Annotated in this window: 109 protein-coding genes, 4 tRNA genes, 2 pseudogenes, 1 CRISPR repeat array and 1 riboswitch (1 of these 117 running past the window's edge); of the genes and pseudogenes, 87 read left to right on the forward strand and 28 right to left on the reverse strand. The window is 67.4% G+C overall.

Annotation, left to right across the window (positions count from 1 at the left end; all coding sequences use genetic code 11):
* Positions 1-153 precede the first annotated feature (153 nt).
* A CRISPR array of direct repeats spans positions 154-4390; the repeat unit is 28 nt; unit sequence GGATCACCCCCGCGCGAGCGGGGAACAG.
* Positions 4391-4435: 45 nt separating this feature from the next.
* From cas2e to RM423_RS01515, 9 genes are all read right to left on the reverse strand, one after another.
* Positions 4436-4798 (reverse strand): type I-E CRISPR-associated endoribonuclease Cas2e, encoded by a 363-nt coding sequence (cas2e, locus tag RM423_RS01475; RefSeq protein ID WP_311421220.1) that lies wholly within the window; start codon positions 4796-4798, stop codon positions 4436-4438.
* Entirely contained in the window at positions 4786-5772 is a 987-nt protein-coding gene (gene cas1e / locus RM423_RS01480) for a type I-E CRISPR-associated endonuclease Cas1e (protein ID WP_311421221.1), read from the reverse strand. The genes cas2e and cas1e overlap by 13 nt, the downstream gene beginning before the upstream one ends.
* Complete coding sequence (gene cas6e / locus RM423_RS01485; protein ID WP_311421222.1) at positions 5769-6422, reverse strand: type I-E CRISPR-associated protein Cas6/Cse3/CasE; 654 nt, start codon at positions 6420-6422, stop codon at positions 5769-5771. Before cas6e ends, cas1e begins: the two co-directional genes overlap by 4 nt.
* An 11-nt stretch (positions 6423-6433) precedes the next feature.
* The gene (gene cas5e, locus RM423_RS01490; RefSeq protein ID WP_311421223.1) at positions 6434-7177 is read right to left on the reverse strand and encodes a type I-E CRISPR-associated protein Cas5/CasD; all 744 of its coding nucleotides are present in this window, start codon (positions 7175-7177) and stop codon (positions 6434-6436) included.
* Positions 7174-8307, reverse strand: a complete 1134-nt coding sequence (cas7e, locus tag RM423_RS01495; protein ID WP_311421224.1) for a type I-E CRISPR-associated protein Cas7/Cse4/CasC — start codon at positions 8305-8307, stop codon at positions 7174-7176. The genes cas5e and cas7e overlap by 4 nt, the downstream gene beginning before the upstream one ends.
* On the reverse strand, positions 8304-8987 hold the full coding sequence (gene casB / locus RM423_RS01500; RefSeq protein ID WP_311421225.1) for a type I-E CRISPR-associated protein Cse2/CasB: 684 nt from the start codon (positions 8985-8987) through the stop codon (positions 8304-8306). Before casB ends, cas7e begins: the two co-directional genes overlap by 4 nt.
* Positions 8980-10641: a type I-E CRISPR-associated protein Cse1/CasA gene (gene casA, locus RM423_RS01505; RefSeq protein WP_311421226.1), complete on the reverse strand. Its 1662-nt coding sequence runs from the start codon at positions 10639-10641 to the stop codon at positions 8980-8982. The genes casB and casA overlap by 8 nt, the downstream gene beginning before the upstream one ends.
* Positions 10638-13568 (reverse strand): CRISPR-associated helicase Cas3', encoded by a 2931-nt coding sequence (gene cas3, locus RM423_RS01510; RefSeq protein ID WP_311421227.1) that lies wholly within the window; start codon positions 13566-13568, stop codon positions 10638-10640. Before cas3 ends, casA begins: the two co-directional genes overlap by 4 nt.
* A 325-nt stretch (positions 13569-13893) precedes the next feature.
* A complete protein-coding gene (locus tag RM423_RS01515) occupies positions 13894-14319 on the reverse strand; it encodes a DUF1810 domain-containing protein (protein ID WP_311421228.1) in 426 nt (141 codons plus the stop codon).
* 197 nt (positions 14320-14516) lie between these two features.
* On the opposite strand from RM423_RS01515, the gene RM423_RS01520 reads away from it, so the two are divergent.
* Together RM423_RS01520 and RM423_RS01525 are read left to right on the forward strand one after the other, a co-directional pair.
* Positions 14517-14882, forward strand: a complete 366-nt coding sequence (locus tag RM423_RS01520) for a hypothetical protein (protein ID WP_311421229.1) — start codon at positions 14517-14519, stop codon at positions 14880-14882.
* A 97-nt stretch (positions 14883-14979) separates the two neighbouring features.
* Positions 14980-16461, forward strand: a complete 1482-nt coding sequence (locus tag RM423_RS01525) for a cation:proton antiporter domain-containing protein (RefSeq protein ID WP_311421230.1) — start codon at positions 14980-14982, stop codon at positions 16459-16461.
* Between the two features lie 91 nt (positions 16462-16552).
* Here RM423_RS01525 and RM423_RS01530 read toward each other — a convergent pair whose 3' ends face one another.
* A complete protein-coding gene (locus tag RM423_RS01530) occupies positions 16553-17722 on the reverse strand; it encodes a cytochrome P450 (RefSeq protein WP_311421231.1) in 1170 nt (389 codons plus the stop codon).
* A 108-nt stretch (positions 17723-17830) separates the two neighbouring features.
* Here RM423_RS01530 and RM423_RS01535 point away from each other — a divergent pair, with 108 nt between their 5' ends.
* Positions 17831-19816 (forward strand): putative bifunctional diguanylate cyclase/phosphodiesterase, encoded by a 1986-nt coding sequence (locus RM423_RS01535; protein WP_311421232.1) that lies wholly within the window; start codon positions 17831-17833, stop codon positions 19814-19816.
* A complete protein-coding gene (locus RM423_RS01540) occupies positions 19813-20712 on the forward strand; it encodes an ABC transporter substrate-binding protein (RefSeq protein WP_311421233.1) in 900 nt (299 codons plus the stop codon). Before RM423_RS01535 ends, RM423_RS01540 begins: the two co-directional genes overlap by 4 nt.
* A gap of 114 nt (positions 20713-20826) precedes the next feature.
* Here RM423_RS01540 and RM423_RS01545 read toward each other — a convergent pair whose 3' ends face one another.
* Both RM423_RS01545 and RM423_RS01550 read right to left on the reverse strand, forming a co-directional pair.
* Positions 20827-21369, reverse strand: coding sequence for a GNAT family N-acetyltransferase (locus tag RM423_RS01545; protein ID WP_311421234.1), 543 nt, complete (start codon positions 21367-21369; stop codon positions 20827-20829).
* Positions 21370-21371: 2 nt separating this feature from the next.
* Positions 21372-21506, reverse strand: a complete 135-nt coding sequence (locus RM423_RS01550; RefSeq protein ID WP_311421235.1) for a hypothetical protein — start codon at positions 21504-21506, stop codon at positions 21372-21374.
* Between the two features lie 135 nt (positions 21507-21641).
* Here RM423_RS01550 and RM423_RS01555 point away from each other — a divergent pair, with 135 nt between their 5' ends.
* The 7 genes from RM423_RS01555 to RM423_RS01585 all read left to right on the forward strand — a co-directional run bounded on the left by RM423_RS01555 (position 21642) and on the right by RM423_RS01585 (position 28597).
* On the forward strand, positions 21642-22907 hold the full coding sequence (locus RM423_RS01555) for a serine/threonine-protein kinase (protein ID WP_311421236.1): 1266 nt from the start codon (positions 21642-21644) through the stop codon (positions 22905-22907).
* A complete protein-coding gene (locus RM423_RS01560) occupies positions 22904-23542 on the forward strand; it encodes a hypothetical protein (protein WP_311421237.1) in 639 nt (212 codons plus the stop codon). The genes RM423_RS01555 and RM423_RS01560 overlap by 4 nt, the downstream gene beginning before the upstream one ends.
* 201 nt (positions 23543-23743) lie before the next feature.
* On the forward strand, positions 23744-24925 hold the full coding sequence (locus RM423_RS01565) for a S53 family peptidase (protein WP_311421238.1): 1182 nt from the start codon (positions 23744-23746) through the stop codon (positions 24923-24925).
* Between the two features lie 114 nt (positions 24926-25039).
* A complete protein-coding gene (locus RM423_RS01570) occupies positions 25040-25657 on the forward strand; it encodes an HD domain-containing protein (RefSeq protein ID WP_311421239.1) in 618 nt (205 codons plus the stop codon).
* A 77-nt stretch (positions 25658-25734) separates the two neighbouring features.
* Entirely contained in the window at positions 25735-26583 is an 849-nt protein-coding gene (locus tag RM423_RS01575) for a metallophosphoesterase family protein (protein ID WP_311421240.1), read from the forward strand.
* Positions 26580-27245: a 4'-phosphopantetheinyl transferase family protein gene (locus RM423_RS01580; protein ID WP_311421241.1), complete on the forward strand. Its 666-nt coding sequence runs from the start codon at positions 26580-26582 to the stop codon at positions 27243-27245. The genes RM423_RS01575 and RM423_RS01580 overlap by 4 nt, the downstream gene beginning before the upstream one ends.
* A gap of 80 nt (positions 27246-27325) precedes the next feature.
* Complete coding sequence (locus RM423_RS01585) at positions 27326-28597, forward strand: FAD-binding protein (RefSeq protein ID WP_311421242.1); 1272 nt, start codon at positions 27326-27328, stop codon at positions 28595-28597.
* 42 nt (positions 28598-28639) lie between these two features.
* On the opposite strand, the gene RM423_RS01590 is transcribed toward RM423_RS01585, so the two are convergent.
* The gene (locus RM423_RS01590; RefSeq protein WP_311421243.1) at positions 28640-29740 is read right to left on the reverse strand and encodes a LuxR C-terminal-related transcriptional regulator; all 1101 of its coding nucleotides are present in this window, start codon (positions 29738-29740) and stop codon (positions 28640-28642) included.
* A 276-nt stretch (positions 29741-30016) separates the two neighbouring features.
* Here RM423_RS01590 and RM423_RS01595 point away from each other — a divergent pair, with 276 nt between their 5' ends.
* The 6 genes from RM423_RS01595 (at position 30017) to RM423_RS01620 (ending at position 36817) form a co-directional block, all read left to right on the forward strand.
* Entirely contained in the window at positions 30017-31381 is a 1365-nt protein-coding gene (locus RM423_RS01595; protein WP_311421244.1) for a PAS domain S-box protein, read from the forward strand.
* A gap of 134 nt (positions 31382-31515) precedes the next feature.
* Entirely contained in the window at positions 31516-32277 is a 762-nt protein-coding gene (locus RM423_RS01600) for a (Fe-S)-binding protein (protein ID WP_311421245.1), read from the forward strand.
* The gene (locus RM423_RS01605) at positions 32274-33755 is read left to right on the forward strand and encodes a LutB/LldF family L-lactate oxidation iron-sulfur protein (RefSeq protein WP_311421246.1); all 1482 of its coding nucleotides are present in this window, start codon (positions 32274-32276) and stop codon (positions 33753-33755) included. The genes RM423_RS01600 and RM423_RS01605 overlap by 4 nt, the downstream gene beginning before the upstream one ends.
* Positions 33752-34492 (forward strand): LutC/YkgG family protein, encoded by a 741-nt coding sequence (locus tag RM423_RS01610; RefSeq protein WP_311421247.1) that lies wholly within the window; start codon positions 33752-33754, stop codon positions 34490-34492. Before RM423_RS01605 ends, RM423_RS01610 begins: the two co-directional genes overlap by 4 nt.
* Positions 34493-34502: 10 nt before the next feature.
* Positions 34503-35870, forward strand: coding sequence for a mycothione reductase (locus RM423_RS01615; protein WP_311421248.1), 1368 nt, complete (start codon positions 34503-34505; stop codon positions 35868-35870).
* Positions 35867-36817, forward strand: a complete 951-nt coding sequence (locus tag RM423_RS01620) for an ROK family protein (RefSeq protein WP_311421249.1) — start codon at positions 35867-35869, stop codon at positions 36815-36817. Before RM423_RS01615 ends, RM423_RS01620 begins: the two co-directional genes overlap by 4 nt.
* Positions 36818-36879: 62 nt before the next feature.
* Here the strand turns inward: RM423_RS01620 and thiD are convergent, their stop codons facing one another.
* Positions 36880-37839, reverse strand: a complete 960-nt coding sequence (thiD, locus tag RM423_RS01625; protein WP_311421250.1) for a bifunctional hydroxymethylpyrimidine kinase/phosphomethylpyrimidine kinase — start codon at positions 37837-37839, stop codon at positions 36880-36882.
* A 13-nt stretch (positions 37840-37852) separates the two neighbouring features.
* Positions 37853-37982, forward strand: a riboswitch (TPP riboswitch).
* Here thiD and RM423_RS01630 point away from each other — a divergent pair.
* Together RM423_RS01630 and RM423_RS01635 are read left to right on the forward strand one after the other, a co-directional pair.
* Complete coding sequence (locus RM423_RS01630) at positions 37980-39359, forward strand: purine-cytosine permease family protein (RefSeq protein ID WP_311421251.1); 1380 nt, start codon at positions 37980-37982, stop codon at positions 39357-39359. (Overlaps the previous riboswitch by 3 nt.)
* 9 nt (positions 39360-39368) lie before the next feature.
* Positions 39369-40154 (forward strand): thiazole synthase, encoded by a 786-nt coding sequence (locus RM423_RS01635; RefSeq protein ID WP_311421252.1) that lies wholly within the window; start codon positions 39369-39371, stop codon positions 40152-40154.
* A 179-nt stretch (positions 40155-40333) separates the two neighbouring features.
* On the opposite strand, the gene RM423_RS01640 is transcribed toward RM423_RS01635, so the two are convergent.
* Positions 40334-41095 (reverse strand): SDR family oxidoreductase, encoded by a 762-nt coding sequence (locus RM423_RS01640; RefSeq protein WP_311421253.1) that lies wholly within the window; start codon positions 41093-41095, stop codon positions 40334-40336.
* 124 nt (positions 41096-41219) lie between these two features.
* Positions 41220-41954, reverse strand: a complete 735-nt coding sequence (locus RM423_RS01645) for a class I SAM-dependent DNA methyltransferase (RefSeq protein WP_311421254.1) — start codon at positions 41952-41954, stop codon at positions 41220-41222.
* A gap of 205 nt (positions 41955-42159) precedes the next feature.
* Between RM423_RS01645 and RM423_RS25355 the strand changes: the two are divergent.
* Positions 42160-42300: pseudogene (locus RM423_RS25355) on the forward strand (DUF885 family protein); the annotation flags it as partial.
* 255 nt (positions 42301-42555) lie between these two features.
* On the opposite strand, the gene thiS reads toward RM423_RS25355, so the two are convergent.
* From thiS to RM423_RS01665, 3 genes are read right to left on the reverse strand one after another with little or no spacing between them, the layout of a single operon-like run.
* Complete coding sequence (gene thiS / locus RM423_RS01655; RefSeq protein WP_311421256.1) at positions 42556-42756, reverse strand: sulfur carrier protein ThiS; 201 nt, start codon at positions 42754-42756, stop codon at positions 42556-42558.
* Positions 42747-43916: a glycine oxidase ThiO gene (thiO, locus tag RM423_RS01660; protein WP_311421257.1), complete on the reverse strand. Its 1170-nt coding sequence runs from the start codon at positions 43914-43916 to the stop codon at positions 42747-42749. Before thiO ends, thiS begins: the two co-directional genes overlap by 10 nt.
* Before the next feature lie 9 nt (positions 43917-43925).
* On the reverse strand, positions 43926-44825 hold the full coding sequence (locus tag RM423_RS01665; protein ID WP_396327558.1) for an EamA family transporter: 900 nt from the start codon (positions 44823-44825) through the stop codon (positions 43926-43928).
* Between the two features lie 48 nt (positions 44826-44873).
* Here RM423_RS01665 and thiE point away from each other — a divergent pair, with 48 nt between their 5' ends.
* The 6 genes from thiE to RM423_RS01695 all read left to right on the forward strand — a co-directional run bounded on the left by thiE (position 44874) and on the right by RM423_RS01695 (position 50065).
* Entirely contained in the window at positions 44874-45539 is a 666-nt protein-coding gene (gene thiE / locus RM423_RS01670) for a thiamine phosphate synthase (RefSeq protein WP_311421259.1), read from the forward strand.
* Between the two features lie 40 nt (positions 45540-45579).
* Positions 45580-46593, forward strand: coding sequence for a glucosyl-3-phosphoglycerate synthase (locus tag RM423_RS01675; RefSeq protein ID WP_311421260.1), 1014 nt, complete (start codon positions 45580-45582; stop codon positions 46591-46593).
* Positions 46593-47453 (forward strand): dihydropteroate synthase, encoded by an 861-nt coding sequence (gene folP, locus RM423_RS01680; protein WP_311421261.1) that lies wholly within the window; start codon positions 46593-46595, stop codon positions 47451-47453. The genes RM423_RS01675 and folP overlap by 1 nt, the downstream gene beginning before the upstream one ends.
* On the forward strand, positions 47450-48097 hold the full coding sequence (locus tag RM423_RS01685; protein ID WP_311421262.1) for a class III extradiol ring-cleavage dioxygenase family protein: 648 nt from the start codon (positions 47450-47452) through the stop codon (positions 48095-48097). Before folP ends, RM423_RS01685 begins: the two co-directional genes overlap by 4 nt.
* Positions 48098-48284: 187 nt before the next feature.
* Complete coding sequence (gene hppD, locus RM423_RS01690; RefSeq protein WP_396327565.1) at positions 48285-49487, forward strand: 4-hydroxyphenylpyruvate dioxygenase; 1203 nt, start codon at positions 48285-48287, stop codon at positions 49485-49487.
* Positions 49488-49564: 77 nt separating this feature from the next.
* A complete protein-coding gene (locus tag RM423_RS01695) occupies positions 49565-50065 on the forward strand; it encodes an Lrp/AsnC family transcriptional regulator (protein ID WP_311421264.1) in 501 nt (166 codons plus the stop codon).
* A 96-nt stretch (positions 50066-50161) separates the two neighbouring features.
* Here RM423_RS01695 and RM423_RS01700 read toward each other — a convergent pair whose 3' ends face one another.
* Positions 50162-50965 (reverse strand): SGNH/GDSL hydrolase family protein, encoded by an 804-nt coding sequence (locus RM423_RS01700; protein ID WP_311421265.1) that lies wholly within the window; start codon positions 50963-50965, stop codon positions 50162-50164.
* Between the two features lie 351 nt (positions 50966-51316).
* On the opposite strand from RM423_RS01700, the gene RM423_RS01705 reads away from it, so the two are divergent.
* From RM423_RS01705 to RM423_RS01790, 18 genes are all read left to right on the forward strand, one after another.
* Positions 51317-52672 carry a geranylgeranyl reductase family protein gene (locus tag RM423_RS01705; RefSeq protein WP_311421266.1) on the forward strand — a complete coding sequence of 452 codons (1356 nt, stop codon included), beginning with the start codon at positions 51317-51319 and terminating at the stop codon, positions 52670-52672.
* Between the two features lie 140 nt (positions 52673-52812).
* Positions 52813-53175, forward strand: a complete 363-nt coding sequence (locus tag RM423_RS01710; protein WP_311421267.1) for an NADH-quinone oxidoreductase subunit A — start codon at positions 52813-52815, stop codon at positions 53173-53175.
* A gap of 46 nt (positions 53176-53221) precedes the next feature.
* Positions 53222-53761 carry a NuoB/complex I 20 kDa subunit family protein gene (locus RM423_RS01715; RefSeq protein WP_311421268.1) on the forward strand — a complete coding sequence of 180 codons (540 nt, stop codon included), beginning with the start codon at positions 53222-53224 and terminating at the stop codon, positions 53759-53761.
* Entirely contained in the window at positions 53758-54471 is a 714-nt protein-coding gene (locus tag RM423_RS01720) for an NADH-quinone oxidoreductase subunit C (RefSeq protein WP_311421269.1), read from the forward strand. Before RM423_RS01715 ends, RM423_RS01720 begins: the two co-directional genes overlap by 4 nt.
* A 77-nt stretch (positions 54472-54548) precedes the next feature.
* Positions 54549-55871, forward strand: a complete 1323-nt coding sequence (locus RM423_RS01725; RefSeq protein WP_396327566.1) for an NADH-quinone oxidoreductase subunit D — start codon at positions 54549-54551, stop codon at positions 55869-55871.
* A 34-nt stretch (positions 55872-55905) separates the two neighbouring features.
* Positions 55906-56796: an NADH-quinone oxidoreductase subunit NuoE gene (gene nuoE / locus RM423_RS01730; protein WP_311421271.1), complete on the forward strand. Its 891-nt coding sequence runs from the start codon at positions 55906-55908 to the stop codon at positions 56794-56796.
* A 1-nt stretch (position 56797) separates the two neighbouring features.
* Positions 56798-58117: an NADH-quinone oxidoreductase subunit NuoF gene (gene nuoF / locus RM423_RS01735; RefSeq protein WP_311421272.1), complete on the forward strand. Its 1320-nt coding sequence runs from the start codon at positions 56798-56800 to the stop codon at positions 58115-58117.
* Complete coding sequence (locus RM423_RS01740) at positions 58114-60609, forward strand: NADH-quinone oxidoreductase subunit G (protein WP_311421273.1); 2496 nt, start codon at positions 58114-58116, stop codon at positions 60607-60609. Before nuoF ends, RM423_RS01740 begins: the two co-directional genes overlap by 4 nt.
* Positions 60606-61958 (forward strand): NADH-quinone oxidoreductase subunit NuoH, encoded by a 1353-nt coding sequence (gene nuoH, locus RM423_RS01745; protein WP_311421274.1) that lies wholly within the window; start codon positions 60606-60608, stop codon positions 61956-61958. Before RM423_RS01740 ends, nuoH begins: the two co-directional genes overlap by 4 nt.
* 211 nt (positions 61959-62169) lie before the next feature.
* On the forward strand, positions 62170-62703 hold the full coding sequence (gene nuoI, locus RM423_RS01750; protein WP_396327567.1) for an NADH-quinone oxidoreductase subunit NuoI: 534 nt from the start codon (positions 62170-62172) through the stop codon (positions 62701-62703).
* A complete protein-coding gene (locus tag RM423_RS01755) occupies positions 62700-63482 on the forward strand; it encodes an NADH-quinone oxidoreductase subunit J (protein WP_311421276.1) in 783 nt (260 codons plus the stop codon). The genes nuoI and RM423_RS01755 overlap by 4 nt, the downstream gene beginning before the upstream one ends.
* On the forward strand, positions 63479-63778 hold the full coding sequence (nuoK, locus tag RM423_RS01760; RefSeq protein ID WP_311421277.1) for an NADH-quinone oxidoreductase subunit NuoK: 300 nt from the start codon (positions 63479-63481) through the stop codon (positions 63776-63778). Before RM423_RS01755 ends, nuoK begins: the two co-directional genes overlap by 4 nt.
* Positions 63779-63793: 15 nt before the next feature.
* Complete coding sequence (gene nuoL, locus RM423_RS01765) at positions 63794-65704, forward strand: NADH-quinone oxidoreductase subunit L (protein ID WP_311421278.1); 1911 nt, start codon at positions 63794-63796, stop codon at positions 65702-65704.
* On the forward strand, positions 65704-67257 hold the full coding sequence (locus RM423_RS01770; RefSeq protein ID WP_311421279.1) for an NADH-quinone oxidoreductase subunit M: 1554 nt from the start codon (positions 65704-65706) through the stop codon (positions 67255-67257). Before nuoL ends, RM423_RS01770 begins: the two co-directional genes overlap by 1 nt.
* Positions 67254-68825, forward strand: a complete 1572-nt coding sequence (nuoN, locus tag RM423_RS01775) for an NADH-quinone oxidoreductase subunit NuoN (protein WP_311421280.1) — start codon at positions 67254-67256, stop codon at positions 68823-68825. Before RM423_RS01770 ends, nuoN begins: the two co-directional genes overlap by 4 nt.
* Positions 68826-68842: 17 nt before the next feature.
* Complete coding sequence (locus RM423_RS01780; RefSeq protein ID WP_396327568.1) at positions 68843-69829, forward strand: polyprenyl synthetase family protein; 987 nt, start codon at positions 68843-68845, stop codon at positions 69827-69829.
* Between the two features lie 175 nt (positions 69830-70004).
* Entirely contained in the window at positions 70005-70979 is a 975-nt protein-coding gene (locus RM423_RS01785; protein WP_311421282.1) for an acyl-ACP desaturase, read from the forward strand.
* Positions 70980-71975: 996 nt separating this feature from the next.
* Entirely contained in the window at positions 71976-72983 is a 1008-nt protein-coding gene (locus tag RM423_RS01790) for a hypothetical protein (RefSeq protein WP_311421283.1), read from the forward strand.
* Here the strand turns inward: RM423_RS01790 and rarD are convergent.
* Genes rarD through RM423_RS01805 form a run of 3 tightly spaced genes read right to left on the reverse strand, consistent with a single transcriptional unit; the run spans position 72980 to position 76873 of the window.
* Positions 72980-73900 (reverse strand): EamA family transporter RarD, encoded by a 921-nt coding sequence (gene rarD, locus RM423_RS01795; protein WP_311421284.1) that lies wholly within the window; start codon positions 73898-73900, stop codon positions 72980-72982. The genes RM423_RS01790 and rarD overlap by 4 nt on opposite strands.
* A gap of 13 nt (positions 73901-73913) precedes the next feature.
* Entirely contained in the window at positions 73914-74975 is a 1062-nt protein-coding gene (locus tag RM423_RS01800; RefSeq protein WP_311421285.1) for a 2-oxoacid:ferredoxin oxidoreductase subunit beta, read from the reverse strand.
* A gap of 44 nt (positions 74976-75019) precedes the next feature.
* Positions 75020-76873 carry a 2-oxoacid:acceptor oxidoreductase subunit alpha gene (locus tag RM423_RS01805; RefSeq protein WP_311421286.1) on the reverse strand — a complete coding sequence of 618 codons (1854 nt, stop codon included), beginning with the start codon at positions 76871-76873 and terminating at the stop codon, positions 75020-75022.
* A 197-nt stretch (positions 76874-77070) separates the two neighbouring features.
* Between RM423_RS01805 and RM423_RS01810 the strand changes: the two genes are divergently transcribed.
* Both RM423_RS01810 and RM423_RS01815 read left to right on the forward strand, forming a co-directional pair.
* A complete protein-coding gene (locus RM423_RS01810) occupies positions 77071-77379 on the forward strand; it encodes a hypothetical protein (RefSeq protein WP_311421287.1) in 309 nt (102 codons plus the stop codon).
* A gap of 361 nt (positions 77380-77740) precedes the next feature.
* Positions 77741-78145 (forward strand): hypothetical protein, encoded by a 405-nt coding sequence (locus RM423_RS01815; protein ID WP_311421288.1) that lies wholly within the window; start codon positions 77741-77743, stop codon positions 78143-78145.
* 26 nt (positions 78146-78171) lie between these two features.
* Here the strand turns inward: RM423_RS01815 and rfbA are convergent, their stop codons facing one another.
* Both rfbA and RM423_RS01825 read right to left on the reverse strand, forming a co-directional pair.
* Positions 78172-79053 (reverse strand): glucose-1-phosphate thymidylyltransferase RfbA, encoded by an 882-nt coding sequence (rfbA, locus tag RM423_RS01820; RefSeq protein WP_311421289.1) that lies wholly within the window; start codon positions 79051-79053, stop codon positions 78172-78174.
* A gap of 12 nt (positions 79054-79065) precedes the next feature.
* On the reverse strand, positions 79066-79557 hold the full coding sequence (locus tag RM423_RS01825) for a YajQ family cyclic di-GMP-binding protein (protein ID WP_311421290.1): 492 nt from the start codon (positions 79555-79557) through the stop codon (positions 79066-79068).
* 198 nt (positions 79558-79755) lie between these two features.
* Here RM423_RS01825 and RM423_RS01830 point away from each other — a divergent pair.
* The 7 genes from RM423_RS01830 to RM423_RS01860 all read left to right on the forward strand — a co-directional run bounded on the left by RM423_RS01830 (position 79756) and on the right by RM423_RS01860 (position 81893).
* Positions 79756-79840, forward strand: a tRNA-Tyr gene (locus tag RM423_RS01830).
* A 350-nt stretch (positions 79841-80190) separates the two neighbouring features.
* Positions 80191-80263 (forward strand) — tRNA-Thr (locus RM423_RS01835).
* A gap of 86 nt (positions 80264-80349) precedes the next feature.
* Positions 80350-80423, forward strand: a tRNA-Met gene (locus RM423_RS01840).
* Between the two features lie 39 nt (positions 80424-80462).
* Positions 80463-80627 carry a 50S ribosomal protein L33 gene (gene rpmG, locus RM423_RS01845; RefSeq protein ID WP_249771159.1) on the forward strand — a complete coding sequence of 55 codons (165 nt, stop codon included), beginning with the start codon at positions 80463-80465 and terminating at the stop codon, positions 80625-80627.
* A gap of 110 nt (positions 80628-80737) precedes the next feature.
* Positions 80738-81184, forward strand: a complete 447-nt coding sequence (locus RM423_RS01850; protein ID WP_311421291.1) for a MaoC family dehydratase N-terminal domain-containing protein — start codon at positions 80738-80740, stop codon at positions 81182-81184.
* Positions 81181-81603, forward strand: a complete 423-nt coding sequence (locus RM423_RS01855) for a MaoC/PaaZ C-terminal domain-containing protein (RefSeq protein WP_311421292.1) — start codon at positions 81181-81183, stop codon at positions 81601-81603. Before RM423_RS01850 ends, RM423_RS01855 begins: the two co-directional genes overlap by 4 nt.
* Positions 81603-81893, forward strand: coding sequence for a GNAT family N-acetyltransferase (locus RM423_RS01860; RefSeq protein WP_311421293.1), 291 nt, complete (start codon positions 81603-81605; stop codon positions 81891-81893). Before RM423_RS01855 ends, RM423_RS01860 begins: the two co-directional genes overlap by 1 nt.
* A 71-nt stretch (positions 81894-81964) precedes the next feature.
* Here RM423_RS01860 and RM423_RS01865 read toward each other — a convergent pair whose 3' ends face one another.
* On the reverse strand, positions 81965-83164 hold the full coding sequence (locus RM423_RS01865) for a pyridoxal phosphate-dependent aminotransferase (protein WP_311421294.1): 1200 nt from the start codon (positions 83162-83164) through the stop codon (positions 81965-81967).
* Positions 83165-83400: 236 nt separating this feature from the next.
* Here RM423_RS01865 and RM423_RS01870 point away from each other — a divergent pair.
* The 13 genes from RM423_RS01870 to RM423_RS01930 all read left to right on the forward strand — a co-directional run bounded on the left by RM423_RS01870 (position 83401) and on the right by RM423_RS01930 (position 101408).
* Positions 83401-83473: transfer RNA gene (locus RM423_RS01870), tRNA-Trp, on the forward strand.
* Positions 83474-83535: 62 nt separating this feature from the next.
* Entirely contained in the window at positions 83536-83817 is a 282-nt protein-coding gene (gene secE / locus RM423_RS01875) for a preprotein translocase subunit SecE (protein WP_311421295.1), read from the forward strand.
* A 182-nt stretch (positions 83818-83999) separates the two neighbouring features.
* Positions 84000-84839, forward strand: a complete 840-nt coding sequence (gene nusG / locus RM423_RS01880) for a transcription termination/antitermination protein NusG (RefSeq protein ID WP_449555804.1) — start codon at positions 84000-84002, stop codon at positions 84837-84839.
* Positions 84840-84888: 49 nt separating this feature from the next.
* Positions 84889-85320, forward strand: coding sequence for a 50S ribosomal protein L11 (gene rplK, locus RM423_RS01885; protein ID WP_311421297.1), 432 nt, complete (start codon positions 84889-84891; stop codon positions 85318-85320).
* A 174-nt stretch (positions 85321-85494) separates the two neighbouring features.
* Entirely contained in the window at positions 85495-86214 is a 720-nt protein-coding gene (gene rplA / locus RM423_RS01890) for a 50S ribosomal protein L1 (RefSeq protein ID WP_311421298.1), read from the forward strand.
* A 415-nt stretch (positions 86215-86629) separates the two neighbouring features.
* A complete protein-coding gene (locus tag RM423_RS01895) occupies positions 86630-87220 on the forward strand; it encodes an RNA polymerase sigma factor (RefSeq protein ID WP_311421299.1) in 591 nt (196 codons plus the stop codon).
* A complete protein-coding gene (locus RM423_RS01900; RefSeq protein ID WP_311421300.1) occupies positions 87217-87726 on the forward strand; it encodes a hypothetical protein in 510 nt (169 codons plus the stop codon). Before RM423_RS01895 ends, RM423_RS01900 begins: the two co-directional genes overlap by 4 nt.
* 45 nt (positions 87727-87771) lie before the next feature.
* Positions 87772-89370: a S8 family peptidase gene (locus RM423_RS01905; protein ID WP_311421301.1), complete on the forward strand. Its 1599-nt coding sequence runs from the start codon at positions 87772-87774 to the stop codon at positions 89368-89370.
* 72 nt (positions 89371-89442) lie between these two features.
* The gene (locus RM423_RS01910; RefSeq protein WP_311421302.1) at positions 89443-92025 is read left to right on the forward strand and encodes a CHAT domain-containing protein; all 2583 of its coding nucleotides are present in this window, start codon (positions 89443-89445) and stop codon (positions 92023-92025) included.
* 290 nt (positions 92026-92315) lie between these two features.
* The gene (gene rplJ, locus RM423_RS01915; RefSeq protein WP_396327559.1) at positions 92316-92957 is read left to right on the forward strand and encodes a 50S ribosomal protein L10; all 642 of its coding nucleotides are present in this window, start codon (positions 92316-92318) and stop codon (positions 92955-92957) included.
* A gap of 45 nt (positions 92958-93002) precedes the next feature.
* Positions 93003-93386 carry a 50S ribosomal protein L7/L12 gene (gene rplL / locus RM423_RS01920; protein ID WP_311421303.1) on the forward strand — a complete coding sequence of 128 codons (384 nt, stop codon included), beginning with the start codon at positions 93003-93005 and terminating at the stop codon, positions 93384-93386.
* 561 nt (positions 93387-93947) lie between these two features.
* Entirely contained in the window at positions 93948-97403 is a 3456-nt protein-coding gene (rpoB, locus tag RM423_RS01925; RefSeq protein ID WP_311421304.1) for a DNA-directed RNA polymerase subunit beta, read from the forward strand.
* 96 nt (positions 97404-97499) lie between these two features.
* Positions 97500-101408: a DNA-directed RNA polymerase subunit beta' gene (locus RM423_RS01930; protein ID WP_311421305.1), complete on the forward strand. Its 3909-nt coding sequence runs from the start codon at positions 97500-97502 to the stop codon at positions 101406-101408.
* Between the two features lie 221 nt (positions 101409-101629).
* On the opposite strand, the gene RM423_RS01935 is transcribed toward RM423_RS01930, so the two are convergent.
* Both RM423_RS01935 and RM423_RS01940 read right to left on the reverse strand, forming a co-directional pair.
* The gene (locus RM423_RS01935; RefSeq protein WP_311421306.1) at positions 101630-101833 is read right to left on the reverse strand and encodes a cold-shock protein; all 204 of its coding nucleotides are present in this window, start codon (positions 101831-101833) and stop codon (positions 101630-101632) included.
* A gap of 266 nt (positions 101834-102099) precedes the next feature.
* A pseudogene (locus RM423_RS01940) lies at positions 102100-102243 on the reverse strand (alcohol dehydrogenase); the annotation flags it as partial.
* A gap of 58 nt (positions 102244-102301) precedes the next feature.
* Here RM423_RS01940 and RM423_RS01945 point away from each other — a divergent pair.
* From RM423_RS01945 to rplE, 21 genes are all read left to right on the forward strand, one after another.
* The gene (locus tag RM423_RS01945; protein WP_311421308.1) at positions 102302-102547 is read left to right on the forward strand and encodes a sugar-binding transcriptional regulator; all 246 of its coding nucleotides are present in this window, start codon (positions 102302-102304) and stop codon (positions 102545-102547) included.
* Positions 102504-102869, forward strand: coding sequence for a sugar-binding domain-containing protein (locus tag RM423_RS01950; protein ID WP_311421309.1), 366 nt, complete (start codon positions 102504-102506; stop codon positions 102867-102869). Before RM423_RS01945 ends, RM423_RS01950 begins: the two co-directional genes overlap by 44 nt.
* 4 nt (positions 102870-102873) lie before the next feature.
* The gene (locus RM423_RS01955) at positions 102874-103671 is read left to right on the forward strand and encodes a phosphotransferase enzyme family protein (protein WP_311421310.1); all 798 of its coding nucleotides are present in this window, start codon (positions 102874-102876) and stop codon (positions 103669-103671) included.
* A gap of 343 nt (positions 103672-104014) precedes the next feature.
* Complete coding sequence (rpsL, locus tag RM423_RS01960) at positions 104015-104389, forward strand: 30S ribosomal protein S12 (RefSeq protein ID WP_311421311.1); 375 nt, start codon at positions 104015-104017, stop codon at positions 104387-104389.
* On the forward strand, positions 104389-104859 hold the full coding sequence (gene rpsG, locus RM423_RS01965) for a 30S ribosomal protein S7 (RefSeq protein WP_311421312.1): 471 nt from the start codon (positions 104389-104391) through the stop codon (positions 104857-104859). The genes rpsL and rpsG overlap by 1 nt, the downstream gene beginning before the upstream one ends.
* 124 nt (positions 104860-104983) lie before the next feature.
* On the forward strand, positions 104984-107080 hold the full coding sequence (fusA, locus tag RM423_RS01970) for an elongation factor G (protein WP_311421313.1): 2097 nt from the start codon (positions 104984-104986) through the stop codon (positions 107078-107080).
* An 81-nt stretch (positions 107081-107161) separates the two neighbouring features.
* Positions 107162-108358, forward strand: a complete 1197-nt coding sequence (tuf, locus tag RM423_RS01975) for an elongation factor Tu (RefSeq protein WP_311421314.1) — start codon at positions 107162-107164, stop codon at positions 108356-108358.
* Between the two features lie 174 nt (positions 108359-108532).
* The gene (gene rpsJ, locus RM423_RS01980; protein WP_003938093.1) at positions 108533-108838 is read left to right on the forward strand and encodes a 30S ribosomal protein S10; all 306 of its coding nucleotides are present in this window, start codon (positions 108533-108535) and stop codon (positions 108836-108838) included.
* A 24-nt stretch (positions 108839-108862) separates the two neighbouring features.
* Positions 108863-109528 carry a 50S ribosomal protein L3 gene (gene rplC, locus RM423_RS01985; RefSeq protein WP_311421315.1) on the forward strand — a complete coding sequence of 222 codons (666 nt, stop codon included), beginning with the start codon at positions 108863-108865 and terminating at the stop codon, positions 109526-109528.
* A 5-nt stretch (positions 109529-109533) separates the two neighbouring features.
* Positions 109534-110253 carry a 50S ribosomal protein L4 gene (gene rplD, locus RM423_RS01990; RefSeq protein ID WP_311421316.1) on the forward strand — a complete coding sequence of 240 codons (720 nt, stop codon included), beginning with the start codon at positions 109534-109536 and terminating at the stop codon, positions 110251-110253.
* Complete coding sequence (rplW, locus tag RM423_RS01995) at positions 110253-110549, forward strand: 50S ribosomal protein L23 (protein ID WP_311421317.1); 297 nt, start codon at positions 110253-110255, stop codon at positions 110547-110549. Before rplD ends, rplW begins: the two co-directional genes overlap by 1 nt.
* A gap of 29 nt (positions 110550-110578) precedes the next feature.
* A complete protein-coding gene (gene rplB / locus RM423_RS02000) occupies positions 110579-111412 on the forward strand; it encodes a 50S ribosomal protein L2 (RefSeq protein ID WP_311421318.1) in 834 nt (277 codons plus the stop codon).
* A gap of 11 nt (positions 111413-111423) precedes the next feature.
* A complete protein-coding gene (gene rpsS, locus RM423_RS02005) occupies positions 111424-111702 on the forward strand; it encodes a 30S ribosomal protein S19 (protein ID WP_311421319.1) in 279 nt (92 codons plus the stop codon).
* Positions 111703-111764: 62 nt separating this feature from the next.
* Entirely contained in the window at positions 111765-112187 is a 423-nt protein-coding gene (rplV, locus tag RM423_RS02010) for a 50S ribosomal protein L22 (RefSeq protein WP_311421320.1), read from the forward strand.
* On the forward strand, positions 112187-113107 hold the full coding sequence (rpsC, locus tag RM423_RS02015; RefSeq protein ID WP_396327560.1) for a 30S ribosomal protein S3: 921 nt from the start codon (positions 112187-112189) through the stop codon (positions 113105-113107). The genes rplV and rpsC overlap by 1 nt, the downstream gene beginning before the upstream one ends.
* 3 nt (positions 113108-113110) lie before the next feature.
* Positions 113111-113524, forward strand: coding sequence for a 50S ribosomal protein L16 (gene rplP, locus RM423_RS02020; protein ID WP_311421321.1), 414 nt, complete (start codon positions 113111-113113; stop codon positions 113522-113524).
* The gene (rpmC, locus tag RM423_RS02025; RefSeq protein ID WP_311421322.1) at positions 113524-113754 is read left to right on the forward strand and encodes a 50S ribosomal protein L29; all 231 of its coding nucleotides are present in this window, start codon (positions 113524-113526) and stop codon (positions 113752-113754) included. The genes rplP and rpmC overlap by 1 nt, the downstream gene beginning before the upstream one ends.
* The gene (gene rpsQ / locus RM423_RS02030; RefSeq protein ID WP_311421323.1) at positions 113751-114035 is read left to right on the forward strand and encodes a 30S ribosomal protein S17; all 285 of its coding nucleotides are present in this window, start codon (positions 113751-113753) and stop codon (positions 114033-114035) included. The genes rpmC and rpsQ overlap by 4 nt, the downstream gene beginning before the upstream one ends.
* A gap of 118 nt (positions 114036-114153) precedes the next feature.
* Positions 114154-114522: a 50S ribosomal protein L14 gene (gene rplN / locus RM423_RS02035; protein ID WP_311421324.1), complete on the forward strand. Its 369-nt coding sequence runs from the start codon at positions 114154-114156 to the stop codon at positions 114520-114522.
* 85 nt (positions 114523-114607) lie between these two features.
* Entirely contained in the window at positions 114608-114922 is a 315-nt protein-coding gene (rplX, locus tag RM423_RS02040) for a 50S ribosomal protein L24 (RefSeq protein WP_311421325.1), read from the forward strand.
* Positions 114922-114944: the beginning of a 50S ribosomal protein L5 gene (rplE, locus tag RM423_RS02045; protein WP_311421326.1), read on the forward strand. It continues 556 nt past the right edge of the window; the window shows 23 of its 579 coding nt (coding positions 1-23); the start codon lies at positions 114922-114924; its stop codon lies off the right edge, out of view. Before rplX ends, rplE begins: the two co-directional genes overlap by 1 nt.

Here is a 114944-nt window from a genome sequence, read left to right on the forward strand (position 1 = left end):
TCCGCGGACGAGGCATCGACAGCCTCCCCAGCATCCGCACCACCACCGACCAAACCGAGACCTAGACTGCCCACAACCGCTCACTTTTCAAGCGCCGGAACCGACCAGCTTTGGAGCGCCGTCGACATTCCGCACGTCGGATGATCCGCCGTCGGATCACCCCCGCGCGAGCGGGGAACAGGACACGTCCGCCTGGCCGGCGACCGTGGACACGGGATCACCCCCGCGCGAGCGGGGAACAGTCAGCGGCCGCCGGGTGTACGTCCCGTACGGCGGGATCACCCCCGCGCGAGCGGGGAACAGACGTCAATCCCCCGACTCTTGGACTTCATACCGGGATCACCCCCGCGCGAGCGGGGAACAGGGTGTCACAGCCTGGGGTGCCGGTTCGCTGGTTGGATCACCCCCGCGCGAGCGGGGAACAGATCTCGCGTGCCAACGAGGACCTGGCCGACGACGGATCACCCCCGCGCGAGCGGGGAACAGCCACGATGAAGGCGAATTCGTTTCCGAGTTCAGGGATCACCCCCGCGCGAGCGGGGAACAGGATGCTTGGACGAGCCGGTCGTACTCCGACAGCGGATCACCCCCGCGCGAGCGGGGAACAGACGTCGAGACGGTGGTGTCCGAGGACCGCAGCGGGATCACCCCCGCGCGAGCGGGGAACAGGTTGGCGGTCATCGGGGTAGCTCCTTGATGTGCGGATCACCCCCGCGCGAGCGGGGAACAGCTGCCTTGGCCGCTAGCCGTTCTATCCGTCGCCGGATCACCCCCGCGCGAGCGGGGAACAGCATATCATGGTTGGCATGCGAGTAGGTCTGAGGGGATCACCCCCGCGCGAGCGGGGAACAGGTCGCGACGAAACCTTCCAGTTGGTCTTTCCGGGGATCACCCCCGCGCGAGCGGGGAACAGTTCTGTCCGGGTTGGGTGACGTAGCCGTGGGAGGGATCACCCCCGCGCGAGCGGGGAACAGGAACGGCGAACTATTGCATCGCACGGTCATCCGGGATCACCCCCGCGCGAGCGGGGAACAGATCTTAAAACGGTGCATCTTTTTCGTACACCGGGGATCACCCCCGCGCGAGCGGGGAACAGCTGCACCCAATAATCGACATCGCTTCCTTCTCGGGATCACCCCCGCGCGAGCGGGGAACAGTATCACGGGCCGGGTGCAGTGGCTTCCGTGGTGGGATCACCCCCGCGCGAGCGGGGAACAGGACAACTCCGGCCAGTACGTCAACACCTACACGGGATCACCCCCGCGCGAGCGGGGAACAGGCTGGTTTCCGCTGGCGTCATGGCTATCTCGTCGGATCACCCCCGCGCGAGCGGGGAACAGAGAGCCGCCCGAACATCGGCCGTCCGTAGCGTCGGATCACCCCCGCGCGAGCGGGGAACAGACATGGTGCCGCTCCAGCGGATTATCGCCACCGGGATCACCCCCGCGCGAGCGGGGAACAGCTTCTTGGCCCGCAGGTCACCAGCGTGGATGGCGGATCACCCCCGCGCGAGCGGGGAACAGGGCGCTGATCCTGTTGACAATCCGGGCCAGGTCGGATCACCCCCGCGCGAGCGGGGAACAGGCGGCAGGGTCGGCGGTCACCGGCTCCTGCCCCGGATCACCCCCGCGCGAGCGGGGAACAGAGGGTGCGCGGCCAGCACATCAGCGGGGAGGCAGGATCACCCCCGCGCGAGCGGGGAACAGGGGCGCTGGGCCGCCTCGACCGCGTCTTTGTCGGGATCACCCCCGCGCGAGCGGGGAACAGCTCAGCATCACCGGCCCTGACATCACCGCCGAGGGATCACCCCCGCGCGAGCGGGGAACAGCACCGCACCGCTCGCGACAGGGGCACCAGCGAGGGATCACCCCCGCGCGAGCGGGGAACAGACGACCCCCCTCCTTCGACCGTTCCTCATACCAGGATCACCCCCGCGCGAGCGGGGAACAGCATTGTCATTCATGATCTCTCGCTTCCGAAGTGGGATCACCCCCGCGCGAGCGGGGAACAGGGTGTGCGTACTGAGGTTGACTGGCCTGATGTGGGATCACCCCCGCGCGAGCGGGGAACAGAGCTTCACTGATTCGTCCAACATCGCATCGGTGGGATCACCCCCGCGCGAGCGGGGAACAGTCACGGAGGCGACATGAAGGCAGTTGATTGGTCGGATCACCCCCGCGCGAGCGGGGAACAGAATGATCTCGTCTTCCATTTCCTGCCCTTCCTCGGATCACCCCCGCGCGAGCGGGGAACAGGTTGTTTGTAGCTGCTGATGCCCGGCCGACGAAGGATCACCCCCGCGCGAGCGGGGAACAGAACTGGTCGGTTCCGAGGCTGATGGGATGGTTGGGATCACCCCCGCGCGAGCGGGGAACAGAACTGGTCGGTTCCGAGGCTGATGGGATGGTTGGGATCACCCCCGCGCGAGCGGGGAACAGTTCTTCGTGATGCTGCTGGTGTGCGTACTGAGGGGATCACCCCCGCGCGAGCGGGGAACAGTACAGCAACGCGCATTCCGTGATGCCCTGGACGGGATCACCCCCGCGCGAGCGGGGAACAGTCTATGGTGCTGAATTACGTGGTTCCGGTAGGGGGATCACCCCCGCGCGAGCGGGGAACAGATCACCACGGATTCGACGGCTGCCGGTGTGGTGGGATCACCCCCGCGCGAGCGGGGAACAGTCCTTACCTACAGAGTCCTCACGATTCCACTTCGGATCACCCCCGCGCGAGCGGGGAACAGTTTTCAAGGGCGTTCGCATGTAGGAAGGGGTTAGGATCACCCCCGCGCGAGCGGGGAACAGACGATGGTGGGCAGGACGAATGCGCAGTGGGCGGGATCACCCCCGCGCGAGCGGGGAACAGGGAAATCCGTGTACAGAGACGACGCGAAACGGCGGATCACCCCCGCGCGAGCGGGGAACAGAAATGCAGAAGATTCTTTCGATCATGTTTCTGAGGATCACCCCCGCGCGAGCGGGGAACAGAGGGAGTCCCGAGGATTGCCCAGAGCAATAAAAGGATCACCCCCGCGCGAGCGGGGAACAGGTCCAGGGTCCGGTGTCGCCGTCCGGTGACGCGGGATCACCCCCGCGCGAGCGGGGAACAGTCACCAGGAAACACCGTTACGACCCTTGTTCTAGGATCACCCCCGCGCGAGCGGGGAACAGATTCGCGCATGTCCCGCAGCTTGCGCCGTGTCAGGATCACCCCCGCGCGAGCGGGGAACAGTCGTGGACACCGTTATAACCCTGCTACGCATTCGGATCACCCCCGCGCGAGCGGGGAACAGCTCACCCTTCGGGATGTGGGCAAGGATGCCCCAGGATCACCCCCGCGCGAGCGGGGAACAGAACTAGTCAGTTAACCACGCACCGATGGCACACGGATCACCCCCGCGCGAGCGGGGAACAGGTCGGCGGCTAGGTCCATTGCGGTGGATACCCGGGATCACCCCCGCGCGAGCGGGGAACAGGCCGGCGATGGGCAGGACGAGGCCCGCGGCTGGGGATCACCCCCGCGCGAGCGGGGAACAGCGACTCGGGATCACCCGTCGCGCCGTTGCCGAAGGATCACCCCCGCGCGAGCGGGGAACAGCAGTCAGCGGCGTACTTCGCGCACAACGAGTTCGGATCACCCCCGCGCGAGCGGGGAACAGAGACGGGGGCGGTCTCGGGTGGCCGGCAGGCGTGGATCACCCCCGCGCGAGCGGGGAACAGCCGATCGCCGTCCCGATCGCGCTGAACGTCGGCGGATCACCCCCGCGCGAGCGGGGAACAGACGTAGGTCCGTCGGTGCGTGTCTTCCATGTGCGGATCACCCCCGCGCGAGCGGGGAACAGACGGTGCAGCAGACCGCCGCAGCGTTCTCCACCGGATCACCCCCGCGCGAGCGGGGAACAGAAGCTGATCCCGGCGTTCTCCGCCGCAGCGGGAGGATCACCCCCGCGCGAGCGGGGAACAGCTCGGCCTCGGTCATGCGGGGCACGGTGGTCACGGATCACCCCCGCGCGAGCGGGGAACAGTGCCCCGTACCCGTTACCGAAGGTGAACTCGTAGGATCACCCCCGCGCGAGCGGGGAACAGGACCACTGCTCGCCGCGGTCGCGGATGCCGATGGGATCACCCCCGCGCGAGCGGGGAACAGGCCCAAGGCAACCAGCGGCGGCTCGTCTTCAGCGGATCACCCCCGCGCGAGCGGGGAACAGCCCGACTGCGCCGACAACGGTCAGGGTGCCAACGGATCACCCCCGCGCGAGCGGGGAACAGGTGCGACTCGCCATCGGCGGCTCCCATCTCCCAGGATCACCCCCGCGCGAGCGGGGAACAGACCTCGACGGTGCGCGTCACTGCTCCGGCGTCCGGATCACCCCCGCGCGAGCGGGGAACAGACTCCTATTTACTGGCCTGCAAGGGTCCGGGCAGGTCACTTACATTCACTTCTCTTGCGGCCTCCTAGCGCCCATTCTGCGTTTCGCCGCTTTGCTCCATCCGGGGACGTAGCTCAGCGGGGCTGCTTCTTCTTCTCCGATACGACGCATCATCAGGGTGATGCCGTCGAAGTCGGTCGGCTGCCAATGATGGCCGTGGGTTCGGAACGACATACCTTGCTCGGAGCCATCTTGATAAATCATCAGCGCTCGACCGCGCCGCGATGACTCGACGGTACGAAGCCAGAGCAGCTCGCGTACTCGGCCTGAGACTCGGCCGACGAACACACCGGCTGCCACTTCGATCAGCCAGCGGGTGAGGTGTCCACGGAGGCCTGCTGGGCAAGCCGACAGCACTAGGACGACCATGGCTTCTCACCTTCCTTGAACTCGGTCGCATAGTCTGTGCTCGGGTCTAGGTAGACCACTCCTGCGGCGACGGTTTGCTCTTGGTCGTCCCAGAGGTAGAGCACGTCCGGCCCATCGTCTGCAACGTCGACACCCAACAGGAACTTGATGTCGGTAATGCAGCGCTTCATCAGCTTTGCCTCAACCATCGACTCACGCATCGCCTTGCGCACAAGAGCAGGCAGACTGTCGGGATCTGGACCTGCAGCTACCAGGTCGAAAGCGACCGGGATCGATGTTTCGGCCTTGTAGAGATCGGCGATGTCATAGACGAGGGACTTCTCATGTCCCGTGTGGACGAAACCCAGCCCCGGGGAGCAGCCCAGGGAGACGATGACGGCCTGGGTCGCGCCGTAGAGACACGAGTTCGCGGCCGAGAGCGCCTGATTGATTGGGTCAGCGTTGTCCCACGACTCCCGGTCGTAAGACCGTTTGCCCCACGACACCCCGGATCGCTCGGCGTGATATCGGTAAAGCCTCTGTACTCGAACGCCTTCCCGGCCGCGCAGCTGTTGCATGGTCATCCGCGACACGTCTTCACCCGGAAACCGCAAGCCGTACATTTTGCGGGCTACATCGAGCCGTTCGTTGCGATTACTGACCAATCTGGCTTGGGCATCCAGGAGAGAGGTCTGCGACGCCATCGACCGGCCGTGGGCGTAGTAGCGCACCCCGCGCTCACCCACCCAGACGGCGACAGTGCCGGAGTCTGCCATGAGAACCATTGTCTGATGAGTGACTGAAGTACCGGGCCCGATTAAGAGCGACGCAATCGCCGTGGCCGGCACATGAGCGGTGCCCCGAGCATCGGTGACGGTAATCGCGTTGTCCTCCCGGCTCAGAGAGCACCTCTCGACATACAGAAAGCTGATTCTGTCCTGGGCGCGTATCAGTTCGGGTAACGACGCCGGCGCCTGACCCGGTAGTCGCTTCACCCTTGGCGCGCCAAGGTCATCAATCCGCAGCCGTAGGCCTTACCTCGACCGATGCCAGCAGTCAGTGCGATTCGCAACCGCTCCGGATCGGTGACTTCGATGTTGCCTTCGTACCCGGCGAGAGCGAGGGTGACCTTGGATCCCTCGCGTTGAAAGACACGCTGGTCGAACCCGCTCAGGAGGACATCGGGCTCACCCGCGCTGGATGCTGGGATCGCGATGCCGAGGCTTTCTGTCCGCCTCAACAGCCAGTCCAGCTTCTGAGTGGCCGTGACATGACCGAAGACCCTCTTGCGCCCGTTCTCGGTCACGGTATGAGTCGGGTTCGCTCGGAGCCGGAAGGCCCAGCGCTGGCCGGTGTCGAGCTTGTGCAGCAGCGGCGCGTAGTCGCGGGTCTCCCAATGGGGTTTGCTCGGCCAGCCGGCCTGCTCCACCAGGTGGGTCAGGTCGGGTTCGGTGGGACTGAGCAGGTAGAGCCAGTGGTGAGGGCCGCTGGCATCCAGCCGCCATAGGATCCGGCCTGTGTCGCTGTGCTCAGCTGCTGGAAAGGCTGCCATCGTCGCGGCGTGCATCTTCTGCGGCGAGGCCATGAGCATCATGGCACCGCGGCGAGTGGCGTTGATCTCGAATCGGGTCAGGTAGTGGGTCATTGGGTTTCGCCTTAGAGGAGGTCGAAGGGGTCGTGGCCGGGGACCGTCACCGTGTTGACCGGGGGTATCCGGAGCGCCGATGGCTCCTCGTTCTCGGTGGCCGTAGACACGGTGACTGAGGAGCGCAGCACCGATCGCCACCCGTACTCACGTCGGATGGGATCGAAGCTGACCGGTTCGTCACGGCGCACCTCTGATCCTCGGGTTCCGGGGGCGCAATCGATGATGGTCTCCAAGGTGACTTTAGCGTCGGCACGGCTGCGTACCCGTTCGGTGACGAGCCAGGGGGTCTGTTCCAGTACTGTGCTCATCTCGTCGCCGAACACACCGAGTAGCAGTCTGCGAGCTGGGACGCACGAACGACGGCCCAAGCTGAGCGGGAACACCGGGTGGCTCAGCGCGTCCGCCATACCTTCGATCAGGTTCTGGCCTCCCTCGATGGCTACCAGGAATACCGCGTCGGAAAGGTAGAAGCGCTCTGATAGCTGCGTGACACCCTTGCCGCCGGTAGTCACCAACGCGGTGTGGTAGTCCCGCATCATGGTTCCCGGCTGGTCGATCCGCACTCCTAGCCGGATGGCGGCGAGATTCTCGATGGAGTCCGACCGGCGACGTCCGGCGGCGGCCGCCAGCAATCCGACGATGCCGGACTTGGTGGGTGCGTCATCGGTGGTGCGTCGACTGAACCGGCTGGCCGAGCCCCAGGACTGCATGGGGCCGGCCAGCTGCAGGGCCAGCGTGCTCACCGCGCTCATCCGGCCAGGCGCGCGGCCAGCACTGAGCCGATCTCGGCGAGGACGTCAGTCATCGGCTGCCGCGCACCCAGAGCAGACAGCGCCTGGGCGACCTCGGAACGAGCGATCACCCAGGTCTGCACGGGGGGCATCCCGAACACCCCGTCCATGTCGGTGGCGTGTTCGGCCAGTGCGACCGCGGATGCGGTGATGCGCCCGGCAGTGGAGGTCACCGGGGTCTCGAAGGCACCGACGTAGCTGATGGATTGGTCGCAGCGCAGTGTTATGACCACCGCGTCCGGCAGGGTGCGGTTGGCGAAGGTGTTCTGTTTGCCCGACGGCATCGAGGTCAGCATCGAGCGCAGAAAGGTCTGGGCACCGGCTACGGTGACGTCCGATTCACCGAGCATCTGCGCCAACCGGTCGACGTCGAGAGTGGCGTAGCGGTAGAGGGTTGCGGAGTTGAACTCGATGACGCCGAGCATCCCGGCGCCACCCGATTCCTCGCTCGGTTTGCGCTCGTCGACGGCCGTGTAGTAGTCGAATTCGGTTGCTACCGGGTGAGTAGACAGGGCGTGTGCGACTTGACAGGCGGCATCAGTATTGAGGTCTGGATTGGACGCGACCATCCGGCCGAAGAGCGCGATATCGATGGAATGCTGCGTGTCAGCCAGCCTAATAGCCGTCTTTTTCTCGGGCTTGCCACCAGCGGTCCGGACCTCCAGAGCGTAAGCAGCGAGGGCCTGGACCTGGGCGATCGAGAGGAAGGCCAAGGCGTCAGCCTCGGCGATCGATTTGTCGGACTCGGTCTTGCGGGCCTTCTTCGGAACCTTGTTCCCGATACCGGCGGCGTTGAGGACGTCGGCGGCCATGTCGAGAGCGTCGTCCATCTCGGTGTCCGGAGACGCAACGACCATCGCTTCGGCAACCATCTCGACCAGCCGTTTGGTACGCACGCCGACTTCGGAGGGAGCGAGCGTGGCAGTGAAATCCAGTCGGATGGCACGCTTCCAACTCTGGCTGGAGACCCGGGCGCGGCGCACGCCGCCGTACATCGCCGACTTCGGCGAGCCGGAGTCGTCACGGTTGAGGTTGCTCGGCGGCACGGTCTGGATCACGTGCACGTCCAAGATAGAACGGGTGGTCGTCATGATGCGTCCTTCACGGTCTCGGTGTTCTCGATGGTGGGGGTGGTGGTCTTGGGCTTTTCAGGTCTGATGTAGAAGTCGCGGGCCCAGTTGAGGCGGACCTGATCGACGGCATGGGGGTTCTGCACCCGGTATAGGTCGGCGGCCAGCCGGCCGTAGTCCAGGCCGACCGACTCGCCGGAGAGCAGGGTCACCAGTCCGCGCAGGTGGTACTCAATCTCCGACATCTCCACGGCGGTTGCCAGTGCACCAAAACGCCGTGCCACGCCATTGGTTGCCAGCTCCGCACTGTCAATGGCGGGGCTGCTGAGCCGAGCCACCGCACGACCCAGGCCGGTGCCAGCGACATGCATCGGCGCGGAATTGCCTCGTTGGTGCAACGCGTACAGGCCCATTGCGGTGTGCACCGCGATCTCCTCCGCGCTCGGGCTGGAGTCATAGCGTTCGGGCGAGACTCCCTCCAGAGTCAGCTCCCACACTTCCGCCACCGACCCAGCCCTGCGACCGACGGCTCGGCGGAGCTTGGCCAGATCTGCCTGCGCTGACTGGGATCCGGCCAGGAACTGTTTCTGCAACGCTGCGACGCGGAAGCCGACCAGGTCGTTGATACGGCTCGCTCGGGTGCCGGGAGCCCGAGCCACCTCGGCGCGCTCGGTACCTCCGGTCTGGGTGGGCTCAGGCATGTACGGGCTCCTTGGTTTGCGAGTCAGTGGTGGGTAGGTCGGTCCTGGGTAGATAGGTGTTGAGGTGCTGATCGAAGACTTTCTGCGCCAGCGGAATGCACATCAGGTGCATCGGACGTTGCATCACCGTCTGCGGCGGAGCTGTGCGGGCCAACTCAGCTGCGATGTTCCGGACAACTCGCCTGACTGTGGTGGACCATTCGGCACGCGCGGCAGGGAGAGCCGGTTCGTCGTGAAGGGACGCGACCCAGGTGCGGAACGGCGCATCCAGGGCGGCATATCCGGCGGCTGCGGCCTCGGCCCTGGCTGCGGCCATCCTGGTCTTGCCCGAGTCCCCCGGCGCGTCACCGACCTCGGCCTTGGCGATGTTCTCGCCGAGAATCCCCAGTGCCCAGCACACCTTGCTCGCCACATCGACGGCCCACTCGACCGCCCGACCCATCTGCGGATGATCTTCCGAAAGGACGACGAGGTTCAGCGAGTAGGCGTCGTCGATGATCTCGGCAACGGTCGCGTTCTGCGTTCCGTAAACCACGCCGACGGCATGCAGTCGCACGATGAAGTCGCCGGGCAGCGTTTCGAGCACGCTGAGCTTTGACAGCCACTGGACCACACCGGGAACCCTGCTGCGAGGGTTGCCGCTGCTGGATTGGGGCTGCGTGACGTTGGGCAGCACCGAGGCGATGCCCCGCCAGAACGAGCGGCCGGGATCGTGGCGTGCGGGCAGGTAGTACGGGATTTTGCCGGTGGCCTTGGCCTGGTTTTCGCTGTAGTACCAGCCCGTCATCGGTTCGACGTCGTACTGGTTGACCAGTACTGCCCGGTCCCCGTTGGCGATCAGTACCCCAGTGACTCGCTCCCCTTCGACCGCCAAACGGATACGGGCCTTCTGCCAGGTGTAGGCACTGACGGGTCCTAGCGGATAGGGCCGCGTTGCCGCGGCAGCGGTCTGAGGTTGGGTCTCCCACGGCGGCAGATCCGGATCGGCCTCGGCTTCACGTTGGTAACCCACCAAGTTCAGCAACAGGGTTTCCCGCAGGTTCGAACCTTCCGCGAACAGTCCGCCGAGCCCACCAGCCCAACCGGTCCCGATCGGGTATCCCTTGCCGGCCTTGACGCGATCATCGCCGACAGCGGCGGACTTGATGCCCGAGGTCTCGAACGCCTGGGCGTGCACCACCCAGCGAGCAGCCTCGGCCAACCCGATCGACGCCAGCGCCGTGCCCGAGCGAGTGGTCTGAAATGGGATACCGTTCGGAACGTCGGCGATGAGGGATTCCAGACCGGTCACCTCGTTGTTGGAGGTGTGCAGATCCGCGACCTGAAAGAACGGCGCGGTCGTGCTCAGCAAGTCGAAACGGTCACGGTGCCGGGCGAGATAATCGGTGATCTCAGAGATCGGCAGTGTCTCCGCTGTCCACAGATCTTTCCAGGAGTCGGAGGTCACCGTGCCGCCGATTGCTCGATAGAGGATCGCCAACAGCAGCCGGGTCACTGCGAAACCAGTGGTGGATAGTTCTCCGGTGATGGCGCGGGCTTGGGGTGCCAAGGCGAAGGCATCGGCCAGCGACACCTCGCGGGTCGTGCCATCGAGCAGGTGCATCATCACCCACGGTTGGGTGGTGAGGTCGAACGCGGGCGTGCTGGTGTTCACGACGGTCCTCTCATGTTGGCATCACTGTGCATGTGGGGCGGGGGAGTAGCGGTCTGTGCTGTCTTGGCCACGGCTAAGCCGGCGTCGAGGTCATAGGTGACGAGCTGACCGAGCACCTGCGCCGAAAGCTCAGGTCCTAGTACCAGCACCAATTCGCCTTGGAGCAGGTACTGGCCCTCGGCCTGGAAGGAGTCGATCCGGTCACGCTCCAACACCCCGATCACCATGTCCGCAACGCCGGGATGCGACAGCGACCGAGGCAGGCTCAGCGAGCACGAGGCAATGGCCTGAGCGAACCGGCGACCAATCGGCTCGGTGATCGGGATGCGGCGCCCGCTGAACTCACCGATGCCTGGCAACGTCCGCAGGGTGCCGTCGGCATCGCGTTGGACCACGATGACCTCAATGGTCTCGTCGGTGTCACGCACTTGCCCGCGCCCAGCGGCCGAGTCCTCATCGGCGCTGTCGCCGGCGACATCGAGCCAGTCCAGCAGGTCTGTGCTGTCCGGGGATCCCAGCCGCATCTTTTCAGCCTGCTGTCTCTTATGTGCCTGCTGGCTGTCGTGGGTGACCCTTGCCTTATCGAGCGTCGCAGTCCAGCTGGACGGGCAGATATCTGTGTTGCCATAGACCGATTGGACGAGCGGCGCGATGTCACCCGGCAGGCACAGGGCCTGACCGTCGAGGTAAGGCGTCAGCGCGGCCAGCGTTCTGTAGAGCACGTACGGGCTGTAGATGTAGCGTGCGCTGCGGCCGATTTTCGGCGGCTCAGACTGCCAGTTGTCGATGTCGGTTACCAGGCACACTGGTGTCCGCAACCGCGGGGCACGTTCGGATTGGTTCTCGCCGCGACGATGGCGATGCAACCGTCCCATCCGCTGCAACATCAGGTCCACCGGCGCCAGATCGGTGACCATGACGTCGAAGTCGACGTCCAGGCTCTGCTCGATCACCTGGCTGCCTACGACGACATGGCGTGCGCCGATGCGTACGGCGGTGCCGGTATCTTTCTCGATGTCGGTGGGACCGAACAGCTTGAGCAGCTTGTCGTCGAGCCGTGCACGGTGGGCGTCGACGAAGCGTGAGTGGGCCACGATCACTTCGGTATCGGGCATCAGTCGCCGCAGGTTCTCAGCGGTCTTCTGGACCCGGGCGACGGTGTTGCGGATGACCACCGCGGCGCCGCCCTCGGCCAGCTCGGCGTTCAGTCTCTCGGCCAGCAGGGTGGTTTCTTCGTCTTCGGTGAAGCGCTCGACGGTGATGCGGGAGGCGCGCTCCGATGCCGGCACGGCGCGAACGATGGCAGAACCGCCGGTGCTTGCCACCACCACCGGGTAGCCGATGTCGCCTGCCAGCTGGGGGTAGTCCCTGCCAGCCAGCATCGAGCGCACACCCGGCCGGTCTGCGCGGCCACGCTCGTAGGCAGCGATCATCTGCTGGCGGCGGGTGGAAGGCAAGGTGGCTGACAGCACCACGACGGGCACCCGGTACGCCCCCAACCATTCCAGGGCTCTATCGAGGTAGACCGACATATAGACGTCGTACGCGTGGGCCTCATCGAGGATGACGACCTTGCTGGCAAGGCCGAGGTGGCGCAGCACCAGGTGTTTGCTCTTGAGTGCGGCGAACAGCAGCTGATCCACGGTGCCGACGGCGAAGTTGGCCAGCATCGCCTTCTTGCGCCCGGTCATCCAGCGGTGCACTGCCAGCCGGGTGTCGGCCGGGGTATCGGTGGTTCGATCGGTTTCTTCGGTCTGGCCCGAGCGGGGGATCCCTGCGAACCGGTCGTCCAGAGCCGCCTTGCCGTGCACCAACATCACCGATGCCGGGGTGCCGTGCCCGGTACCGGTGATGGCGTCGAGCCAGGTCATGGTGCGAGCGAATATCGCCGACGCGGTGGCCCGGGTGGGCAGTGCGATGTAGAGGCCGGCCGCTCCGGTACGCGCGGCGAGGGTCTCGGCAGCCAGCAGGGCCGCTTCGGTCTTGCCCTCGCCCATCGGGGCCTCGACGATGATCATGCCTGGTTCTGGCACTGAGCGGGCAATCTCGACGACCTCGCGTTGGATCGGACGCGGCTGAGCCCCAGCGGGCACCGTGAACCGGTCGGCGAATCCGTCGAGGACATCGGCTTTCTCAGCACGCCATGGCTCGGGGAGTCGCAGCGCATCCATCGCTCGCTCAACCCTGTCCGCCTCGACAAAGCAGTCACCGTAGGCAAACTGATCGAAACCGCTGGCCACCCAGTCGGACATGATCACCCCGGCGGTCAACAGGGTCTGTGCCACCGCCGGAAGGCGCACATTGCCCCAGGACTCGATCCGACCGGCCACGTCGCAAACCCGCAATGAGCGTTCCAGGTACTCGATCCGCACATCGGACCAGAGACCCTCCCCCAGCAACTCGGGTTCGCCGGCAGAGGCCTTGGCCTGTTGGGAAGTTGGTGGTCTGCCGTGATGGCCGCCGACTACCAGCGCTGCCGGGAGAACGGCGCGGCGTGACCATCCGTACGCACCGAGCCAATCGCTCAGGGACCGGTAAGAGGCCAGTTCATGCCGATACGTAGACCGCTTTCCCCATACGTAAGACAGGTCACCGAAGTCAAATCCCTCGTCTGCCATGCCACGCACCAGCGCGTGTTGGATCCGAGAACTGCCTCGGTGCTCGAGCTGGATTGCAAAGGCCGGGGAAACCTTGCCGATGTCATGGATTCCAGCCAGCCACACCAGCAGGGCTCGGCCATCGTCGAGTCCGCCGGGCAGTTCCGTTGAGATCAGAGTCTTGACGTTGGCCGAGAGCCAATCGTCCCAGATCCGGGCGGCCACGGCTGCCGAGTCGTCCAGGTGCTGCCACAGCGGCATCCACTCGCCTGTTTCGCGATTCGTCTTGGCCCACACCGATAGCGCAGCAGCGCTCAACTCCGAACTCATCACCTCACCAGCACAAACATAGATGCTTCCCCCGAATCCGATCTTCTGCCAACTACGGGGCAGTGTGCCGGATACCACCGACACTTTCGCGGCGACAGGCGGATTCATCGACGGTGGCAGCCAGCGACCCTAACCACAGCGGGTAGCTCGCGATCTACGCGCGCTGACTGAGTCCAGCGGGAGGTGTATGACGTCGTGCCCGCAAATGCTGAGACTCCCTGGCCGTCGGTGCGCACCATGCCGCACTGGCTCCTGACCAGAGGCTGTCCTTGGGCTCAGGCACCGGTGTCACTGCGCTGATGTCGCGGCGACCCTCAGGGCACGTTTACAGGCGGGCGTCGGTGGCGGCGTCCGGCACGCCCTCGAAGAAGCGGTCGAGGACCTGCCCGAACACCGGCTCGTCGGGCAGCGCTCGCAGGAACAGGGTCATGGACGAGTGCAGCTTCTGTGCGTCGATGCCGCCGAAGACCTGTTCCGCGCTGCCAGCCTCCGTAGCCGCGACAACGGCGGCGCACTCCAGCAGCCGTGGACCGAGAACCGGGTGCGCGGCATAGGCCCGCGCCTCCTCGAGTGAGGTGATGGCGTACCTGCGTGAGGTGGGGCTCTGGCCCAGGCCGGCGATCTGCGGAAAGACGAACCACATCCAGTGGCTGGTCTTGCGGCCTCGCTCCAACTCAGCGAGCGCCCGGCCGTAGGTGCCGCCCTGGTCCTGCGCGGTGACGAAGCGCTCCAGATCGTACGGATCGTCCATCGTGCTGCCACCCCTTCGCTACCACGCCCCGAGCACCAACTTAGGGGATGCCCGGGGCGTGGTAGCGAGTTCAGTCGCCCTTGACGTTGACGATCTGGTGCGTACAAGGGCAGCTTGTACAACAGCGAGGCCTCCAACGGCATATCTGGCGGCCCCATGCCCGGGGGTCTAGCCTCGACGCCCAGGAGGTTCATCTGATGAAGACGCTCATCATCGTGATAATCGTGATCGTCGTGGTGCTCGCGCTGCTGGCCTTGGTGGTGCTGCCGCGGATGCGCGCGAAGGCGACCGTACGCAAGCAGGCCGAAGCCCAGGAGCACCTGGCCAGCGCGCAGGAGCGGTCCGCCGAGGCGGAGCGGGCTCAGGCGGCCGCCGACGAGCAGGCGGCGCGCGCCCGGCGCGAGCGCGCCGACGCCGAGTTGCGGGCAGCGGACAACGAGCGTGAGGCAGCGGAGCGGGCTGCCGAGGCGCAGCGCCAGCGCGCCGAGGCCGAGCAACTGCAGAGCCGCGCGGCCAAGTTGGACCCACGGCTGCGGGATCAGGATCCGCGCGTCGGCGACTGACCGCGGGTAGCCGCGCGGGCATTAGGGTGGAGCCCGGTGCGCCGGGAAGTCTGGTCGGCAATGGTTCAACCATGTCCGGACCTGGCTGAGGAGCACGATGACCGACACCTATCCCTATGCGTGGCTGCTCGCGCTGATTGCGGCGGTGGGGCTCGCCGCCCTGCTGTCGAATCGGGTCACCGCCCGGCTCCGGGTTCCGGCACCGGCTCTCATGCTGGGAGCCGCCGCGGTCGCGGTGAAGGTGGTGCCGCCGCTGCACACGCCTTCCGAGCAGACCGTCAACCGGTTGGTGACGGTGGCTCTCGTCGTGCTGCTCTTCGACGGCGGCATGCACATCGGGTGGCCGCGGTTCCGAGCGGCGGCCCGCTCGATCGCCGTCGTCGGCGTGCTGGGAACGTTCCTGACCGCGGCCGGCGCGGCGCTGTTCCTGCATTTGGTGGTCGGTCTGGACTGGTACCCGGCCCTGCTCGTCGCCACGGCGGTTGCGCCCACCGATCCCGCGGTGGTGTTCTCGGTACTCGGGCAGCGTGAGATCGCGGGCCCGAGCGGCACGATCCTGGAAGGGGAATCCGGCGCCAACGACCCGGTCGGCATCGCGTTGATGGCGAGCCTGCTGTCGGCCGGTGGGCTGTCCGGCGCGGCGTTCGGGCAGGTCGGCGGCCAGTTCCTGCTGCAGATGGGCGTCGGCGCGGCCGTCGGGGTGGTTGGCGGCCGCGCGATGCTGTGGTTCATGCGCCACGTCCCGCTACCCGGCGAAGGCCTCTATCCGCTGCGCACGCTGGCGTGCGCGCTGGCGCTGTTCGGGCTGGCGACCGTCGCGCACGGCTCGGGCTTTCTGGCCGTGTTCATCGCGGGAATCCTTATCGGCGAGGAGCGCGCACCGTACAAGCGCGAGATCGAGCACTTCCACTCAGCACTGGCCAGTCTCGGTGAGATCGTGGCCTTCGTGGTGCTCGGCCTGACGGTCGACCTTGCCGAGTTGACCCGGCTCGACGTGTGGCTGCCCGGTCTGGCGCTGGGGCTTGCGCTCGCGCTGGTGCTGCGGCCGGTGCTGGTGGCCCCGTGCCTGGCCGGCGCCGGTTTGAATCGCAACGAGAAGGGCTTCGTGTTGTTCTCCGGCTTGAAGGGGGCGGTGCCGATCCTGCTCGGTAGCTTCCTGCTCGCCTCGCATCTCGCCGATGCCGAGCGGTTGTACGCCATCGTGGTGGTGGTCGTGATCTTCTCGGTGGTGGTCCAGGGCAGCCTGGTGCCGACGGCCGCCAAGCTGCTCCGGGTACCGATGCGCATGGTTGAGCCGGAGCCCTGGACGCTGGGCGTCCGGCTGCGCGACGAGCCGAACGGAGTGCAGCGGCTGACCGTGGCCGACGGCTCGATCGCGGCCGGTCGGACCATCCGCGAGCTGAGCGACCTTCCCGAGAACGCCTGGGTGAGCTTCCTCGTCCGGGACGGGCAACTGGTGCCGGTGAGCGCGCGTACCCGGTTACGTGCCGGCGATGACGCCCTGGTGCTGGCCGATCCCGGGGTGGCCGGAGCGCTGCGCCGGGTGTTCGAGCAGCCCGTGCGCGATCCGGCCGACTGAGCTGATCCATGCGGCTCAGCTGATCCATGCGGCTCAGCTGATCCAGCGGGCCGAGCTGATCCGGCCGGCTGAGCTGATCCGGCTGGCTGAGCTATGGCACCGTCCGGTTCCAGCGGACCCACACCGCCGCGGATTTGCGGAACACCAACCCAGACGGCTCGACCGTCCGGGCCGGATCGAGCCGCACTCCCGGCAGCGCCAGCAAGGCCCGGGCCGCCGTCCGGGTTTCCAGCCGGGCCAGGTGCGCGCCGAGGCACACATGCGGTCCCTGGGCGAAGGCCAGTTGCTTGCGCAGGTTGGGACGGCCGGGGTCGAATCGATCGGGATGCTCGAAGACCGCCGGATCCCGGTTGGCGCCCGCCAGCGACACCACCACCAGCTCGCCGCGGCGGATGCGGACACCGGCGATCTCACTGTCCCTGGTGGCGTAGCGGTCGACCACGGCGGCGGCCGGCTCCAGCCGCAGCGATTCCTCGATGGCCGCGTCGAGCAGGTCGTTCTCATGCAGCAGCGCGGCAGGGTCGAAACCCTCCCGCAGCAGGTGCAGAACCAGGTTGGTGATCATGCCCTCAGTGGTCTCGATACCACCGAAGAGCAGCACGGCGATGTCAGAGAGCAACTCGGTCGACGTGAGCGTGCCGGCCGTCGCCGCGACCTCGCCGAGAAAGCTGGAGGCACCGGCGGTGGCAATGGTCGAGCGGACGGCGTCGGTCAGCGCCGCATAGGCGAGCCGGCTGCCCTCGGGAACTCCGGAGCCACTCGTCACGGCCGCGACGGCGGCGACGATGTCGGTGTACCAAGTGAGCAGTTGCCCGACGTCGATCGCCTTCAGGCCCAGCGCCCGTTGCATGCACGCCGCGGCCAGCGGGCCGGCGATCGCGGTCCTGATCTCGGCTTCGCCCGCCGGCGCGACGGCGGCGACCAGCCGGGTGGCCTCGGTGTCGACGAAGTCCACGAAGTGCGCCCGCGTCGAGCGAGGCGTGAACGGTGAGACGAACGGTTGGCGGTGCCGGTCGTGCTCCGCGCCGTCGGTGGACAGCATGCTCGGCCCGACGACCCGGCTGGTGCTGAAACGCGGGTCGTCGACGGTGAACGTGCCGGCGTCGCGCATCACGCGTACTGCTGCCGCGTGCCCGACCACCAGCCATCCGCCCAGCGAGTCCACCCAGGCCAGCGGCGCCGTGCTGCGGATGCTCGCGAGCGCCGGATGTGGATCGCGCGTCAGGACGTCCAGGGTGGGCCAGGCAACCGGCGTCGTCATGGACGCCAGTGTGGCAGGACCGCGCGGCTGGGCAGGAGCTGCGGCCCACTGCGTGAGGTAAGAGTTAGCTTAACTTGAATGGCAGGGTCTGCGGCCGATGGACAGGTTATGGGTTCGAAGACACCAAGACGCGACGGCTTCGAGTCACGCCTCTTTCTTGTCTACGCGGTGGCCAGCTTCGTCCCGGTGCTCCTGCTCGGTCTCATCCTGGTTCGCAATGACCAGCACACCGGCCTGGCCTGGGGACTGCAGCAGGGCCGCGCGCAGGCCGCGGTGATCGAAGAGACCGCCATCGCGCCGGCCCTGGGTAGCCATGACCTGGGCGAGGGCCTGAGCCAGACCGAGGTCGGCAATCTTCGGCAGGCAACCGACCTCGCTGTCTTCTCGGGCTCCGTGACACGCCTGCGGGTGCGTAGCTTCAGCGGCGGCGTGGTGTTCTCCGACGACGGCTCGCGCGAGCATGCACTGAGCCGCGATCAGCCCGCTTTCCAGGCGGCAATGGTCGGAAAGGTGAGCGCGGATGTCATCACGGACCCGCTCGACGGCGCCGGCAAGGTGATCCGGGTGGTGCAGCCCATCACACCGACCTCGACCGGTCAGGCAACCGGAATCCTGGAGATCTACCTGCCCTACGGGCTGATCGCCCACGCCGTCGACCGGCAACTCGGCAGCACCTACCTGCGATTGGCAATCGGTCTCGGCGCTCTCTACGCGGTGCTGGCGTTGATCTCGTGGTCCAGCACGCGCCGGCTGCGCCGGCACGCCGCCGAACGGCACTACCAGGCGCTGCACGATCCGCTCACCGGGCTCCCGAACCGGGAGTGGTTCCGGGTCCGGGCCGACACGGCCCTGCACAAGGACGAATGCGGCGCGCTGGTGCTGGCGGACCTGGACAACTTCAAGCAGGTGAACGACAGCCTCGGCCACCACGCAGGGGACGAGCTGCTGACCATCGTGGCGCATCGGCTCAGCGCGACTCTGCGCACCGACGACACCGTCGCCCGCCTCGGTGGGGACGAGTTCGGCCTGCTGCTGCCGGGGTTCGCCGACTCAGCGCAGGCCGTCCGACTGCTGGACGAGATCCGCGTCGCGCTGGCCGAAGAGATCGTCATCGACAACGTCAGCCTCAGCATCGAGGCCAGCTTCGGGATCGCGATGTATCCCGAGCACGGGCGCAGCGTAGAAGACCTGCTGAAGCGCGCGGATGCTGCTATGTATCAGGGCAAACGCGGAACCGCGAGAATCGTTGTCTATGAGGAGCACAAGGCTCCGCTCGGCAGTTCGGGACTGATCCTGCAGGGCGAGCTGCGGCATGCCATCGACCAGGATGAGCTGGCGCTGTACTACCAGCCACAAATAGAACTTGTAACAGGTGCGATCTACGGGGTCGAGGCACTGGTGCGCTGGCAGCATCCCACCCGGGGCCTCATCCCGCCGGGCGATTTCGTTCCCACGGCAGAGCTGTCCGGTCTGATCGAGCCGCTCACCGCGTGGGTGTTGCGCCGCGCACTGGCGGATCAGCGCGAATGGTCCGACCTCGGTGTGAACTGGCGGGTCTCGGTCAACGTCTCGGCCCGCAATCTGTCCTCGGCCGCGTTCGCCGCGCAGGTGCTCGATATCATCGCGGCGGCGGGGGCGAACCCCCGTGACCTGTGCCTGGAAGTGACCGAAACCGCCCTGACGACCAACCCGGAGGCGGCCTCGGCGTCGGTGACCGCGCTCAGCAATGCCGGTGTCGCCATCTCGATCGACGACTTCGGCACCGGCTACACCAGCCTCTGGCAGGTGCGATCGCTTCCCGTCGACGAGGTGAAGATCGACCGGACCTTCGTCAAGGACGTCAGTACGTCCGAGGCCGATCGCTCAATCGTGCAGGCCATCATCGGCCTGAGCCATGGCCTCGGCTGCACCGTGACGGCCGAGGGTGTGGAGTCCGCGGCGGCGGCGCTCTGGCTGAAGGTCGCAGGTTGTGACTCCGCCCAGGGCTACCACTACGCCAGGCCCAAACCCTGGCAGGAGCTGCTGTCCGAGCACCACGGCCCAGTTGATGCAGGGGGAACGACGCCGCAGGACAGCACGGAGGTACTGCGGTGACCCGGCTCTCGCGGCATGCCCGGACGCTCGCTGCGGCTGTTGTCTGCCTGCTCGCCGCGGGGTGCGCCCAGCACCCGGTCCACGTGAGGCAGCCCGCGCCGGTGATCGGCGAGGACACCGCCCTGCACAACCGGCTGCCTACCGCGATCCGCCAGGGCGGCGTGCTCCGGATAGCCACTGACGCCTCGTACGCGCCGGCCTCCTCCTTCGCCTCGGACGGCCACACCATCGTCGGGTTCGAGCCGGATCTCGGGCAAGCCCTCGGCCAGGTGCTGGGAGTGGCGGTGGTTTTCACCAATCACAGCTTCGATTCGCTGCCCGGGCTCGTCACCAGCCACTCCGTGGACCTGGTCATGAGCGCGGTCACCGATACCCGTGAACGCGAGAAGGAGGTCGATTTCATCGATTACTTCGTCGCCGGGACCTCGATCGTCGTCCAGCGCGGAAACCCGAAGGGCATCGGGGAGTTGAGCACCCTGTGCGGACACGTGGTGGCCCTGGAACGGGGCACCGTGCAGGTCGGCCTGGTGGCAAGGTCTCAGCACAACTGCCTCGGCCGGCCCATCATCACCAGGCTCTATGACAACAACACCGACGCGCTCGTGCAGGTACGCACCGGCCGCGCTGACGCCCAGCTCAGCGACTACCCGTCGGCCGCCGCGCTGGTCAATGACGCGCGCACCGGCGCCTACTATCAGCTGGCCTCGACGGCTCAGTACGAGCCCGGTCCGTACGGAATAGCCGTGGCAAAAGACAACCAGGCACTGCGCGGGGCCGTTGCCGACGCCCTTCGGTGGTTGGTGTCCAGCGGCCAGTACCGTCAGATCCTCAGGCGCTGGGGTGTCGAGGCGGGCGCGATCAGCCGGGTTTCGCTCAACGCCGGCCGGCGGGCGTAGCTGTCAGCCGCCGCCGACCGCGTCATCGACGGGCGTATTGAGGGCCTGTCCACCCGGGCTCAGCTGCGGGACGCCCTGCAACGCCGCCAGAACTGAGGCCCGGACGAGGGCGGCTCAGACCGCCACCTCGAAGACGAGTTCGAGCCCGTCGCGGTCGTCCCACTGCTCGCCGACCTGCCGGAGCCCCTGCTCGCTCACCAGCAGCCGGGACGGGAGGTTATCGGGGCTGATGGTCGCCCGGACGGTGCGGACGGCCGGCTCGGCCGTAGCCCGCTGGAGCAGGGCCGCCAGGGCGGCTCGGCCGTAGCCCTGGCGGCGATAGGCCGGGTCGATGGCGTAGCCGACCTCGACCAGGCCGGCCTCGTCCGGTGGGCCGTGGTAGCCGGCGTGCCCGACGACCACCAGCCGGTCCTCGTCCAGAACCGCCCGGGCTATCCAGTCGGCGCTCGCCGGGTCGTGCCGCAGCTGCTCCCGCCGCAGGCTCCACAGGTAGCCCCATTGCGGATCGGTGAAATAGCCGGTCAGCGGCGCCGCGGCCGCTCGGCTGGCACCATCGAGGTCGCCGGCCGCCAGCAGCTCCAGGACGTCCGGACCGAGCCGGACCAGCCGTACCCGCTTGGGGTGCGGGTCGGGCGCGCGGTCACGGCGGTAGGCCATCGTCAGCGCCGGTACTGGCCGTGCTCGCGGGCCAGCTGTTCCAACCGCGCGAGCCGGGTGCCACCGCCGACGATGGGGACGGCCGACAGCAGTCCCAGCAGGGCCGCTGTCCTGAGACCATTGGCTGCGTTGTGCATATCCGTGCAACGACCGGGGGAGCCGCCAGTTCCGGGGGGTCAGAGCTTGTAACGGGCGTCCGGCCGCATGCGGGTGACAGTGCGGGGGCGGCGGTCGCTGAAGAATGGGTGGAGTCGTGCATCGAGAGGAACACCATGACGCAGAGCCCTGATCAGCTTCCCGGCGTGCCCGGCACGGGCGTGCTGCTTGCTGGTCGCTACCGGCTCACGGCCCGGATCGGGCGCGGCGGCACGGCGGACGTCTTCGAGGCGCGCGACGAGCTGCTGCACCGGGCCGTCGCGGTGAAGCTGTTCCGGGTGGACAGCCCCGCGGGCGCGGACCGCCGCCGGGTGCAGGCAGAGGCGCGGACACTGGCCTCCCTGCGGCATCCGGGCCTGGTCGCGGTGTACGACGCGGGAACCCTCGGCGGTGAGGACGACGGCACGCCGTTCCTGGTCATGGAGCTGGTGAGGGGGCCGTCACTGCTCAAGCGCCTGGCGGACGGGCCGCTCTCGGACGTGCAGGCCGCGCTGGCCGGGGCAGAGGTGGCCGGAACCCTCGGCTACGTGCACAGCCTCGGCATCGTCCACCGGGACGTCAAACCGGCCAACATCCTGCTGGACGAGCCCACGGCGGGTCGCTCCACCTTCGCTGCCAAGCTGACCGACTTCGGCATCGCCAGGCTGCTCGACAGCACCCGCATGACGATGGAGGGGATGACCATCGGGACGGCGAACTACCTCAGCCCGGAACAGGCCGAGGCTGGTTCGGTCGGTGCGGCCAGTGACCTCTACTCACTCGGCCTGGTGCTGATCGAGTGCCTGACCGGCCAGGTGGCGTTTCCCGGGGTGGGGGTGGAGGCCGCGCTGGCCAGGCTGCACCGGCAGCCGCAGGTTCCGCGGGAGTTCGGACCAGCCTGGGCCGGCCTGCTCACCGCGTTGACCGCCCGTGATCCGAACTCGCGCCCGACCGCGTTGCAGGCCGCGAGCCGGCTGCGGGTGCTGGCCGGTCAGCCGGCCGACGCCGGCGTTCCCGGGGTTCCCGGCATCGATCGGGGTGACCTCGAAGCCGCCTCGACCCAGCTGCTCACCCCCGTCCGGACGGGGGTGAGCGCATTCGCCCCGCAGTCCCACGTCCCGGCACCGGACGGCCCAGCTGACCGCACGTACGTCGTACCGTCGTACGCTGTCGCGCCGGACGAGGACGCACGGCACAACGCGACCGACAGCGCCCGTGCCCGTCGGCGGGTGTCGCCGTGGCTCTACTTCGCGGCCGGGATCGTCGCCCTCATCGGAATCGGCATCGTCCTGGTGTCGGGGTCCCTGAACTCCGGCGGCGGGTCCGCGCCACCGCCGAGCTATCCCACGGTGCCCGGCCAGCTCGGGCAGGATCTGCAGCGACTTCAGGAGACAGTCCGATGAGCCGGTGGACGAGTGCCCGGCTGAGCGTGACCGCGGCCGTCCTCGCGGTGACGGCCCTCGCTGGCTGCGGTGGCGGCAAGACCGCCGAGAACGGCATGGCCACCGGCGTGCGGTCGGAGTTGCGCGGCGATGTGCTGACCCTGAGCCAGGCCGCGGCGAGGGGCGACCGGACGCGGGCCGAAGCCGCTCTGGCCGCCCTGAACGCCGACCTGGCTGCCGCCCGGGCCGCAGGCACGCTGACCGAGGCGCGGATGCGCGAGATCCAGCAGGCCGCGGCGAAGGTCCGGGCCGACCTCGGCGCGCTGTCCACGACCGGCAGCCGTCCCGCGACACCCGGCGGCACGGCCACACCTACCGGCACCGTTCCCTCCGCTGGTGGACCGACATCGGAACCGGAAACGTCCCCGACTCCCACCTCCGGCACGGCGGCAAGCTCCAGCGCGCCCCCGCCGGCAACGTCCACCGCCACGACGACCGGGCCCAGCGCGACGGCGAGCACCGGCTCTGATCCAGCACCGGTCGTTCCGCCGACGGCAACCGGGACAGCCCCCGCACCGAGCAAGCCCACCAAGCCGGGCAAGCCAGGCAAGCCGGGCAAGCCGGGCAAGGGCAAACACGGCAAGGGTGATCACTGAGGCTCCGCTCCATATGAGGGTGAGCTGTGCGCGCCGACTTGACGCAGTCATATCGTTACCTTGAGTGACTACACGACTGCGATATGTCATTACGCCTACCAAACACGACAACCGTAATAATCCGCTCCAAGGGTTGAAAGGGACAACACACATCCTTTCGGCTCGGCACCACGAGTGCCATCCGTCCCCTCTGGAGGTTCCGTGAAGTTTTCCACCACGCTGCTCGCGGCCGGCTCGGCCGTAGCAGTCGTCGCAGTCGCCACCGCCGGCGTTGCGACCGCCGCACCGTCGCCAGCCACCGCGGGCGGCAAGCACGCCGCCAAGGTCTGCTCCGCCCCCGCCAGGGGCATGGCCGCCTGCCTCAACCAGGTGCTCGTCAACAACTCGACCGGCAAGCCGGCCGTGACCGGAACGCCGGCCGGCCTCAACCCGGCCGACATCCGCTCCGCCTACGCCCTCACCGCGTCGTCCAGCGGCGGCCGCACGGTGGCCATCGTCGACGCCTACAACGACCCGACCGCTGAGTCCGACCTCGGCGTCTACCGCTCGCAGTTCGGCCTGTCGTCCTGTACCACGTCCAACGGCTGCTTCCGCAAGGTGAGCCAGACCGGCAGCACCACCAGCCTGCCCGCCACCGACGCCGGCTGGGCAACCGAGATCAGCCTCGACCTCGACATGGTGTCGGCAGCCTGTCCGGACTGCAAGATCCTGCTCGTCGAAGCCAGCTCCAGCTCCTTCGCCAACCTCGGCACCGCGGTGAACTACGCAGCCAGCCAGGCCGGCGTCGTCGCCATCAGCAACAGTTACGGCGGTAGCGACTCGGCTCAGACCTCGGCCTACAACCACCCCGGCATCGCCATCACCGCCTCCACCGGTGACGCCGGCTACGGTGTCGAGTCGCCCGCCTCCTTCCCCGACGTCGTCGCGGTCGGTGGCACCAGCCTCAGCCGTGCGAGCAACACCCGCGGCTGGACCGAGAGCGCGTGGAGCGGTGCCGGCAGCGGCTGCTCGACCATCAACGCCAAGCCGACGTGGCAGACCTCGGTCACCCAGTGCTCGAAGAAGGCCAACGCCGACGTCTCCGCGGTGGCGGACCCCAACACCGGTGTCTCGGTGTATGACTCCACCTCGTACCAGGGCTCGGTCGGCTGGCAGGTCTACGGCGGCACCAGCGCGTCGTCGCCCATCATCGCCAGCGTGTACGCCCTGTCCGGCAACACCGCCGGCTACCCGGCGTCCTACACCTGGGCGCACGCGTCCGGCCTGAACGACGTCACCAGCGGCTCGAACGGCACCTGCAGCACTACGGTGTGGTGCCACGCGGGCGTCGGCTGGGATGGCCCGACCGGTCTCGGAACGCCGAAGGGCACCAGCGCCTTCTAGGCTGCGCCTTCGGGCGTTGAGTTCCGGCCAGCACGCAGCAGCGGGCGGCCCGTCCACCAGGACGGGTCGCCCGCTGTCGCTGGTGCCCCTCCAGTGGACGCCTAGGATGGGGAAATGTCTGATCAATGGCAGTTCCCTACCGGTCCCACCGCGGTGCAGGCGCTGGAGTTCGCCCGCGAGACGGAGCATCCGGCGATCCTGAACCACAGCCTGCGGACGTACCTGCATGCCGAGCGGGCGGCCGCCCGCCGGTCGATGCGCGCCGGGCTGGACTACGAGCAGGACCTGCTTTTCTACGCCTGCCTGCTGCACGACATGGGCGCCTCGGATCGCTTCGACGGCGACCAGCGCTTCGAGGTTGAGGGCGCGGACGCGGCGGCCGGCTTCCTGGTCGAGCATGGGGTCGACGAGTTCCGGGCCGACCAGGTGTGGCAGGCCATCGCGCTGCACACCTCACCCGGAATCGTCGAGCGCCGTGGACCCATTCCGGTGCTCACCAGGCTCGGCGTGCAAGCCGACTTCGGTTCCGGCGCCGAGTTGACCGAGGCCGAAGTCACCGAGTTGGAGCGCACCTACCCCCGGCTACGAATCGAGCACGTACTGGCCGGCATCGTCGTGCAGCAGGCGGCGCGCAATCCCGCCAAGGCTCCCGCGTCGTCCTGGCCGGGACGAATGCTGCGCGCGCATTTGGCCGGAGAGACGGCACCTGACGGCCTCAACGCGGCCTTTTGACCGGCATCCCGCCCAACTAAACTGCGCCCACCCGCTCACACCATGCCTCAGCGGTCTGGCAGATTGGCTCGATTTCCGTGACAGCGCCACCGGCGACACCGAGACTGCTCGCAGTCAGCGACCTGCACACCGGTTATCCCGACAACCGCGAGGTGATCGGAAAGCTGCGCCCCGACACCGACGAGGACTGGCTGATCGTCGCCGGTGACGTCGCGGAGCGGGCCGACGAGATCGAGCGGGTGCTGAGCACGCTCAAGCAGCGGTTCTCCACCGTGCTGTGGGCGCCGGGCAACCACGAGCTGTGGTCGCACCCGTCCGACCCGCTGGCCCTGCGCGGCGAGCCGCGCTACCAGCACCTGGTCCAGCGCTGCCGCGATGCCGGCGTGCTGACGCCCGAGGACGAGTACCCGATCTGGCGCGGCCCCGGCGGCCCGGTCACCGTCGCCCCGCTGTTCCTGCTCTACGACTACACGTTCCTGCCCCCGGGCATCGACACCCAGGAGGCGGCGCTGGCGCTGGCGTACGAGACCGGCGTGGTGTGCACCGACGAGCACCTGCTGCATCCCGATCCGTACCCGAGCCGAGAGGCCTGGTGCCGGGCCCGGGTCGCCTACACCGAGCAGCGGCTGGACGCCCGGGATCCCGCGCTGCCCACGATCCTGGTGAACCACTTTCCGATGACCCGGCATCCCACCCTCGTGCTGCGCTATCCGCAGTTCGCCCAGTGGTGCGGCACGGTCCTGACCGCGGACTGGCACGTCCGCTACAACGCCCGCGCCGTCGTGTACGGCCACCTGCACATTCCCCGCACCACGTCAGAGGACGGCGTCCGGTTCGAGGAGGTCTCACTGGGCTATCCCCGTGAGTGGCGCCCGCGCGAGCGGCACGCACCGTGGCCGCGGCAGATCCTTCCGGAGCCGGTGTGATCTCGAGCCTGCTGCCCGACTGGGTGGCGACCTGCGAGGCCTACCACGACGCGTCCGAGGACGCCCTCTTTCCGGCCGAGCGAGACATCATCACCAGGGCCGTGCAGAAGCGGCGCTCGGAGTTCACCACGGTTCGGGTGTGCGCGCGTGCGGCGCTGGCTCAGCTCGGGATCGCGCCGGCGCCGATCCTGCCCGGGCTGCGCGGCGCCCCCGGCTGGCCGGACGGGGTGATCGGCAGCATGACGCACTGCGACGGCTACCGCGCGGCCGCCGTCGCTCTCGGCTCGTCCGGGGCCGGCATCGGCATCGACGCCGAGCCGCACGGCCCGCTGCCCGACGGGGTGATCAGGCTGGTTGCCAGGCCCGAAGAGTACGAGCGCCTCGACGCGCTGGCCACCGGCCATCCCGGGGTGCACTGGGACCGCCTGCTGTTCAGCATGAAGGAGTCCGTCTACAAGGCGTGGTTTCCCCTCACCGGCCGGTGGCTGGACTTCCAGGAGGCCAGCATCACCATGCGGCCCGAGTACGGCACCTTCTCGGCGGAGCTACTCGTGCCAGGACCGACCGTGGGCGGCAGCGAAATCACCGCGTTCCAGGGGCGGTTCGTGGTTTCCGACGGCCTGGTACTGAGCGCTATCACGGTCGGCGCCGGGATGGGCTGACCCTGCCGGGTCCCCGCCACGCGGTGCCGGCGGACTACCGTTTGCCTGGTACCTGATCGTGGGCGACGGAGGCTGGCGACATGAACCGCGCACTGACGAACTGGGCCGGCAACGTCACATTCGGCGCCGCGCGCTACCACGAGCCCGCCTCGGTGCCTGAGCTGCAGCAGATCGTCGCGGCCGCCCGGCAGGTGCGTGCGCTGGGAACAGGCCACTCCTTCAACCGGATCGCAGACACTGCGGGCGACCTCGTCTCGGTCGCCGCGCTGCCCAGGATCATCGAGCTCGATCCCGACACGGCCACGGTGCGGGTGTCCGGCGGCGTGCGCTACGGCGATTTAGCCGTGCGGGTCAACGAGGCGGGATTCGCCCTGCGCAACCTCGGCTCGTTGCCGCACATCTCCGTTGCCGGCGCGTGCGCGACCGGGACCCACGGCTCCGGCGACGCCAATCAGATCCTGCCCGCATCGGTGTCGGCGGTCGAGGTGGTGACCGCCGACGGTGAACTGGTGACCGTCAGCCGCGAGTCGGACCCGGACGATTTCGGCGGCTGGGTGCTCGCACTCGGCAGCCTGGGCATCGTCGTTTCGCTGACACTGGACCTGCAGCCGGCCTTCCTGATGCGCCAGGACATCTACGACGGGGTGCCGCAAGAGCGGTTGCTGGACCAGCTCGATGAGATCTTCGCCAGCGCCTACAGCGTCAGCCTGTTCACCGACTGGCAGCGGCCCGGGCGGTACCAGACGTGGTTCAAGCTGCGAGCCGAGGTGGGGGACACCACGCCGCCCGCGCCGACCCGCTTCGGCGGTACCGCGGCCGACAGCGGCCGGCACCCCATTCCGCAGCTGACCGGAGAGGACGCCACCCAACAGCTCGGCGTGGTCGGACCGTGGCACGAGCGGCTGCCGCACTTCCGGCCCGAGTTCACCCCGAGCAAGGGCGACGAGCTGCAGTCGGAATACCTGTTTCCCCGCGAGCACGCCGCCGAGGCCATCAACGCCCTCAGCGAGATGGGCAGCCTGCTGGCGCCGATCCTGCTGGTCTCCGAGATCCGGACGGTCGCCGCGGACGGCCTCTGGCTGAGCCCGGCGTATCACCAGGACAGCATGGCGTTTCACTTCACCTGGATTCGCGACCTTGAGGCGGTCACCCCGGTGCTCGTCGAGATCGAGCGAGTGCTGGCGCCCTTCGAGGCCAGGCCGCACTGGGGAAAGGTGTTCGTCGCGGGACCGGAGCAGGTCAGCCCGCTGTACCAGCGCTACCACGACTTCCAGCGCCTGCTGGCCCGTCAGGACCCGTCCGGCAAGTTCCGCAACGAGCTCATCGACCGGTACTTTGCCGTTCCGGGCTAACCCATCCTGCCTAGGAGTACGACCCCATCGCGCGCGCCTGGTTCACAGCTCCGGCGGCGGGAGCTGCGTGCGGCGCAGCAGCACGATGAGCTCCTGCTGGGAGCGGACACCCAGCTTGGCGAAGACCGAGGACAGATGATTGCGGACGGTGCTCTTGCCGATGAAGAGCGCTCCAGCGATGGCGGGTGCCCGGTCGCCGGCAAGCAGGCGGGTGACGATGTCGAGTTCCCGGCTCGTCAGTTGGCTCAGGCCGGGGGTCTGGGCAGTGTCGAGTTCGGTCAGTTCCCGGGACTCGCTGACGGCCTCGACGCCGTGCCGCAAGCTGGACAGCATTCGCTCGAGCTCCGCCGCGGATACGGTGGGGTCGGTCGTTTCCTCATCGCCCCCACCGGGTTTCCGGCCGGTGCGTGGGCCGGTGTTCTCGAAAACCCCGTTATCCGGGACGGTATTCGCTGAAGCCAGTTCTTCGGTCTCGGTAGCGACCACCTCCAGGGCGAATACGCACGTCGGTGCCGGACTCAGCGGCAGCAGCACCAGTTGGCACGGCAATGGTTCCTCATCCGTACGGAGCACCCGCAGTCGCAGGGTCACTCCGTGCTCGCTGCTGGTCGCCTCAGCGAGGGCGCGCAACAGGCTCGGGAGATCCTCTGGATGCGCCAGGCGCAGCAGTGACCGTCCGATCACCTCGATCGCTCGATCACCCAGTAGCCGGTGGACGTTCTCGCTGATGCGGTCGATCACCAATTGATCATTGGTGGTGCCGACCACCGTGTCCGCGTCGACCACCGTGACCGGGCTGGCCGGCGACCATTCGGTCGGGAGAGTGCGTGCCTCGGTCTCGAAGAGCAGGGCCACGACGTAGCGCGGTGCGGATCGGCCGCCGATCGCCCGGACCCACATGGTCAACGGCGTACCACCACGCCCAGCCAAAAGCGACCGACTGGTCTGATATCCGTTGAGCCGGCCGCGTGCGAGCAGATCCTCGGCTTCCGTCGGCGTCTCGTCGACGAACTCGCTCAGCAGCCTGCCCTCGACCTGCTCGTCCGGCGCGGCGATCACACTCCTGGCAGCGGGACTGGCCGCGACGATTCGCTCCGACGGCAGTTGCAGCATCACCACCGCGAGCGGGCTCTGTGACACCACCTGCCGTGCCTCGGCGCTGGGTTCCTGCGCTGCCGAAACGCTGTGACTGTGTTGCACACGGCGCCCCCTTCGATCCTTGTCCACACCATTCACCCCCGTTTGTACCGACGGTAGCCGGAGAAAGGGTCTTTACCTCACCAATTCAGCGACCAATGCATACCGCGCGGCCGATCGGCGTCGCAGCAGTGACGATCCGTCTATAGATCGCAGGCGACGAAACACACAGACTGGTGTGAACACCCCGATAGCTATCGACCGTAGAGGCTGGAGAACCGCGTGGATTCACAGGAACTGCTCGCGACTGCGCCGGGATCGCGCGACGGCCACGACACCGAGCGTTCCACAGTCGTTATCGGAATCAACTTGGTGGGCGAGGTGATTGTCTGGTCGCCCGCGGCGGCCCGACTCCTTGGCTGGAGTGCCGCAGAGGTACTGGGGCGTCCCGCGGTCGAGCTCATCGATTGGGGAGTCGATGCCAGGGACGCAGCGAAGTTCTTGTTCGTCGGTGGCAGCGGCGTCTGGATCCGCGAGCATGTCGTCACGGCGAAATCGGGAAAGCGGATCAGGCTGCGGACCACCGCCTCGATCGTGGCCGGGCCGGACGGCGCGGATGAGGTTCTTGCCTCCAGCGTTGAGGTTCTGGAGTCGACCGTCTCGACCGTGATGTCAACCGGCGCCCAACCGTTCCGTGCGCTGGTGGAACGAGGCAGTGACCTGATGCTGCTGTGCGCCGAGGACGTGACGATCAGCTACGCGGGTCCCTCGCTGAGCCAGCTCTTCGGGTACCTGCCGCGCGAGCTCGTCGGCGGCTCGCTGTCGGACTTCGTGCACCCTGAGGACGTGCCAGCACTGCGACACGACTGGGAAAGCCTGCTGGCACATCCGGACCGGGAGACGAGCCTCGACGTCCGGATCAGCAACCGGACCAGTCGCTGGCGCTGGGTCGAGCTGCGGATCAGCAACCTGATCGCCGACGCTTCCGTCGCGGCGATGGTCCTCAACATCAGGGACATCACCGAGCAGCGTGAGGCTGCCGATGCCCTCGCTGCCAAGGAAGAGCTGTTGCGATCCATCGTCGACGCGGGCTTCGACGGGGTGTGGGTCGTCGATCATTCCGGCGCGACCGTCTTCGCCAACGCCCGGATGGCGGAGCTGCTGGGAGTCAGCGAAGCCGCCCTCGCGAAAGCCGTCGTGTCCGACTTCTTCGACGCGGCCGCTTGCGAGCTGTTGCGCACGCCGGTGCCTGGCAGGCCGACCGGCATACGGGTGGAGGCGGACATCCCCTTCGTCCGGCGCGATGGCGAGCGACGCTGGCTCAGCATCTCGGCGGTGCCCTATCGCGACGGGAACGGGCACCCGCTGGGCACCGTGTCGCTGTGCAGCGACGTCACCGACCACGCGCAACTCGAAGAGAATGTGCCCGGCCTGCACCGGCTGTCGCGGCGGGAGCTCGAAGTGGTGCGCAGGCTGCTCGACGGCGACCGCGTACCCGCGATAGCGGACCAGCTCTTCATCAGCCAGAGCACCATCCGCAACCACCTGTCCTCGGTGTTCCGCAAGCTTCGGGTGCGGTCGCAGCAAGAGCTGATAGAGCTGCTGAGAGGGCACCGGCTGACCGATCCGGGGGAACGGCGGTCCTGACTCAGTGACCTGGAGAACATACCGTCCGGATGGTTCGTGAAGCCGTTGATGGCCCATTGCTGGGGCACTGACGGTCGGCCGAGGCAGCCGGCCGGACGGCGCCTACCCTGGACGCTTGACCCCGGGAGGTGCATATGCGCGTCGCTCTGTTCCTGACGTGCCTGGTCGATGGAATGTTCCCCGACGTCGGCAAGGCCACGGTGCGGTTGCTCCGCAGGCTCGGGTGCGAGGTGGAGGTTCCACTGGCCCAGACCTGCTGCGGGCAGATGCACATCAACACCGGTTACCCACGGCAGGCACTGCCTCTCGTCGGGAACCATGTCGACACCTTCGCCGGCTACGACGCGGTGGTCATACCGTCCGGATCGTGCGCGGGCTCCATCCGGCACCAGCACGCCGAGCTGGCCCGGGAGTCCGGCCGGCCGGCGCTGGCCGCCGCCGCCGAAGATATCGCCGCTCGCACCTACGAGCTGTCCGAGTTCCTGATCGACGTCCTGGGAGTGACGGATGTGGGCGCGTACTACCCGCACCGGGTGACCTACCACCCCACCTGCCACTCGCTACGGATTCTGCGGGTGGGCGACCGGCCGCTGCGGCTGCTGCGAGAGGTCGGCGGCCTGGAGCTGATCGAACTCCCTGCCGCGCAGGAGTGCTGCGGCTTCGGCGGCACCTTTGCGCTCAAGAACGCCGACACCTCGACCGCCATGCTCACGGACAAGATCAGCAACGTGGTCTCCACCCGCGCCGAGGTGTGCACCGCGGGTGACTCGTCCTGCCTCATGCACATCGGTGGCGGCCTGGCCCGGCTGCGGGCGGGAGTGCGGACCGTCCACCTCGCCGAGATCCTGGCCAGCACCGGCTCCAGGGCGGCGCTGGACGCGGCAGGGGTGTCATGACGTTCCTCGGCATGCCGGTGGCTTCGCCGGGAACCGGCCACCTTCGCGGCGAGCAGTCCTTTCCGGACGCGGCGGGCAAGGCGCTGCGCGACAGCCAGCTGCGCCGCAACCTCGGCAGCGCCACCGCCACGATCCGCGCCAAACGGGCGTGCGTGGTGGCCGAGCTCGAGGACTGGGATGAGCTGCGGTCAGCCGGCGCCGCCATCAAGGACGAGGTGCTCGCCCACCTGGACCGCTACCTGATCCAGCTGGAGGAACAGGTCCTCGCCCACGGCGGCACGGTGCACTGGGCCCGCGACGCCGACGAGGCGAACGAGATCGTCACCGGCCTGGTGCGGGCCACCGGCGCCCGCGAGGTCGTGAAGGTCAAGTCGATGGCGACGCAGGAGATCGGGCTGAACGAGGCGCTCGAAGCCGCCGGCATCGCCGCGATCGAGACCGACCTGGCCGAGCTCATCGTGCAGCTGGGCCACGACCGGCCCAGCCACATCCTGGTGCCGGCGATCCACCGCAACCGTTCGGAGATCCGCGAGATCTTCCGCCGCGAGATGGCCGGCGTCGACCCGGAACTCACCGACGAGCCGGCCGCGCTGGCCGAGGCTGCCCGCAGGCACCTGCGCCAGAAGTTCCTGCAGGCCGAGGTGGCGATCTCGGGAGCGAACTTCGCCGTGGCCGAGACGGGCACGCTCGCCGTCGTGGAGTCCGAGGGCAACGGCCGGATGTGCCTCACGCTGCCTCGCACGCTGATCACCGTTATGGGGATCGAGAAGCTCGTCCCGACCTGGCGCGATCTCGAGGTGTTTCTGCAACTGCTGCCCCGGTCCTCGACCGGTGAGCGGATGAATCCATACACCTCGATGTGGACGGGGGCGACCGAGGGTCAGGACTTTCACCTGGTACTGCTCGACAACGGGCGGAGCGCGACGCTGGCCGACCCGCGGGGGCGGGCCGCGCTGCGGTGCATCCGCTGCTCGGCGTGCCTGAACGTCTGCCCGGTGTACGAGCGAGCCGGCGGGCATGCCTACGGCTCGGTGTATCCGGGCCCGATCGGCGCGGTGCTCTCGCCACAGCTCACCGGTTTGGGCGCCAACACCGACAACGCCTCGCTGCCGTTCGCGTCCTCGCTGTGCGGAGCCTGCTACGACGTGTGCCCGGTGGCGATCGACATCCCGTCCATGCTGGTGCATCTTCGCTCCCGGGCCGTTGATGCCAAGCGCGCCGAGCGCCGGCTGCCCTCACCGGAAGAGGCCGCGATGGCGGCGGTGGCCTGGTCCATGGCCAACGGCACGCGCTGGACCAGGGCCCTGCGTGCCGGCCGGCTCGGCCGGCTGTTCGGCTCACGGGCAGCCGGTTCGGACGGCGGGATCAGAAGGTTGCCGCCGCCGCTGTCGGCCTGGACGGGTGCCCGGGACCTGCCGCCGCCCCCGGCCGAGACGTTCCGGGACTGGTGGGTACGCACCGGCAGGGACGAGTCGTGAGCGCATCGGCGGAAGGGCTGAGTGCCCGGGACGAGGTGCTGGCGCGGATTCGGACGGCGCTCTCGGACCGGCCCGAGCCCGCCCCGGTGGCCCGGCATTACCGCCTTGCCGGTGAGCACGAACTGCAGCGGGGCGCGGACGGCGCCGATGGGCGGGACGCCCGGACGGCGCTGCTCAACCGGCTGGTGGACCGGCTCGTCGACTACCGGGCAACCGTGCACCGCGCCGACGCCGGCACCGCGGCGGAGGTGATCGCCGCCGCTCTGGACCAGCACGGCGCGCGCCGGGTGGTGGCTCCGGCCGGCTTTCCACCGGAGTTGCTGGCCGCCGTGCGGACCACCGTGGTCCGCGACGACCCGCCGCTCAGCACTCCCGAACTCGACGGGCTCGACGGCGTGCTGACGACCTGCGCGCTGGCGGTGGCCGAGACCGGAACGGTGGTGCTCGACTCGGGTCCCGGCCAGGGCCGGCGGGCGCTGACGCTGGTGCCGGACTATCACCTGATCGTGGTCGGCGAGGACCAGGTCGTGGCCAACGTCCCGGATGCGGTGGCCTTGCTCGACGCCACCCGCCCGCTGACCTGGATCAGCGGCCCCAGCGCCACCAGTGACATCGAGCTGTCCCGGGTAGAGGGCGTGCACGGGCCGCGCACCCTGGTCGTGGTGCTGGTTTCGCCACCGCTACCGGACGGGCACCTCGCGACACCGTTGGGCGAAACGTCCCCGGCCCGGCAGTAAGCTGACGCCCGTGGCCGACTTTGAGCTCGCGATAATTGGCAGCGGTTCCGGGAACTCGCTCATCACTCCGGACTTCGCCGGCAAGCCGGTCGCCATCGTGGAATCCGGCAGCTTCGGGGGCACCTGCCTGAATGTCGGCTGCATCCCCACCAAGATGTACGTCTACGCCGCCGATGTCGCCAACACCATCCGGCACTCGGCGCGCTTCGGCGTCGACTCTCGGTTCGAGGGCGCCCGGTGGGCCGACATCCGCGACCGGGTCTTCGGCCGGATCGATCCCATCTCGGCGGGCGGCCTGGCGTACCGGACCAACGGCGAGAACACCACGACCTTCCTCGGACGCGGGCAGTTCACCGGGCCCAAGACGATCAAGGTCGAAACCGGGGAAGAGTTCAGCGCCGACCAGATCGTGATCGCCGCCGGTGGGCGTCCGATGATTCCGGACGTGGTCGCCCAGTCCGGCGTGACCTACTACACCTCCGACACGATCATGCGCATCGACAAGCTGCCCGAGCGGCTGCTGACCCTGGGCGCGGGCTACATCGGCGCCGAGTTCGCACACGTGTTCTCGGCGCTCGGCTCGCAGGTCACCGTCGTCTCGCGCGGGATGCGGCTGCTGCGCCACCTGGACTCCGAGATCGCCGACCGTTTCACCGTGGTCGCGTCCGGCCAGTGGGACCTCAAGCTCAGCGCCCAGCTCAGCAAGGTCACCGGGGACGCCGACGAGATCCGGCTGGACTTTCTCGACGGCACCTCCCTGGTCGGCGACGCGCTGCTCGTCGCCACCGGCCGGGTGTCGAACGCCGACACCCTGGACCTGCCCGCCGCCGGCATCGCCACCACGATCGACGGCCGCGTCCAGGTCGACTGCCACGGCCGCACGAACGTCGAGGGCGTGTGGGCGCTCGGCGATGTCTCGTCGGACTACCAGCTCAAGCACGTCGCCAACCACGAGGCCCGGGTGGTGGCGCACAACCTCACTCACCCCGAGGACCTGCGCAAGTTCGACCACCGCTTCGTTCCGGCCGCGGTGTTCACCCAGCCCCAGATCGCCAGCGTCGGCCTGACCGAAGAGGCGGCAAGGGCACGCGACCTGCGTTACGTGGTCGCCACCCAGGACTTCGGCGACACTGCCTACGGCTGGGCGACCGAGGATCAGACCGGCATCTGCAAGCTGATCGCCGATCCGGACACCGGGCTGCTGCTCGGGGCGCACCTGATGGGTTACCAGGCCTCGAACCTGATCCAGCCGCTGGTCCAGGCGATGTCCTTCGGCCAGCGGGTACAGGACGTCGCACGAGGGCAGTACTGGATCCACCCGGCGCTGATGGAGGTCGTCGAGAACGCCCTGCTCAAGCTCGGCCTGAACGAATCGTGAACACCCGGAGCCGGCCCGCCGGTGAGCCGGCCGTCGGCCGGGCCACTCCGAAGCCCCGTCAGCCCGACGCCATCCCGGTGCTCGAGGTCGGTGGCACGCACGTGACGGCGGCCTGGGTCAGCCCCGTCGACTGGCACACCAGCCAGGTGTACCGGACGGAGTTGCGCGCCGAGAGCACGGCCGCCGAACTGATCGAGGGCCTGGTCGCTGCCGCGGCGACGCTTGGGGCGGAAGAGGGCTCCACCTGGGGAATCGCGATGCCCGGGCCGTTCGACTACACCCGCGGCGTCGCCCACTACGCCGGCGTCGGCAAGTTCGAGGGCCTGAACGGGGTGGACGTCCGGTCCGAGCTGCACCAGGCGCTGCCGCACCAGCCTGGCTCGATCACGTTCATCAACGACGCGAGCGCATTCCTGAGCGGTGAGTGGCTGGTCGGAGCGGCGCGCGGAGCGACTCGGTGTGCCGCCGTCACGCTGGGCACCGGAGTGGGTTCCGCCTTTCTAGACAAGGGCACTGTGGTTGACAGCGGTCCGTCGGTGCCGCCGCACGCCGAGGTGCACCTGCTCGACCACGCCGGCCGGCCGCTGGAGGACTGGGTGTCCCGGCGGGCTATCCGGCGCGCGTACGCGACGGCGACCGGGCGTCCTGACGATACGGACGTGAAAGAGATTGCCGACCTGGCCAGAAGCGGCGACCCGACCGCGCGCGACGCCTTCACCGCGGCGTTCACCGTGCTGGGCGAGGTGCTCGGGCCGTGGCTGGAAACCTTCGGCGCGGACATGCTCGTGATCGGCGGTTCCATCAGCCGGTCCTGGGACCTGATCGAGGAGCCACTGCGCCGCGGACTGTCCCGGCACGCCTCGTGCCACTTCGCGATCGGCCTGGCGGAGCATCCCGAGGTGGCGCCGCTGGTGGGTGCGGCGTACCCGGCCGCCTATCCCAACTGAGCCTGCCCAACTGAGCCTGCCCACCTGATCCTGCCTAACCGGGCGGACCTACCTGAGCGTGGCTACCTCAGTTGGCCTGCTTGAGCCGGGTTGCCGGCTGGTGAGCTCGTCGGCGGGCGCATCGAGCGCACGTCCAGCACGTCCACCGGACCGTCCCCGGCGCCGAGGCCGACCAGCCCGTGCTTGACGGCCGAAGCCGCCACCAGGGCGGCCTGCCGCGCGGCCTGCGCAACGGGCAGCCCCCGAGCAAGGCAGGCGGCGAGGGCGGCGGAGTGCGTGCAGCCGGCCCCGTGGGTCGCCGCCACCGGATACCGGGGCACCGGGATGTCGAGATGCTGGCCGTCGGCGTACAGGTGGTCGATGTGCTGCTGCCCGTGCCCGCCGGTGACCAGCACGCCACGGGCGCCCATGGCGACCAGCGCCTCGGCGATCTCGGCGCGGTCCTCGCTGCCCAGGCCGGTGAGTGCCTGTGCCTCCATCAGGTTCGGCGTGATCACCGTCGCCAGCGGGAACAGCAGCTCGACGAGCGCGCCGACCGCGTCCTCGCGCAGCAGTTGGGCGCCGGACGAGGCGATCATGACCGGGTCCACCACCAGCGGCACGTCGCGGCCCGCCAGCGCCTGGGCCACCGTGGTGATGATCTGCTCGGAGAACAGCATGCCGGTCTTGATGGCGGCCGGTGGCAGATCGTCGAAGATGGCGTCCAGCTGCGCGAGGATGAAGTCCGGCGGGCATTCGTGGACCGCGTTGACGCCCACGGTGTTCTGGGCGGTCAGCGCGACGATCGCCGACATCCCGTGCACGCCGCAGCGGGCGAACGCCTTGAGATCGGCCTGGATGCCCGCACCGCCGCCGGAGTCCGACGAGGCGATGGTGAGCGCTCTGATCGGCGCGGGGCGCCCGGGACTGTCGGGGGCGCTGTCCACGGCACCGTTGGCCGCATCGGAGGCGGTATCGGACGCCGCATCATTCGCGGTGTCGGTGAAGCGGGCGTTTACGGGATTGTCGCTGGTCGGCTGCACCGTACTAACCTAGAACAGTCCCCGCGGGAGCCTGCGTGATCGGGCTGAGAGGTGCGGCGTAACAGGGTTTGCTCTGTGCGGCCGCCGACCGCTTGAACCTGATCCGGCTAATACCGGCGAAGGGAGAGAGGTGGCCACCCATGGCTGTCGATACCCATCCTGATCTTTCCATTGACGATGCGCACGCCGAGGCGCCCACCACGCTGAACGAGGCCGCGCCCCGCACCCTGAGCCTGTTCGACCAGTTCGGCTTCTGGGGCAATGTCGGCGTCAGCCTGCTCGGGTTCAGCGGGGCAATCGCGATCCTGGCCCCGTACGGCGTGCAGCCGCTTAGCATGGCGGCGGCGGTCTCGGCCGTCGTGGTCGGTTCGGTGCTTGGCGGCCTGATCCTGGGTGCCTCGCTGGTGCTGGGCGCCCGGACCGGCGCGCCGGCGATGGTGCTGCTGCGCGGGCTGCTGGGCACCAAGGCCTCGTTCGTGCCGACCGCGCTCAACATCGCCCAGTGCCTGGGCTGGGCCGTCTTCGAACTGGTGACCATCTCGACCGGCCTGCAGGCCCTGACGTCCGGGGACCTGCCGCGCTGGCTGTGCCTGCTGCTGGCCGGAGTCGTGACCACCGCCCTGACGATCCGGCCGCTGGGCTGGATCCGGGCGCTGCGCAAGTACGTCTCGGTGCTGGTGGTGTTCGCGCTGGTGGTGCTGGCGATCGGCCTGCTGCGCAACCCGGTGCCGGCGCTGAGCGGGTCCTGGCAGGGTTTCTGGCTGGCCGTCGACTCCGCAATGGCCCTGACGATCTCGTGGGTGCCGTTGGGCGCCGACTACTCCCGGCACTCGCGCTCGTCGCGCGCGGCGTTCGCGGGTGGCTTTCTCGGGTACGGAGTGACCCAGATCGCCTGCCTGGTGATCGGGTTGGTCGCCCTCGCGCAGGTCGCCCAGGACGGCAGCCGGATCTTCGATCTGTTCATCGGCCTGCCGCTGGGCACCCTGGCCTTCGCGATCCTGGTGATCCGCGAGACCGACCAGAGCTTTGCCAACGTCTACTCCACCGCGGTCTCGCTGCAGAACCTCAGGTCCTCGCTGGACCGCCGGGTATTGACCGTGATCATCGGCGTGCTCACCACGGCGCTGGCGCTCACCATCAACATCAACGACTACGCCAACTTCCTCTACCTGATCGGCGCGGTCTTCATTCCAATGTCGGGTGCGCTCATCGCGGCCTGGATTCGCAGCCAGGGCCGGGGCTGGGACACCTCCGAGGACGCTCCGGCCCGGCCCGGCATGCTGCTGGCCTGGCTGGTCGGGTTCGTGGTCTACCAGCTGATCAATCCCGGCTCCATCGCGCACTGGTCGGACTTCTGGACGTCGGTCGGCACCCGGGCGCACACGCTGGGCCACCCGTGGCTGTCGGCCTCCATAGCCTCGTTCGTGGTGGCCGTCCTGCTGGCGCTGCCGTTCGGGTCGCCCCGACCCATCCGGTCGCACCGGTCAGAGATGCCAGCCGCAAGCAACTCGCACACCTGAGAGGGACGCATGAGCACTTCCGAATCGCTGGTCATAGCCGGTACCGAGTTCTCGTCCCGGCTCATCGTCGGCACCGGGGGAGCGCCCAGCCTCGACGGCTTGGCCGATCTGCTGGTGGAGTCCGGCACGCAGCTGACGACGGTCGCGATGCGCCGGGTGGACGCGGGCTCGGCCGGGTCGGTGCTGGACGTGCTGCGGGCGACCGGCGTCCAGGTGCTACCGAACACGGCGGGCTGTCGAACCGCGGCCGAGGCGGTGCTGACCGCCAAGCTGGCCCGCGAGGCGCTGCAGACCGACTGGGTCAAGGTCGAGGTGGTGGCCGACGAGCGCACCCTGTTGCCGGACGGCACGGAGTTGCTGGAGGCGTGTGAGCAGCTGGTGGACGCCGGCTTCACCGTCCTGCCCTACACCAACGACGATCCGGTGCTGGCCAAGCGGCTGGAGCAGGTCGGCTGCGCGGCGGTGATGCCCGGCGGCGCGCCGATCGGCTCCGGCCTGGGCATCCGAAACCCGCACAACATCGCGCTGATCGTCGAGCAGGCCGGCGTGCCGGTGATCCTGGACGCCGGCATCGGCAGCGCCGGTGACGCGCTCGCCGCGATGGAGCTGGGCTGCGACGCGGTGCTGGTGGCCTCGGCGGTCACCCGCGCCGCCGATCCGGTGCGGATGGCCCGGGCGATGCGGCTGGCGGTTCAGGCCGGGCGCGACTCGTGTCTGGCGGGGCGCATTCCGCGCCGCTGGTGGGCCGAGGCGTCCTCACCGTACGAGGGGATGCTCACCGGCATGCTGACTTAACCGATATATAGCGAACCGCCGATACTCCGTAGCTCACGGTGTGGAGTCATGAGGTGCGGACCGGCCGAGGTGGAACGCCAGCCGGTACCCGAGGCGGAGTACCCAAGCCGGCGCTGCTACCTGCTAGCTCAACGCCATTGATCTATTGCCGCTGACGACTGCAGCCGTCGCGTTAGACCTCAAACGGGCAGCTGGCCCTTGGGAAAGCCGCCGTTGCTGTGGATCAGCTGCCCGTTGATCCATCGACCCTGGTCGGAGAGCAAGAACCTGACCACGTTTGCGGTGTCGGTCGGTGTTCCGAGTCGCCCGGTGGGTTGCTCCGCTAACAATCTGGTGTTGAGTTCGGGCGTCATCCAGCCGGTGTCGATGGGGCCGGGGTTGATGACATTGGCTCGCAGGCCGCGATCGCCGAGCTCGTGCGCGGCAGCGAGTATCAGGCGGTCCAGCGCAGCCTTTGTCGCCCCGTACGGCAAATTGTCGACTGTGTGATCGCTAGTGAGGGCAACCACGGAGCCGCCTGATTCTGGCAGCTGGCGAGCAAACGCGGCGAGCAACAGCCAGCTCGCGCGGACGTTGACGGCGTAGTGGCGATCAAAGCTCTCTACCGTGGTCGTGAGCAAGTCGGAGTCGACGCTCTCACAGTGCGACAGGACCAGTGCGTCCAGCGGTCCAAAACGGGCCACGGCAGCATCGATGAGCGTCTGGGGTCCGGCGGGGTCTGCGAGATCGACCGGCGCAAGCTCCACGTCGATGCCGACGCTCCTCAGTTCGTCAGCCAGTGCTTCCGGATCGTTCGGGCCAGCTTCGAGTCCGAGGCGCTCGTCGTAGGGACGCCAGAAAGAAAGCACGAGATCCCAGCCGTCGGCTGCCAAACCAGCTGCGAGACCAGCACCAATTCCTCGCCGCCGCCCCACCCCGGTTATCAATGCGGTTCGAGTCACCCCGCCATTCTCGCCCGGCCATGCTGGCGGGTGTCATACGACATCCCGCTGCGGGACGATGCTCAGGATCGGCAAGCGGGACCCGGGGTGATGTGGCAGCTGCTCTCGAAGTGATTGGAGGTGTCTAGACGCGGTGTGGGCTGTAGACACTGACGTGTCTGCGACTGTCGATGGTGAACGGCTCCTGCCGCCAGCCGCTCCATCGGTGGAGGAGTTGTAGGCCGGCGATTCGCGCCATGAGGTCGAGCTCGCTGGGGTAGACGAGGCGTAGGGAGATCGGTGACATCTGAATGCCGTTGCTCGTCAGGCGCATGTGATTGATGTCAAGGATCTGCGTCATTGCGTCGTAGCGGTGCGGACTCATCCGCACTTCGTCCAAGCCGACCTTTGGCACCTCAACGTAGCTGCCTTTGCGCGGCCCATCCCACGGCACTCCGGTTTCGACGACGAAGACGCCGTCGTCGGTGAGGTGCCTTGCCGCATTTTCAAAGCACCGAACCTGCCCGTCCTGGGTGAGCAGGTTGTGGATGGTGTTGAAGACGAGGTACACCAGTGGGTACCGGCCAGGCAGCTCGACCGTCGACATGTCGCCGATGGTCACCTGGAAGTCGGGTCCGCCGGGCTTTGCCCGCATGCGTTCCACCATGGCGGCCGATTGCTCGATGCCGTCGACGCGTAGGCCGCGCTCGGCCAGGGGCAGCGCGATCCGTCCAGTGCCGATGGCGAATTCGAGAACTGGCCCGTCGCCGGCGAGCGCGGCGAGGAAGTTCACGGTCTCCGGCTCGTCGCCGCGCAGATCCTCGTCATAGCGCTCGGCGACATCGGGGCCGAAGCTTGCGAACGGGTCGAAGCCCTCCACGGCGATTCCCTTCCGGTTTGAGGTCCGCACGGCCAGCGTTTGATCATGAGGAGTGTCGCGAAGGTCAAGCCCGTGCCGCAACCGATTTAGGAAGTCCGTCCACCGCACGATGAGAACCTCCGTAGCTACGTCGGCGGCCTCTTGCGCGAGGCGATCGCCTCACGATCTCACCGTGCTCCGCAAGGATGTCCCGGCTGCTCAACTTCTGTCCGCACACGCCGAGGGCGGGGCGCTCTACGCCGAACGCCTCATGGACGAGCTCGGCTTTCTCGATGACCCCGGGGACCGGCTCGGGATGCTCGACGCCCAGGAACTGCGCGCCCCCCGCGTCGTCCTCGACCTCGGGCCCCTCGACCTGGACCGACTCGCCGCCGAACTCGCCCGACTCTGATCGGAAGGCCGGGGCTATCGGCACGATCGGCCGGCGGGATCCCAGTAGAGATTCCCCTTTGCGGCATCGCTCGCGCTCGCCGGCCCACCTGCTGCACCCGCACCGCGCCGGGACACCAGCCCGAGCGAGTCGGCCGAACTATTCGGCGTTGGCCACTCGACGGTCTTCCGCGCGCCATCGGACGCGCCTGGTCGGCGTGGCAGAACGCCTTCAGCCACCCTGGACGGCGGTGACCACATCGATCCGGTCACCGGCCGCGACGGTGGTGTCGGCCCAGCTACCGCGCGGCACCACCTCGGAGTTCAGAGCGACCGCGATGCCTGCCTCCCGGTCGCTCAGCTGGCGGACCAGGTCGGTGACCGAGACTCCGTCCGCGGCCTCCCGCGGCTGACCGTTGACGATTATCTGCATGGTGCATACCCCTCACTGCGGAATCTGGCGGCGCCGAACGGGCTCCACTCCGGTGCCAGCGGCGCGTTCGCCAGCACCGCGGCGACCGCCTCGGCGGTGAGCGCGGACAGCAGGATGCCGTTGCGGTAATGCCCGGTGGCGAGCACCAGGCCGTCATCGATCCGGCCGAGCAACGGCGCGTTGTCGGCAGTACCCGGCCGGGTGCCGGCGCGGGCCTCGACGAAGCTGAACTCGGAGCTGATGGGCAGCAGCTCGTAGGCGTTGCGCAGCAGCTCGTACACCCCGCCCGCGGTCACGGTGGTGTCCTCGCCCTGCTGCTCCGACGTGGCGCCGACGACCACCTCTCCGCCCGCGCGCGGCACGAGGTACACCTCACTGCCGCGGACGATGCCGCGCACCGTTCTGGTAAGTACCTCGCCCGCGGCCCGCAGCCGCTCGGGCACCGCCAGCCGCAGGATCTGCCCCTTGACCGGTTGCACCCCGACGTCGAGCAACCGGCCGGTGGCCGCACCGGAACACAGCAGCACGGTGCCGGCCGAAAACTCGACACCGTCCGTCGTCAGCGCGCCGGTCGTCCGGCCCTCCCGGCTGGTCAGCTGCGCCACCTCACCCGCCACGAACTCGACACCGGCAGCCTCGCATCCCGCGCGCAACGCAGTCAGGTACCGGCGGTTGTCCACCGACAGGTCGTCCAGGGCCAGTACCCCGCCGCGTACCGCGGTCGACAGGTACGGCTCCAGCCGGCGGGTGGCGCTTCCGGTCAACCGCTCGCTGGCCAGTCCCAGGGAGTTACGGAATTCGGTGAGCCGGTCCAGCGCCGCCCGGTCATCGGCATTGAGCGCCACGGCCAGCGTGCCGTCCGTGCGCAGGCCCACCGGCAGCTCCGTCCCGGACTCGCGCAGCGCGGACTCAAGCTGGGCCGCGAACCGGACGAAGGCCGGCACCGCGGCCAGGTTCAACCGGGTCAACTCGCGCTCGCCGAAGATCGCCTCACTGACCGGGGCGAGCATGCCGGCGGCGGCCCAGCTGGCGCCGCGGGTACCGCTGGCATCGACCAGCCGCACGGTCGCCCCGTCGCTGGCGAGCCGGTACGCCGCCGCCAGGCCGATCACGCCGCCGCCGACGACCAGCACGTCGGTGGACGCGGGCTGAGTGGGCATGATTCGAGGCTAACCGAGCGCGACCGGCTCTGATTCCGGGCGCTTGGCCCGGGCCTCCAGGGTGGTGCCGGCGCTGGCGATGACCACCATCACGATGGCCACCAGGGTCCGCGCGTGCAGCCGCTGGCCGAGCACCAGCACGCCGGCCAGAGCCGCGAACGCCGGTTCCAGGCTCATCAGCAGGCCGAACGCCGCCGCCGGCAGGCGCCGCAACGCGATCAGCTCCAGCGAGTACGGCACCACCGACGACAGCACCGCCACCGCCAGCCCACCGGCCAGCACGCCGGGGCGGAGCAGCGCCGAACCGCCCTCGATGATCCCGGCCGGAATCAGCACCACCGCGCCGATGCCGAGGGCGATGGCCAGGCCGTCCAGTCCGGCGAAAGCCGACCCGACCCGCTGGGACAGCAGGATGTAGCAGGCCCACAGCGCGCCGGCCAGCAGCGCGAACAGCAGGCCCCGCAGGTTGAGCGAACCGTGCGAGCCACCGAGTGAGAGCAGCACGACACCACCGGTGGCCAGGGCCGCCCACAGCACGTCCAGCAGTCGGCGGGAACCGGCGATGGCGACCAGCAGCGGACCGGTGAACTCCACGGTGACCGCCGGGCCGAGCGGCAGCAGCCGGAGCGCCTCGTAGAAACTCCAGTTCATCAGGCACAGCACCAGGCCGAAGGCCAGCGCCGCGACCAGGTCACGCCGCGACCGGCCGCGCAGTCTGGGCCGGGTCAGCGCGAGCAGGATGGCCGCCGAGAAGGCCAGCCGCAGCAGCACCACGCCGGCCGGGCCGGCCTGGTCGAACAGCCGGTTCGCGAAGGCCGACCCGAACTGGACGGACGCAATGCCCACCAGGATCAGCGCTTGCGGGGGAATCGCGGCCGTCCGGGCTGCCCGTGGGATCACACGCTCCATCGTCTCAGCCGCCGCATCGGGACCGGCGGCCAGTGGTTGGATAGACGGGTGAGCAAGCCATCGCTGGAGGATGCCCGGCTGTACCTGTGTACTGACGCGCGCCAGAAGCAGGGTGATCTGGTGGACTTCCTCGACGCCGTGCTCGGCAACGGGGTGGACATCGTGCAGTTGCGGCAGAAGCATCTGGAAGCCGCCGAGGAGCTGGAGCTGCTCGAGATTTTCGCCGCCGCGTGCCTCCGCCACGACACCCTGCTGGCTGTGAACGACCGGGCCGACGTCGCGGTGGCTGCGGGTGCCGACGTCCTGCATGTCGGCCAGCGGGACCTGCCGCCGTCGACGGCCCGCCGGATCGTGGGCCCGGACGTGATTCTCGGCCTGAGCAGTCACAGCACCGCCGAGGCCACCGCCGCCGCCAGCGCGGCCGAGGTGGATTACTTCTGCCTCGGGCCGGTGTGGGCGACGCCCACCAAGCCCGGACGCCCGCACACCGGGCTCGGACCGGTCGCTGAGCTTGCCGCGGCCGCACCGGCACGACCGTGGTTCGCGATCGGCGGGATCGACGAGACGAATCTGGACGAGGTGCTCGACGCCGGTGCCGAGCGCGCTGTGGTGGTGCGGGTGCTGACCGAGGCCTCTGATCCCGGCGCCGTGGCCGGGCGGCTGGCGGCCCGGCTCAGCGCGCGAGCAGCGGGTAGCGACCGGAGCGCTGGGTAGCGTCGTCGCGGACCGCGGAACTGGTGAGGGAGTGTGGCCCATGGATGCCGCCGCCCGGCGCTGGTTCGACTCCCGCACCTTCGACTCCCGGAATTTTGAGGCCGGCGCCTTCGATGTGGCCGCCCTCGTCCGGGCGAAGCGATGCCGCGAGCAGTCGGTGAGCGTGGTGATCCCGGCCCGCAACGAGGCGGCGACGGTGGGCGCGGTCGTGCGCCAGATTCACCAGGCGCTGGTCGGCCCCGGCCTGGTGGACGAGCTGCTCGTCGTGGATTCGGACTCCGTCGACGGCACCGCGCGGGAGGCCGAAGCCGCGGGGGCCACGGTGTTCGCGGCAGCCGGCATCCCCACCGGAACGGAGCCGAGCCCCGGCAAGGGAGAGGCGCTGTGGAAGTCGCTGTTCGTATCCCGCGGCGACCTGATCGTCTTCATCGACGCCGACCTGACCGAGTGGGGCCCGCACTTCGTCACCGGCCTGCTCGGCCCGCTGCTGCGCGACGACGCGACGCTGCTGGTGAAGGGCTTCTACGACCGGCTCGCCGACGACCTGCCCGGCGGTGCGCAGCAGGGTCAGCCCGCCACCGCACCGCAGGGCGGCCGGGTCACCGAGCTGGTGGCGCGGCCGCTGCTCAACCTGTACTGGCCGCAGCTCTCAGCGGTCGTCCAGCCGCTGGCGGGCGAGTGGGCGATCCGCCGAGGCCTGATGGAGTCGCTGCCGGTTCCGGTCGGCTACGGCGTGGAGTTCGCAACCCTGACCGACACCTGGAGCCGCCACGGCCTGGACGCGATCGCGCAGGTCGACCTCGGGCGCCGGGGCCACCGGCACCAGAACGTGCACGATCTCGGCGTCATGGCGGCAGAGATCCTTGCGACGGCGCTGCGCCGGCTCCCGGGTGAGCCGCCCAGGATCGCCGGGGCCGGCCAGACGTTGCAACAATACGATCGGCAGGCACCGGAGGGTTGGCTCAGCCGGCGGGTGCCGACGCTGGAGCGGCCCGCCGCCCGCGAGAGCCCGCACTACCGCCCTTTCCCCGACCGTTCCCGGATGGACCCGTAATGCTCGAGCTGGCCGGCCAGACCTTCGCCGCCGACGCCCTGCTGATCATGGCGATCGTGAACCGGACGCCGGACTCCTTCTATGACCGGGGCGCCACGTACTCCTTCGGCAAGGCGCTGGATCGCGTCGCCGAGGTGGTGGACGCGGGTGCCGAGATCGTCGACATCGGCGGGGTGAAGGCCGCGCCCGGCGACGAGGTGGACGCTGCCGAAGAGATCCGCCGGACAGTCGACTTCGTCGCCAAGGTCCGCAGCGACTTCCCGGATCTGGTCATCTCGGTCGACACCTGGCGCCATGAGGTGGGCCGGGCGGTCTGCGAGGTAGGCGCGGACGTGCTCAATGACGCGTGGGGCGGCCACGATCCGGTCCTTGCCGAGGTCGCCGCGGAGTTCGATGCCGGGCTGGTCTGCACCCACGCGGGCGGGGTTGAGCCACGCACCCGGCCGCACCGCATCTGCTACGACGACGTGGTCGCCGATGTGCTCGGGCGCACCGTCGGGCTCGCCGAGCGAGCGGTCAGCCTCGGCGTCCGACGTGATCGCGTGATGATCGACCCGGGGCACGATTTCGGCAAGAACACCTGGCACTCGCTCGAGGTCACCCGCCGGATCGGCGAGCTGACGGCGACCGGCTGGCCGGTGCTGGTGTCCCTGTCGAACAAGGACTTCGTCGGAGAGGCGCTGGACCTGCCGCTCGGTGAACGCCTGCTCGGCACGCTGTCGGCGACGGCGGTCTGCGCGTGGCAGGGCGCCACCGTCTTCCGCGCCCACAACGTGCCCGAAACGCGCCAGGTACTCGACATGGTGGCGGCCATCCGGGGCAGCGCACCGCCGAGGCGGGCCGTCCGGGGCCTGGCGTGATCGCCGCCGTCGCGAACTGCCCGCATCCGCCGCTGCTGCTGGACGGCGTCACCGGCAGGCCGGTCGCTGAGGTTGAGCAGTTGCGCGCAGCCTGCCTGACCGCCATCGAGGCGATGGTGAGCGCCGCGCCGACCGAGATCCTGATCATTGGCGGCGCGACCCCCACCGAGCTGGACAAGCCGGTGAGCGTGCTGGTCGGACGGCTGCTGCTGGCCCGGGCAGAGTGCCCGCTGCCGGTGGATCAGCTCGTCGTGCCGGCGGAAACGCCGACGGAGCGCTGCCTATGGATCGGACGCGAGGCGGCGTCCCGGAAGGCACGTACCGGCCTGCTGGTGATGGGCGACGGCTCGGCCCGGCGCTCGGTCAGGGCCCCGGGGTATCTGGACGGCCGCGCCGCGCCCTTCGACGCCGCGGTGGAGCGGGCGTTCGCCGGCGCCGATCCGGCGGGGCTGGCTGCGCTGGACGCCGACCTCGCGGCCGAGTTGCTGGTCGCCGGCCGCGCAGCCTGGCAGGTGCTCGCCGGAGCCATGATCGCGAGAGCCGCCGGCGCCTTCGCGGCGACGGTGCACTACGCCGCTGATCCGTTCGGCGTCTGGTATCCCGTCGTCAGCTGGGTTCCGTCCATCGGAAGCGTGTCCGACTAGGCAATCCGTATAGCGCAATCTGTACAGCAAACCGCGCCCTTGAACGATCAGGATGCGCAACGATGCCAGGTTCGCCTGCGCATGTTGCTACCCACGAGCTGTCGATGCATCCTGACGCGAACAGGTCCGGGCTCCGGGCCGGCGAGCCGAAGAGCACCGAGGGCACAGCGGAGGAACGCAGATGACGATGACCGACCCGGGCCTGACCCCGGACGAGAAGGCCGCCAACCTGAACCTCGAGCAGCTCAAGCAGCTCGTCGGACTGGTGCCGTACAACCAGAGCACCGACCCGTTTCCGGTCACCGGCTGGGACGCGATCGTCTTCGTGGTCGGCAACGCCACCCAGACCGCGCACTACTACGAGTCCGCGTACGGGATGGAGCTCGAGGCCTACTCCGGCCCCGAGACCGGCAACCGCGACCACAAGTCCTACGTGCTGCGCAGCGGCTCCTGCCGGTTCGTGATCAGCGGCGGGGTGTCACCCGACAGCCTGCTGCTGGACCACCACCGCCAGCACGGCGACGGCGTCGTCGACATCGCGCTGGAGGTGCCCGACGTCGACCGGTGCATCGCGCACGCCCGCAGCCAGGGCGCTCGGGTCCTCGAAAAGCCGCACGACATCTCGGACGAGTTCGGCACCGTCCGGATCGCGGCCATCGCCGCCTACGGCGACACCCGGCACACCCTCATCGACCGCTCCGGCTACACCGGCGTCTACCTGCCCGGCTATGTCGAGCGCAGCGCCGGCTACGTCAAGCGGGACGGGGCTCCGAAGCGGATGTTCCAGGCGCTGGACCACGTCGTGGGCAACGTGGAGCTGGGCAAGATGGACGAGTGGGTCACGTACTACAACAAGGTCATGGGCTTTCTCAACATGGCCGAGTTCGTGGGCGACGACATCGCCACCGACTACTCCGCGCTGATGTCGAAGGTCGTCGCGAACGGCAACCACCGGGTCAAGTTCCCGCTCAACGAGCCGGCGATCGCCAAGAAGCGCAGCCAGATCGATGAGTTCCTGGAGTTCTACCGCGGCCCCGGCGTGCAGCACCTCGCGCTCGCCACCAACGACATCCTCCGGACGGTCGACGCGATGCGGGCCGAGGGTGTGGAGTTCCTGGCCACGCCGGATTCCTACTATTCCGACCCCGCGCTGCGGGCCCGCATCGGCGAGGTCCGGGCACCGATCGAGGAACTGCAGTCCCGCGGCATCCTGGTGGACCGGGACGAGGACGGCTACCTCTTGCAGATCTTCACCAGGCCGACGGGGGACCGTCCGACGGTGTTCTTCGAGCTCATCGAGCGGCACGGCTCGCTCGGCTTCGGCAAGGGCAACTTCAAGGCGCTGTTCGAGGCGATCGAGCGCGAGCAGGACAGCCGCGGCAACCTCTGAGCCGGTCCGGCCGCTTCGCTGACACAATCGCCTGTGAAGCGGTTGTCGGCGGTGGTTCGGGGGAGGGAGGCCAGGCGATGGTCAGGCGAGAGCTGGACGCGTTGGACGTCTCGATCCTGTCCGCGCTGCGCTCGGCACCCCGGGCCGGCTACCTGGAGCTCTCGCGCCTGCTCCAGGTGTCCCGGGCGACCATCCAGGCCCGGCTCGAACGGCTGGAACGCGACGGCGTGGTGTCCGGCTACGGCCCCGACGTCGACCTGACGGCCGCTGGCTACCCGGTGCTCGCCTTTGCCACGCTCGAGATCGCTCAAGGCCGGCTGGACGAGGTGACCGCGGCCATGGCGGCGATTCCCGCCGTGGTCGAGGCGTATGCCACCACCGGTCCGGGTGATGTGCACTGCCGGCTCGCCGCGGCCTCGCACGAGGACCTGCAGCAGGTGCTCATCCAGGTGTCCCAGATTCCGGGGGTGGCCAGGTCGACGTCGGTGGTCGCGCTGACCAGGCTGGTCGAGCACCGTGCGGTCGAGCTGCTCGCCGCCGCCGAGGTGCGCCCCGCGAGCCGGACGACGCCGCGCTGAGACCACGGATCGGCCGACAACACAGAACCGACAACACAGAACCGCCCGGATGCGGCAATGCCGATCCGGGCGGTTCCATGCGCGCTGTCAGTCAGCTCAGCCGGCGGCCGAGGTGAACACCGGCAGGTAGCCACCGGATTGGCCGGCGGCAGTGGGGTGGTACGACTCCCCGATGTCGAGGTAGTTCAGCGAGTGCAGCCACGAGGTGCCGTCGCAGATCTCGTGCCCGACGAAGGCCGGGCGCGCCTCGGCGAAGGTGAAGCCGTGGGCGGCGACGGCGGTCTTGATGATGCCGTCCGCCATGTTGATGCCCTCGTCGATCTTGGCCCGCGAGGTGGAGCTGAGGCCGATGCAACCCCAGACCGACGTGTCATAGAAGACGGGGTAGTCCAGGACGACGACCTTGGCGTTCGGGGCATGTGACCGGATCGAGTTGTACAGGTTGTTCAGGTTGCCCGGCAGGATCGACTGGGACTTGGCCTCGGCGTTGTTGACCGCCGCCACGCACTGGGTGGTTCCGTACAGCACACAGGTCTGCATGATGTTCGAGAAGCCTACGTCGTTGCCGCCGGCGGTGACGCTGACCAGGTTGGTCGCCGAGCTCAGCGCCGAGACCTGGGTGCTGATCACCGAGGACGTGGTGGCGCCCGAACACGCGACAGAGACATAGGAGGTGGGCAGGTGCGCCTTGGCCCAGAGCGCGGAGTAGGCGTTGGGGCTGCGGTCACAGCTGCCGCTCTCGCTGGTGTAACTGCCCGCTCCGACGCCGGAGGAGTACGAGTCGCCCAGGGCGACATAGTTGCGAGTGGCCGCGGACGCGGGACCCGCCGTGAGCAGAGCAGTGACGGCGACCGTCGCGACCGCACTTGCGGCAGCGACCAATGGGCGCAGATGGCGCATGAAAACCTCCGGGGGTGGGATGAAGCGATGGACACATAGGTATCAGTAACGCCCGGTTTTGTATAGTGTTAAGCCCATCTTTGTAGCTGCCAGATGTGGCCAGGTAATAACTGGCGTGACCTGGGTGCCCTCGCCGGACGGGGGGAGGCAGGGTCCGGAGGTCGCTGCAACCGCGTCGAGTGAGCGCTCCGCGCCGTCGCACCGGGCGCATAGGACGGCTGAGAAAGGCCTACACTTCTCATGGCGAGTTAGTGAAAGTTTTCACTAACTCACAGAATCGTGGACAATAGAGCCGTCGCACGGGTACGAGCATTGCGACCCGCGCTAGGCACCGCAGCAAGGAGGGCCGGCATGACTGCGATCAGCGACGCGTCATCGGCTCCCACGATTGCTGCCGGTGCGCTGGGGGAGTTGCCTTCCGACCGCACGTACGACGCGGACGTCATTGTCGTCGGCGCCGGCCCGTCCGGCTCGGCCGCCGCCTACTGGCTGGCTACCGCGGGCGTCGACGTGCTGCTGCTGGAGAAGACGACATTCCCCCGCGAGAAGGTGTGCGGCGACGGGCTGACCCCGCGCGGTACCCGAGCGCTGGTTGACATGGGCATCGACGTCAGTGAAGAGGCTGGGTGGCTGCACAACAAGGGGCTGCGGGTCATCGGCGGCGGCCTGCGTCTGGAACTCAACTGGCCCGAACTGGCGTCCTTCCCCGATTACGGTCTCGTCCGACCGCGCGCGGATCTCGACCACCTGCTGGTGCAGCAGGCGGTGCAGGCAGGTGCCCGGCTGCACGAGCAGACCTCGGTCACCGCGCCGATCCTCGATGCCCAGGGCCGCGTCGTCGGTGTGACCGCGAAGGCCGGCGCTGGTGCGGGCGAGAAGACGGAGCACAGCTACCGCGCTCCCGTCGTCCTCGCCTGCGACGGAGTGTCCGGCCGCTTCGCGCTGGCGCTCGGGATGCAGCGAAACGACAAGCGACCGATGGGTGTGGCCGTCCGGCGGTACTACAGCAGCCCGCGCACCAACGACGACTACCTCGAGTCCTGGCTGGAGCTGTGGGACGGCCCACCGGGTGCCGACGACGCCAGGCTGCTGCCCGGCTACGGCTGGATCTTCGGCATGGGCGACGGTTCGGTCAACGCGGGCCTCGGGGTGCTGAACTCCTCCGCGGGCTTCCAGAAGACCAACTACCGGACGCTGCTCACCACCTGGCTGGACAACACCCCCGAGGAGTGGGGCCTGCGCGAAGAGAACGCGCTGTGCCCGACCCAGGGCGCCGGCCTGCCGATGGGCTTCAACCGAACCCCGCACTACCGGAACGGCGTGCTGCTCGTCGGGGACTCGGGCGGCTCGGTCAATCCGTTCAACGGCGAAGGCATTCCGTACGCGATGGAGTCCGGCAAGTTCGCCGCCGAGGCGGTCGTGCAGGCGCTGGCCCGGCCCGAGGGCGCCGGCCGCGAGCGCGCGCTGGCCGGCTATCCGGCCGCGATGGCCGCGGAGTGGGGCGCGTACTACCGGCTCGGCGGGGTGTTCGTAAAACTGATCGGCAATCCCGCGGTGATGCGGGCCTGCACCAGGCACGGCCTGCCGCACCCGAGGTTGATGAAGTTCGTTCTCAAGCTGCTCGCGAACCTGACCGACCCGCACGACGGTGACGCGAGCGACCGCATCATCACCGCCCTGACCAAAGTGACGCCGGCCTTGCGATAGCACCGACACTAGGGGGTTAGGCAAGCCTAACCAGCACTGGATCACGGCAGGCTACTAGCCTGAGAGAGCCGCTGCGGCGGGTGAGTCGCCGCCGTGATGAGGACGAAGTTCAAACGAGGAAGAGGGGAAGCAGGTTCACCATGCTTTCGACGTACCTGCCGATCGTGGTCCTTTTCGCCCTGGCATTCGGCTTCGCGGTCTTCTCCGTCATCATCGCGACCATCACCGGGCCCAAGCGCTACAACAAGGCCAAGATGGACTTTTACGAGTGCGGCATCGAGCCGGCGCCGATGTCCTCGGGCCCGAACCGGTTCCCGGTCAAATACTTCCTGACCGCGATGCTCTTCATCGTCTTCGACATCGAGATCATCTTCCTCTACCCCTACGCAGTCGAGAGCGAGAATCTCCGCCTCTTCGGCTTGGCCGAGATCTTCCTGTTCATCGGCACCGTCTTCATCGCCTACGCCTACGTGTGGCGACGCGGTGGCCTGGACTGGGACTGAACATGCACGACTACTGCCTTACCTTCAAGAAGATTGGCCCGGTGACATGGGTTTAGAAGAGAAACTTCCAGACGGGATCCTGCTGGCCAGTGTCGAAGGCCTGGTCAACTGGACCCGCAAGTCCTCGTTGTGGCCGGTGACCTTCGGCCTCGCGTGCTGCGCGATCGAGATGATGACCTTCGGAGCGCCCCGCTTCGACTCCGCGCGTTTCGGCATGGAGGTCTTCCGCCCCTCGCCGCGCCAGTCGGACCTGATGATCGTGGCAGGCCGGGTCAGCCAGAAGATGGCCCCCGTCGTCCGCCAGATCTATGACCAGATGGCGGAGCCCCGCTGGGTGATCGCCATGGGCGTCTGCGCCTCCTCCGGCGGTATGTTCAACAACTACTCGATCGTGCAGGGCGTGGACCACATCGTGCCGGTGGACATGTACCTGCCCGGCTGCCCGCCGCGTCCGGAGATGTTGATCGACGCGATCCTGAAGCTGCACCACAAGATCCAGAACGAGCCGCTCGGCCCCAAGCGCGCCGCGAAGCTCGCGGGCCAGAAGGTCGAACTGGTTCCGTCGGCGCAGAGGTACGCCAAGTGACCCAGCTTCCCGAAGACCGCGAGACCCGGCTGGCCCAGCTGTCGGGCTCGCTGCCGGCCGGCCGGTCCCGGCCGGGCATGTTCGGCGTCACCGGTAGCGGCGACACCTCAGGCTTCTCCGGCCTGCAGCGCCAGCCGTGGGTCGAGCTGCCGGCCGAGCGTCCGTACGGCAGCTACTTCGACGAGGTCATGGACTCCTTCCAGGCCGCGTACTCCGGCTTCGATGCGGCCGTACAGAAGGTCGTCGTCGACCGCGGTGAGATCACCCTGCATATCGCGCGTGAGCACATCGCGGCGGTGGCACAGGTGTTTCGCGACGACGAGAGCCTGCGCTTCGAACTCCTGTCCTCGGTGTCGGGCGTGGACTATCTCTCCCGCGAAGGCGCCGAGGGCACCCGGCTGCACGTCGTCTATCACCTGACGTCAATGACGTATCGGCGTCGCATCCGGCTCGAGGTCGCGGTCTCGGTCGCCGACCCGCACCTGCCTTCGGTCACCGCGGTCTATCCGACCGCGGACTGGCAGGAACGCGAGACGTGGGACATGTTCGGGGTCATCTTCGACGGCCACCCGTCGCTGACCCGGATTTTGATGCCTGATGACTGGGACGGCTTTCCCCAGCGCAAGGACTATCCGCTCGGCGGTGTCGAGATCGATTACAAGGACGGCGCACACATTCCGCCGCCGGACGAGCGTCGGGCCTACCGATGAGCGGCCACGTGGCTGCCGGCCTGGTTGCCGGCAGCAGTCAGTCCACGAGCAACAGCACAGATGAGTCGATGGTGTAGCTGATGGCACAATCACAGAGCCGATCCCGAGCGACCACCGAAGGCCGCGTGTTCGATCTGTCCGGCGGCGACTGGGACTCGGTGCTCGGGGAAGACCCGATCGCCGAGGAGCGGCTGGTTCTCAATATGGGGCCGCAGCACCCGTCCACCCACGGCGTCCTGCGCCTCGTCCTCGAACTCGAGGGCGAAAGCGTCACCGACGTCCGGCTGGTGGTCGGCTACCTGCACACCGGCATCGAGAAGAACGCCGAGTTCCGCAACTGGACGCAGGGCAGCACGTTCGTGACCCGCTGTGACTACCTCGCGCCGTTGTTCAACGAGACGGCGTACTCGATGGCCGTCGAGAAGCTGCTCGGCACCGAGATCACCGAGCGTGCCACGCTGATCCGGGTGCTGATGATGGAGATCAACCGCATCTCCTCGCACTTCGTGTGGCTGGCCACCGGCGGCATGGAGCTGGGCGCGCTGACCGCGATGACCAACGGCTTCCGGGCCCGCGAGCGTTGCCTGGACATCCTCGAGATGATCACCGGGCTGCGGATGAACCACGCCTACATCCGTCCGGGCGGCGTCGCGCAGGACCTGCCCGAGGGCTACGCGCCGAAGATCCGCGAGTGGCTCAAGGCGATGGACGAAGAGGTCGCCGGCGTCGACAAGCTGCTGCGCGGACAGCCGATCTGGATCAAGCGCATCAAGGGCGTCGGCTGGATCGGTGTCGAGGGCTGCCTGTCGCTCGGCCTGACCGGCCCGATGCTGCGGGCCGCCGGCCTGCCGTGGGACCTGCGCAAGACCGAGCCGTACCTCGGGTACGAGACCTATGACTTCGACGTTCCCACCGACTCCGGTGGCGACTGCTGGAGTCGCTTCGTCGTCCGGGTCGCCGAGATCCGCGAGAGCCTGCGGATCATCGCCCAGGTGCTGGACCGGATCGAGGACACCCCTGGCCCCATCATGGTCGAGGACCCGAAGATCGCCTGGCCCGCGCAGTTGTCCATCGGCCCCGACGGCATGGGCAACTCGCCCGCCTACATCAACAAGATCATGAACGGCTCGATGGAGTCGCTGATCCACCACTTCAAGCTGGTGACCGAGGGGTTCCGGGTGCCTCCGGGCCAGGTGTACGTGCCCATCGAAGGACCTCGCGGCGAGCTGGGCGCCCATGTGGTGTCCGACGGTGGCACCCGGCCCTACCGGATTCACCTGCGCGAGCCGTCATTCATCAACCTGCAGGCCACGGCGGCCATGACCATCGGTGGTCAGATCGCGGATGTGATTGCATCCGTCGCCTCGCTCGACCCGGTCATGGGCGGTTGCGACCGATGAGCACGCGACGATCCGGATGGAGAGCGTTGACCCGATGAGCCCGTCTACCAACACCCGCTTGACGCTGATCGACATCGAGCGCCCGGGCAATGCCGATGTCTTCGACGCAGAAGTCCGTGCCGCGGCCGATGAGATCATCGCTCGCTACCCGGCCGGGCAGTCGCGGTCGGCGCTGCTGCCGATGCTGCACCTGGTGCAGTCCGAGCAGACCTACGTCTCCGCCGACGGCATCGCGTTCTGCGCGGACGTCCTCGGCCTGACCAAGGCCCAGGTAGCGGCGGTCGCGACGTTCTACACGATGTACAAGCGCAAGCTGACAGGTGAGTATCTGGTCAGCGTGTGCACGAACACCCTGTGCGGAATGCTCGGCGGGGACGACATCTATCGCACGCTGTCCGACACCCTGGGCGTCGGCATGAACGAGACGACGGCCGACGGGCTGATCACCCTGGAGCACGCCGAGTGCTTGGCCGCGTGCGACTACGCGCCCGTGGTGACCGTCAACTACGAGTTCTTCGACAACCAGACGCCGGAATCGGCCAGCGGCCTGGTCAGCGAGCTGCGCGGCGGCAGCCGCCCGCTGCCGACCCGCGGCGCGCCGCTGTGCAGCTTCCGGGAGATCTCACGGCAGATCGCCGGCTTCGTCGACCAGCGTCCGGAGTCCGTCCGGGCGAGCGCCACCGGCCCGCAGACCGAGGCCGGCGTCATGCTGGCGCAGCAGCGCAACGAACAGGCGCCCGGTTACCAGCCCGAGCAGGACGCGGGCTCCGCCAGCGCCGGGCACGCAGAACGGGCCGCCGCCGAGAACAGCGGCACCCGCGACGGATCGAGCGCCAACGATGCCCCGCTCAACACCTTCCAAAGCGATCCGGCGGCCGACTCCAAGACCGGCGGCCAGAGCGAACGAATCGGCAAGGGTGACTGACATGGCACTGACCCCCGTACTGACCAAGCGGTTCGGCACCAACGCGCCCTGGCGCATCGACAACTACGAGCGGCTGGACGGCTACGCCGGCCTGCGCAAGGCGTTGACGATGCAGCCGGACGAGCTGATCGCCCTGGTCAAGGAATCCAACCTGCGCGGCCGCGGCGGCGCGGGATTCCCGACCGGTATGAAGTGGCAGTTCATACCGCAGGCCAAGCCGGGTGAGCCCAGCAAGCCGCATTACGTCGTGATCAACGCCGACGAGGGCGAGCCGGGTACCTGCCGGGACCTGCCGCTGATGATGAACGATCCGCACTCCATGATCGAGGGCGTCATCATCGCCTGCTATGCGGTTCGCGCCGCGCACGCGTTCGTCTACATCCGGGGCGAGGCGGTGCACGCGATCCGCCGGGTGACCCAGGCCGTCAACGAGGCCTACGCCCACGGCTACCTGGGCGACAACGTCCTCGGCAGCGGTCTGCGCTTCGACATCACCGTGCACGGCGGTGCCGGCGCCTACATCTGCGGCGAAGAGACAGCGCTGCTCGACTCGCTGGAGGGCAAGCGCGGCCAGCCCCGGCTCAAGCCGCCGTTCCCCGCGACCAACGGCCTGTACGACGCGCCCACCGTCGTCAACAATGTCGGCACCCTGGCCAGCGTTCCGTACATCGTGCTGGGCGGCGCGGCCTGGCACAAGAAGATGGGGCCGGACGGCTCGCCGGGTACCTCGATCTACTCGCTGTCCGGGCGGGTCAAGAACCCCGGCCAGTACGAGGCGCCCATGGGCACCACGCTGCGCGAACTGCTTGAGATGGCCGGTGGGATGAGCCGGGGCAAGGACCTGAAGTTCTGGACCCCCGGCGGTTCGTCCACGCCCCTGTTCACGGCCGAGCACCTCGACGTGCCGCTGGACTTCGACTCGGTCGGCAAGGCCGGTTCCATGAACGGCACCTCGGCCGTGATGATCTTCGATACCGACGACAGCGTCGTGCAGGCCGTCCTCAAGTGGACCCAGTTCTACGAGCACGAGTCGTGCGGCAAGTGCACCCCGTGCCGCGAGGGCAACTACTGGACGGCCCAGATCCTGGAGCGGATCTGGCACGGTGAGGGCGTTCTCGCCGACCTCGATACTCTGCTCGATGTCAGTGACAACATCTTCGGCCGCTCGTTCTGCGCCCTGGGCGACGGTGCCACCAGCTGCATCATGTCCTCCATCAAGTACTTCCGGGACGAGTACCTGGCTTTGATCGCGAAGAACCCGAACAGCGGGCTCGATGCCGGCTCGTCTCAGGCACCAGCCCTGACCGGAGCATCCGCATGACCGTTGCGCCCAGCAAGCCGACCTCCACCCAGCCCCCGGCTGAGGACCTCGTCACCGTCACCATCGACGGCATCGAGCTCTCGGTTCCCAAGGGCACCCTGCTGATCCGCGCCGCTGAGCACCTCGGCATCCAGATCCCGCGGTTCTGTGACCACCCGCTGCTGGAACCGGCCGGTGCCTGCCGGCAGTGCCTGGTCGAGGTCACCGACATGGGCAACGGGCGCGGCATGCCCAAGCCCGCCGCTTCGTGCACCACCACGGTGATGCCCGGCATGGTGATCAAGACGCAGCTGACCTCGGCGGTCGCCGACAAGGCGCAGCAGGGTGTCATGGAAATGCTGCTGATCAACCACCCGCTGGACTGCCCGGTCTGCGACAAGGGCGGTGAGTGCCCGCTGCAGAACCAGGCGATGAGCAACGGCCGCGCCGAGAGCCGGTTCGTCGAGCACAAGCGCACCTTCGCCAAGCCGGTCGCGGTGTCGACCCAGGTGCTGCTGGACCGCGAGCGGTGCGTGCTGTGCCAGCGCTGTACCCGCTTCTCCGACCAGATCGCCGGTGACCCGTTCATCGACCTGCTCGAGCGCGGCGCGCAGCAGCAGATCGGCACCTCGACCGACACCCCGTTCCAGTCCTACTTCTCCGGCAACACCGTGCAGATCTGCCCGGTGGGGGCGCTCACCGGCGCCTCGTACCGATTCCGGGCCCGGCCGTTCGACCTGATGTCGACGCCGAGCATCTGCGAGCACTGCTCCTCGGGCTGCTCGCTGCGCAGCGACTGGCGGCGTGGCAAGATCACCCGCCGGCTCGCCGGTGAGGACGCCGAGGTCAACGAGGAGTGGAACTGCGACAAGGGCCGGTGGGCCTTCCAGTACATCAACCAGCCCGACCGGTTGCTGCACCCGCTGGTGCGCAACGCCGCCGGGCAGCTGGTCGAGACGTCCTGGCCCGAGGCGCTGGAGGCGGCCGCCCTCGGTCTCGCCCGCGCCCGTGACAACGGCGGCGTCGGGGTGCTGCCGGGCGGCCGGCTGACCGAAGAGGATGCCTACGCGTACTCCAAGTTCGCCCGGGTGGTGCTCGGCACCAACGACATCGACTTCCGCGCACGGCCGCACTCGGATGAGGAGCTGGCGTTCCTGGGCGCGGCGGTGGCGGGCGTCACGCCCTACACCGGTGGGGTGAGCTTCACCGACCTCGAGAACGCCCGGACCGTACTGCTGATCGGCTTCGAACCCGAAGAGGAGTCGCCGATCACGTTCCTGCGACTGCGCAAGGGCACCCGGGCCGGTATCACGATGGTCTACTCCATCGCCGCGATTGCCTCACGGGGCCTGGACAAGCTGCGCGGTCACCTGATCGCGACGGTTCCCGGCGACGAGGCGGCGGTTCTCGCCGACCTCGATGTCGACCTCCGCGAGGCACTGACCGCCGGCGTGATCCTCGTCGGCGAGCGGATGGCCACCGTCCCCGGCGCGCTGAGCGCCGCCGTCGAACTGGCCGAGGCCACCGGGGCCCGGCTGGCCTGGGCTCCGCGCCGTGCGGGCGACCGGGGCGCGCTGGATGCAGGTGCCGTGCCGACCCTGCTTCCCGGCGGCCGGCCGGTCACTGACGATGCCGCCCGGGTCCAGGTGGAGCGGGTGTGGAACGCGCACGTGCCGACCGCGCCCGGACGCGACCTCACCGGCATCCTGACCGCGTTGACCGATGACACCGCCCCGCTCGGCGGACTGCTGATCGGCGGCGTCGATCTGGCGGACCTGCCGGACAGCGCCATCGCCGAGGCCGCTCTGGCGGCCGCCGGCTTCGTGGTGAGCCTGGAGATCAGGCGCTCGTCGGTCACCCCGTACGCCGACGTGGTATTGCCGGTGGCGGTGGCTGCCGAGAAGGCCGGCCGCTTCGTCACCTGGGAGGGTCGTCGTCGCCCGTTCGACCTGACGCTGACCAACACCGGCCAGCTGCCGGACGGTCGGGTGCTGAACGCGCTCGCCGACGAGCTGGACGTCAATCTCGGACTGCCCAGCCACGAGAACGCCCGCGTCGAGCTCGACGCCCTGGGGGTTGCCACCGTCCGGGTGAGCGCTCCACGGGCCGTCAGGTACCCCCGCGGTGCCCACCGCGTCCAGCCGCGCGGTAATCAGACCGTCCTGGCGACCTGGCACGAGCTGATCGACGGCGGTTCGCTCACCGACGGTGAAGAGAACCTCGCCGGTACCGCGAAGCCGCTGCGGGTGGTCCTGGGCGCCCAGACGGCCGCCGGACTCGGGGTTTCCGAGGGCGACGCCGTCACGGTCAGCACCGCCCACGGCTCGATCACCGCGGCCGTGCAGCTCACCGAGCGGGCGGCGCCCGGCGTGGTGTGGCTGCCCGCCAACCACCGGCACGGCTCGGTCCGCACGCTGCTCAACGCGGTGCACGGCGACGCGGTGACCGTGACTCCGGCGTTGGCCGCTGACCCAAGCTCAGATCTCGGTGTGGCACGTGGAGGTGCGGCATGAACCACGCGGCCATTCTGGCGGTGGCGGACCAGACCGGTTCGACACTCGGCGGATTCGGGCACGACCCGTTCTGGCTGGTCCTGATCAAAGTCCTCGGCGTCTTCGTGTTTCTCGTCGTGATGACGTTGTTCTCGATCGTGTTCGAGCGCAAGGTCGTCGGGCGGATGCAGAACCGGATCGGCCCGAACCGGACCGGACCGTGGGGCATCCTGCAGTCCCTGGCGGACGGCATAAAGCTCGCCTTCAAAGAAGAGATCATCCCGACGCTGGCGGACAAGCCGGTGTACTGGATCGCTCCCGTCCTGTCGGCGGTGCCGGCCTTCCTGGCGTTCTCCGTCATCCCGTTCGGCCCCGGGGTGTCGATCTTCGGCCACCACACGCAGCTCCAGCTGACCGACCTTCCGGTCGGCGTGCTGGTCATCCTGGCGTGTTCGTCGCTCGGTGTGTACGGCATCGTGCTGGCCGGTTGGGCGTCCGGCTCGACGTACCCGCTGCTCGGTGGGCTGCGGTCGGCCGCGCAGATGATCTCCTACGAGGTCGCCATGGGCTTGTCGCTCGTCATGGTCTTTCTCTACGCCGGAACCATGTCGACGTCGGGCATCGTGCAGTACCAGAGCGATCACATCTGGAACGCCCTGCCGCTGTTCGTCTCCTTCGGGGTCTACCTCATCGCGATGGTCGGTGAGACCAACCGCGCACCGTTCGACCTGCCAGAGGCGGAGTCGGAGCTGGTCGGCGGTTTCCACACCGAGTATTCCTCGATGAAGTTCGCCCTGTTCTTCCTTGCCGAATACATCAACATGGTCACCGTCTCGGCACTGGCCACGACGATGTTCCTCGGTGGCTGGCGCGCCCCGTTCCCGCTGTCGCTCTGGCACGGCGCGAACTCCGGCTGGTGGCCGATGGTGTGGTTCACCGCCAAGGTGATCCTCTTCATCTTCGGCTTCGTCTGGCTGCGTGGCACGCTGCCGCGGCTGCGCTACGACCAGTTCATGCACTTCGGTTGGAAGGTGCTGATCCCGATCAACCTGGTCTGGATCCTCGCCATCACCACCATGCGCGTGCTCCGCAACGAGGGCTGGAACGCCTTCGCGGTGATCCTGGTCGTCGGCCTGCCCGTCGTGGCGATCATCGCCAGCTGGGCGCTGGTCGACCTGCGGCGCAGCAAGCGGATCGACGCCGAGGCCGCGACCGAAGAAGAAGCGGAGGCAGCCCGACCGGCCACCTTCCCAATTCCCCCGCTGGACCTGGTCGTGCCGCGCTCACCATGGCTGGTCAGCGCCGGCGTGAGCTCCGCCGCTCTGCCGGCCTCAGAAAGCACGACACACGAAAGGCCTCTCAATGGCTGACGTACCAAGGCCGTCGCCGTCCGCGGACCACGCCGCGCGGCCTACCGGTGCCGCGGTTCCCGCGGACCGGCAGGCCCCGCTGCCCGTGACCACCAACGACGTGCCGGCACCGCTCGATGTCTCGGCCAAGCGGTTGGACGAGGACGAGTTCAACCAGCCCAATGCCACCCTGGCGAGCTTCGCCGGTGGCTTCGGGCTGACGTTCTCGACGATGTTCAAGAAGGTCTATACCCAGCAGTACCCGTTCGAGGTCTTCCCGACCGCGCCGCGCTTCCACGGCCGGCACGTGCTCAACCGGCACCCGGACGGGCTCGAGAAGTGCATCGGCTGTGAGCTGTGCGCCTGGGCCTGCCCCGCCGACGCGATCTACGTCGAGGGCGGCGACAACACCGAGACGGAGCGCTACTCACCGGGTGAGCGTTACGGCAAGGTGTACCAAATCAACTATCTGCGCTGCATCTTCTGCGGGTACTGCATCGAGGCCTGCCCGACCCGTTCGCTGACCATGAGCAACGAGTACGAGCTGGCGCTGGACAACCGCCAGGATCTGATCTACACCAAGGAGCAGCTGATGGCCCCGCTGCTTCCCGGCATGGAGGCGCCGCCGCACCCGATGCGCCTCGGTGATGACGAGAAGGCTTACTACACGCCCCGCAAAGAAGAAGGCGCGCCGCAGAGCGGGGCCAACGTCGCCGGCCGGCCGATCACGAGCAACGCCATCGAGGTCGGGGGTCACCACGCATGAGTGCGACACAGGTGGTGCTCGCCGCGGCCAGCACTAGCAAGGTGACGACCGGCGAGGCCGTCTCGTTCTGGATTCTCGGGCCGGTAGCGCTGCTCGGCGCCATCGGCACGGTGACCCTGCGCAACGCGGTCCACTCGGCACTGTCGCTGGTCGCCACGATGATGTGCCTCGGCCTGTTCTACCTGATCGAGCAGGGGCCATTTCTCGGGCTCGTGCAGATCATCGTCTACACCGGCGCCATCATGATCTTGTTCCTGTTCGTGCTGATGCTGGTCGGCCGTGACTCCTCGGACTCCCTGGTCGAGACGCTGCGCGGGCAGCGAATAGCGGCGTTGCTCTCGGGCCTGGCGTTCGCCCTGCTGGTCGCCCTGGCGATCGGCCGCGCGTTCACCGGCCAGAGCGTGAAGAACCTGGACGAGGCGAACGGCCAGTACGGCAACAACGTCAACGGCATCGCCCACCAGTTGTTCACCAAGTACCTGTTCGCCTTCGAGCTGACCTCGGCACTGCTCATCGTCGCGGCCGTCGGTGCCATGATCCTGGCGCACATCGAGCGGGACGGGCCCAAGCCGACGCAGAAGAGCTTGGCCCGCGAGCGCATCCGCTCCGGTCGCCCGCAGCCGCTGCCCGGACCGGGTGTGCTCTCCTCGGGCAACGCGGTCGGCACTCCCGCGCTGCTTCCGGACGGCTCCATCGCCGGCGAGTCGCTGCTGGGTGGGGCACCCCTCAAGGTGGGCGGCCGGGACGCGCTGCCCGGACGAAACGGTGACCTCTCGTGACGCCTACCTACTATCTGGTTCTCTCCGCGGCGCTGTTTTCGATCGGCGCCGTTGGTGTGCTGGTGCGGCGCAACGCGATCGTCGTGTTCATGTGCGTGGAGCTCATGCTCAACGCGGTGAACCTGACCCTGGTCACGTTCGCCCGCATCAACGGCACCCTGGACGGTCAGATCATGGCCTTCTTCGTCATGGTCGTGGCCGCGGCTGAAGTCGTGGTCGGCCTAGCCATCATCATGTCCATCTTCCGGACGCGACGGTCGGCCTCGGTCGACGACGCAAACCTCCTGAAGTACTAAGGGAGCTGTAGAAACTTGAACGCCGCTCACGGAATTCAGTCCGCAGCCTGGCTGCTGGTGGCGGTCCCCGCGCTGTCCGCCGCCGTCCTGCTGCTATTCGGCAAGCGAGCCGACAAATGGGGTCACCTGCTCGGCGCGCTGGTGCCGGTGCTCCTGTTCATCTACGCCGCGATGCTGTTCTTCTCCATCCGGGGTGAGAGCGGTGAGGGACGCGAGCGCAACCTGCACCTGTTCAGCTGGATTCCGGTGGGCGGCTTCGACGTCGACGTCGGCTTCCTGCTCGACCCGCTGTCGCTCACCTTCGTGCTGCTGATCACCGGGGTCGGGTCGTTGATCCACATCTACGCCGTGGGCTACATGGCCCACGATCCCGGCCGGCGCCGTTTCTTCGGTTACTTCAACCTGTTCATCGCGGCGATGCTGCTGCTGGTGCTCGCCAACGGCTACCTGGTGCTCTACGTCGGCTGGGAAGGCGTGGGCCTGGCGTCCTACCTGCTCATCGGCTACTACTACACCCGCCCCGCTGCCGGTACGGCAGCCAAGAAGGCGTTCATCGCCAACCGCGTCGGCGATGTGGGCCTTTCCATCGCCATCATGCTGATGTTCGTCTACGTCGGCTCGACGGACTTCCAGCACGTCCTGTACGGCGGCGCGCTGAACGCCCTCAAGCCCGGCGTCATCCTGGCCATCTCGCTGATGCTACTGCTCGGTGCCTGCGGAAAGTCGGGGCAGTTCCCGCTGCAGACGTGGCTGCCGGATGCCATGGAGGGGCCGACCCCGGTGTCGGCACTCATCCACGCGGCGACCATGGTGACCGCCGGCGTGTACCTGATCGCCCGGTCCGCGCCCATCTTCAACCTCACGCAGGACGGCCGGACCGTGGTCACGGTGATCGGCGCAATCACGCTGCTGTACGGCTGCGTCTGTGCCTTCGGGCAGGACGACCTGAAGAAGGTGCTCGCCTACTCCACGGTGAGCCAGATCGGTTACATGTTCCTGGCCGTGGGGCTCGGCAACGGCGTCTATGCGATCGGCATCCTGCACCTGGTCGGGCACGGCTTCTTCAAGGCGGCGCTGTTTCTCTCCGCCGGCTCGGTCATGCATGCGATGAACGACCGCATCGACATGCGCCGCTTCGGTGGCCTGGCCAGGGTCATGCCGATCACCTACGGCGTGTTCGTCTGCGGCTACCTCGCGATCATCGGTTTCCCCGGCGCGACCGGCTTCTTCACCAAGGACAAGATCATCGAGGCCGCCTTCGACAAGGGCGGCACCTCCGGCTGGATCCTCGGCATCGTGGCGCTGCTCGGTGCCGCCCTGACCGCGTTCTACATGACCCGCGCGCTGGTGATGACCTTCCACGGCAAGCGTCGCTGGGAAGACGACGTGCACCCGCACGAGGCGCCGGTCACGATGAAGGCGCCGATGATCGTGCTCGGCTTACTGGCGCTGGTCGGCGGGTTCCTGCTCACCTTCGGCGGCAGCTTGCAGAACTGGCTGGAGCCCTCGGTCGGCAAGCCCATCGAGGCTGGCGCCCATACGATCTCGTCGACTGTGCTGACGGCGCTCACGCTGGTGGTCGTCGCCTTCGGCGTGGCCGGCGCGGTACTGGCCTTCGGCCGCCGGCCGGTCCCGGTCGTCCAGCCCGCCGGCTCGCCGATCACCGTCGCAGCCCGGCGCAACATCTACGCCGACGCCTTCAACGAGACGGTTCTCATGCGGCCGGGGCAGTGGTTGGTTCGAGGACTGGTGTTCTTCGACAACCGCGGGGTGGACGGGGCGGTCAACACTTTCGCGGCCGGGCTGGGAGGCGGGTCCGGTCGGCTCCGCCGGACGCAGACAGGTTTCGTTCGGTCCTATGCCCTGTCGATGCTTGCTGGCACTGCCGTGATCCTCGCGGTGCTGCTCGCGGTGAGGTTCTCCTGATGCACAATCTGACCCTGCTCGGCCTGCTGGCGGTCCCGCTGATCGGTAGCATCGCGATCTTCGCACTGCCGACCGGCAAGAACCTGCTGGCCAAGCAGATCGCGCTCTTCGCCTCGGTCATCACCTTTCTCTACGCGATCGTGCTGGGCGTGGACTTCAAGACCTCCGCGGGCGCCAGCCGGTTCCAGTTCAACGCCTCGTGGGTGTGGATCAAGAACCTGGGCGTGCACTTCGCCTTCGGCGTGGACGGCATCGCGCTCGTCCTGATCGCCATGGCGACCCTGCTCGTGCCCTGCGTGGTGCTGTCGTCCTGGAACACCTTCGACAGCGTGACGGACGCCGAGGAACTCGAGACCACCACCCGTTCGCCCAAGACGTACTTCGGCCTGATCCTGCTGCTCGAGGTGTTCATGATCGGCGTCTTCGCGGCGACCGACGTGTTCCTCTTCTACGTCTTCTTCGAGGCGATGCTGGTGCCGATGTACTTCATCATCGGCAGCTTCGGTGGCCCGCGCCGCCAGTACGCGGCGATGAAGTTCTTCCTGTACTCCCTCTTCGGCGGCCTGCTGATGCTGGCCTCGGTGATCGGTGTGTATGTCAGCTCGGGCACGTCCAGCTTCGCCTTCACCGACCTCGTCGGCCACGTGCCGACCGGCGCGACCCAGAAGTGGCTGTTCCTCGGCTTCTTCATCGCCTTCGCGATCAAGGCACCGCTGTTCCCCTTCCACACCTGGCTGCCGGACGCCGGGGCCGAGGCCCCGGCCGGTGGTGCCGCGCTGCTGGTCGGCGTGCTGGACAAGGTCGGTACCTTCGGCTTCCTGCGCTACTGCCTGCCGCTGTTCCCCGAGGCGTCGCGCTACTTCGCCCAGCCGATCTTGATCCTGTCTGTCATCGGCGTGCTGTACGCGGCGTTCCTGGCGATGGGGCAGCGCGACATGAAGCGCCTGGTTGCCTACACGTCGGTGGCTCACTTCGGCTTCATCGGCCTCGGTATCTTCGCCTTCACCACCCAGGGCGGCACCGGCGCGGTGCTCTACATGCTCAACCACGGCCTGGCCACCGGCCTGCTGTTCATCGTGGTCGGCTACGTGGTGGCCCGCGGCAAAAGCCGGCAGATCACTGACTACAGCGGTACCGCCAAGGTGACCCCACGCCTGGGCGGCACCTTCCTGATCGCGGGGCTGGCAGCGCTGGCGCTGCCCGGCATGAGCACGTTCATCAGCGAGTTCTTGACCCTGCTCGGTACGTTCACCCGGCACAAGGCACTGGCCATCATCGCGACCACCGGCATCATCCTCGCCGCGTTGTACGTGTTGCTGCTGTACCAACGCACCATGCAGGGCGTGGTGAGTGAGAAGGTGGCCGCCTTCCGGGACCTGAATGCCCGCGAGATCTTCGCCGTCGCGCCGCTCATCGTGCTGATCTTCGCGCTGGGGATCTACCCCAAGCCGGTGATCGACATCATCAACCCCGCCGTGAAGTTCACCATGCAGGATGTCGGAAAGACCGATCCCCAGCCTCAGAACGCGGCCCAGCTCGGAGGACAGAAGTGAGCCCGCTCAGCGTTGTTTCGGCGGCCGTCGGCGACCCGACAGCGGTGATCAAGGCACCGTCGATCAGTTACGCCGCGCTCGCGCCCATCCTGATCGTGCTGGGTGCGGCGTGCGTCGGAATCCTGGTCGAGGCGACGGTGCCCCGGGCCCAGCGCTTCAACGCCCAGCTGACGCTGACCCTCGCGTCGCTGTTCGCGTCGCTGATTGCGGTCATCCTGCTGCGCGGGACGTCCACCCTGACCGCGGCCGGAGCGGTGTCCATCGACGGCATGTCGCTGTTCGTGCAGGGCACCATCCTGGTTCTCGGGGGCCTGTCGGTGATGCTGCTCGCCGAGCGGAGCTTCGAGCCGGGCGGCGCAATCGTCGCGGCCGCCGCCGTGGTGGTCGGCTCCCCGTCGGACCGCCGGCTGGCCAGCAGCAACCGGGTGCAGACCGAGGTCTTCCCGCTGCTGTTGTTCGCGGTCGGCGGCATGCTCATCTTCCCGGCGGCCAACAACCTGCTGGTCATGTTCGTGGCGCTCGAGGTGCTGTCCCTGCCGCTGTACCTGATGGCCGGCCTGTCCCGCCGTCGCCGGCTGCTCAGCCAGGAAGCTGCCATCAAGTACTTCCTGCTGGGTGCCTTCGCGTCGGCGTTCTTCCTCTACGGTCTGGCGCTGCTGTACGGCTACGCCGGGTCGGTCGACCTGTTCGACATCCTCAAGGCCCAGAGCACGTCGACCCAATCCGACACCCTGCTGTACCTGGGCTTCGGCATGCTGATCGTCGGCCTGCTGTTCAAGGCCGGCATCGCGCCGTTCCATTCCTGGACGCCGGACGTCTACCAGGGCTCGCCGACGCCGGTCACCGCCTTCATGGCGTCGTGCACCAAGATCGCCGCGTTCGGCGCGATCATCCGCGTGTTGTACGTCGGGTTCTCGATCAGCGCCTGGAACTGGCGGCCGATCATCTGGGCCGTCGCGATCGCCTCGATGGTGGTCGGCGCCATCATCGGCCTCACCCAGACCGACCTGAAGCGAATCCTGGCGTACTCCTCCATTGCGCATGCCGGGTTCATTCTGGTGGGCCTGGTGTCGCTGGACTCAGCCGGCCTTTCCGCCGTGCTGTTTTACCTGGTGGCCTACGGCTTCACCACCATCGCGGCGTTCGGCCTGGTCACCTTGGTCCGGGATGGCAACGGCGAGGCGTCCCACCTGTCGCAGTGGTCGGGCCTGGCCAAGCGCTCGCCGCTGTTCGCGGTGACGTTCACCTTCCTGCTGCTGGCACTGGCCGGAATTCCGCTCACCAGCGGGTTCACGGGAAAGTTCGTGGTGTTCCGGGCGGCCTACCACATCGCTGGTCCGCTGGTCGTCATCGCCTTGGTCACCTCCGCCATCGCCGCGTTCTTCTACCTGCGCATCGTGGTCATGATGTTCTTCGCCGAGCCCGCCGAGGACGGTCCGACGGTGGCGATTCCGTCGGCGGTCTCGACCATCGCCATCACGGTCGGGACCGTGGCGACACTGCTGCTGGGGGTTTTTCCACAGCCGCTGCTCGACCTGGCCGACAAGGCAGCTAAGTTACGCGGGTGAGTTCCCAGGCGTCGCTAATGGCCGTCGGCATCCAGTTCGACGACCCCGAGCTCGAGCAGGCCGTACGGAACGGCCTCCAGACCATCGAACTCGCCTTGCGGGCATCGGTGCAGTCGGAGGACGAGTTCGTCGCCGATGTAGCGAGATACCTGGTCGAGGCCGGTGGCAAGCGGTTCCGGCCGCTGTTGACGCTGTTGGCCGCGCACTTCGGGGACCCGGACGGCGACGGCGTGGTGATGTCCGCAGTGGTCTGTGAGCTGACCCACCTGGCGACGCTGTACCACGACGACGTGATGGACGAGGCGACCGTACGCAGGGGCGCCACCGCCGCGAACTCCCGATGGACGAACACGGTTGCCATCCTGACCGGCGACTTCCTGTTCGCCCGGGCGTCGGACATCTTGTCCGACCTGGGTGCTGAGGCGGTCCGGATCCAGGCGCGCTGCTTCGAGCGCCTGGTCACCGGCCAGATCCGTGAGACCGTCGGACCGAGGCCCGGGGTCGACCCGGTCGACCACTACTTGTCCGTGCTGACCGACAAGACCGGCTCATTGATCGCCACGTCGGCCGAGTTCGGCGCCCGGTTCGCCGGCGTGGACCCGGACACCATCGCGAGCCTCCGCGCTTTCGGTGAGCAGTTCGGCATCGCCTTCCAGATCTCGGACGACATTCTCGACATCGTCTCGGACACCGGCCAGTCGGGCAAGACTCCGGGCACCGATCTCCGGGAGGGGATTCAGACGCTGCCGGTGCTCTACGCGCTGCGCTCCACCGACCCCGCGGACAGCAGGCTGCGCGAGCTGGTGAGCAAGCCGCTGCTCGGCGACGCCGAGCACGCCGAGGCCCTGGCGCTGCTGCGCTCATCTCGGGCCATCGAGCAGGCGCGAGAGACGATGCTGTCCTTCGCCGAGGCCGCTCGGGCCACCCTGGTGGGCCTACCGGACGTTCCCGCCAAGGCCGCGCTGAACGCCTTGGCCGACCTTGTCGTGGTCCGCACCGGTTGAGATCGCCGTCGGCGATGCTGCGCACCGGTTAAGATTGCCGCTGGAGATACTGCGCACCGTTGAGATCGCCGTCGGCGATGCTGCGGCCGCGCTGAGCCTGGCGCCGGCTGCGGCGCCCGTTGGCGTAACCTACGGAAGCGTAGGTTCGTCGTCCGCATGACATCGGAGATCGTCAATGACCGTCCAGGCAGGCAGAATCCCGTCCGGCGCAGAGGGTGTTCAGGCCCGGCTGCTGCATGAGCTCGAGCCCACCGTCGAGGCCAATCTCGAACGCCACCTGGCCGTGGCGAAGCCGTGGATGCCGCACGACTACGTGCCCTGGGGCCGCGGCCGTGACTTCGCCTTCCTGGGCGGTGAGGACTGGCGTCCCGAGGACTCCCCGCTCGATCCGGTGGCGAAGACGGCGATGATCGTCAATTTGCTGACCGAGGACAACCTGCCCTCGTACCACCGCGAGATCGCCACCCAGTTCGGCCGGGACGGTGCCTGGGGGCAGTGGGTCGGCCAATGGACCGCCGAAGAGGGCCGGCACGGCATCGCCCTGCGCGATTACCTGGTTGTGACCCGCGGCGTGGACCCGGTGAAGCTCGAGGGCCTTCGGATGGAGCACATGGCCGCCGGTTACGACTCCGGCGACAAGACCCCGTTGCAGGCAGTGGTGTATGTGTCCTTCCAGGAGCTCGCGACCCGGGTGTCGCACCGCAACACCGGCAAGGCGACCGGGTGCCCGCTGGCCGAGCAGCTGCTCGCTCGCATCGCTCTCGATGAGAACCTGCACATGGTCTTCTACCGCAACCTGGTCGCCGCTGCCTTCGAGATCGCGCCGGACGAGACCATGGCGGCAGTCCGCGACGAGGTCGTCGGTTTCAAGATGCCGGGCGCCAACATGCCCGACTTCACCCGCAACTCGGTCACCATCGCGAAGGCGGGCATTTATGATTTGCGGCTGCATCACGACGCGGTGGTCCAGCCGGTGTTGAAATTCTGGCGGGTGTTCGACCGGGACGATCTCGGGGCGGCCGGTGAGCAGGCGCGCGAAGAGCTGGCCGCATTCGTGTCGGGCCTGGACGAGCAGGCATCGCGGTTCGTCGAGCAGCGCGAGCGGTTACGGGCTCGTGCAGAGGCACGCGCCGGGCAACGTTCCGCTTAGTTCCTGGGTCTTGACCGCAACACGAACTCTATCTTTCACGCGGGATATACATCGGCCTGAATCGGGGTACACTCGGGACCTCTTGGACGGACCGGCTGGCGCCCTGCCACTCGAGCGGCCAGTGCGAGTGGGTACCTGTGCGCTGCGGCCGGTACGGGTGATGTATGCGTGGAGGAATCGTTGGTGCGGTTGAAGACCAGTGGTCGGCGAGCAGGGTGGGTCACCGTCCTCGGATGTTTGGCTGTGGCCGGAATGTTGCTGGTGCTCTCGGCTCCGGCGGGTGCGATGGGCGGAACGTCGCGGCCGACAGGTGCCTCGCCCGCTGCCATGAGTGGTGGCCGTGCCGTCACGAGCGTGTTGCATGTCAGTCACAGCGCGTCGGCTCACAAGGAGTCCGCTAACAAGACTTCGACCCACCGCACGTCGGCTCGCAGGACGTCGGCACATAGCAAGACTTCGACCCACCGCACGTCGGCTCGCAGGACGTCGGCACATAGCAAGACTTCGACCCACCGCACGTCGGCTCGCAGGACGTCGGCACATAGCAAGTGGCCGGACAAGGTGGCAGTACACGGGAAGTCCGATCAGCCGAAGGCCGCTGGCCGGGGCCGCGCCGCGAAGGCGAGATCGCACCGCAAGCCCGCTCACCAAAGCCTGCGACCGGGCAAAGCTGGATCGGCCGGGAAATCCACCCATACCGCTGCTGCTGGTAAGGCTGGGCATACGAGGTCGACTCACCGCCCGGTCGCCCGTCGCCAGCCGTCGCACGCCGCCTCAACCCACCGGCGGCCCGCCAGCACGTCGACACGCGCCACGACGTCCGCACGCGCCACCTCTCCACGCGCCACCGCCCCACACTCCACCTCTCCACACGCCACGACATCTGCACACGGCACGACGTCTACACCCATGACATCTGCACACGGCACGACGTCTACACCCATGACATCTGCACACGCCACGACCTCTACACGAGGCACGTCCACATCCGGCAAGGTGACGGTAACCGCCCGTGGTGCCCAGCGCTGGAACCTCACGGCCGCTCCCGCCACCGCGGCGGCGGCACAGACCGCTCAGGAGACCGCTCAGGCAGCGGCCATCGAGCTCCTCCGGCTCAGCTTCACCGCTGAGGGTGCCGAAGGCGCGAGCGATCGCCTGTCATCGGCTGCGGCGGCCACCCGGCGCCTCCTCGTCGCACTGACTGGCCTGACCGGCCTGACCGGCCTGACCGAGTACGGTGCCACCGCTGTGATGCCGACAGCCACCACGCTGCCTGGCGTTCAGCCGAGCAGACCGCCCGGTGCGGAGCCCAGTACGCCGACCGGTGCTCGCCCGAGCACGCCGACGACCGTTGCTACTCCCGCACCGACCTCGGCAACTACCCGCAGCGGCGCTACTCCCGCCGCCTCCACGGTGGTCGTTGCGGCGAGCAGGACCAGAGGCCCGAACCCCAGCGCCGCTCCGCAGACCAGCACCCCGCAGACCAGCACCCCGCAGACCAGCACCCAAGAGACCAGCACCCCGCAGACCAGCACCCAGCAGAGCAACGCCCCGCAGACCAGCACCCAGCAGAGCAACGCCCCGCAGACCAGCACCCAGCAGAGCAACGCCCCGCAGAGCAGCACCCAGCAGAGCAACGCCCCGCAGAGCAGCACCCAGCAGAGCAACGCCCCGCAGAGCAGCACCCAGCAGAGCAACGCCCCGCAGAGCAGCATCCAGCAGGGCAACGCTCAGCAAACCAACGCCGCACCGAGCAGTTCAGCGCCGTCCGGTCACTCCTCGGCGGCGACTTCGCACGCGCGCACCAAGGCGCCGGTCACGCCGAGCGCGCCGCAGCCACGGCGTCTGCTCAAGCGCCAGATCGTCGCGCTGCCGAGCCGGATCGGCCAGGCAAGCCTGTCGGCGGGCATGCTGCCGCTCGGGTTGGTGGGCATCGTCGCGTTCTTAGGGTTGCTGCTGGTCATCGGCGGAACCCGGCGAGGCACGCTCACTCGCAAGCCCTAGGTGCTGATCGGCTCCGGTTGCGCCGTGTCACGGTTGCGGCGAGAACTGCGCAGGGCCTCGGTGGTGAGGATGACCAGCGCGACCCAGACGAGTGCGAAGCCCAGTAGCCGGGGCAGCGGCATCGCCTCGTGCCGGACGCCCACCCCGACGGCGAACTGCAGCACCGGAGCGAGGTACTGCAACAGCCCGATCGTGCTCAGGGGCAGCCGACTGGCACCCGCGCCGAACAGCAGCAGTGGAATCGCGGTGATCACGCCGCTGCCGGCCAGCAGCAGCGTGGTGGAGTGGCTGTGGTGGCCGAAGGTGAGCTGGGACCGGTTTGCCAGTACCGTCAACGTGATCAGCGCCGGCAACGCGAGCACGGCGGTCTCGATGGCCAGTGATTCCACGGCCCCCGCACTGACCTGCTTCTTGAGAAAACCATATGCCGCGAATGACACCGCGAGCGTGAGCGCGATCCAGGGGAGCCTGCCGTAGTCGATGGTCAGGACCACGATGGCGACCGTGGCTATGCCGACGGCAATCCACTGCGATCGCGTCAAGGACTCCTTGAGCACGAACACCCCGAGCAGAATCGTCAGTAGCGGGTTGATGAAATAGCCCAGGCTCGTCTCGACGACGTGCTCGCTGTTGACGGCCCAGATGTACACGCCCCAGTTGACGGAGACGCACGCCGCGGCGAGCGCGAGCCGAGACAGCGCGGCTCGGTCTGCGATTACCGCCCGGACCCCGGACCAGTTGCGGGTACAGAGAAGAACGATCGCAATGAACAGCAGCGACCAGATCATCCGCTGCGCGAGGATCTCGATGGCGCCGGCCGGCTTGAGCAGCGGCCAGTAGAGCGGGAAGAGGCCCCAGAGCAGATAAGCCCCCGAGCCGTAGATCAGACCTTTGCGGTTGTCCTCGTTCGAACTCACGTCGCGAGCGCCGTTAGCCGATCGTCCAGGTGTCGCTGCCGCGCAGCAGGCTCATCAGCGCTTCGTCGTCGCCCGGTGCCTGCGCCTTGGCCATCGTGACCTGGTCGTTGAGCAGCTTGTCGTAGCTCGGACGCGACACGTCGCGGAAGACGCCCATGGGCGAGAGCCGGCTGTCGGCCTGGGACAGCCTCGAGAGCGCGAAGGCGTAGGACGGGTCGGCGTTGTGCGCGTCGTGGATGACCACTCGGGAGTCATCGACGGCAACGCCCTCCGCCACGGTCAGCCCGCCGGTCAGCGGGTCACGCACCACGGCCTTGGCCGTAGGCCCGGTCGGGGCGCCGAAACGGATCGGCTGCCCGTGCTCCAGCGGGATGATCCAGTCGCCCTTGGTGTCAGAGTCCTTCAGCAGCTCGAAGGCGCCGTCGTTGAAGATGTTGCAGTTCTGGTAGATCTCCACCAGGGAGGTGCCCTCGTGCTCGGTGGCGGCCCGGAGTACGGAGGTCAGGTGCTTGCGGTCCGAATCCAGGGTCCGGCCGACGAAGGTCGCCTCGGCGCCCAGTGCCAGCGACACCGGGTTGAAGGGGTTGTCCAGCGAACCGAACGGGGTGGACTTGGTGATCTTGCCCTGCTCGCTGGTCGGCGAGTACTGGCCCTTGGTCAAGCCGTAGATCCGGTTGTTGAACAGCAGGATCGTCAGGTTGACGTTGCGCCGCAGCGCATGGATCAGGTGGTTGCCACCGATGGACAGCGCGTCGCCGTCGCCGGTGACGACGAAGACGTGCAGGTCCGGACGGCTGGAGGAGAGTCCGGTGGCGATGGCCGGAGCGCGTCCGTGGATGGAGTGCATGCCATAGGTGTTCATGTAGTACGGGAACCGCGACGAGCAGCCGATCCCCGAGATGAAGACGATGTCCTCACGCGGGATGTTCAGCTCGGGCATGAATCCCTGGACGGCCGCGAGGACCGCGTAATCGCCGCAACCCGGGCACCAACGCACTTCCTGGTCGGTCTTGAAGTCCTTGGCCTTCAGGCCGAGGGATCGCAGGCCCTCGGCTCCGCTCGCTGGGTTAGTCATGTTGGTAGTCCGCTCCACTTCTGAGTCCGTTGCCGACGAGCTGGTCACTCGGCATCGGTCAACACTCCCTGCAGCATCTCGGCCAGCTCCGCCGCGCGGAATGGCATGCCCCGCACCTGGGTGACCGAGATGACGTCGGTGAGGTACTTACCCCGGATGAGCAACGCGAGCTGGCCGAGGTTCATTTCGGGGATGACGACCTTGTCGTAGCGCGCCAGCACCTCGCCCAGGTTCGAGGGGAAGGGATTGAGGTGTCGCAGGTGTGCCTGCGCGATGGGGTAGCCGGCTCGCCGTACCCGGCGGATCGCCGCGCCGATCGGCCCGTACGTCGACCCCCAGCCGAGCACCAGCACCTTCGCGTCACCAGTGAGGTCATCGACCTCGAGCGGCGGAATAGTCTTGGCGATCCCGTCGACCTTCGCCTGCCGCGTCCGCACCATGAAGTCATGGTTGTCCGGATCGTAGGAGATGTTGCCGGTCTTGTCGGCCTTCTCGATACCGCCGATGCGGTGCTCCAGCCCGGCGGTGCCCGGAACGGCCCACGGACGCGCGAGCGTCTCGGGGTCGCGGAGGTAGGGCAGGAAGTCGGCGTTGTCCGCGTTGGGCTCGGTCTGGAACTCCACCGTGAGATCAGGTAGTGAGGCGACCTCGGGCAGCCGCCACGGCTCCGATCCGTTGGCGATGTAGCCATCGGACAGCAGGAAGACCGGAGTCCGGTACACCGTGGCGATCCGGACGGCCTCGATGGCCGAGTCGAAGGCGTCGGCGGGAGACTGCGGGGCGATCACCGGAACCGGCGACTCGCCGTTGCGCCCGAACATGGCCTGCAGCAGGTCGGACTGCTCGGTCTTGGTCGGCAGGCCGGTGGACGGGCCACCACGTTGCACATCGACGACGACCAGCGGGAGCTCCAGCGACACGGCCAGCCCGATCGTCTCGGACTTCAGCGAGATGCCAGGCCCGGATGAGGTGGTGACGCCGAGCGCTCCACCGAAGCTGGCGCCGAGCGCAGCGCCCACACCGGCGATCTCGTCCTCGGCCTGGAACGTCGTGACATCGAAGCGCTTGTGCTTGGACAGCTCGTGCAGGATGTCCGAGGCCGGCGTGATCGGGTAGGCGCCCAGGAACAGCGGCAGCTTCGCCAGCCGGGCTCCGGTGATCAGCCCGTAGGCCAGTGCCAGGTTGCCGGCGATGTTGCGGTAAGACCCGGCCGGTAGCGGGGCGGGCTTGATCTCGTACGAGACGCCGAAGGCCTCGGTGGTCTCGCCGTAGTTCCAGCCGGCCTTGAACGCCGCGATGTTGGCCTCGGCGATGTCCGGCTTCTTCGCGAACTTCTCGCGCAGAAACCGGAGGGTGCCCTCGGTGGGACGCGAGTACATCCACGACAGCAGGCCCAGGGCATACATGTTCTTGGAGCGGCCGGCGTCCTTGCGCGACAGCGCGGTACCTGCCAGCGCGTCCAGGGTGAGCTGCGTGAGATCCAGAGCGTGCACCGTGAAGGACTCGAGGGTGCCGTCCTCGAGCGGGTTGGACGACCAGCCGATCCGGGCGAGCGCGCGTTCGGTGAAGTCCCGCGTGTCGACGATGATCGTCGCGCCCTTGAGCAGGTCACCGAGATTGGCCTTGAGCGCCGCGGGGTTCATCGCCACCAGCACGTCGGGGCGGTCGCCGGGCGTCAGGATGTCGTGATCGGCGAAGTGCAGCTGAAAGGACGACACTCCGGCGAGGGTTCCGGCTGGAGCCCGGATCTCAGCGGGAAAGTTGGGCTGCGTCGACAGGTCGTTGCCGAAGTTGGCAGTCTCTTGGGTGAAGCGATCGCCGGTGAGCTGCATACCGTCGCCGGAGTCGCCGGCGATCCGGATGACGACTCGATCGAGCTGGTGAACCTGTGTGGACATGCGAGCCGTCCGCCTCCAATACCCTAAGGATGTTCGTGTCACCTAGCTGGTAGCGCCGTGCAACGAGCCCCGCAACGCCAAATCTCCATCGTACTGAGCAGGCGGCCGCGTGCGTGCGTGGCATCGCTCACCGTGTGCCCGATGATCCTGTGGATAACTCTCCCAGCCCAGTGGGCGATCTGTCTAGAGTTGTCATGATGCGAACATCTGAGCAGTCTTTTGGTGGTTTGGCCGCAGACATTCAAATCGACTTCGCAGGCGCGATCCGCCTTGCCCGCATATTGGAGGGGGTTGCGCGGGAATTGATCGGTGGAAACGAAACTCTGCAATTAAGTGTTCAGGATCCTGAGTTGCGCACCGCACTTGAGCATGCTGAGCACGACTGGCACGACCAGCGGCGCCGTGTGGCCACATTCGCCGAAGAGGCCGCGCGTGGTGTCGAGAGTGCGGTGACCGCTTACCGCGACACGGACGCCGCCATAGCGCGCGTAGCTCGGACATCCTGACCAGGTAGGGGGAACTATCGCGCTGCGATCCCACGCGGTAGGGTGTGTCCGGCTCATCAAAACCGTCCGGTAGGTATGGATTAGCCTCAATACGGACATACAGCATATCGTTCATCACGTGCTGAACGATATGCCCAAGTGGATGCATGGATGCGCAAAGGTTCTTTCCTATTGACATAAAGTTGCCACTGGTCCCCGTGGGGACCGAATGGTATTTTCACTGCGGGCGAAGTCCGGTTTGCAAAGATTGAACGCGGACTCCGTCCCTACATCTCGAAATGTCTGACCCTGCGGGCACCGCTATCGCGCATCCGAAACCCGGTGCCGACGGTCCCGCGGACCGTAGGAGCAAGGGGGCGTCATGGACAGCCATCTTCACGCGTTGGAGTTGCCTGCGTTCGAACTGGACTGCCGCGACTGGTTGATCGCGAGACCGGACGAGGGATCGGTTCCGGAAGAGATCGGTGGGGCGCCTGTCGTGGCGGTTCTCAGCACGGTGGTGATCGGAGCAGAAGAGATCACGCCGGCCAGCGCCGTACTGAGCATCGGGTTGCTCGATGAGCCCGTCGATGCCGTGCGGATCGACGATGACAGTCCGGTCGCCGAGCTGATCGACTTCGACGTCGTCGTCGGCTCAGCCCGCTACGTGGTGCCGGCCCCGGACGGGCAGCTGGCCCTGTTGGCGGAGTTCAGTGGCGCCCGCGACTGCGGCGAACTCATGGAGCGGTTCCGTCAGCTCATGACGTCGTTCCGCTGGGCCAGCTAGCTCACCGTACGTCTCGGCTCTGCCGGTCAGCCGCGCGCGAGGTGGCGCTGAGCCACCTCGATGACGTATTGGCCGTAGCCCGACTTCGCCAAGGCCTCGCCGAGTCGAAGCGCCTGCCCAGCGTCGATGAAACCGCGATTGAGGGCGATCTCCTCCAAGCAGGCGATCCGCACGCCCTGCCGGTGCTCGAGTACCTGGACGAACTGGCCGGCCTCGATGAGCGAGTCGTGGGTTCCGGTGTCCAACCACGCGGTGCCGCGGCCCAGGTCGACAAGTTCCGCCGTCCCGCGGGCGACGTAGATGTTGTTGAGATCGGTGATCTCTAGCTCGCCGCGTGGTGAGGGCGTCAGCGACGCCGCCATATTCACCACGTCGTTGTCGTAGAAGTAGAGCCCGGTGACCGCCAGGTTGGACTTCGGCTTCAGCGGCTTTTCTTCGATGGAGATCAGTCGGCCGTTGACGTCGGCCTCGGCCACGCCATAGCGCTCCGGGTCAGAGACCTGGTACCCGAAGAGCCGGCAGCCCTTCGTCAGGCGAGCGGCGTCGGCGAGGGTCTGGCCCAGCAGGTGGCCGTAGAAGATGTTGTCCCCCAGCACCAGTGCGGCGCTGTCGTCGCCCAGGTGGTCGCGCCCGATCAGGAAGGCCTCGGCCAAGCCGTTGGGCTCGGGTTGCACGGCGTAGCTGAGGTTGATGCCGAAGTCCCCGCCGTCCCCGAGCAGCCGGACGAACTGGGCCTGGTCGTGCGGTGTGGTGATGATGAGGATGTCGGTGATACCGGCCAGCATCAGCACTGACAGCGGATAGTAGATCATCGGCTTGTCGTAGACCGGCAGCAACTGCTTGCTGACCGCCCGAGTGATCGGGTGCAGTCGCGATCCCGCGCCGCCCGCCAGGATGATGCCCTTCATCGAACTCCTCGGCTACCGGTAGTTGTCGAACTGGAGCGCGACGCCGAAGTCGCCGGCCTTGAGCAGGGCGATGACGGCCTGCAGGTCATCGCGTTTCTTGCCCGAAACCCGTAGCTGGTCGCCCTGGATCTGGGCCTGGACACCCTTCGGTCCCTCGTCACGAATGGCCTTGGAGATCTTCTTGGCAATGTCGGTCTCGATGCCCTGCTTGAGCGAGCCGGTGACGACGTACTGCTTGCCGGACACCTTGGGCTCGTCCGCGTCCAGCGCCTTCAGCGAGATGGAGCGCTTGATGAGCTTCTCCTTGAACACCTCGAGGGCCGCTGCTGCCCGCTCCTCGGTGTCTGCCTTGATGGTGATGCCGAGCTCGCCGGACCACGCGATGCTCGCGTTCGTGCCACGGAAATCGAAGCGTTGAGACAGCTCTTTCGCCGCCTGATTCAGCGCGTTGTCTGCTTCTTGACGATCGATCTTGCTGACGACGTCAAAGGACGGATCTGCCATGGTGGTCTCTCCTCACGTTCGCTGCCGGATCGGGTCTGCGCTATCTGGACGGTAGCGGAGACGACTGCTGTCGTTACCGGTCGGCCACCCGGCGTAAGCGTTGCTAGCTGGTTCAGGGGTCCGGCGTGATGGGGGTCCACCTCGTGTATTCTCGTCTGCGCGGCGTGCTGGTAGCTGTCGGCGCGCGGCGTGTTTCAAGGCGGTTTGCCCGAGTGGCCAAAGGGAGCAGACTGTAAATCTGCCGGCTCAGCCTACGTTGGTTCGAACCCAACAGCCGCCACCAGACGAGGACTCTCCGGCGTCGCCGGAGAGTCCTCACTGCCTTTCCGCCGGGTCTCTCTCTGCATGCGCAGACGGATCTCTCCTTGCGCGTAGCCGCTCTGTGCGTAGCCACAGCGCAGACATCAGATGTGGGAGTTTCGTAGCTTGGGGTTGCCAACCAACTACATACTGTGCATACTTGAGGTGCCCTGGTGGTCGTTCCCCCGTGCGATCACCAGGGCTTCTTCATGCCCGATCGCTGGGGTGATTTCGAGATCTCCACGTCGGTCGGGTAGAGTTCACCCGGCGTTCGAGACAGCGCGGTGACGGCGGCGCAGGCCGTGATCGAGGCAGTTGTTTCGCGCGTTGCCCGCCCCCTTAGCTCAGTCGGCAGAGCGTCTCCATGGTAAGGAGAAGGTCTACGGTTCGATTCCGTAAGGGGGCTCTGGTTCGCTGGTGACGCGCTCCACGTGCTGCCAGCCGTTCCAAAGCAGGAGCAGGTCGGAATAGTGCGCCTGGGCACTGCATCAGGGCGGGGTAGCTCAGCCTGGTAGAGCAAGCGGCTCATAATCGCTGTGTCGCCGGTTCAAGTCCGGCCCTCGCTACCGAATAGATCGCACGTTCACTCACCGGAAGGCACGACCGTGGCAGCCACAGACGTTCGACCCAAGATCACCTTGGCGTGTCAGGTGTGCAAGCACCGCAACTACATCACCAAGAAGAACCGGCGCAACGACCCCGACCGGTTGGACCTGAAGAAGTTCTGCCCCAACTGCGGCAAGCACACCGACCACCGCGAGACCCGCTAGTCCGGTTTCGACCAGGCTGGCGTCGTTCCCTCGGGAGCGGCGCCAGTCGTGGTTTCGGGTGGCTGCCCGCGGTCCGAAGCGACGCATGGCGGGTGGGATAGCGTGCGTCTATGCCCCTTGATCAGTCATTCGTGGGTCGCGTGTACCCGCCCACCGAGCCTTACGAGGTCGGCCGCGAGAAGATCCGCGAGTTTGCCGACGCGATCGGTGATGAGAACGCTGCCTATCGCGATCCCGCAGCCGCCCGCGCCCTGGGATACCCGGATGTGATCGCCCCGCTCACCTTTCCGATCGTGATCACGATGCGGGCCGGCGCCCAGATCGTCACCGATCCCGAGCTGGGCCTGGACTATTCCAAGGTGGTCCACGGAGAGCAGCGGTTCGCGTACCAGCGCCCCGTGCGGGCCGGTGACGTGCTGCAGGTGGTGATCACCGTGGAGTCGATCCGGTCGGCGTCGGGCAACGACATCCTGACCAACCGGGCGGACGTGCGGACGACGGACGGCGAGCTCGTGGTCACGGCATTCTCGACACTGGTGGCCAGGGGCACGGCATGATCCGTTACAGCGACGTCGCGGTAGGCACCGACCTGCCGTCTCAGACCTTCGAGCTGAGCCGTACGGACCTCGTCCGGTACGCGGGCGCGTCCGGTGACTTCAATCCCATTCACTGGAGTCAGGAAACGGCCGTCGGAGTGGGTCTGCCCGACGTCATCGCCCACGGCATGCTGACCATGGCGATGGTCGCGCGGGTCGCCACGGACTGGGTCGGCAATCCCGGCGCGGTGCTTGACTACGGCGTGCGGTTCACCCGTCCGATAGTAGTGTCCTTCGGGTCGGCCGCGCGGCTGGAGGTTGGGGGAGTGGTGCGGTCGCTGAGCGAGGACGACGGCACTGCCGAGATCGGTCTGACGGCTACGATGGATGACCGGACCGTGCTGGCGAAGGCCCGCATCGTCGTTCGATTGGAGCGCTGATGGCGAACGAGCAGATCGAGCTGGTGGACAACGAGGCAGCTGGCCGGTACGAGATTCACCTGGACGGCGAACTCGTCGGCCTCGCCGACTATGTGCGCCGAGGTGATGTGCTCGCGATCCCGCACACCGAGACCTCGCCGGAGTTCGGTGGTCGAGGACTGGCCAGCACGTTGGTCAAGTTCGGCCTCGACGACATCCGGGCTCGGGGCTTGCGCGTGCAGCCGGCGTGTCCGTTCGTCGCGGCGTACATCGAGAAGAACCCCGAGTACGCGGACCTCGTAACGAGCTGAGTCGGGCAACCGGCCTCAACCCACGGCCGACTCAGCCTTCGGCTGGCCGACTCAGCCTTCGGCTGGCCGACTCAGCCTTCGGCTATGAAGCGCTGGATGCGTCCGATGCCCTCGACGAGGTCCGCGTCGCCCAGCGCGTAGGACAGGCGAAGGTAACCCGGAGTTCCGAACGCCTCGCCTGGTACGACCGCGACCTCGACCTCGTCCAGGATCAGCGCCGCCAGCTCAGCCGACGTCGCGGCCGTCTTGCCACGCAGCGTCCGGCCGAGCAGGCCCTTCACCTGGGGGTAGGCGTAGAACGCGCCGCCGGGCTCAGGGCAGATCACGCCGTCGATGGCCGACAGCATCTCGACCATCGTCCTGCGCCTGCGATCGAATGCTTCGCGCATCGCGGCCACGGCGGAGAGGTCGCCGGTGAGGGCAGCCAGCGCCGCGGCCTGAGCGACGTTCGACACGTTCGAGGTGGCGTGGGACTGCAGATTCGAGGCGGCCCGCACGACGTCGGTCGGGGCGATGAGCCAGCCGACCCGCCAGCCGGTCATCGCGTACGTCTTGGCGACGCCGTTCAGCACGACGACCCGGTCGGTCAGCTCCGGAACGGCGGTCGCGATGGAGAGGTGCTCGCTGTCGCCGTACACCAGGTGCTCGTAGATCTCGTCCGTGACGACCCACAGGCCGTGCGAGGCCGCCCACCGGCCGATCTCGCGCACCAGCGCAGGCGGGAACACGGCGCCGGAGGGGTTCGAGGGGGATACGAACAGCAGGACCTTCGTCCGGTCCGTCCGAGCGGCTTCCAGCTGGTCCACGCCGACGAGGTAGCCGGTGGTCTCGTCCGTCATCACCGGGACAGGCACGCCGCCGGCCAGCTGGATCGCTTCGGGGTAGGTGGTCCAGAACGGGGCAACCAGCAGCACCTCGTCGCCCGGGTCCAGCAGCGTCGCGAAGGCGTTGTATACAGCCTGCTTGCCGCCGTTGGTGATCAGCACCTGCGACGCGTCGACGGCATAGCCGCTGTCACGCAGCGTCTTGGCCGCGACCGCCTCGCGGAGTTCCGGCAGGCCGGGAACCGGGGTGTAACGGTGGTACCTGGGTAGCGCCGCAGCCTGCACCGCGGCATCGACGATGTACTGCGGTGTGGAGAAGTCCGGCTCGCCGGCGCCGAAGCCGATCACCGGTCGTCCGGCGGCCTTGAGGGCCTTGGCCTTGGAGTCGACGGCCAGGGTGGCGGACTCGGCGATGGCTGCAATACGGTCAGAGATGCGGGTACCCATGCCTTCCATGGTTCCAGACGTCCCGGACCGGTTTTCCCGCGCGTGCCCGGTTCCCGAGTTGTGGGATTGTCCCGGCTTTGGACAAGGCGGACCGACCCTTTACACTGGCTACTCGGGTCCTCTGTGGCCGTGCGCCAGCGTGCGCGCAATCGGTATTTATTCGACGGTTGCGGGGCACAGGCTCTCGGCAGGCTGGGATCCGCCTTGGACGGAGCCGGTCACAACCGGCTCGCCAAAGGGGCGTGGCTCAATTGGTAGAGCACCGGTCTCCAAAACCGGCGGTTGCAGGTTCAAGTCCTGTCGCCCCTGCGCCATCAGCGTCGTCGGCGCTCACGCGAGTGAGCGTCGGGGCGCGCCCGAGAGGAGAAACGGTGACTGAGACACAGGCTGCGCCCGCGTCATCTTCGCGGCCCGACAAGGGCACGAATGGCGGCGGGCTGGGCGCCCTGCTGCGCTGGCTGCCGAACCTGATCCGAGCGCTGCAACGGCGGACGCGCGAGACGGTCTCAGAGATGCGCAAGGTTTTGTGGCCCTCTCGCAAAGAGATGACCACCTACACCATCGTCGTGCTGGCGTTCGTCGTGATCATGGTGACTGTGGTTGCGTTGCTCGATTTCGGGCTCGCCAAGGCGGTCATCGCGGTATTCGGCTAGCCGGGCGCCGCAGCCCCTCGCACGACGGTCCGCATCCGAGATCGATCCATGAGACAGCTTCACGAGATAGCAAGGAAAGAGTGCCTGTGACCGAGTTCGACAACCACGCTGCCGACGACGCGGCTGGTGACACCGCGCCGGACGAGGGACCCCTCGATACCGGCAACGCTGGAGCGGACGCGATCAGCCTGCCCGAGCCGGATGTCGAGGACCAGGTCTACGGCGTGACCGCCGAGGACAAGTACAACGCGGCCGCCGAGGAACAGGCGGACACCTCCTGGGCCGAGGCCGCCGCCGAACTCGGGGCTACCGAGCTTGCAAGCAGCGAGGAGGCGGACGGCGGCGACACCTCAGACACCGACGTTCCGGACGCCGACGTTCCGGACGCCGGCGAGCCCGACGAGGACGCTGATCCGGTCGAAGAGCTTCGCGCTCAGCTCCGCCGGGCTCCGGGTGACTGGTTCGTCGTGCACTCGTACGCGGGCTACGAGAACAAGGTCAAGACCAATCTCGAGAGCCGCATCTCCTCCCTCGACATGGAGGACTACATCTACCAGGTCGAGGTTCCCACCGAAGAGGTGGTGGAGATCAAGAACGGCAAGCGGCAGCAGGTCAACCGCAAGGTTTTCCCCGGCTACATCCTGGTGCGGATGGATCTCACCGACGACTCGTGGGGCGCCGTGCGGAACACGCCCGGTGTTACCGGGTTCGTCGGTGCGACCTCCAAGCCCTCGCCGCTGTCCATGGACGAGGTCATCAAGATCCTGGCTCCCACCGCGCAGAAGGCTGCGGCACCCGGCAAGGGTGGCGCGGGCGCGGCCGAGGGTGCCGGCCAGTCCGCCGTGGCGGTCGTCGACTTCGAGATCGGGGAGTCGGTCACCGTCATGGACGGCCCGTTCGCGACGCTGCCGGCCACCATCAACGAGATCGACTCACTGCACTCCAAGCTGAAGGTGCTGGTTTCGATCTTCGGCCGTGAAACCCCGGTCGAGTTGTCGTTCGCCCAGGTTTCGAAGATCTAGCCAATCCGCCGTCCAGCAAGAACCAGCCAACCAGAAGAAGAGAACACCAATGCCTCCCAAGAAGAAGCTCACCGCGGTCATCAAGCTGCAGATCAAGGCCGGCGCCGCCAACCCGGCCCCGCCGGTCGGTCCGGCGCTGGGCCAGCACGGCGTCAACATCATGGAGTTCTGCAAGGCCTACAACGCCGCGACCGAAGCGCAGCGTGGCCAGGTCGTACCGGTCGAGATCTCGGTGTACGAAGACCGGTCCTTTACCTTCGTCACGAAGACCCCGCCCGCCGCGCGGCTGCTGCTGCAGGCCGCCGGTGTCGAGAAGGGCTCTGGCGAGCCGCACAAGACCAAGGTCGCCAAGGTGACCCAGGCCCAGCTGCGTGAGATCGCCCAGACCAAGATGGAAGACCTCAACGCCAACGACGTCGACCAGGCGGCGAAGATCATCGCGGGTACTGCCCGTTCGATGGGAATCACCATCTCGGACTAGTCGTTCTCGATAAGGTCGCCTAGCCGATAATGGTCGCCCAGCTAGGCGGCCGATCCGTACGACAGCGTGATCCTTAGCGCACTGTCGGCACGGCAGCAGGATGAAGGGCAGCAAGTAGGTGGGAGGACGCCGATGGTCGGCGCCCGTCAGACCACGGCAAATGGGAGTGCAATCATGGCAAAGCGCAGCAAGGCCTACGAGGCCGCCGCCAAGCTCATCGAAGAAGACAAGATCTACAGCCCGCTGGAGGCCGCGAACCTGGCCGTCCAGGCGTCGCCGTCAAAGTTCGACGGCACGGTCGAGGTCGCCATGCGGCTCGGCGTGGACCCTCGCAAGGCCGACCAGATGGTGCGTGGCACGGTCAGCCTGCCGCACGGCACCGGCAAGACCGCTCGGGTCATCGTGTTCGCGACCGGCGCCCAGGCCGAGGCCGCCCGTGCCGCGGGAGCCGACAAGGTCGGCAGCGACGACCTGATCCAGGAGATCACCGACGGCTACCTGGACTTCGACGCGGCCATCGCCACGCCGGACCAGATGGCCAAGGTCGGGCGCATCGCCCGGATCCTCGGCCCGCGCGGTTTGATGCCGAACCCGAAGACCGGCACCGTCACCCCGGACGTCGCCAAGGCAGTCACCGACATCAAGGGCGGCAAGATCACCTTCCGCGTGGACAAGCAGGCCAACCTGCACCTGATCATCGGCAAGGCATCCTTCTCGGCCGATCAGCTCGTCGAGAACTACGGTGCCGCGCTGGACGAGGTGCTGCGGGCAAAGCCGGCCTCGTCGAAGGGCAAGTTCCTCAAGAAGATCGTCTTCTCCACCACGATGGGCCCCGGCATTCCGGTGGACACCAACCGCACCCGCAACCTGACGGAGGACGTCGCGCAGGCCTAGCGGTCAGCGACGCAGGGTGGCTCGTCCGCCGGCCGGCGGACGAGCCATTCAACAGTAGGGGCGGGCAGCGATGCCCGCCCCTACTGTCATGTGCGGCCGCGGAACCCGGCCGCCTGAGCATGTGCTCGGCCAACCGGATGCCGGCCACCCGCTCAGCGCATGTCCATCCGAGTCGATGGCGCATCCCCCCGGGGCCGAGTGAGTGGTACCGCCCACTGATCAGTTGAGCGTTCATGGCGGCCGCCTGATACCTCGGATCCCCGGATTCCAGGACTCCCGCCCGATGCTGATGCGTTGGGCAGATGTATCAAGATCAGCCGCGAAGCCTCCTTCTCATACGGCTGGCACGCCTTAGGCTCACCGGCTAACGGCCGGCCGGCACGATCCGGGGAGTGACATCACAGGTGAGGCGTCCATGATCAACGCCAAGGCGGAGCAAAGCACCCTCGCGAGCCGCGCCGGCGAGGTTTTCGCCCGATACCGGGACGGGGACTCCGAGGCGATGGCCGAGTTGGTGGCGATGTTGACCCCGATCCTCTGGCATGCGGTTCGTGCGCAACGACTGGACGCTGAGTCGGCCGAGGACGTGTTGCAGAACACCTGGTTCGCCCTGGTCCGCAAGGCTGGGACCATCGCCGACCCCGCGGCGGTGTTGCAGTGGCTGCTGGTGGCGGCTCGACGCGAGGCGTGGCGGCTGGGACGGCTGCAGGCCAAGCAGGTGCCATCCGAGTTCGGCGAGGACGCCATCACGCTCAGCTCTGGCGACCTGCCCGAGAACGTGGTGCTACGCGAGGTCGAGCAAGAGGTCCTCTGGTCACATATCGCCTCGTTGCCTGAACGGTGCCGGGCGCTGCTGCGCGTGATCGCTTTCGCCGACCGGCCGGACTACGCCCAACTGGCGCACTCACTGGGAATGCCGATGGGAAGCATCGGTCCGACCCGGGGACGCTGCCTGGCCAGACTACGCAGACAACTGGCCACGGATGCTCGATGGGAGCTCGGATGAGCGCGTTCGGAGTTCCGCCTGGCGACTCAACGGCCGACCTGCCACTGGACGCCTACGACGACCTCATCATGAGCCGGATCGCTGCTCTCTACCAAGCGATCGATCCAGTTCCGGTGGAACTCACCGAGCGGCTGCAGTTCGCGATCACGCTGGACGCCCTCAGTATGGAGCTGGCCGAGCTGGAACGGCTGCCGGAGACCGCGGCGGCGCGGAGCAGCGCGCACAGCAGCGAGGTCAGGACCCTGACGTTCACCAGCGACAGCCTGACCACCATGGTGGCGATGAGCCCGGACGGGCCTGATCGACTAAGGATCGACGGCTGGGTGGCCCCGTGCGCCGGCGTGTCGGTGGAACTGCGCCAGGGCCTGCTCTGCCGGCACGCCACCGCCGACCCTGACGGCCGGTTCGTCTTCGAGGACGTCGCCCACGGCCTCACCCGCTTCGTGGTGCGAGCGCCCGAGCCCGCGTCCCATCCGCCGGTGGCGACACCGGCCGTCGAGATCTAGGAGCCCTGGCATGTTTCAGTGGCTAGGTGTTCCCCTGGGAGTCGAATGAGTTCGGAGGAAACAGCTCAGCAATCAACCGGTGGCGGCACGCCGCGGCGTCGCGAACCCAGCTTGAACCCCCCGCCGTATGTGCTCAACAAGCACGGCGGACGAGTGCTGGACCCCGCGACAGCGGTCCACCTGCCCGGCCGACCCGCGATTCGCCCGACCGTCTATGTCGGCGCTCGGCTGCTGGTCCGCAGCAGCCAACTGTCCGACGCCGTCCGTGCCGCGCTCGTCACGGCTGCCGCTCAGGCCGGGCTACGGGTGGTCTTCGACGAGGCGGACGGACAGCTGCTGGAGCTCGCGTCGTCCGTGGGTCTTGCCGACCTGGCCGCCCGAGTCCTCACGACCCGGCTTCGGCTCGAGATCGACACCGACAAGCCGGCGAGCCCGCCCGACTCGTGGCAGGTGCTGCAGAACTTCCGGTGCATCCTCGGCTCGGCGGACCCCACCAGCAATGAGGTGACGCTGGACCACCTGCTGACTGCGACCGGCGGCCCGCACGGCGCTCCGTACATGGGTGGCGCTCCGTACATGGGTGGCGCCGGTGTCAGCTCCGAGTACGGCGTGGCCGGGCACGGCGGCCGGTCGCCGGTCACCTGGATCGGAGCGGAACCCACCCGCGTGCCCAAGGGTCAGGAGCGCTGCCGTCGTCCCGTGGTCGCGGTACTCGACACGGGCGTGGGCCGGCATCCCTGGCTTCCCGAGTCCATCGTCAAGCGTCATCCCAAGGTCGGCTCGCTGCCGATCGGTGAGACCGACCCGGCCAGCAATTCAGAGCTCAGCGGGCGTCTGGACAGCCCCCTGGAGGGAACGCTCGATCTCGATGCCGGCCACGGAACCTTCATCAGCGGTCTGATCCGCCAGGTCTGCCCCGATGCGGACATCCTCGCGGTCCGGGTGATGCACGGTGATGGGGCGGTGCCCGAGGGAGATCTGCTGGAAGCATTGAACAGGCTGCTGCTGCGGCAGGCTCTTGCTCTGGAGCTGAATAAGCCAGACTGGTTGGTGGACGTGATCTCGCTGTCGCTGGGCTATTACCACGAGCTCCCCGCCGACTACGCCTACGACCAACTGCTGATCGAGACGCTGGGTGCGCTGGGCGAGTACGGAGTGGCCGTGGTGGCCTCGGCCGGAAACGATTCCACCCCGCGGCACTTCTACCCGGCGGGCTTCACCCCGCATGCCGGCGGCCAGGTGCAGGCACGGTACGACGCCCTGCCGGTGGTGAGCGTCGGCGCGCTCAACCCGGACCTCAAGAGCATCGCGCTGTTCAGCAACGCCGGAAACTGGGTCACCTGCCACCGGCAGGGCGCTGCGCTGGTCAGCACCATGCCGACCACCTTCGACGGCTCGCTCCAGCCGCTGGCGAGCATCCGGGTGCACGGGGAAGGCACCCGGACGACCATCGATCCGGACAACTTCCATGGCGGCTTCTCCATCTGGAGCGGCACGTCCTTCGCGGCACCGATCCTGGCCGCGGAGATCGCGAAGGCGCTGTGGAACTCCGGCACTCTGGACACCTCTGACGCGTCGACGATGGTGTCGCGAGGCTGGGAGGTACTGAACGGTTTGACCGGACTGGAACGCCCGCAGCCATAGCGGCTCATACTTTGCTTCGGCGGCGACCTCGTACCGCCGTCCAGCGAGGGCTCACCGGCGATGGGAAGTTCCATGATCCGCACAGCCACTGCGGACGTGACGCAGGCGCGGAGGTTGCACGCGTCCGGAGTGGAGCACAACAACGCCGGGCATCCACTGCGCGCAGCCCGGCTCTTCCGCCGCGCGCTGGCGATGGTCGACGGCAAGCTCCCCGACACCTCCGAGCTCCCTGACACGTCCGAGGAATGTCGGCTACTGGCCGTCCGGATCTACATCAGCCTCGCCATGAGCGAGTCGGAACTCAGCGGCATGCAACCAGGACTTGCCGCCCTCGCGGAGGCTGAACGGCGCCTTGACGCGGACAAACACCCGGAGCTGGTGGTCCTGCTGCAGTTGCAACACGGCTATATCCAGGTCCGTGGCGGTCACCTGGACAAGGGCCTGCTCCACCTGGACACCGCTGTGGAGCTGATCGGGCATGCCAGCCCGGTGCACGCCGGCAACATCCTGCTCAACCGGGGCAGCCTGCACCTCTACCGCGGGGATCTGAGCCGAGCCCGCGAGGACCTGAGCCGGTCGGCCAAGATCGCGGCGGAGCATGGGCTGGTCGTGGAGGAGTTCAAGGCCCGGCACAACCTCGGCTACCTGGAATTCCTCGCCGGCAATCTCGCGCTGGCGCTCAGGACGATGGCCGATGCGCGCGCCATCGACGCCGACATCTCACTCGGCGTGGCCCTGCTGGATCGCGCCCAGGTGCTGCTGCAAGCCGGTCTGCACCGGGAGTCCGACGACTCGTTGCTCGAGGCGGCGGCGATCTTCCGGGAGGATCGGCTCTGGAAAGAACTGGGAGAGGTGGAGCTGGCCCGTGCGGAGTGCGCGCTGCTCGACGGCGAGACAGTCGCCGCTCGCCGGCTCGCCGCGAGCGCCCGTAACAGGTTCCGGCGCCGGCAGAACGAACGCTGGCGCAGGGACGCGGAGCTGGTTCTGCTACACGCGGACCTGGCCGCCGGCCGGCCCGGTGGACAGCTGGCGACGCGCGCGCTGAGCCTGGCCGCCGAGTTCCGCGCCGCCGGGCTGAACACTCAGGCGCGCACGGCGCAGTTGGTGGCGGCCGAGGCGCTGCTGCGCGCGGGACGGCCGGTGCAGGCCCGAGCCGTGGCGGCCGAGGCCGGCCCGGTCCGCGGCTCCGACCCGGTGTCCGCGCGGCTGCACACCAGACTCGTCCGAGCGAGGCTCTGTATCGCCGCTGACGACCGGGGACCCGCGCGCCGCGAGATCAGCACCGGGCTGGCCGAGCTCGCGAACCACCAGGCGCAGTTCGGCAGCATCGACCTGCAGACAGCGGGCGCGGTGCATGGCCGCCAGCTGGTGGAGCTCGACCTGTCGATGGCGTTCCGGCACGGCAGGCCGCTGGCGGTGCTGGCCGCGGTCGAGCGCGGCCGGGCGATCTCGAGCCGGCTGGGTGCGGTGAAGGCTCCGGCCGACCCGGTGACGGCCGAGTTGCTGGCTGAGCTGCGTCAGGCCGTCGAGGGACTGCGGGCGATCGCCTCGGATGCCGGGGCGTCTAGCCGCGCATCGTCAGAGCGTCGCCGCGTCGCCGATCTGCAACGGGAGCTACGTGCCCGGTCCTGGCAGTCGGAGGGCCAGCGGGCCGCCGGAAAGCCCGCCGGCTGGAATGCGATAGGCCCGGCACTGAGCGCCGCTGACACCTCATTGGTCAGCTACTTCAACGTCGAGGGGCAGCTGTACGCGGTGGTGTTCGCGGCCGGCCACGCCCGCATCGTCCACATCGCGGCCGAGCGCGCGGTGGTCGAGATGGTCCGGCGAGTTCGGGCCGACATGGACGTGATAGCCAACGGGTACCTGCCCCCGGCCATGGCGCAGGCGGTGGCGGCCACTCTCGATAGGTCCCTGGCGCGGCTGGACCGGGCTCTGCTCGGTCCCCTCGGACTGCCGGACGCGCGACTGGTGATCGTGCCGACGGGTGTGCTCGGCACGCTGCCCTGGACGAACCTGCCCTCGCTGCGGCAGCGCCCGGTCGTGGTGGCGCCCTCGGCGACGGCCTGGCTGGCGGCATCCGGTCCGACGCAGCCGGTCGATCCGGTGGTGGTTGCGGTTGCCGGCCCGGAGCTGGTCCGCTCTACCGAGGAGGCGTCCGTGGTGGGCAGGTTGTGGCCGGACGCCCTGGTCTTCGCAGGCGACGCCGGCACCAGGGCGGCGCTGGTGTCGGCGCTCACCTCCGCCACCGTCGTCCATGTCGCGGCGCACGGCCAGCACCAGGCGGAGAACCCGATGTTCTCCTCCATTCGGCTCGTCGACGGGCCGCTGTTCGCCTACGAGCTCGACCAGAGTGCTCGGGTGGCCGAGCACGTGGTGCTGTCGGCGTGCGAGCTCGGCCGGTCCACGATGCGTGCCGGTGACGAGGCGCTGGGGCTCACCAGCGTGCTGTTGCGGCTCGGCAGCCGCTCGGTGATCTCCGGCGTGGCACGGGTCCACGACGATGTGGCGGCTGAGGTGATGACGACTTACCACGCCGGGATGGCCACCGGAATGGACTCGGCACAGTCGCTCGCACTCGCCGTCGCGCAGGCGCCCACCCCGGCACCGTTCGTGTGTTTCGGCGCGACGTGGGCTCCGGGGACAACGACGAAATAGTTGGCCCGGGTGACGCGACGGGGTTCGGCTGAGGCTTCTGGCGACGATTTGGTGCGCGCTGAGCCGGCCCGTAGCATGGACAGCGATCCACCCGAAGACCGCTGGTTGTCGCATGCGCACGTGCGACCGAACAGCTCCGGAGCGCCGGAGCGGCCCGCGCAGAGTGGCCGGTAAGAGATGAGACTTCCTCGTTTCGCCCCGAGCGCCCTGCGCCGGGGCGTTTTGGTGTTCCGGGCCTGCTCGTCGTGCGGCGCAAGCCCAGCCGGCACGAGATGTACGAGAGGAGGAACATGCCGAACAAAGAAAAGCTCTCCGCTGTCGCGGAACTGGTCGAGCACTTCAACGGCTCGTCGGCCACCGTCATCACCGAGTACCGCGGACTGACGGTCAAGCAGGTCACCCAGCTTCGCCAGGCCCTGGGCCGGGACACCACCTACGCGGTGGTCAAGAACACCCTGACCAGGCGTGCGGCGGCCGAGGCCGGTGTCAGCATCGAGGACAGCCTGCTCGTCGGACCGACCGCGATCGCGTTCGTCAAGGGCGACCCGGTCGAGGCGGCCAAGGGCCTGCGTGACTTCGCCAAAGCCAACCCGCTGCTGGTTATCAAGGGCGGTGTGCTCGAAGGAAAGTCGCTCAGCGCGGCGGACGTGAGCAGCATTGCCGACCTGGATTCCCGCGAGGTGTTGCTCGCCAAGGTCGCAGGCGTCCTCAAGGCGCTGCCGACCCGTGCGGCCGCCCTGTTCCAGGCGCCGTTGTCCCAGGTTGCGCGCCTGGCCAAGGCCCTGGAGGACAAGACTCCGGGAGACGCGGCTGCGGCCGTCGAAGCCGGAACCGAAGGCCCTGTTGTCGGCGAAGCCGGCGACGTGGCAGCCGAGGCCCCCGCGGCCGATGAAGCACCATCCGAGACTCCCGCCGAGCCGGCGGAGCAGTAACCAACCACCCGCCGGCTCTCCGGCACAAAGAAAGGACGCCACATCATGGCGAAGCTCAGCACTGACGAGCTCATCGACGCATTCAAGGAGCTCACCCTCCTTGAGCTGTCCGACTTCGTGAAGCAGTTCGAAGAGACCTTCGACGTCACCGCCGCCGCTCCGGTCGCCGTCGCGGCCGCTCCCGTCGGCGGCGCGCCCGCCGAGCCCGAGGCCGAGCAGGACGAGTTCGACGTCATCCTCGAAGGCGCCGGCGAGAAGAAGATCCAGGTCATCAAAGAGGTGCGCACGCTCACCAGCCTCGGCCTCAAGGAGGCCAAGGACCTGGTGGACGGCGCGCCGAAGCCGGTTCTGGAAAAGGTCAACAAGGAAGCCGCCGAGAAGGCCAAGGCTGCCCTCGAGGCCGCTGGCGCTTCGGTGACGGTCAAGTAGCTCCGGCTACGTCCGACCATGCCAGGTCAGCCGGCTAGCCACAGCTGACCGAGCAACTGCCACACCCGTCAGGGGGCGGTCCGCGAGAGCGGGCCGCCCCCTGACGTCGTTCATTGTCGAGGTGGGTGGGCCGCTACCTCCCCGGCAAAGCGAATTGCGGCGGCACGAATGGCCAGATGCTTGACGTGAGCGATTTGGCGGGGCACCCTGTGCGTGCACTGCTTGCAAGCTCCTCGAACCACGTGACGGCTTGTACGACGACCGCCTCGACGGTCGTCAGAAGCGCTCGGGAGCTTGGCTCGACCGCGGTAGAACCATCCCTCAGGGGGTGGGTGGACAGGCGTGCCCATAGCGGCTAGACTGCTAATTTGCGCTGCCCTCAAACTTGTGTCGGCCCGTACAGGGTCTACTTCCGGCTGTCTCGGCAGGAAAGTTCAGGGGTCGCGCGATAGATCAAGAGCTGCGCCGCCGAAGGTGTGAGATCACGAGCACCACCGCGATCACGACTCCAGCGGGGCAGCGATTGGACACAGGTTGATTCAGTCCTCGGAAGGACGCATCTTGGCAGTCTCTCGCCCCGGTAAGTCCGAATCGCAAGGCACGAGCATTCAGGGCATCGCAGGCGCCCCCGCTCGGACCACCTTCGCCAAGATTCGGGAACCACTCGAAGTTCCCAATCTGCTGGCCTTGCAAACGGAATCTTTTGATTGGCTGGTCGGCAACGCCGCCTGGAAAGCGAGGCAAGCTCGCGACGCAAACGCCACCGGCGTCGCCCCCCTCTCCGGTCTGGAAGAAATTCTCGGTGAGATCTCGCCGATCGAAGACTTCTCCGGCTCCATGTCACTGTCGTTCTCCTCGCCGCGGTTCGAGGACGTCAAGGCCTCCATCGAGGAGTGCAAAGACAAGGACATGACCTACGCCGCCCCGTTGTTCGTCACGGCGGAGTTCACCAACAACACCACTGGCGAGATCAAGAGTCAGACGGTGTTCATGGGTGACTTCCCGATGATGACCCGCAAGGGCACCTTTGTTATCAACGGCACCGAGCGCGTCGTCGTGTCGCAGCTCGTCCGTTCGCCTGGCATCTACTTCGACCGCAGCCTGGACAAGACCTCCGACGTGGACGTCTTCTCGGTGAAGGTCATCCCCAGCCGCGGTGCCTGGCTGGAATTCGACGTCGACAAGCGCTCGACGGTCGGCGTCCGCATCGACCGCAAGCGCCGCCAGCCCGTGACGGTGCTGCTGAAGGCCCTCGGCTGGAGCTCGGACCGGATCCGTGAGCACTTCCACTGGTCCGAGACCCTGCTCGCGACCCTGGAGAAGGACCACATCCCGGGTCAGGACGAGGCGCTGCTAGACATCTACCGCAAGCTTCGTCCGGGCGAGCCCCCGACGAAGGAGTCGGCGCAGGCGCTGCTGGAGAACCTGTTCTTCAACCACAAGCGCTACGACCTGGCGAAGGTTGGCCGCTACAAGGCCAACAAGAAGCTCGAGGTCGACACCGACATCAACCACGGCAACCTGACCGAAGAAGACATCGTCAAGACCATCGAGTACCTGGTCCGGCTGCACGCCGGCGAGGATGGCTACGAGGTCGACGACATCGATCACTTCGGTAACCGTCGGCTGCGCACCGTGGGTGAGCTGATCCAGAACCAGATCCGGGTCGGTCTTTCCCGCATGGAGCGGGTCGTGCGCGAGCGGATGACGACTCAGGACGTCGAGGCGATCACGCCGCAGACCCTGATCAACATCCGTCCCGTGGTGGCTTCGATCAAGGAGTTCTTCGGAACCTCCCAGCTGTCGCAGTTCATGGACCAGACCAACCCGCTCGCCGGTCTGACCCACAAGCGCCGGCTGTCGGCTCTCGGCCCGGGTGGTTTGTCCCGTGACCGTGCAGGCATGGAAGTCCGTGACGTCCACCCGTCGCACTATGGCCGCATGTGCCCCATCGAGACCCCTGAAGGCCCGAACATCGGCCTGATCGGCTCGCTGGCGTCCTACGGCCGGGTGAACGCCTTCGGCTTCGTCGAGACCCCGTACCGCAAGGTCGAGACAGGCGTGGTCACCGACCAGGTGTTCTACCTGACCGCCGACGAAGAGGACCGGGCGACCATTGCCCAGGCCAACGCCGTGATCGATGCCCATGGTCACTTCACCGACAGCAAGGTGCTCTGCCGTAAGAAGGGCGGAGAGGTCGAGCTGCTCGAGCCCGACGAGGTCGACTACATGGACGTGTCGCCGCGCCAGATGGTGTCGGTCGCGACCGCGATGATCCCGTTCCTCGAGCACGACGACGCCAACCGCGCGCTGATGGGCGCCAACATGCAGCGCCAGGCTGTGCCGCTGCTGCGTTCGGAGTCCCCGCTGGTCGGCACCGGCATGGAGCTGCGCGCAGCTGTCGACGCCTCGGACGTCGCCGTCGCCGACAAGGCCGGTGTGGTCGAGGAGCTTTCCGCCGACTACATCACCGTGATGGCTGACGACGGCACCCGTAACACCTACCGGTTGTCGAAGTTCGCCCGGTCCAACCAGGGCACCAGCTTCAACCAGAAGCCGATCGTCAACGAGGGCGACCGGGTCGAGGTCGGCCAGGTCATCGCCGACGGTCCCTCCACCGACTCCGGTGAGATGGCGCTCGGCAAGAACCTGCTCGTGGCATTCATGCCATGGGAAGGCCACAACTACGAGGACGCCATCATCCTCAACCAGCGGATCGTGCAGGACGACGTCCTGACCTCGATCCACATCGAGGAGCACGAGGTCGACGCTCGCGATACCAAGCTCGGTGCCGAAGAGATCACCCGTGACATCCCCAACGTCTCCGACGAGGTCCTCGCCGACCTCGACGAGCGCGGGATCATCCGTATCGGCGCCGACGTGGTGACCGGTGACGTGCTGGTCGGCAAGGTCACGCCCAAGGGTGAGACCGAGCTGACTCCGGAAGAGCGCCTGCTGCGCGCGATCTTCGGTGAGAAGGCGCGCGAGGTTCGTGACACCTCGATGAAGGTTCCGCACGGTGAGGCCGGCAAGGTCATCGGCGTCCGGGTCTTCTCCCGCGAGGACGGCGACGAGTTGCCGCCCGGCGTCAACGAGCTCGTCCGGGTCTACATCGCCCAGAAGCGCAAGATCCAGGATGGCGACAAGCTCGCCGGCCGGCACGGTAACAAGGGCGTCATCGCCAAGATCCTGCCGCCGGAGGACATGCCGTTCCTGATCGACGGAACCCCGGTCGACATCGTGCTCAACCCGCTGGGCGTGCCCGGCCGGATGAACATCGGCCAGGTTCTCGAGACGCACCTCGGCTGGGTGGCCAAGACCGGCTGGCAGGTCGAAGGCGAGCCGGAGTGGGCAAGCCGGCTACCTGAGCCCGCGCGTCAGGGCCACCCGGGCACCAACGTGGCGACCCCGGTGTTCGACGGCGCTCGTGAAGAAGAGATCACGGGCCTGCTCGACTCGACCCTGCGCACCCGCGATGGTGACCAGCTGATCGGGCGAACCGGCAAGGCACAGCTGATCGACGGTCGGTCCGGCGAGCCCTTCCCCGAGCCGGTCTCGGTGGGCTACGTCTACATCCTGAAGTTGCTCCACCTGGTCGACGACAAGATCCACGCCCGTTCGACTGGCCCGTACTCGATGATCACCCAGCAGCCGCTCGGTGGTAAGGCGCAGTTCGGTGGTCAGCGCTTCGGTGAGATGGAGTGCTGGGCCATGCAGGCCTACGGCGCCGCCTACGCCCTGCAGGAGCTGCTGACGATCAAGTCCGACGACATCCTCGGCCGCGTGAAGGTGTACGAGGCGATCGTCAAGGGCGAGAACATCCCCGAGCCGGGCATCCCCGAGTCGTTCAAGGTGCTGCTGAAGGAACTTCAGTCGCTCTGCCTGAACGTCGAGGTGCTGTCCAGCGACGGTGTGGCCGTCGAGATGCGTGACACGGACGACGACGTCTTCCGTGCCGCCGAAGAACTCGGTATCGACCTGTCCCGGCGCGAGCCGAGCAGCGTCGAGGAAGTCTGACGGACCGGCCGGCTGGTGGTGGCGTAATGCCCGAACCAGCCGGCCAGCCCGCCGGCCAACTCCGTTAGACAATCCGAAGGAAAGAGAAGGTTCCACGTGCTCGACGTCAACGTCTTCGACGAGCTGCGTATCGGCCTCGCCACTGCTGACGACATCCGTCAGTGGTCCCACGGCGAGGTCAAGAAGCCCGAAACCATCAACTACCGGACTCTCAAGCCTGAGAAGGACGGCCTGTTCTGCGAGAAGATCTTCGGTCCCACCCGCGACTGGGAGTGCTACTGCGGTAAGTACAAGCGCGTCCGCTTCAAGGGCATCATCTGCGAGCGCTGCGGCGTCGAGGTCACTCGCGCCAAGGTGCGTCGCGAGCGGATGGGCCACATCGAGCTCGCCGCACCGGTGACCCACATCTGGTACTTCAAGGGTGTTCCGTCCCGGCTGGGCTACCTGCTCGACCTGGCACCCAAGGACCTCGAGAAGATCATCTACTTCGCTGCCTACCTGATCACCAAGGTGGACACCGAGACCCGGCACCGCGATCTGCCGACCCTCGAGGCCGAGATCTCGGCCGAGAAGTCCACGCTGGAGAAGCGCCGCGACTCCGACATCGACGCCCGCGCCAAGAAGCTCGAAGCCGACCTGGCCGAGCTCGAGGCAGAAGGTGCCAAGAGCGACGTCCGGCGCAAGGTCCGCGAGGGCGGCGAGCGCGAGATGCGTCAGCTGCGTGATCGGGCCCAGCGCGAGATCGATCGCCTCGACGAGGTGATGGACACCTTCCGCAAGCTCGACGTGAAGCAGCTCATCTCCGACGAGATGCTCTACCGCGAGCTACGCGACCGGTTCGGCGAGTACTTCGAGGGCGGCATGGGCGCTGAGTCCCTGCAGACCCTCATCGCCGGCTTCGACCTCGACGCCGAGGCCGAGTCGCTGCGCGAGACCATCCGCTCCGGCAAGGGCCAGAAGAAGATCCGTGCACTCAAGCGGCTACGGGTCGTCGCGTCCTTCCTGAACACCACCAACTCGCCGCAGGGCATGGTGCTGGACTGCGTGCCGGTCATCCCGCCGGACCTGCGCCCGATGGTGCAGCTCGACGGTGGCCGGTTCGCCACCTCCGACCTGAACGACCTGTACCGCCGGGTCATCAACCGCAACAACCGCCTCAAGCGACTGATCGACCTCGGCGCGCCCGAGATCATCGTGAACAACGAGAAGCGGATGCTGCAGGAGTCGGTGGACGCGCTGTTCGACAACGGCCGTCGTGGGCGTCCCGTCACCGGTCCGGGCAACCGGCCGCTGAAGTCGCTGTCCGACCTGCTCAAGGGCAAGCAGGGCCGGTTCCGTCAGAACCTGCTCGGCAAGCGCGTCGACTACTCCGGCCGTTCGGTCATCGTCGTCGGCCCGCAGCTCAAGCTGCACCAGTGCGGCCTGCCCAAGCAGATGGCGCTGGAGCTGTTCAAGCCCTTCGTCATGAAGCGCCTGGTCGACCTGTCGCACGCGCAGAACATCAAGTCCGCCAAGCGGATGGTCGAGCGCGCGCGTCCGGTGGTGTGGGACGTCCTCGAAGAGGTCATCCGCGAGCACCCGGTGCTGTTGAACCGGGCGCCCACCCTGCACCGTCTCGGCATCCAGGCCTTCGAGCCCCAGCTGGTCGAGGGCAAGGCCATCCAGATCCACCCGCTCGTCTGCACCGCGTTCAACGCGGACTTCGACGGTGACCAGATGGCTGTCCACCTGCCGCTGTCGGCCGAGGCCCAGGCTGAGGCCCGCGTGCTGATGCTGTCGACGAACAACATCCTCAAGCCGGCTGACGGCCGTCCGGTGACCATGCCGACCCAGGACATGATCCTGGGCCTGTACCACCTGACGACCCTGCGTCCGGACCAGCTCGGAGCCGGCCAGGCCTACGCCTCGGCTGCCGAGGGCATCATGGCCCGCGATGCCAAGGCTCTGGGACTGCAGGCTCCGGTCAAGATCCGGCTGCAGGGCATCACCAGTGTCGACAACGGCGGTTCTGCCAGTGCGGAGCCATGGGTTGCTCCGGAGGATTGGACTCCCGGCGAGCAGTTGCTCGTCGAGACCACCCTCGGCCGGACGATCTTCAACGACACGCTTCCTTCGGACTACCGCTTCGTGAACTACGAGGTGACCAAGAAGGAACTCGGGCAGATCGTCAACGACCTGGCCGAGCGGTACCCCAAGGTTGCGGTTGCCCACGCGCTGGACAACCTCAAGGCTGCCGGTTTCCACTGGGCCACCCGGTCTGGCATCACCATCGCCATCGACGACGTGGTCACCCCGCCCCGCAAGGCGGAGATCCTCGAGCGGTACGAGGCGGACGCCGAGAAGATCGAGAAGCAGTACCGGCGTGGTGTCATCACCGTCGACGAGCGTCGTCAGGAGCTCGTCGAGGTCTGGACCAAGGCGACCAGCGAAGTCTCGAAAGAGATGGAAGCCAACTTCCCGAAGACCAACCCGGTGTACATCATGGTGAACTCGGGCGCCCGCGGAAACATGATGCAGATGCGTCAGATCGCCGCGATGCGTGGTCTGGTGGCCAACCCCAAGGGCGAGATCATCCCGCGTCCGATCAAGGCCAACTTCCGTGAGGGCCTGTCGGTGCTGGAGTACTTCATCTCGACCCACGGTGCTCGAAAGGGCCTGGCCGACACCGCACTGCGTACCGCCGACTCGGGCTACCTGACCCGTCGTCTGGTGGACGTCTCGCAGGACGTCATCGTCCGTGAAGAGGACTGTGGCACCGAGCGTGGCGTCAAGCTGACGATCGCCGCCGCCGGCCCCGATGGCAAGCTCCTCAAGGACAGCCACGCTGAGACCAGCGCGTATGCCCGGGTGCTTGCCGAGGACGTCGAGGCAGACGGTGCCGTCGTGGCACGGGGCAATGACGATCTCGGTGACGTTCTCATCGACGAGCTGGTTGCCCGCGGCGTGTCCGAGGTTCGGGTGCGCAGCGTGCTGACCTGCGAGTCCGCACTGGGCACCTGCGCCCGTTGTTACGGACGTTCGCTGGCCACTGGCAAGCTGGTGGACGTCGGCGAGGCTGTCGGCATCATCGCGGCCCAGTCGATCGGTGAGCCCGGAACCCAGCTGACGATGCGCACCTTCCACACCGGCGGTATCGCCGGTGACGACATCACGCATGGTCTGCCGCGTGTTGCCGAGCTCTTCGAGGCTCGGGTTCCGAAGGGTGTCGCGCCGATCAGCGAGGCAACCGGACGGGTTCGGATGGAAGACGTCGAGGGCACCGGCAAGGGCTCCGGCCGCAAGCTGGTCGTGACCCCGGATGACGGCAGCGAAGAGATCGAGTACCCGATCCTGCGGCGTGCCCGGCTCCTGGTGGCCGACGGCGACCGGGTCGAGGTGGGCCAGCAGCTCGTCGCCGGTGCGGTCAACCCACACGACGTGCTGCGCATCATGGGCCCGCGTGAGGTGCAGCTGCACTTGGTGCGTGAGGTCCAGGAGGTCTACCGCAGCCAGGGCGTCGCGATCCACGACAAGCACATCGAGGTGATCATCCGCCAGATGCTCAAGCGCATCACGGTGATCGAGTCGGGTGCTACCGAGTTCCTGCCGGGTTCGCTCATCGAGCGCGCCAAGTTCGAGGCCGAGAACCGTCGGGTCGTCGCTGAGGGTGGCGAGCCTGCCTCCGGTCGTCCGGTGTTGATGGGTATCACCAAGGCGTCGCTGGCCACCGAGTCGTGGCTGTCGGCAGCGTCCTTCCAGGAGACGACCCGCGTCCTCACCGACGCGGCGATCTCGGCGAAGAGCGACTCGCTGGTGGGGCTGAAGGAGAACGTGATCATCGGAAAGCTGATCCCGGCGGGTACTGGCATCGCCAAGTACCGCAACGTCGAGGTCAATCCCACTGAGGAAGCGCGTGCTGCAGCCTTCAGCATGGCTGGTTACGACGAGAGCGACTACTACGGCTTCGGTCAGGCCGGCGGTCAGGCCGTTGCACTCGAGGACTTCGGGTACAACGACTTCCGCTAAACAGCAGTCGGGCTAGCGCCCGGACACGGCAACGGGCCGGGAACCTCAGGGTTTCCCGGCCCGTTCTGCTGTCCCTGCCGGCTCTGTTGACTGGGGAGCGGGTTGGTATGCCGTCTGGCCGCCATGGTGGCCGCACGGCATACCAACCCGCGGCGACCAGCTCCGGAAACGACAGAAGGGCCGCACCCCGCGGGGTACGACCCTTCTGTCAAGCGTGAGGCTTACAGCGGGCGAACGTTCTCCGCCTGCGGGCCCTTCTGGCCCTGAGTGGTCTCGAACTCGACGCGCTGGTTCTCATCCAGGCTGCGGTAGCCATCGCTGGCGATCGCTGAGTAGTGGACGAAAACGTCCGGTCCGTCGCCGTCCGGAGCGATGAAGCCGAAGCCCTTTTCGCTGTTGAACCACTTGACGGTTCCCTGTGCCATGTCTTTCTCCTTGCTAAATGCGGTTCGAAGGGCACACCGTGTGACCTCCGGGTTGTCGTTAGTCGCCCCGCCGTTCAGCTGGGGTAAAACAAAACGCCCGCTGCGAGCAACCCGCGGGCGTTCAAAGAAACGATCGTGGAACACTGCAACTACAACCAGGGAAAACCGTAGCACGGATAGCCGGGAGCTGTGCAACTTCCATGTGCCAGAGTCGCGATTCTGTGGCGGGCACCCTGATACAGCCGTGCAATCCGGGCCTTCCACAGTCATGGCACGATCTGGATCTTGCGTCCGATCCCGGCCGCGAACCGCTCCGCAGCGACCGAATAGTCAGCCAGCGGCAGCCGATCGGAGATGAAGACGGCCGGATCGATCACGCCATCGGCGAACAGCTGCGGCACGCGTTCGTGTACGACTTTCCCGACGACAGCGACAGTTCATTGCGCCAGCGGCTGGGCGAGGCCGCCGGTGAAGCGATCGCCGATCACGTCCGAGGCCTCGGACGTGATCGGCATCGCCTGGTCGCGCGGTCTGTCCGGATTGGCGCGCAGCCTGACCACCTTTCCGGCCTGCTCCATCGTGCAGATGACCGGTGCGCTGTCCCGGCCCGGCGGCGATGACCTGCTCGACCTGGTACGGGCAGCGACCCGGATCGGTGACCATCGCGATGGTGGGTATCGGATGCTGGGCACCCGGGCTGTCCAGCATCTATGACGCTCTGGACGTCGAGGACCGAGAGAGCGTGAGCGCGTGGGGCGTGCGTGCGGAGGTATCGGGGGTATTTCTGGACGAGGGCGGAATCGCTCGCCAAACTGCCCTGGACGAGAGGATGATTGTGACTCGGGCGCGAGTGCTGACCGGCATTCCGACGGTTCTCGCAGTTGCCTACGGAACAGCGAAGAGCCGGGCGGTCTGGTCGGCGCTGAACGGAGGTGTGGTGAATGGGCTCATCACCCATGCCAGCCTCGCCAGGGCAGTTCTCGACATGCCACGGTCAGCCGGCGCACCGGCCCTGGAGCGAGTGGCGCCTAGTTGAGCCGTTGAGCCCGCTCGGGCGGCCGGTGTCACTCGGCGGTGGAGTTGCCAACCGTGGCCAGGTCTTCCGGCTCGGCGCCGCCGTGCGCCGACCGGTCACCCCGCACAGCCCTGCTACCCACGCGCTGCTGCGTCACCTGAGCCGCGCGGGCTTCGACGGCGCGCCCAGGTTGCTGTCCGCCGACGACCGAATGGAAATGCTGTCCTGGATTCCCGGGGTCGCCGCCCGCAACCCGCTGCCAGGCTGGTCCCTCAGTGACGCCAGCCTGGTCAGCGTGGCCGTTCTGGTCCGCCGCTTCCATGACGCGGTGCGGGGCTTCGACGGGGGCCCGCACCACTGGCCCCGGCCGGTGCCGCCGGCGTACAGCGACGGACTGGTCGGTCACAACGATCTGCACCCCGGCAATATCGTGTTCGACGGGGAGCGGGCGGTGGGCTTGATCGACTTCGACCTTGCCGGTCCCAGCGGCGTGGTGTGGGACCTGGCCACCGTCGCGCGGTGCTGGTGCCCACTGGTTGCCGACGCCGACCTCCCGGACGGCTTCGTGCAGGGGCCTGAGCGGCGCTACGACCGGCTGGTGATGCTGCTCGACGCCTACGGCCTCAACCGGGCGGGGCGCGTCGCGGTGGCCGAGTCTCTGGTGGACAACCACGACTGGACCTACCGGATCGTCACCGACGCGGCCAGCGCGGGACACCCGGGGTTCCGCGAGTATTGGGCGGGTGTGGCGGCGAGAACCAGCCGCGCGAGGCAGTGGGCGGTCGACCACCAGGCGGAATTGATCAAGGCCGTCCGGCGCTAGACTGATTCCGTACGGCCGGTTGCTTGCCCGATTTTGATACCAGGGCGGGCACCGGTATTGTTTGACCTTGTGCCCGGAGCCTCCGGGCGTTTACCCGTGTCCGTCGCGGGCGGCTGCTGGTCCACGAGCCGCTGACGAACCGGGGCCATCCGGTGAAGCTGGCGAGATTCTCGCTGGAAGACCCTGGGACTGGGCGACACGCCCGACCTCGGGGACCGGAGGGTGACAACAGCAGAGCAGACACGTTGCCGGGCAGAGACTGTCGGACGTCGCTGGGATCGAGCCAGCGCGCCGAGCCTCTACCTTCGACGTACCGCAGACGAATGAGGAGATTGCAGGCCGCATGCCTACGATCCAGCAACTGGTCCGCAAGGGCCGGCAGGACAAGATCGGGAAGACCAAGACCCCGGCGCTGAAAGGCTCTCCGCAGCGACGTGGTGTCTGCACGCGTGTCTATACGACCACGCCCAAGAAGCCGAACTCTGCGTTGCGCAAGGTGGCGCGCGTCCGGCTTACCAGTGGCATCGAGGTCACCGCGTACATCCCCGGGGTCGGTCACAACCTGCAGGAGCACTCGATCGTGCTTGTGCGTGGCGGCCGTGTGAAGGACCTGCCCGGTGTTCGTTACAAGATCATTCGTGGCTCGCTGGACACCCAGGGTGTCCGCAGCCGCAAGCAGTCGCGTAGCCGCTACGGCGCGAAGAAGGAGAAGAGCTAATGCCTCGTAAGGGCCCGCCTCCGCGTCGTCCCCTCGTGGTCGACCCGGTGTACGCTTCGCCGCTGGTCACTCAGCTGGTCAACAAGATCCTGATCGCCGGCAAGCGGTCGACCGCCGAGAGCATCGTCTACGGCGCCCTCGAGGGCTGCCGCGAGAAGAACGGCACCGACCCGGTTGTCACCCTCAAGCGCGCGCTGGACAACGTCAAGCCGACGCTGGAGGTGCGTAGCCGCCGCGTAGGTGGCGCGACCTACCAGGTTCCGGTCGAGGTCCGCACTCCTCGCCAGACCACTCTCGCGTTGCGGTGGCTGGTGGGCTACTCCCGCGCCCGTCGCGAGAAGACGATGACCGAGCGTCTGATGAACGAATTGCTCGACGCGAGCAACGGCCTCGGCGCCAGCGTCAAGCGTCGTGAGGACACCCACAAGATGGCCGAGTCGAACAAGGCCTTCGCGCACTACCGCTGGTAGCGCGTCGCGCTGGGAACAGCGCGCACCTGGCCAGTAGTTGAACGAAGCAAGTAGTTAAACCAAGCAGACCCGATCAGTCGACCGGGGCAGCGAATCGGTTCAGCAATCAGACGAAGAAGGAATGATGGCCAACAACGTTGAGCTCGCCAGGACCCGCAACATCGGGATCATGGCGCACATCGACGCGGGCAAGACGACGACGACCGAGCGAATTCTCTTCTACACCGGCATCAACTACAAGATCGGTGAAGTCCACGATGGCGCGGCCACCATGGACTGGATGGAGCAGGAGCAGGAGCGCGGCATCACGATCACGTCTGCCGCGACGAAGTGCACCTGGAAGAACCACGCGATCAACATCATCGACACGCCCGGGCACGTGGACTTCACCGTAGAGGTGGAGCGCTCGCTGCGCGTTCTCGATGGCGCCGTCGCGGTGTACGACGGAGTCGCCGGCGTCGAGCCTCAGACCGAGAACGTCTGGCGGCAGGCCGACAAGTACAACGTTCCTCGGATGTGCTTCGTCAACAAGCTCGACCGCACCGGGGCGGATTTCTTCCGCTGCGTACAGATGATGATCGACCGGCTGAACGCCACGCCGCTCGTACTGCAGATTCCGATCGGCAACGAGGGCGACTTCGTCGGCGTCGTCGACCTGATCGAGATGCGCGCGCTGACCTGGCGTGGCGAGACGGCGCTGGGTGAAGAGTTCGCGATCGAGGAGATTCCCGCGGACCTCGCCGACCAGGCCGCCGAGTGGCACGAGAAGATGCTCGAGACGCTGTCGGACGTGGACGACGAGATCGCCGAGGCGTACCTCAGCGATGAAGAGCTGACGGTCCCGCAGCTCAAGGCCGCCATCCGGCGCGCAACGATTGCTGACAAGTTGAACCCGGTGCTGACCGGTTCTGCCTTCAAGAACAAGGGTGTCCAGCCGATGCTGGATGCGGTGATCGACTTCCTGCCGTCTCCGCTGGACGTGGACCACATCGAGGGCACGCTGATGGACGGCGAGACCGTCGCGACCCGTAAGACGGACGAGGCCGAGCCGCTGTCCGCACTGGCCTTCAAGATCGCGACCGACCCGCACCTCGGCAAGCTCACCTACGTCCGGATCTACTCCGGTGTCGTCGAGAACGGCGCGCAGGTCCTGAACTCCACCAAGGACCGCAAGGAGCGCATCGGCAAGATCTACCAGATGCACGCCAACAAGCGCGAGGAGCTTCCCCGCGCCGGTGCTGGCGACATCATCGCCGTTGCCGGGTTGAAGCAGACCACCACGGGTGACACGCTGTCGGATCCATCGAAGCCGATCATCCTCGAGTCGATGACGTTCCCGGCTCCGGTCATCTCGGTGGCCATCGAGCCGAAGACGAAGAGCGACCAGGAGAAGCTGGGGACCGCGATCCAGAAGCTCGCGGAAGAAGACCCCACCTTTCAGGTGCAGAACGACGAAGAGACCGGCCAGACGATCATCAAGGGCATGGGTGAGCTTCACCTCGAGATCCTTGTCGACCGGATGCGCCGTGAATTCAAGGTCGAAGCGAACGTCGGCAAGCCGCAGGTGGCCTACCGCGAGACCGTCCGCCGCGTCGTCGAGCGCGAGGACCTGACGTACAAGAAGCAGACCGGTGGCTCCGGCCAGTTCGCGAAGGTGCAGGTCCGGCTCGAGCCGCTGCCCATGACCGCCGACGGTCCGACCTACGAGTTCGTCAACGCCGTCACCGGTGGTCGCATCCCGAAGGAATTCATTCCGTCGGTCGATCAAGGCGCACAGGAGGCCATGCAGTACGGCATCCTGGCCGGTTACCCGCTGGTCGGCGTGAAATTCACGCTGACCGACGGTGGGTACCACGATGTGGACTCCTCCGAGATGGCGTTCAAGATCGCCGGCTCGATGGTGTTCAAGTCAGCTGCTCGCAAAGCTGACCCGGTTCTGCTCGAGCCGATGATGGCGGTCGAGGTCACCACGCCCGAAGAGAACATGGGCGATGTGATCGGCGACCTCAACTCGCGGCGTGGCCAGATCCAGGCAATGGAAGAGCGTTCGGGAGCACGAGTGGTCCGGGCACTTGTTCCGCTGTCGGAGATGTTCGGTTATGTCGGTGACCTGCGCTCCAAGACGCAGGGCCGGGCGAACTACTCGATGCAGTTCGACTCCTACGCCGAGGTTCCAAGCAATGTGGCGAAGGAAATCATCGCGAAGGCGACCGGCGCGTAGTCGGGTGTCACCCGGTACCACCAGCATTACCTCCAAGACCAACTAGACGGCAACAGCCCGACCAAAGAAAGAGGAAACACAGTGGCGAAGGCGAAGTTCGAGCGGACCAAGCCGCATGTCAACATCGGCACCATCGGTCACATCGACCATGGCAAGACGACGCTGACCGCTGCCATCTCCCGTACCCTGCACGACAAGTACCCGGTGCTGAACCCTGCCACCCAGGCGTTCGATCAGATCGACAAGGCACCCGAAGAGCGTCAGCGCGGTATCACCATCTCGATCGCGCATATCGAGTACCAGACCGAGGCGCGGCACTACGCGCACGTCGACTGCCCCGGGCACGCCGACTACATCAAGAACATGATCACGGGTGCCGCGCAGATGGACGGCGCGATCCTGGTGGTCGCGGCGACCGACGGCCCGATGCCGCAGACCAAGGAGCACGTGCTGCTCGCGCGTCAGGTCGGTGTCCCGTACATCGTTGTCGCGCTGAACAAGGCCGACATGGTCGATGATGAAGAGATCCTGGAGCTTGTTGAGCTCGAGGTTCGCGAACTGCTGAACCAGTACGAGTTCCCGGGCGACGACGCCCCGATCGTCCGGGTGTCCGCACTCAAGGCGCTCGAGGGTGACCCTGAGTGGGCCGAGAAGATCCTCGAACTGATGAGTTCGGTCGACGAGTCGATCCCGCAGCCGGTTCGCGAGATCGAGAAGCCGTTCCTGATGCCCGTCGAGGACGTCTTCACGATCACCGGTCGTGGAACCGTCGTCACCGGCCGCATCGAGCGTGGTGTCCTGAAGGTCAACGAAACCGTCGACATCATCGGGATCAAGGAAGGCAAGACCACCACCACGGTCACCGGCATCGAGATGTTCCGGAAGCTGCTGGACGAGGGTCAGGCCGGCGAGAACGTCGGGCTGCTCCTCCGCGGTATCAAGCGCGAGGACGTCGAGCGCGGCCAGGTCATCATCAAGCCGGGCACGACCACTCCGCACACCGACTTCGAGGCGAACGTCTACATCCTCTCGAAGGACGAGGGCGGCCGTCACACGCCGTTCTTCAACAACTACCGGCCGCAGTTCTACTTCCGCACCACGGACGTGACCGGCGTGGTGACCCTGCCCGAGGGCACCGAGATGGTCATGCCCGGTGACACCACTGAGATGACGGTCGCGCTGATCCAGCCGATCGCCATGGAAGAGGGTCTGCGGTTCGCGATCCGAGAGGGTGGCCGCACCGTCGGCGCCGGCCGGGTCACCAAGATCATCAAGTAAGACAGCTCCGTGACGGGGCGGCCGGGTGTTCCCACCTGGCCGCCCTGGTACGGAAACGGCTTGACCGCTTCGGCCCGTCCTACGGACCGCGAGCTTGAACCTGTAGCACCAGATCGACTTAGTGCGAGCGCTGGCGCGAGCACCATTCACCACAGTGAGGACGAGAAAGCCACTATGGCTGGACAAAAGATCCGCATTCGGCTCAAGGCCTATGACCACGAGGCCATTGACGCCAGCGCGCGCAAGATCGTCGAGACCGTGACGCGCACCGGCGCTCGCGTCGTCGGTCCGGTACCGCTGCCGACGGAGAAGAACGTGTACTGCGTCATCCGGTCGCCGCACAAGTACAAGGACAGTCGCGAGCACTTCGAGATGCGGACCCACAAGCGTCTCATCGACATTCTCGACCCGACGCCGAAGACGGTGGACGCGCTCATGCGCATCGATCTGCCGGCCAGCGTCGACGTCAACATCCAGTAGCACCGGTTAGCGAGAATAAAAACCATGACTAATCAGAGCAGAGCCACCCGAGGCATTCTGGGCGAGAAGCTCGGCATGACCCAGGTCTTCGACGCGAACAACCGGGTCGTCCCGGTCACCGTCGTGAAGGCGGGGCCGTGTGTGGTGACCCAGATCCGGACCCAGGAGAAGGACGGCTATACGGCTGTCCAGATCGCCTACGGCCAGATCGATCCGCGCAAGGTGACCAAGCCGCTGGCCGGTCACTTCCAGGCTGCCGGCGTCACGCCACGGCGCCACGTGATCGAGCTGCGGACCTCGTCCATCGAGGGCTACGAGGTCGGACAGGAGTTCGGCGCGGACGTCTTCACCGATGGTGCGTCGGTCGACGTCACGGGCACGACCAAGGGCAAGGGCACCGCCGGCGTCATGAAGCGTCACGGCTTCCACGGCGTGTCCGCCTCCCACGGCTCCCACCGCAACCACCGCAAGCCTGGCTCGATCGGCGGCTGTTCCACGCCCGGTCGCGTGTTCAAGGGCATGCGGATGGCCGGTCGGATGGGTGTCGACAAGCAGACAACGCAGAGCCTGCGGGTCGTCAGGGTCGACCTCGAGCGTGGCTTGCTGCTCATCGAGGGTGCCGTTCCCGGATCCAAGGGAAGCATCGTTGTCGTACGTAACGCCGTCAAGTCCGCGGCGAAGGAGGCGTGATCCCCATGTCGTTGACCATTGATGTCGTCCACCCCGTGGATTCCGACGCGCAGCCGACCTCTGTCGAGCTGCCCGCCGAGATCTTCGATGTGCCCACGAACATCGCGCTGATCCACCAGGTCGTCGTCGCACAGCTCGCCGCCGCGCGCCAGGGCACCGCGTCGACCAAGACCCGCGGTGAGGTTCGCGGTGGCGGCAAGAAGCCGTACCGCCAGAAGGGCACCGGCCGCGCCCGCCAGGGATCGCTGCGTGCGCCTCAGTTCGCCGGCGGTGGCGTCGTGCACGGGCCGCAGCCGCGCAAGTACGACCAGCGGACGCCCAAGAAGATGAAGGCGGCCGCACTGCGCGGTGCGCTTTCGGACCGGGCGCGCTTCGGTCGGGTGCACGTGGCCTCTGCCCTGCTCAGCGGTGACGCGCCTTCCACGAAGTCGGTCACGGCCTCGCTGGCCTCGATCAGCACCGCGAAGAACATCCTCGTGGTCGTCGAGCGTTCGGACGAGCTGAGCTGGAAGAGCCTGCGCAACGTCTCGGGCATCCACGTCCTCGAGCCGGGCCAGCTCAACACCTACGACGTCCTGATCTCCGACGACGTGGTCTTCACCCTTGACGCGCTGCAGACGTTCCTGGCCGGACCGGCCAGCGGCAAGTCGAGTAAGGGAGCCGCCAGTTCGGCCGAGCTGTCCGACAGCGTCGAGGGCGCGGCAACCGAAGAGGATACGAACTGATGTTTGACGATCACCGCGACGTGCTGATCGCTCCGGTTATCTCGGAGAAGAGCTACGGCCTGCTGGACCAGAACAAGTACACCTTCGACGTCCACCCGGACGCCAACAAGACGCAGATCAAGATCGCTGTCGAGAAGGTTTTCAACGTCAAGGTAACGGACGTGAACACTCTCAATCGCCAGGGCAAGCGCAAGCGGACCCGATTCGGATACGGCACGCGCAAGAGCATCAAGCGTGCCGTTGTCACCCTCCGTGAGGGCGACCGTATCGAGGTCTTCGGCGGACCTGCGGCCTAGCGGGATACGGGACAGGAACGGACTTAGATATGGGTATCCGCAAGTACAAGCCGACAACGCCTGGTCGTCGTGGCTCCAGTGTCGCCGACTTCGTCGAGGTCACCAGGACCACGCCGGAGAAGTCGTTGGTGCGGCCGCTGCACAACAAGGGCGGTCGTAACAACACCGGACGCATCACCACCCGCCACCAGGGTGGTGGCCACAAGCGCGCGTACCGGGTCATCGACTTCCGTCGCAACGACAAGGACGGCGTGCCCGCCAAGGTCGCGCACATCGAGTACGACCCGAACCGCACCGCTCGTATCGCGCTGCTGCACTACGCCGATGGCGAGAAGCGCTACATCCTCGCGCCCCGTGCGTTGAAGCAGGGCGACGCGATCGAGAATGGTCCCGGCGCTGACATCAAGCCCGGCAACGCGCTGCCGCTGCGCAACATCCCGGTCGGTACCACGGTGCACGCTATCGAGTTGCGTCCCGGCGGTGGTGCGAAGATCGCCCGCTCGGCCGGCGCCAGCGTGCAATTGGTTGCCAAGGACGGACCGTTCGCGCAGTTGCGGATGCCCTCCGGTGAGATCCGCAACGTCGACGTCCGCTGCCGCGCCACCGTCGGCGAGGTCGGTAACGCCGAGCAGAGCAACATCAACTGGGGCAAGGCCGGCCGGATGCGCTGGAAGGGCAAGCGCCCGACCGTCCGTGGTGTCGCCATGAACCCGGTTGACCACCCGCACGGTGGTGGTGAGGGCAAGACGTCCGGTGGACGTCACCCGGTGAACCCGGCCGGTAAGCCCGAGGGCCGTACCCGCACCCGCAAGGCGAGCGACGCGCTCATCGTCCGCCGCCGCAAGACCAACAAGAAGCGTTAGGACCAGCAGCCATGCCTCGCTCGCTCAAGAAGGGCCCGTTCGTCGACGACCACCTGCTCAAGAAGGTGGATGTTCAGAACGACAAGGGCAGTAAGAACGTGATCAAGACCTGGTCGCGTCGTTCGACGATCATCCCGGACATGCTCGGCCACACCATCGCGGTGCACGACGGTCGCAAGCACGTCCCGGTCTTCGTGACCGAGGGCATGGTCGGGCACAAGCTCGGCGAGTTCGCGCCCACTCGGACGTTCCGAGGCCACATCAAGGACGACCGCCGGTCCCGCCGGTAGTTCTCCCGCCACATCGTCAGATTCAAGACCGAACACACCAGCAGATTTAAGGGATATCGCAGATGGCAGCCAACGAACCCGACGCAGATGTGCGTACCGCCTTCGCGCGGGCGTCGCAGGTCAACGTCACGCCTATGAAGGCGCGTCGCGTCATTGACCTGATTCGCAACAAGCCGGCCTCGGACGCGCTCGCGGTGTTGAAGTTCGCCCCGCAGGCGGCATCCGAGCCGGTGGCGAAGGTTCTCGCCTCCGCGATCGCCAACGCTGAGAACAACTTCGACCTCGACCCGGAGACGCTGATCGTGTCGCGCGCCTTCGTCGACGAGGGACCGACCCTCAAGCGGTTCCAACCGCGTGCGCAGGGTCGGGCCTACCGAATCCGCAAGCGGACCAGCCACATCACCATCGAGGTCGAGAGCGTGGAAAGGGCAGCGCGAACCGTTCCGTCTGCTCGTAACGCTGGCAAGAAGGGGAGCACCCGCTAATGGGGCAGAAGGTAAACCCGAACGGGTTCCGCCTCGGCATCACCACCGACTGGAAGAGCCGTTGGTTCGCCGATAAGAACTATGCCGAGTACGTCAAGGAAGACGTTGCCATCCGTCGCCTGATGTCCAAGGGCATGGAGCGGGCCGGTATCGCCAAGGTCGAGATCGAGCGCACCCGTGACCGGGTTCGCGTCGACATCCACACCGCGCGTCCGGGCATCGTCATCGGCCGTCGCGGCGCCGAGGCCGACCGCATCCGCGGCGAGCTGGAGAAGCTCACCGGCAAGCAGGTGCAGCTCAACATCCTCGAGGTGAAGAACCCCGAGGCCGACGCTCAGCTGGTGGCCCAGGGTGTCGCCGAGCAGCTCTCCAACCGCGTGAGCTTCCGGCGCGCGATGCGCAAGAGCATGCAGTCGACGCTGAAGAGCCCGGGCGTCAAGGGAATCCGGGTGCAGTGCTCGGGCCGCCTCGGTGGCGCCGAGATGAGCCGGTCGGAGTTCTACCGCGAAGGTCGGGTGCCGCTACACACCCTCCGCGCGAACATCGACTACGGCTTCTACGAGGCGCGCACCACCTTCGGGCGCATCGGCGTGAAGGTCTGGATCTACAAGGGCGAGGTGCCCACCGGATCGCGCACCGAGCGTGAGGCCGCTGTCGCGGCCGAGGCGCTGCGCCAGCGTCGTGACCGGCCCGCCCGCCCGCGTCGTTCGGGTTCGCAGGGCACCACCGGTACCGGCGTGTCGACCGAGACCGATCGTGCGTCGGACGCTCAGGCGCCCGCGCTGGCCACCACCCTGCAGGACACCGAGCCGGTCGATGCGCCCGTGGTCGACGCGTTGGCAATCGAGGGCCGAGCGACGGAGGTCCCCGTGACCGACACCGCCGCAGCACCGGCGACCACTGAAACCACTGAGGGCTGATAAATGTTGATCCCACGGCGGGTTAAGCACCGCAAGCAGCACCACCCGGACCGTAATGGTGCGGCCAAGGGTGGCACCCGTGTCACCTTCGGCGAGTACGGCGTCCAGGCGCTCGAGCCGGCCTACGTCACCAACCGTCAGATCGAGTCGGCGCGTATCGCGATCAACCGGCACATCCGGCGTGGCGGCAAGGTCTGGATCAACATCTATCCGGACCGTCCGCTGACGAAGAAGCCGGCCGAAACCCGGATGGGTTCCGGTAAGGGTTCTCCGGAATGGTGGATCGCCAACGTCAAGCCGGGACGGGTCCTCTTCGAGCTGTCCTACCCGGACGAGAAGACCGCGAAAGAGGCGCTGACCCGCGCCATCCACAAACTGCCGATGAAGTGCCGCATCGTGAAGCGGGAGGAGTTCTGATGTCGAACGCCCACACCGACGAGCTCCGCGAGCTCCACGACGACGAGCTGCGCGCTCGGCACCGCGAAGCCAGGGAAGAGCTGTTCAACCTGCGCTTCCAGATGGCTACCGGACAGCTGGACAACAACCGGCGGCTGCGGGTCGTGCGCCACGACATCGCGCGGATCCTCACGATCCAGACCGAGCGGGAGCTCGGCTTGTCGGTCGCACCTGAAGGAGACTCGGCATGACCGCAGAAGCATCGACCGGCGCGACCGGCCGCTCGTCGGACCGGAAGGTCCGTGAGGGCCTGGTCGTCAGCGACAAGATGGACAAGACCGTCGTGGTCGCCGTCGAAGACCGCGTCAAGCACCCGTTGTACGGCAAGGTCATCCGCCGTACGAACAAGTTGAAGGCTCACGATGAGGCGAACACCGCCGGCATCGGGGACCGCGTGCTGCTGATGGAGACGCGGCCACTGTCCGCCACCAAGCGCTGGCGCGTGGTCGAGGTCATCGAGCGGGCCAAGTAGTCTCTGACCCCGGTCGGAGTGCAGGACGTTCTGGCTCTTTCAGATAGGGCCCGAAGGCAGAGTAAGAGCCGGGCATGTGCCAAGGCTCGGTTAGCCAAACGGATTTGGGAGTAAGGCTGTGATTCAGCAGGAGTCGCGACTGCGCGTCGCCGACAACACCGGGGCCAAGGAAATCTTGTGCATCCGCGTGCTGGGCGGCTCGGGTCGTCGCTATGCGGGCATCGGCGACACCATCGTCGCAACCGTCAAGGATGCGTTGCCCGGTGCCGGCGTCAAGAAGGGCGACGTGGTCAAGGCCGTCATCGTTCGTACGGTAAAGGAGCGTCGACGTCCCGATGGCTCCTACATCAAGTTCGATGAGAACGCGGCTGTGCTGATCAGGGCCGATGGCGAGCCCCGTGGAACGCGCATCTTCGGCCCGGTGGGCCGCGAGCTGCGTGACAAGAAGTTCATGAAGATCATCTCGTTGGCTCCGGAGGTGCTGTGATGAGCGAGGATCGCAAGGCCGCTTGCGGCCCGAGGACCGGAGCGAAGTCAGGGATGAGCGCTTGCGCGAAGACCGAGGTGGCACAGTGAAGATCAAGAAAGGCGACGAGGTCGTCGTCATCGCAGGCAAGGATCGTGGCAAGAAGGGTAAGGTACTCGCTGCTTTCCCTGCTGAGAACAAGGTCCTCGTCGAAGGTATCAACCGGGTTACCAAGCACACCCCCGTCGCCGCGAACGCCCGTGGCGCGCAGACCGGCGGAATCGTGACCCAGGAGGCCAAGGTCGACGCCAGCAATGTGATGGTGGTCGTGGACGGCCAGGCAACTCGCGTCGGCTACCGCCGAGATGAAGAGACCGGCCGCAACGTTCGCGTGTCGCGTCGCACCGGAAAGGACCTGTAATGACGACGGAGGCAAGCACCGC

The organism is Jatrophihabitans lederbergiae, assembly GCF_031845305.1.
Taxonomy (GTDB): Bacteria; Actinomycetota; Actinomycetes; order Mycobacteriales; family Jatrophihabitantaceae; genus Jatrophihabitans_A; species Jatrophihabitans_A lederbergiae.

Bases quoted from the DNA above. Each gene is read 5' to 3' on its own strand.
- RM423_RS01630 (WP_311421251.1), top strand. From the start codon at position 37,980: ATGGCTGTCGATACCCATCCTGATCTTTCCATTGACGATGCGCACGCC.
- RM423_RS01780 (WP_396327568.1), top strand. From the start codon at position 68,843: ATGGCCGTCGGCATCCAGTTCGACGACCCCGAGCTCGAGCAGGCCGTA.
- RM423_RS01805 (WP_311421286.1), bottom strand. From the start codon at position 76,873: ATGTCCACACAGGTTCACCAGCTCGATCGAGTCGTCATCCGGATCGCC.
- RM423_RS01860 (WP_311421293.1), top strand. From the start codon at position 81,603: ATGGCGAACGAGCAGATCGAGCTGGTGGACAACGAGGCAGCTGGCCGG.
- cas6e (WP_311421222.1), bottom strand. From the start codon at position 6,422: ATGACCCACTACCTGACCCGATTCGAGATCAACGCCACTCGCCGCGGT.
- RM423_RS01935 (WP_311421306.1), bottom strand. From the start codon at position 101,833: ATGGCACAGGGAACCGTCAAGTGGTTCAACAGCGAAAAGGGCTTCGGC.
- RM423_RS01865 (WP_311421294.1), bottom strand. From the start codon at position 83,164: ATGGGTACCCGCATCTCTGACCGTATTGCAGCCATCGCCGAGTCCGCC.
- RM423_RS01910 (WP_311421302.1), top strand. From the start codon at position 89,443: ATGATCCGCACAGCCACTGCGGACGTGACGCAGGCGCGGAGGTTGCAC.
- RM423_RS01695 (WP_311421264.1), top strand. From the start codon at position 49,565: ATGGTCAGGCGAGAGCTGGACGCGTTGGACGTCTCGATCCTGTCCGCG.
- RM423_RS01530 (WP_311421231.1), bottom strand. From the start codon at position 17,722: ATGACGACGCCGGTTGCCTGGCCCACCCTGGACGTCCTGACGCGCGAT.
- RM423_RS01810 (WP_311421287.1), top strand. From the start codon at position 77,071: ATGCGAACATCTGAGCAGTCTTTTGGTGGTTTGGCCGCAGACATTCAA.
- RM423_RS01535 (WP_311421232.1), top strand. From the start codon at position 17,831: ATGGGTTCGAAGACACCAAGACGCGACGGCTTCGAGTCACGCCTCTTT.
- rpsG (WP_311421312.1), top strand. From the start codon at position 104,389: ATGCCTCGTAAGGGCCCGCCTCCGCGTCGTCCCCTCGTGGTCGACCCG.
- rfbA (WP_311421289.1), bottom strand. From the start codon at position 79,053: ATGAAGGGCATCATCCTGGCGGGCGGCGCGGGATCGCGACTGCACCCG.
- RM423_RS01785 (WP_311421282.1), top strand. From the start codon at position 70,005: ATGACCGTCCAGGCAGGCAGAATCCCGTCCGGCGCAGAGGGTGTTCAG.
- RM423_RS01895 (WP_311421299.1), top strand. From the start codon at position 86,630: ATGATCAACGCCAAGGCGGAGCAAAGCACCCTCGCGAGCCGCGCCGGC.
- rplW (WP_311421317.1), top strand. From the start codon at position 110,253: ATGTTTGACGATCACCGCGACGTGCTGATCGCTCCGGTTATCTCGGAG.
- rpmC (WP_311421322.1), top strand. From the start codon at position 113,524: ATGTCGAACGCCCACACCGACGAGCTCCGCGAGCTCCACGACGACGAG.
- RM423_RS01815 (WP_311421288.1), top strand. From the start codon at position 77,741: ATGGACAGCCATCTTCACGCGTTGGAGTTGCCTGCGTTCGAACTGGAC.
- RM423_RS01900 (WP_311421300.1), top strand. From the start codon at position 87,217: ATGAGCGCGTTCGGAGTTCCGCCTGGCGACTCAACGGCCGACCTGCCA.
- nuoH (WP_311421274.1), top strand. From the start codon at position 60,606: ATGAACCACGCGGCCATTCTGGCGGTGGCGGACCAGACCGGTTCGACA.
- nuoE (WP_311421271.1), top strand. From the start codon at position 55,906: ATGAGCCCGTCTACCAACACCCGCTTGACGCTGATCGACATCGAGCGC.
- folP (WP_311421261.1), top strand. From the start codon at position 46,593: ATGCTCGAGCTGGCCGGCCAGACCTTCGCCGCCGACGCCCTGCTGATC.
- RM423_RS01675 (WP_311421260.1), top strand. From the start codon at position 45,580: ATGGATGCCGCCGCCCGGCGCTGGTTCGACTCCCGCACCTTCGACTCC.
- rplJ (WP_396327559.1), top strand. From the start codon at position 92,316: ATGCCGAACAAAGAAAAGCTCTCCGCTGTCGCGGAACTGGTCGAGCAC.
- RM423_RS01740 (WP_311421273.1), top strand. From the start codon at position 58,114: ATGACCGTTGCGCCCAGCAAGCCGACCTCCACCCAGCCCCCGGCTGAG.
- RM423_RS01665 (WP_396327558.1), bottom strand. From the start codon at position 44,825: ATGGAGCGTGTGATCCCACGGGCAGCCCGGACGGCCGCGATTCCCCCG.
- RM423_RS01570 (WP_311421239.1), top strand. From the start codon at position 25,040: ATGTCTGATCAATGGCAGTTCCCTACCGGTCCCACCGCGGTGCAGGCG.
- RM423_RS01770 (WP_311421279.1), top strand. From the start codon at position 65,704: ATGCACAATCTGACCCTGCTCGGCCTGCTGGCGGTCCCGCTGATCGGT.
- rpsQ (WP_311421323.1), top strand. From the start codon at position 113,751: ATGACCGCAGAAGCATCGACCGGCGCGACCGGCCGCTCGTCGGACCGG.
- RM423_RS01800 (WP_311421285.1), bottom strand. From the start codon at position 74,975: ATGACTAACCCAGCGAGCGGAGCCGAGGGCCTGCGATCCCTCGGCCTG.
- thiO (WP_311421257.1), bottom strand. From the start codon at position 43,916: ATGCCCACTCAGCCCGCGTCCACCGACGTGCTGGTCGTCGGCGGCGGC.
- RM423_RS01635 (WP_311421252.1), top strand. From the start codon at position 39,369: ATGAGCACTTCCGAATCGCTGGTCATAGCCGGTACCGAGTTCTCGTCC.
- rpsJ (WP_003938093.1), top strand. From the start codon at position 108,533: ATGGCTGGACAAAAGATCCGCATTCGGCTCAAGGCCTATGACCACGAG.
- rplB (WP_311421318.1), top strand. From the start codon at position 110,579: ATGGGTATCCGCAAGTACAAGCCGACAACGCCTGGTCGTCGTGGCTCC.
- RM423_RS01705 (WP_311421266.1), top strand. From the start codon at position 51,317: ATGACTGCGATCAGCGACGCGTCATCGGCTCCCACGATTGCTGCCGGT.
- rpsS (WP_311421319.1), top strand. From the start codon at position 111,424: ATGCCTCGCTCGCTCAAGAAGGGCCCGTTCGTCGACGACCACCTGCTC.
- RM423_RS01585 (WP_311421242.1), top strand. From the start codon at position 27,326: ATGAACCGCGCACTGACGAACTGGGCCGGCAACGTCACATTCGGCGCC.
- thiS (WP_311421256.1), bottom strand. From the start codon at position 42,756: ATGCAGATAATCGTCAACGGTCAGCCGCGGGAGGCCGCGGACGGAGTC.
- RM423_RS01555 (WP_311421236.1), top strand. From the start codon at position 21,642: ATGACGCAGAGCCCTGATCAGCTTCCCGGCGTGCCCGGCACGGGCGTG.
- hppD (WP_396327565.1), top strand. From the start codon at position 48,285: ATGACCGACCCGGGCCTGACCCCGGACGAGAAGGCCGCCAACCTGAAC.
- cas2e (WP_311421220.1), bottom strand. From the start codon at position 4,798: ATGGTCGTCCTAGTGCTGTCGGCTTGCCCAGCAGGCCTCCGTGGACAC.
- rplV (WP_311421320.1), top strand. From the start codon at position 111,765: ATGGCAGCCAACGAACCCGACGCAGATGTGCGTACCGCCTTCGCGCGG.
- rplL (WP_311421303.1), top strand. From the start codon at position 93,003: ATGGCGAAGCTCAGCACTGACGAGCTCATCGACGCATTCAAGGAGCTC.
- RM423_RS01855 (WP_311421292.1), top strand. From the start codon at position 81,181: ATGATCCGTTACAGCGACGTCGCGGTAGGCACCGACCTGCCGTCTCAG.
- cas5e (WP_311421223.1), bottom strand. From the start codon at position 7,177: ATGAGCGCGGTGAGCACGCTGGCCCTGCAGCTGGCCGGCCCCATGCAG.
- cas7e (WP_311421224.1), bottom strand. From the start codon at position 8,307: ATGACGACCACCCGTTCTATCTTGGACGTGCACGTGATCCAGACCGTG.
- RM423_RS01560 (WP_311421237.1), top strand. From the start codon at position 22,904: ATGAGCCGGTGGACGAGTGCCCGGCTGAGCGTGACCGCGGCCGTCCTC.
- cas3 (WP_311421227.1), bottom strand. From the start codon at position 13,568: ATGAGTTCGGAGTTGAGCGCTGCTGCGCTATCGGTGTGGGCCAAGACG.
- RM423_RS01700 (WP_311421265.1), bottom strand. From the start codon at position 50,965: ATGCGCCATCTGCGCCCATTGGTCGCTGCCGCAAGTGCGGTCGCGACG.
- RM423_RS01545 (WP_311421234.1), bottom strand. From the start codon at position 21,369: ATGGCCTACCGCCGTGACCGCGCGCCCGACCCGCACCCCAAGCGGGTA.
- RM423_RS01710 (WP_311421267.1), top strand. From the start codon at position 52,813: ATGCTTTCGACGTACCTGCCGATCGTGGTCCTTTTCGCCCTGGCATTC.
- rpsL (WP_311421311.1), top strand. From the start codon at position 104,015: ATGCCTACGATCCAGCAACTGGTCCGCAAGGGCCGGCAGGACAAGATC.
- RM423_RS01755 (WP_311421276.1), top strand. From the start codon at position 62,700: ATGAGTGCGACACAGGTGGTGCTCGCCGCGGCCAGCACTAGCAAGGTG.
- RM423_RS01520 (WP_311421229.1), top strand. From the start codon at position 14,517: ATGAAGACGCTCATCATCGTGATAATCGTGATCGTCGTGGTGCTCGCG.
- casB (WP_311421225.1), bottom strand. From the start codon at position 8,987: ATGCCTGAGCCCACCCAGACCGGAGGTACCGAGCGCGCCGAGGTGGCT.
- RM423_RS01850 (WP_311421291.1), top strand. From the start codon at position 80,738: ATGCCCCTTGATCAGTCATTCGTGGGTCGCGTGTACCCGCCCACCGAG.
- nuoF (WP_311421272.1), top strand. From the start codon at position 56,798: ATGGCACTGACCCCCGTACTGACCAAGCGGTTCGGCACCAACGCGCCC.
- RM423_RS01550 (WP_311421235.1), bottom strand. From the start codon at position 21,506: ATGCACAACGCAGCCAATGGTCTCAGGACAGCGGCCCTGCTGGGACTG.
- RM423_RS01515 (WP_311421228.1), bottom strand. From the start codon at position 14,319: ATGGACGATCCGTACGATCTGGAGCGCTTCGTCACCGCGCAGGACCAG.
- rplP (WP_311421321.1), top strand. From the start codon at position 113,111: ATGTTGATCCCACGGCGGGTTAAGCACCGCAAGCAGCACCACCCGGAC.
- RM423_RS01825 (WP_311421290.1), bottom strand. From the start codon at position 79,557: ATGGCAGATCCGTCCTTTGACGTCGTCAGCAAGATCGATCGTCAAGAA.
- RM423_RS01715 (WP_311421268.1), top strand. From the start codon at position 53,222: ATGGGTTTAGAAGAGAAACTTCCAGACGGGATCCTGCTGGCCAGTGTC.
- rpsC (WP_396327560.1), top strand. From the start codon at position 112,187: ATGGGGCAGAAGGTAAACCCGAACGGGTTCCGCCTCGGCATCACCACC.
- rplC (WP_311421315.1), top strand. From the start codon at position 108,863: ATGACTAATCAGAGCAGAGCCACCCGAGGCATTCTGGGCGAGAAGCTC.
- rplD (WP_311421316.1), top strand. From the start codon at position 109,534: ATGTCGTTGACCATTGATGTCGTCCACCCCGTGGATTCCGACGCGCAG.
- RM423_RS01525 (WP_311421230.1), top strand. From the start codon at position 14,980: ATGACCGACACCTATCCCTATGCGTGGCTGCTCGCGCTGATTGCGGCG.
- RM423_RS01605 (WP_311421246.1), top strand. From the start codon at position 32,274: ATGACGTTCCTCGGCATGCCGGTGGCTTCGCCGGGAACCGGCCACCTT.
- rplA (WP_311421298.1), top strand. From the start codon at position 85,495: ATGGCAAAGCGCAGCAAGGCCTACGAGGCCGCCGCCAAGCTCATCGAA.
- fusA (WP_311421313.1), top strand. From the start codon at position 104,984: ATGGCCAACAACGTTGAGCTCGCCAGGACCCGCAACATCGGGATCATG.
- rplK (WP_311421297.1), top strand. From the start codon at position 84,889: ATGCCTCCCAAGAAGAAGCTCACCGCGGTCATCAAGCTGCAGATCAAG.
- RM423_RS01905 (WP_311421301.1), top strand. From the start codon at position 87,772: ATGAGTTCGGAGGAAACAGCTCAGCAATCAACCGGTGGCGGCACGCCG.
- RM423_RS01600 (WP_311421245.1), top strand. From the start codon at position 31,516: ATGCGCGTCGCTCTGTTCCTGACGTGCCTGGTCGATGGAATGTTCCCC.
- nuoI (WP_396327567.1), top strand. From the start codon at position 62,170: ATGTTCAAGAAGGTCTATACCCAGCAGTACCCGTTCGAGGTCTTCCCG.